This is a genomic window from Pseudomonas gingeri, assembly GCF_013386115.1.
Lineage (GTDB): Bacteria > Pseudomonadota > Gammaproteobacteria > Pseudomonadales > Pseudomonadaceae > Aquipseudomonas > Aquipseudomonas gingeri.
Window position 1 is genome coordinate 56,224 of record NZ_JACAOR010000013.1, and the last position, 112,590, is coordinate 168,813.

The 112,590-nt window shown below is 63.2% G+C and carries 110 protein-coding genes and 1 pseudogene (2 of these 111 cut by a window edge); 58 read left to right on the plus strand and 53 right to left on the minus strand.

What is annotated here, in order from left to right; translation table 11 throughout:
* The 6 genes in view from metX to HX881_RS24350 are tightly spaced (at most 26 nt apart) and all read left to right on the plus strand, a layout consistent with a single transcriptional unit that may run on beyond the window.
* A protein-coding gene (gene metX / locus HX881_RS24325; RefSeq protein WP_017124857.1) for a homoserine O-succinyltransferase MetX crosses the window boundary here: on the plus strand, window positions 1-282 show its 3' portion. The gene continues 858 nt to the left of window position 1, outside the view; the window shows 282 of its 1,140 coding nt (coding positions 859-1,140); its start codon lies off the left edge, out of view; the stop codon is at window positions 280-282.
* 7 nt (window positions 283-289) lie between these two features.
* A complete protein-coding gene (metW, locus tag HX881_RS24330) occupies window positions 290-910 on the plus strand; it encodes a methionine biosynthesis protein MetW (protein WP_017124858.1) in 621 nt (206 codons plus the stop codon).
* A 26-nt stretch (window positions 911-936) separates the two neighbouring features.
* Window positions 937-1,368, plus strand: coding sequence for a DUF4426 domain-containing protein (locus HX881_RS24335; protein WP_177087058.1), 432 nt, complete (start codon window positions 937-939; stop codon window positions 1,366-1,368).
* Window positions 1,365-1,961: an RdgB/HAM1 family non-canonical purine NTP pyrophosphatase gene (rdgB, locus tag HX881_RS24340; protein ID WP_042934810.1), complete on the plus strand. Its 597-nt coding sequence runs from the start codon at window positions 1,365-1,367 to the stop codon at window positions 1,959-1,961. Before HX881_RS24335 ends, rdgB begins: the two co-directional genes overlap by 4 nt.
* The gene (gene hemW, locus HX881_RS24345; RefSeq protein WP_246356574.1) at window positions 1,958-3,160 is read left to right on the plus strand and encodes a radical SAM family heme chaperone HemW; all 1,203 of its coding nucleotides are present in this window, start codon (window positions 1,958-1,960) and stop codon (window positions 3,158-3,160) included. Before rdgB ends, hemW begins: the two co-directional genes overlap by 4 nt.
* 9 nt (window positions 3,161-3,169) lie before the next feature.
* On the plus strand, window positions 3,170-3,493 hold the full coding sequence (locus HX881_RS24350) for a DUF3392 domain-containing protein (RefSeq protein ID WP_017124863.1): 324 nt from the start codon (window positions 3,170-3,172) through the stop codon (window positions 3,491-3,493).
* A gap of 156 nt (window positions 3,494-3,649) precedes the next feature.
* On the opposite strand, the gene trmB is transcribed toward HX881_RS24350, so the two are convergent.
* The 4 genes from trmB to HX881_RS24370 form a co-directional block, all read right to left on the minus strand.
* Window positions 3,650-4,375 (minus strand): tRNA (guanosine(46)-N7)-methyltransferase TrmB, encoded by a 726-nt coding sequence (gene trmB, locus HX881_RS24355; RefSeq protein ID WP_103032759.1) that lies wholly within the window; start codon window positions 4,373-4,375, stop codon window positions 3,650-3,652.
* A gap of 9 nt (window positions 4,376-4,384) precedes the next feature.
* Window positions 4,385-5,179: a thiazole synthase gene (locus tag HX881_RS24360; protein WP_017124865.1), complete on the minus strand. Its 795-nt coding sequence runs from the start codon at window positions 5,177-5,179 to the stop codon at window positions 4,385-4,387.
* 65 nt (window positions 5,180-5,244) lie between these two features.
* A complete protein-coding gene (thiS, locus tag HX881_RS24365; protein WP_017124866.1) occupies window positions 5,245-5,445 on the minus strand; it encodes a sulfur carrier protein ThiS in 201 nt (66 codons plus the stop codon).
* A 90-nt stretch (window positions 5,446-5,535) separates the two neighbouring features.
* On the minus strand, window positions 5,536-5,907 hold the full coding sequence (locus HX881_RS24370; RefSeq protein ID WP_177087060.1) for a DUF423 domain-containing protein: 372 nt from the start codon (window positions 5,905-5,907) through the stop codon (window positions 5,536-5,538).
* Window positions 5,908-5,977: 70 nt separating this feature from the next.
* Between HX881_RS24370 and mtgA the strand changes: the two genes are divergently transcribed.
* Entirely contained in the window at window positions 5,978-6,700 is a 723-nt protein-coding gene (mtgA, locus tag HX881_RS24375; protein ID WP_017124868.1) for a monofunctional biosynthetic peptidoglycan transglycosylase, read from the plus strand.
* A 185-nt stretch (window positions 6,701-6,885) separates the two neighbouring features.
* On the opposite strand, the gene rpoH is transcribed toward mtgA, so the two are convergent.
* The 4 genes from rpoH to ftsY all read right to left on the minus strand — a co-directional run bounded on the left by rpoH (window position 6,886) and on the right by ftsY (window position 10,996).
* Complete coding sequence (gene rpoH, locus HX881_RS24380; RefSeq protein WP_017124869.1) at window positions 6,886-7,740, minus strand: RNA polymerase sigma factor RpoH; 855 nt, start codon at window positions 7,738-7,740, stop codon at window positions 6,886-6,888.
* A gap of 129 nt (window positions 7,741-7,869) precedes the next feature.
* Window positions 7,870-8,892, minus strand: coding sequence for a permease-like cell division protein FtsX (ftsX, locus tag HX881_RS24385; RefSeq protein WP_017124870.1), 1,023 nt, complete (start codon window positions 8,890-8,892; stop codon window positions 7,870-7,872).
* Window positions 8,889-9,560 carry a cell division ATP-binding protein FtsE gene (ftsE, locus tag HX881_RS24390; RefSeq protein WP_017124871.1) on the minus strand — a complete coding sequence of 224 codons (672 nt, stop codon included), beginning with the start codon at window positions 9,558-9,560 and terminating at the stop codon, window positions 8,889-8,891. Before ftsE ends, ftsX begins: the two co-directional genes overlap by 4 nt.
* Entirely contained in the window at window positions 9,557-10,996 is a 1,440-nt protein-coding gene (gene ftsY / locus HX881_RS24395; RefSeq protein ID WP_177087062.1) for a signal recognition particle-docking protein FtsY, read from the minus strand. The genes ftsE and ftsY overlap by 4 nt, the downstream gene beginning before the upstream one ends.
* A gap of 174 nt (window positions 10,997-11,170) precedes the next feature.
* On the opposite strand from ftsY, the gene HX881_RS24400 reads away from it, so the two are divergent.
* The 6 genes from HX881_RS24400 (at window position 11,171) to HX881_RS24425 (ending at window position 18,689) form a co-directional block, all read left to right on the plus strand.
* Complete coding sequence (locus tag HX881_RS24400; RefSeq protein ID WP_042934812.1) at window positions 11,171-12,523, plus strand: M16 family metallopeptidase; 1,353 nt, start codon at window positions 11,171-11,173, stop codon at window positions 12,521-12,523.
* Window positions 12,520-14,010, plus strand: a complete 1,491-nt coding sequence (locus tag HX881_RS24405; protein WP_177087064.1) for a M16 family metallopeptidase — start codon at window positions 12,520-12,522, stop codon at window positions 14,008-14,010. The genes HX881_RS24400 and HX881_RS24405 overlap by 4 nt, the downstream gene beginning before the upstream one ends.
* Window positions 14,010-14,624, plus strand: coding sequence for a 16S rRNA (guanine(966)-N(2))-methyltransferase RsmD (rsmD, locus tag HX881_RS24410; RefSeq protein ID WP_017124875.1), 615 nt, complete (start codon window positions 14,010-14,012; stop codon window positions 14,622-14,624). Before HX881_RS24405 ends, rsmD begins: the two co-directional genes overlap by 1 nt.
* Window positions 14,625-14,749: 125 nt before the next feature.
* Window positions 14,750-16,099 (plus strand): M16 family metallopeptidase, encoded by a 1,350-nt coding sequence (locus HX881_RS24415; RefSeq protein WP_177087066.1) that lies wholly within the window; start codon window positions 14,750-14,752, stop codon window positions 16,097-16,099.
* Window positions 16,092-17,555: a M16 family metallopeptidase gene (locus tag HX881_RS24420; RefSeq protein WP_177087068.1), complete on the plus strand. Its 1,464-nt coding sequence runs from the start codon at window positions 16,092-16,094 to the stop codon at window positions 17,553-17,555. Before HX881_RS24415 ends, HX881_RS24420 begins: the two co-directional genes overlap by 8 nt.
* Window positions 17,556-17,678: 123 nt before the next feature.
* Window positions 17,679-18,689 carry a hydrolase gene (locus HX881_RS24425; protein WP_246356575.1) on the plus strand — a complete coding sequence of 337 codons (1,011 nt, stop codon included), beginning with the start codon at window positions 17,679-17,681 and terminating at the stop codon, window positions 18,687-18,689.
* Between the two features lie 39 nt (window positions 18,690-18,728).
* Here the strand turns inward: HX881_RS24425 and HX881_RS24430 are convergent, their stop codons facing one another.
* From HX881_RS24430 to HX881_RS24440, 3 genes are all read right to left on the minus strand, one after another.
* Window positions 18,729-19,712 carry a hypothetical protein gene (locus HX881_RS24430; RefSeq protein WP_177087072.1) on the minus strand — a complete coding sequence of 328 codons (984 nt, stop codon included), beginning with the start codon at window positions 19,710-19,712 and terminating at the stop codon, window positions 18,729-18,731.
* A gap of 124 nt (window positions 19,713-19,836) precedes the next feature.
* Window positions 19,837-20,691 (minus strand): sulfurtransferase, encoded by an 855-nt coding sequence (locus tag HX881_RS24435; protein WP_177087074.1) that lies wholly within the window; start codon window positions 20,689-20,691, stop codon window positions 19,837-19,839.
* Window positions 20,692-20,731: 40 nt separating this feature from the next.
* On the minus strand, window positions 20,732-21,406 hold the full coding sequence (locus HX881_RS24440; RefSeq protein ID WP_017124880.1) for a TetR/AcrR family transcriptional regulator: 675 nt from the start codon (window positions 21,404-21,406) through the stop codon (window positions 20,732-20,734).
* A 153-nt stretch (window positions 21,407-21,559) separates the two neighbouring features.
* Between HX881_RS24440 and HX881_RS24445 the strand changes: the two genes are divergently transcribed.
* The 5 genes from HX881_RS24445 to HX881_RS24465 all read left to right on the plus strand — a co-directional run bounded on the left by HX881_RS24445 (window position 21,560) and on the right by HX881_RS24465 (window position 26,288).
* Entirely contained in the window at window positions 21,560-22,990 is a 1,431-nt protein-coding gene (locus HX881_RS24445) for a coniferyl aldehyde dehydrogenase (protein ID WP_177087076.1), read from the plus strand.
* A 46-nt stretch (window positions 22,991-23,036) separates the two neighbouring features.
* A complete protein-coding gene (locus HX881_RS24450; protein ID WP_177087079.1) occupies window positions 23,037-23,582 on the plus strand; it encodes a twin-arginine translocation pathway signal protein in 546 nt (181 codons plus the stop codon).
* A 117-nt stretch (window positions 23,583-23,699) separates the two neighbouring features.
* A complete protein-coding gene (locus tag HX881_RS24455) occupies window positions 23,700-25,295 on the plus strand; it encodes a GMC family oxidoreductase (protein WP_103032762.1) in 1,596 nt (531 codons plus the stop codon).
* Window positions 25,296-25,410: 115 nt separating this feature from the next.
* The gene (coaD, locus tag HX881_RS24460; protein WP_017124884.1) at window positions 25,411-25,890 is read left to right on the plus strand and encodes a pantetheine-phosphate adenylyltransferase; all 480 of its coding nucleotides are present in this window, start codon (window positions 25,411-25,413) and stop codon (window positions 25,888-25,890) included.
* A 146-nt stretch (window positions 25,891-26,036) separates the two neighbouring features.
* Window positions 26,037-26,288, plus strand: coding sequence for a YfhL family 4Fe-4S dicluster ferredoxin (locus HX881_RS24465; protein ID WP_017124885.1), 252 nt, complete (start codon window positions 26,037-26,039; stop codon window positions 26,286-26,288).
* 36 nt (window positions 26,289-26,324) lie between these two features.
* Here the strand turns inward: HX881_RS24465 and HX881_RS24470 are convergent, their stop codons facing one another.
* The 3 genes from HX881_RS24470 to HX881_RS24480 form a co-directional block, all read right to left on the minus strand.
* A complete protein-coding gene (locus HX881_RS24470) occupies window positions 26,325-26,669 on the minus strand; it encodes a hypothetical protein (protein ID WP_017124886.1) in 345 nt (114 codons plus the stop codon).
* A gap of 66 nt (window positions 26,670-26,735) precedes the next feature.
* Window positions 26,736-27,548 carry a bifunctional DNA-formamidopyrimidine glycosylase/DNA-(apurinic or apyrimidinic site) lyase gene (gene mutM / locus HX881_RS24475; RefSeq protein ID WP_177087081.1) on the minus strand — a complete coding sequence of 271 codons (813 nt, stop codon included), beginning with the start codon at window positions 27,546-27,548 and terminating at the stop codon, window positions 26,736-26,738.
* A 34-nt stretch (window positions 27,549-27,582) separates the two neighbouring features.
* Window positions 27,583-28,395 carry an HDOD domain-containing protein gene (locus HX881_RS24480; RefSeq protein WP_177087447.1) on the minus strand — a complete coding sequence of 271 codons (813 nt, stop codon included), beginning with the start codon at window positions 28,393-28,395 and terminating at the stop codon, window positions 27,583-27,585.
* A 198-nt stretch (window positions 28,396-28,593) separates the two neighbouring features.
* Here HX881_RS24480 and HX881_RS24485 point away from each other — a divergent pair, with 198 nt between their 5' ends.
* The 4 genes from HX881_RS24485 to ilvD all read left to right on the plus strand — a co-directional run bounded on the left by HX881_RS24485 (window position 28,594) and on the right by ilvD (window position 33,565).
* Window positions 28,594-29,790: a class I SAM-dependent rRNA methyltransferase gene (locus HX881_RS24485; protein WP_103032763.1), complete on the plus strand. Its 1,197-nt coding sequence runs from the start codon at window positions 28,594-28,596 to the stop codon at window positions 29,788-29,790.
* Between the two features lie 146 nt (window positions 29,791-29,936).
* Window positions 29,937-30,200: a nitroreductase family protein gene (locus tag HX881_RS24490; RefSeq protein WP_177087083.1), complete on the plus strand. Its 264-nt coding sequence runs from the start codon at window positions 29,937-29,939 to the stop codon at window positions 30,198-30,200.
* A gap of 42 nt (window positions 30,201-30,242) precedes the next feature.
* Window positions 30,243-31,436: an MFS transporter gene (locus HX881_RS24495; RefSeq protein WP_017124892.1), complete on the plus strand. Its 1,194-nt coding sequence runs from the start codon at window positions 30,243-30,245 to the stop codon at window positions 31,434-31,436.
* Between the two features lie 281 nt (window positions 31,437-31,717).
* Window positions 31,718-33,565 carry a dihydroxy-acid dehydratase gene (gene ilvD / locus HX881_RS24500; protein ID WP_177087085.1) on the plus strand — a complete coding sequence of 616 codons (1,848 nt, stop codon included), beginning with the start codon at window positions 31,718-31,720 and terminating at the stop codon, window positions 33,563-33,565.
* Between the two features lie 168 nt (window positions 33,566-33,733).
* Here ilvD and HX881_RS24505 read toward each other — a convergent pair whose 3' ends face one another.
* On the minus strand, window positions 33,734-34,789 hold the full coding sequence (locus tag HX881_RS24505) for an HAD family hydrolase (RefSeq protein ID WP_177087087.1): 1,056 nt from the start codon (window positions 34,787-34,789) through the stop codon (window positions 33,734-33,736).
* A 331-nt stretch (window positions 34,790-35,120) separates the two neighbouring features.
* On the opposite strand from HX881_RS24505, the gene HX881_RS24510 reads away from it, so the two are divergent.
* A complete protein-coding gene (locus tag HX881_RS24510) occupies window positions 35,121-36,512 on the plus strand; it encodes an L-cystine transporter (RefSeq protein WP_177087089.1) in 1,392 nt (463 codons plus the stop codon).
* Window positions 36,513-36,603: 91 nt separating this feature from the next.
* On the opposite strand, the gene HX881_RS24515 is transcribed toward HX881_RS24510, so the two are convergent.
* Window positions 36,604-37,116, minus strand: a complete 513-nt coding sequence (locus HX881_RS24515; RefSeq protein ID WP_177087091.1) for a dihydrofolate reductase — start codon at window positions 37,114-37,116, stop codon at window positions 36,604-36,606.
* Between the two features lie 83 nt (window positions 37,117-37,199).
* On the opposite strand from HX881_RS24515, the gene HX881_RS24520 reads away from it, so the two are divergent.
* The gene (locus HX881_RS24520) at window positions 37,200-38,579 is read left to right on the plus strand and encodes a DUF2868 domain-containing protein (protein ID WP_177087093.1); all 1,380 of its coding nucleotides are present in this window, start codon (window positions 37,200-37,202) and stop codon (window positions 38,577-38,579) included.
* On the plus strand, window positions 38,572-39,945 hold the full coding sequence (locus HX881_RS24525; RefSeq protein ID WP_177087095.1) for a DUF3482 domain-containing protein: 1,374 nt from the start codon (window positions 38,572-38,574) through the stop codon (window positions 39,943-39,945). Before HX881_RS24520 ends, HX881_RS24525 begins: the two co-directional genes overlap by 8 nt.
* Before the next feature lie 60 nt (window positions 39,946-40,005).
* Here HX881_RS24525 and HX881_RS24530 read toward each other — a convergent pair whose 3' ends face one another.
* The 12 genes from HX881_RS24530 to HX881_RS24585 form a co-directional block, all read right to left on the minus strand.
* Complete coding sequence (locus HX881_RS24530; RefSeq protein ID WP_177087096.1) at window positions 40,006-40,545, minus strand: dockerin type I domain-containing protein; 540 nt, start codon at window positions 40,543-40,545, stop codon at window positions 40,006-40,008.
* Window positions 40,546-40,669: 124 nt separating this feature from the next.
* Complete coding sequence (locus HX881_RS24535; protein ID WP_246356576.1) at window positions 40,670-41,647, minus strand: lysophospholipid acyltransferase family protein; 978 nt, start codon at window positions 41,645-41,647, stop codon at window positions 40,670-40,672.
* A gap of 23 nt (window positions 41,648-41,670) precedes the next feature.
* The gene (locus HX881_RS24540; protein WP_177087100.1) at window positions 41,671-43,848 is read right to left on the minus strand and encodes a peptidase domain-containing ABC transporter; all 2,178 of its coding nucleotides are present in this window, start codon (window positions 43,846-43,848) and stop codon (window positions 41,671-41,673) included.
* Complete coding sequence (locus tag HX881_RS24545) at window positions 43,845-45,125, minus strand: HlyD family secretion protein (protein ID WP_246356577.1); 1,281 nt, start codon at window positions 45,123-45,125, stop codon at window positions 43,845-43,847. Before HX881_RS24545 ends, HX881_RS24540 begins: the two co-directional genes overlap by 4 nt.
* Before the next feature lie 115 nt (window positions 45,126-45,240).
* Entirely contained in the window at window positions 45,241-45,399 is a 159-nt protein-coding gene (locus tag HX881_RS32655) for a hypothetical protein (protein ID WP_218171770.1), read from the minus strand.
* 188 nt (window positions 45,400-45,587) lie between these two features.
* Entirely contained in the window at window positions 45,588-46,184 is a 597-nt protein-coding gene (locus HX881_RS24555) for a phosphonate degradation HD-domain oxygenase (protein ID WP_177087104.1), read from the minus strand.
* Window positions 46,181-47,320 (minus strand): TIGR03364 family FAD-dependent oxidoreductase, encoded by a 1,140-nt coding sequence (locus tag HX881_RS24560; RefSeq protein ID WP_177087107.1) that lies wholly within the window; start codon window positions 47,318-47,320, stop codon window positions 46,181-46,183. Before HX881_RS24560 ends, HX881_RS24555 begins: the two co-directional genes overlap by 4 nt.
* A 135-nt stretch (window positions 47,321-47,455) precedes the next feature.
* On the minus strand, window positions 47,456-48,478 hold the full coding sequence (locus HX881_RS24565; protein ID WP_177087451.1) for a putative 2-aminoethylphosphonate ABC transporter substrate-binding protein: 1,023 nt from the start codon (window positions 48,476-48,478) through the stop codon (window positions 47,456-47,458).
* A gap of 58 nt (window positions 48,479-48,536) precedes the next feature.
* Window positions 48,537-50,261, minus strand: coding sequence for a putative 2-aminoethylphosphonate ABC transporter permease subunit (locus tag HX881_RS24570; RefSeq protein WP_177087109.1), 1,725 nt, complete (start codon window positions 50,259-50,261; stop codon window positions 48,537-48,539).
* A gap of 1 nt (window position 50,262) precedes the next feature.
* Window positions 50,263-51,339 carry a putative 2-aminoethylphosphonate ABC transporter ATP-binding protein gene (locus HX881_RS24575; RefSeq protein ID WP_177087110.1) on the minus strand — a complete coding sequence of 359 codons (1,077 nt, stop codon included), beginning with the start codon at window positions 51,337-51,339 and terminating at the stop codon, window positions 50,263-50,265.
* Between the two features lie 104 nt (window positions 51,340-51,443).
* Window positions 51,444-52,307, minus strand: a complete 864-nt coding sequence (locus tag HX881_RS24580) for a LysR family transcriptional regulator (RefSeq protein ID WP_042934834.1) — start codon at window positions 52,305-52,307, stop codon at window positions 51,444-51,446.
* A gap of 31 nt (window positions 52,308-52,338) precedes the next feature.
* On the minus strand, window positions 52,339-54,819 hold the full coding sequence (locus HX881_RS24585) for a heavy metal translocating P-type ATPase (RefSeq protein WP_218171771.1): 2,481 nt from the start codon (window positions 54,817-54,819) through the stop codon (window positions 52,339-52,341).
* A gap of 83 nt (window positions 54,820-54,902) precedes the next feature.
* Here HX881_RS24585 and cadR point away from each other — a divergent pair, with 83 nt between their 5' ends.
* The gene (gene cadR, locus HX881_RS24590) at window positions 54,903-55,349 is read left to right on the plus strand and encodes a Cd(II)/Pb(II)-responsive transcriptional regulator (RefSeq protein ID WP_017124912.1); all 447 of its coding nucleotides are present in this window, start codon (window positions 54,903-54,905) and stop codon (window positions 55,347-55,349) included.
* A 115-nt stretch (window positions 55,350-55,464) separates the two neighbouring features.
* Here the strand turns inward: cadR and HX881_RS24595 are convergent, their stop codons facing one another.
* From HX881_RS24595 to HX881_RS24605, 3 genes are all read right to left on the minus strand, one after another.
* Complete coding sequence (locus HX881_RS24595; RefSeq protein ID WP_017124913.1) at window positions 55,465-56,436, minus strand: thymidylate synthase; 972 nt, start codon at window positions 56,434-56,436, stop codon at window positions 55,465-55,467.
* A 48-nt stretch (window positions 56,437-56,484) separates the two neighbouring features.
* On the minus strand, window positions 56,485-57,306 hold the full coding sequence (lgt, locus tag HX881_RS24600) for a prolipoprotein diacylglyceryl transferase (RefSeq protein WP_177087112.1): 822 nt from the start codon (window positions 57,304-57,306) through the stop codon (window positions 56,485-56,487).
* Between the two features lie 127 nt (window positions 57,307-57,433).
* Window positions 57,434-58,216, minus strand: a complete 783-nt coding sequence (locus HX881_RS24605) for a sulfite exporter TauE/SafE family protein (protein ID WP_177087114.1) — start codon at window positions 58,214-58,216, stop codon at window positions 57,434-57,436.
* Between the two features lie 110 nt (window positions 58,217-58,326).
* Here HX881_RS24605 and HX881_RS24610 point away from each other — a divergent pair, with 110 nt between their 5' ends.
* On the plus strand, window positions 58,327-59,073 hold the full coding sequence (locus HX881_RS24610) for an NRDE family protein (protein WP_177087116.1): 747 nt from the start codon (window positions 58,327-58,329) through the stop codon (window positions 59,071-59,073).
* A gap of 256 nt (window positions 59,074-59,329) precedes the next feature.
* Here HX881_RS24610 and ptsP read toward each other — a convergent pair whose 3' ends face one another.
* Together ptsP and HX881_RS24620 are read right to left on the minus strand one after the other, a co-directional pair.
* Window positions 59,330-61,603 (minus strand): phosphoenolpyruvate--protein phosphotransferase, encoded by a 2,274-nt coding sequence (ptsP, locus tag HX881_RS24615; protein ID WP_017124917.1) that lies wholly within the window; start codon window positions 61,601-61,603, stop codon window positions 59,330-59,332.
* A 21-nt stretch (window positions 61,604-61,624) separates the two neighbouring features.
* The gene (locus tag HX881_RS24620) at window positions 61,625-62,104 is read right to left on the minus strand and encodes an RNA pyrophosphohydrolase (protein ID WP_042934836.1); all 480 of its coding nucleotides are present in this window, start codon (window positions 62,102-62,104) and stop codon (window positions 61,625-61,627) included.
* A 143-nt stretch (window positions 62,105-62,247) separates the two neighbouring features.
* On the opposite strand from HX881_RS24620, the gene HX881_RS24625 reads away from it, so the two are divergent.
* The gene (locus HX881_RS24625) at window positions 62,248-62,904 is read left to right on the plus strand and encodes a histidinol-phosphatase (protein ID WP_017124919.1); all 657 of its coding nucleotides are present in this window, start codon (window positions 62,248-62,250) and stop codon (window positions 62,902-62,904) included.
* Window positions 62,905-63,217: 313 nt separating this feature from the next.
* Here the strand turns inward: HX881_RS24625 and HX881_RS24630 are convergent, their stop codons facing one another.
* Together HX881_RS24630 and ilvA are read right to left on the minus strand one after the other, a co-directional pair.
* Window positions 63,218-63,646 carry a DUF2269 domain-containing protein gene (locus HX881_RS24630; RefSeq protein WP_017125377.1) on the minus strand — a complete coding sequence of 143 codons (429 nt, stop codon included), beginning with the start codon at window positions 63,644-63,646 and terminating at the stop codon, window positions 63,218-63,220.
* 52 nt (window positions 63,647-63,698) lie between these two features.
* A complete protein-coding gene (gene ilvA / locus HX881_RS24635; protein ID WP_177087118.1) occupies window positions 63,699-65,213 on the minus strand; it encodes a threonine ammonia-lyase, biosynthetic in 1,515 nt (504 codons plus the stop codon).
* A gap of 158 nt (window positions 65,214-65,371) precedes the next feature.
* Here ilvA and rpiA point away from each other — a divergent pair, with 158 nt between their 5' ends.
* Window positions 65,372-66,043 carry a ribose-5-phosphate isomerase RpiA gene (gene rpiA, locus HX881_RS24640; protein ID WP_177087120.1) on the plus strand — a complete coding sequence of 224 codons (672 nt, stop codon included), beginning with the start codon at window positions 65,372-65,374 and terminating at the stop codon, window positions 66,041-66,043.
* A 49-nt stretch (window positions 66,044-66,092) separates the two neighbouring features.
* Here rpiA and HX881_RS24645 read toward each other — a convergent pair whose 3' ends face one another.
* The 3 genes from HX881_RS24645 to HX881_RS24655 all read right to left on the minus strand — a co-directional run bounded on the left by HX881_RS24645 (window position 66,093) and on the right by HX881_RS24655 (window position 69,392).
* Window positions 66,093-67,022, minus strand: coding sequence for an SdiA-regulated domain-containing protein (locus HX881_RS24645; RefSeq protein ID WP_017125379.1), 930 nt, complete (start codon window positions 67,020-67,022; stop codon window positions 66,093-66,095).
* Between the two features lie 269 nt (window positions 67,023-67,291).
* Window positions 67,292-67,957, minus strand: coding sequence for a fumarylacetoacetate hydrolase family protein (locus HX881_RS24650; RefSeq protein ID WP_017125380.1), 666 nt, complete (start codon window positions 67,955-67,957; stop codon window positions 67,292-67,294).
* 40 nt (window positions 67,958-67,997) lie between these two features.
* Window positions 67,998-69,392, minus strand: a complete 1,395-nt coding sequence (locus HX881_RS24655) for an FAD-binding oxidoreductase (RefSeq protein WP_017125381.1) — start codon at window positions 69,390-69,392, stop codon at window positions 67,998-68,000.
* A gap of 202 nt (window positions 69,393-69,594) precedes the next feature.
* Between HX881_RS24655 and serA the strand changes: the two genes are divergently transcribed.
* Window positions 69,595-70,824, plus strand: coding sequence for a phosphoglycerate dehydrogenase (serA, locus tag HX881_RS24660; RefSeq protein ID WP_103032767.1), 1,230 nt, complete (start codon window positions 69,595-69,597; stop codon window positions 70,822-70,824).
* Between the two features lie 63 nt (window positions 70,825-70,887).
* On the opposite strand, the gene HX881_RS24665 is transcribed toward serA, so the two are convergent.
* On the minus strand, window positions 70,888-71,328 hold the full coding sequence (locus HX881_RS24665) for a DUF4399 domain-containing protein (protein WP_042935083.1): 441 nt from the start codon (window positions 71,326-71,328) through the stop codon (window positions 70,888-70,890).
* A 139-nt stretch (window positions 71,329-71,467) separates the two neighbouring features.
* Here HX881_RS24665 and HX881_RS24670 point away from each other — a divergent pair, with 139 nt between their 5' ends.
* A complete protein-coding gene (locus HX881_RS24670; protein WP_017125385.1) occupies window positions 71,468-72,241 on the plus strand; it encodes a transporter substrate-binding domain-containing protein in 774 nt (257 codons plus the stop codon).
* A 57-nt stretch (window positions 72,242-72,298) separates the two neighbouring features.
* Here the strand turns inward: HX881_RS24670 and HX881_RS24675 are convergent, their stop codons facing one another.
* Window positions 72,299-72,799, minus strand: a complete 501-nt coding sequence (locus tag HX881_RS24675) for a 2-thiouracil desulfurase family protein (RefSeq protein WP_177087122.1) — start codon at window positions 72,797-72,799, stop codon at window positions 72,299-72,301.
* On the minus strand, window positions 72,799-73,431 hold the full coding sequence (locus HX881_RS24680; RefSeq protein WP_017125387.1) for a 2OG-Fe(II) oxygenase: 633 nt from the start codon (window positions 73,429-73,431) through the stop codon (window positions 72,799-72,801). Before HX881_RS24680 ends, HX881_RS24675 begins: the two co-directional genes overlap by 1 nt.
* Before the next feature lie 108 nt (window positions 73,432-73,539).
* Between HX881_RS24680 and HX881_RS24685 the strand changes: the two genes are divergently transcribed.
* Both HX881_RS24685 and HX881_RS24690 read left to right on the plus strand, forming a co-directional pair.
* Window positions 73,540-74,298 (plus strand): DUF2059 domain-containing protein, encoded by a 759-nt coding sequence (locus HX881_RS24685; RefSeq protein ID WP_177087124.1) that lies wholly within the window; start codon window positions 73,540-73,542, stop codon window positions 74,296-74,298.
* 101 nt (window positions 74,299-74,399) lie between these two features.
* Complete coding sequence (locus HX881_RS24690) at window positions 74,400-74,903, plus strand: GNAT family N-acetyltransferase (RefSeq protein ID WP_177087126.1); 504 nt, start codon at window positions 74,400-74,402, stop codon at window positions 74,901-74,903.
* A 131-nt stretch (window positions 74,904-75,034) separates the two neighbouring features.
* Here the strand turns inward: HX881_RS24690 and HX881_RS24695 are convergent, their stop codons facing one another.
* Complete coding sequence (locus tag HX881_RS24695) at window positions 75,035-76,987, minus strand: RecQ family ATP-dependent DNA helicase (protein ID WP_177087127.1); 1,953 nt, start codon at window positions 76,985-76,987, stop codon at window positions 75,035-75,037.
* Between the two features lie 280 nt (window positions 76,988-77,267).
* On the opposite strand from HX881_RS24695, the gene HX881_RS24700 reads away from it, so the two are divergent.
* Window positions 77,268-78,395 carry a S8 family peptidase gene (locus tag HX881_RS24700; protein WP_177087128.1) on the plus strand — a complete coding sequence of 376 codons (1,128 nt, stop codon included), beginning with the start codon at window positions 77,268-77,270 and terminating at the stop codon, window positions 78,393-78,395.
* Window positions 78,396-78,459: 64 nt separating this feature from the next.
* On the opposite strand, the gene HX881_RS24705 is transcribed toward HX881_RS24700, so the two are convergent.
* Entirely contained in the window at window positions 78,460-79,635 is a 1,176-nt protein-coding gene (locus HX881_RS24705; RefSeq protein ID WP_177087129.1) for a tetratricopeptide repeat protein, read from the minus strand.
* 231 nt (window positions 79,636-79,866) lie between these two features.
* Between HX881_RS24705 and HX881_RS24710 the strand changes: the two genes are divergently transcribed.
* The 7 genes and pseudogenes from HX881_RS24710 (at window position 79,867) to HX881_RS24740 (ending at window position 82,660) form a co-directional block, all read left to right on the plus strand.
* A complete protein-coding gene (locus tag HX881_RS24710; protein WP_177087130.1) occupies window positions 79,867-80,604 on the plus strand; it encodes a hypothetical protein in 738 nt (245 codons plus the stop codon).
* A 47-nt stretch (window positions 80,605-80,651) separates the two neighbouring features.
* Entirely contained in the window at window positions 80,652-80,822 is a 171-nt protein-coding gene (locus tag HX881_RS24715) for a YhfG family protein (RefSeq protein WP_085983767.1), read from the plus strand.
* Window positions 80,823-80,899: 77 nt separating this feature from the next.
* A pseudogene (locus HX881_RS32855) lies at window positions 80,900-81,007 on the plus strand (Fic family protein); the annotation flags it as partial.
* A 50-nt stretch (window positions 81,008-81,057) separates the two neighbouring features.
* Complete coding sequence (locus tag HX881_RS24725) at window positions 81,058-81,204, plus strand: hypothetical protein (protein WP_017125394.1); 147 nt, start codon at window positions 81,058-81,060, stop codon at window positions 81,202-81,204.
* 197 nt (window positions 81,205-81,401) lie between these two features.
* Window positions 81,402-81,728: a type II toxin-antitoxin system VapB family antitoxin gene (gene vapB / locus HX881_RS24730; RefSeq protein WP_017125395.1), complete on the plus strand. Its 327-nt coding sequence runs from the start codon at window positions 81,402-81,404 to the stop codon at window positions 81,726-81,728.
* Complete coding sequence (locus tag HX881_RS24735) at window positions 81,725-82,138, plus strand: type II toxin-antitoxin system VapC family toxin (RefSeq protein WP_017125396.1); 414 nt, start codon at window positions 81,725-81,727, stop codon at window positions 82,136-82,138. The genes vapB and HX881_RS24735 overlap by 4 nt, the downstream gene beginning before the upstream one ends.
* Window positions 82,139-82,291: 153 nt before the next feature.
* Window positions 82,292-82,660: a DUF1493 family protein gene (locus tag HX881_RS24740; protein WP_177087131.1), complete on the plus strand. Its 369-nt coding sequence runs from the start codon at window positions 82,292-82,294 to the stop codon at window positions 82,658-82,660.
* A 47-nt stretch (window positions 82,661-82,707) separates the two neighbouring features.
* Here HX881_RS24740 and HX881_RS24745 read toward each other — a convergent pair whose 3' ends face one another.
* From HX881_RS24745 to HX881_RS24755, 3 genes are all read right to left on the minus strand, one after another.
* Entirely contained in the window at window positions 82,708-84,255 is a 1,548-nt protein-coding gene (locus HX881_RS24745; RefSeq protein WP_017125398.1) for a phosphoenolpyruvate carboxykinase, read from the minus strand.
* 179 nt (window positions 84,256-84,434) lie between these two features.
* Entirely contained in the window at window positions 84,435-85,337 is a 903-nt protein-coding gene (gene hslO / locus HX881_RS24750; protein WP_177087132.1) for an Hsp33 family molecular chaperone HslO, read from the minus strand.
* 149 nt (window positions 85,338-85,486) lie between these two features.
* Entirely contained in the window at window positions 85,487-85,891 is a 405-nt protein-coding gene (locus tag HX881_RS24755; protein ID WP_177087133.1) for an RNA-binding S4 domain-containing protein, read from the minus strand.
* Window positions 85,892-86,104: 213 nt separating this feature from the next.
* On the opposite strand from HX881_RS24755, the gene rimB reads away from it, so the two are divergent.
* Window positions 86,105-86,587, plus strand: a complete 483-nt coding sequence (gene rimB, locus HX881_RS24760) for a retropepsin-like aspartic endopeptidase RimB (RefSeq protein WP_042935147.1) — start codon at window positions 86,105-86,107, stop codon at window positions 86,585-86,587.
* Window positions 86,584-87,489 carry a 30S ribosomal protein S6--L-glutamate ligase gene (rimK, locus tag HX881_RS24765; RefSeq protein ID WP_017125402.1) on the plus strand — a complete coding sequence of 302 codons (906 nt, stop codon included), beginning with the start codon at window positions 86,584-86,586 and terminating at the stop codon, window positions 87,487-87,489. The genes rimB and rimK overlap by 4 nt, the downstream gene beginning before the upstream one ends.
* 45 nt (window positions 87,490-87,534) lie before the next feature.
* Here rimK and HX881_RS24770 read toward each other — a convergent pair whose 3' ends face one another.
* Both HX881_RS24770 and ompR read right to left on the minus strand, forming a co-directional pair.
* On the minus strand, window positions 87,535-88,848 hold the full coding sequence (locus tag HX881_RS24770) for an ATP-binding protein (protein ID WP_177055827.1): 1,314 nt from the start codon (window positions 88,846-88,848) through the stop codon (window positions 87,535-87,537).
* A 114-nt stretch (window positions 88,849-88,962) separates the two neighbouring features.
* Complete coding sequence (gene ompR, locus HX881_RS24775) at window positions 88,963-89,703, minus strand: osmolarity response regulator transcription factor OmpR (protein ID WP_017125404.1); 741 nt, start codon at window positions 89,701-89,703, stop codon at window positions 88,963-88,965.
* 335 nt (window positions 89,704-90,038) lie between these two features.
* Between ompR and HX881_RS24780 the strand changes: the two genes are divergently transcribed.
* The 3 genes from HX881_RS24780 (at window position 90,039) to gshA (ending at window position 94,530) form a co-directional block, all read left to right on the plus strand.
* Window positions 90,039-92,363 (plus strand): Tex family protein, encoded by a 2,325-nt coding sequence (locus tag HX881_RS24780; RefSeq protein ID WP_177087134.1) that lies wholly within the window; start codon window positions 90,039-90,041, stop codon window positions 92,361-92,363.
* Window positions 92,363-92,746, plus strand: a complete 384-nt coding sequence (locus tag HX881_RS24785; protein WP_017125406.1) for a PaaI family thioesterase — start codon at window positions 92,363-92,365, stop codon at window positions 92,744-92,746. The genes HX881_RS24780 and HX881_RS24785 overlap by 1 nt, the downstream gene beginning before the upstream one ends.
* 200 nt (window positions 92,747-92,946) lie before the next feature.
* The gene (gene gshA, locus HX881_RS24790) at window positions 92,947-94,530 is read left to right on the plus strand and encodes a glutamate--cysteine ligase (protein WP_177087135.1); all 1,584 of its coding nucleotides are present in this window, start codon (window positions 92,947-92,949) and stop codon (window positions 94,528-94,530) included.
* A 271-nt stretch (window positions 94,531-94,801) separates the two neighbouring features.
* Here gshA and argA read toward each other — a convergent pair whose 3' ends face one another.
* Window positions 94,802-96,100 carry an amino-acid N-acetyltransferase gene (gene argA, locus HX881_RS24795; protein WP_017125408.1) on the minus strand — a complete coding sequence of 433 codons (1,299 nt, stop codon included), beginning with the start codon at window positions 96,098-96,100 and terminating at the stop codon, window positions 94,802-94,804.
* Window positions 96,101-96,239: 139 nt separating this feature from the next.
* A complete protein-coding gene (gene argE, locus HX881_RS24800) occupies window positions 96,240-97,400 on the minus strand; it encodes an acetylornithine deacetylase (RefSeq protein WP_103032768.1) in 1,161 nt (386 codons plus the stop codon).
* Window positions 97,401-97,719: 319 nt separating this feature from the next.
* On the opposite strand from argE, the gene HX881_RS24805 reads away from it, so the two are divergent.
* Window positions 97,720-99,087: a CYTH domain-containing protein gene (locus tag HX881_RS24805; protein WP_177087136.1), complete on the plus strand. Its 1,368-nt coding sequence runs from the start codon at window positions 97,720-97,722 to the stop codon at window positions 99,085-99,087.
* 229 nt (window positions 99,088-99,316) lie between these two features.
* Window positions 99,317-101,098 (plus strand): type IV pilus assembly ATPase TfpB, encoded by a 1,782-nt coding sequence (gene tfpB, locus HX881_RS24810; protein ID WP_177087137.1) that lies wholly within the window; start codon window positions 99,317-99,319, stop codon window positions 101,096-101,098.
* A gap of 42 nt (window positions 101,099-101,140) precedes the next feature.
* On the opposite strand, the gene HX881_RS24815 is transcribed toward tfpB, so the two are convergent.
* Window positions 101,141-102,163: a hypothetical protein gene (locus HX881_RS24815; protein ID WP_177087139.1), complete on the minus strand. Its 1,023-nt coding sequence runs from the start codon at window positions 102,161-102,163 to the stop codon at window positions 101,141-101,143.
* Window positions 102,164-102,324: 161 nt separating this feature from the next.
* Between HX881_RS24815 and HX881_RS24820 the strand changes: the two genes are divergently transcribed.
* The 3 genes from HX881_RS24820 to HX881_RS24830 all read left to right on the plus strand — a co-directional run bounded on the left by HX881_RS24820 (window position 102,325) and on the right by HX881_RS24830 (window position 104,090).
* Window positions 102,325-103,245, plus strand: a complete 921-nt coding sequence (locus HX881_RS24820; RefSeq protein WP_017125415.1) for an SPFH domain-containing protein — start codon at window positions 102,325-102,327, stop codon at window positions 103,243-103,245.
* Between the two features lie 9 nt (window positions 103,246-103,254).
* A complete protein-coding gene (locus HX881_RS24825; protein ID WP_017125416.1) occupies window positions 103,255-103,704 on the plus strand; it encodes an NfeD family protein in 450 nt (149 codons plus the stop codon).
* A gap of 68 nt (window positions 103,705-103,772) precedes the next feature.
* A complete protein-coding gene (locus tag HX881_RS24830) occupies window positions 103,773-104,090 on the plus strand; it encodes a DUF2388 domain-containing protein (RefSeq protein ID WP_017125417.1) in 318 nt (105 codons plus the stop codon).
* 69 nt (window positions 104,091-104,159) lie between these two features.
* Here HX881_RS24830 and HX881_RS24835 read toward each other — a convergent pair whose 3' ends face one another.
* Window positions 104,160-104,822, minus strand: coding sequence for a TetR/AcrR family transcriptional regulator (locus HX881_RS24835; RefSeq protein WP_177087141.1), 663 nt, complete (start codon window positions 104,820-104,822; stop codon window positions 104,160-104,162).
* 144 nt (window positions 104,823-104,966) lie between these two features.
* Between HX881_RS24835 and phlG the strand changes: the two genes are divergently transcribed.
* Window positions 104,967-105,845 carry a 2,4-diacetylphloroglucinol hydrolase gene (gene phlG, locus HX881_RS24840; RefSeq protein ID WP_177087143.1) on the plus strand — a complete coding sequence of 293 codons (879 nt, stop codon included), beginning with the start codon at window positions 104,967-104,969 and terminating at the stop codon, window positions 105,843-105,845.
* Window positions 105,846-105,893: 48 nt separating this feature from the next.
* On the opposite strand, the gene HX881_RS24845 is transcribed toward phlG, so the two are convergent.
* Window positions 105,894-106,496, minus strand: coding sequence for a TetR/AcrR family transcriptional regulator (locus HX881_RS24845; protein ID WP_103033105.1), 603 nt, complete (start codon window positions 106,494-106,496; stop codon window positions 105,894-105,896).
* A gap of 456 nt (window positions 106,497-106,952) precedes the next feature.
* Here HX881_RS24845 and HX881_RS24850 point away from each other — a divergent pair, with 456 nt between their 5' ends.
* From HX881_RS24850 to HX881_RS24875, 6 genes are all read left to right on the plus strand, one after another.
* Complete coding sequence (locus HX881_RS24850; RefSeq protein ID WP_042935087.1) at window positions 106,953-108,041, plus strand: hydroxymethylglutaryl-CoA synthase; 1,089 nt, start codon at window positions 106,953-106,955, stop codon at window positions 108,039-108,041.
* A 29-nt stretch (window positions 108,042-108,070) separates the two neighbouring features.
* The gene (locus HX881_RS24855; RefSeq protein ID WP_042935088.1) at window positions 108,071-109,267 is read left to right on the plus strand and encodes a thiolase family protein; all 1,197 of its coding nucleotides are present in this window, start codon (window positions 108,071-108,073) and stop codon (window positions 109,265-109,267) included.
* Between the two features lie 11 nt (window positions 109,268-109,278).
* Window positions 109,279-109,719 carry a Zn-ribbon domain-containing OB-fold protein gene (locus HX881_RS24860; protein WP_017125423.1) on the plus strand — a complete coding sequence of 147 codons (441 nt, stop codon included), beginning with the start codon at window positions 109,279-109,281 and terminating at the stop codon, window positions 109,717-109,719.
* Window positions 109,720-109,934: 215 nt separating this feature from the next.
* Complete coding sequence (locus HX881_RS24865) at window positions 109,935-110,984, plus strand: type III polyketide synthase (RefSeq protein ID WP_042935089.1); 1,050 nt, start codon at window positions 109,935-109,937, stop codon at window positions 110,982-110,984.
* 151 nt (window positions 110,985-111,135) lie between these two features.
* Window positions 111,136-112,413, plus strand: coding sequence for an MFS transporter (locus tag HX881_RS24870; RefSeq protein ID WP_177087147.1), 1,278 nt, complete (start codon window positions 111,136-111,138; stop codon window positions 112,411-112,413).
* 6 nt (window positions 112,414-112,419) lie between these two features.
* Window positions 112,420-112,590 carry the 5' portion of a fumarylacetoacetate hydrolase gene (locus tag HX881_RS24875; RefSeq protein ID WP_177087149.1) on the plus strand. Its footprint extends 756 nt past the window's final position, so only the first 171 of its 927 coding nucleotides appear in the window; it begins with the start codon at window positions 112,420-112,422; its stop codon lies off the right edge, out of view.

A 112,590-nucleotide genomic window follows, 5' to 3' on the forward strand; every position in this document is an offset into this window, starting at 1 on the left:
ATGACCAAGGCCCTGGACTACTTCGATCCGGCGGCGAACTTCGACGACGACCTGGCGAAGACCTTCGCCAACGCCCGGGCCAAGTTCTGCGTGATGTCCTTCACCACCGACTGGCGCTTCTCCCCGGCCCGCTCGCGGGAGCTGGTCGACGCGCTGATGGCGGCGCGCAAGGACGTCTGCTACCTGGAAATCGACGCCCCGCAAGGCCACGACGCCTTCCTGATTCCGATCCCGCGTTATCTGCAGGCGTTCGGTAACTACATGAACCGAGTTGAAGTGTGAGAACGCCATGAGAGCCGACCTGGAAATCATCCAAGAGTGGATCCCCGCCGGCAGCCGCGTGCTCGACCTCGGTTGCGGCGACGGCGAACTGCTGACCTGGCTGCGCGACAACAAGCAGGTCACCGGCTACGGCCTGGAAAACGACCCGGACAACATCGCCGAGTGCGTGGCCAAGGGCATCAACGTCATCGAGCAGGACCTGGACAAGGGCCTGGGCAACTTCGCCAGCAACAGTTTCGACATCGTGGTCATGACCCAGGCCCTGCAGGCCGTGCATTACCCGGACAAGATCCTCGACGAAATGCTCCGGGTCGGCCGCCAGTGCATCATCACCTTCCCCAACTTCGGGCACTGGCGCTGCCGCTGGTACCTGGCGAGCAAGGGCCGGATGCCGGTCTCGGAATTCCTGCCGTACACCTGGTACAACACGCCGAACATCCACTTCTGCACATTCGAGGACTTTGAAGAACTGTGCCGCGAACGTGAAGCCAAGGTCATTGATCGGCTGGCCGTGGATCAACAGCACCGCCACGGGTGGGCGAGCAAGCTATGGCCTAATCTGTTAGGTGAGATCGGCATCTACCGCGTCAGCAGCCCCGGCCTGCTGGAACACCAGATCGCGGTGTGAATCACCACATTTCGAGGAGAACGATCATGGGTCGTTTAGCGTTGTTGTTAACCGCCTGCCTGAGCCTCGGCGCCATGGCGGCGGATGTCATCAAGAGCGAACGCCAGGAAACCTTCGGCGACGTGACGGTGCACTACAACACTTTCAACTCCACGTACCTGCAGCCGGACATCGCCAAGGCCGCCGAGCTGATCCGCAGCAAGAACCAGGGCGTGATCAACGTCTCGGTGATCAAGGGCGGCAAACCGTCGGTCGCCAACGTCACCGGCACGATCAAAGACCTGACCAGCAAGACCGTGACGCTGAACTTCCGCCAGGTCACCGAACAGGGCGCGATCTACTACATCGCCCAGTACCCGGTGGAGCAGCAGGAAACCCGCACCTTTGAAATCAAGGTGCAGAACGGCGACAAGGTCAACACCATCAATTTCAACCAAGAGCTTTTCCCCGGCGAATGATGAACCTCAAGCAGCTCGTATTGGCCAGCCATAACGCCGGCAAACTCAAGGAACTCCAGGCCATGCTCGGCGACTCGGTGCAACTGCGCTCGATCGGCGAGTTCAGTAGCGTCGAGCCGGAAGAGACCGGCCTGTCGTTCGTCGAGAACGCCATCCTCAAGGCCCGCAACGCCGCGCGTATTTCCGGCTTGCCGGCGCTGGCCGACGATTCCGGCCTGGCGGTGGACTTCCTCGGCGGTGCGCCGGGGATCTACTCGGCCCGCTACGCCGACGGCCAGGGCGACGCGGCGAACAACGCCAAGCTGCTGGACGCCCTCAAGGATGTCCCGCAGGCCGAGCGCGGCGCCCAGTTCGTCTGCGTCCTGGCCCTGGTGCGGCACGCCGACGATCCGCTGCCGATCCTCTGTGAAGGCCTGTGGCACGGGCGCATCCTCACCGCCGCCAGCGGCGAACACGGTTTCGGCTACGATCCGCTGTTCTGGGTGCCCGAGCGCGACTGCTCCAGCGCCGAACTGAACCCGGTGGAAAAGAACCAGCTCAGCCACCGCGCCCGCGCCATGGCCCTGCTGCGGCAACGCCTGGGCCTGAAATGACCCGGACTTCTTCCGCGCAGCCGCTGATCCATGGCGGTGCGCAACCTCCTCGGGCGGCGTTGCCGCAGTTGCCGCCCCTGGCGCTGTACATCCATATTCCCTGGTGCGTGCGCAAATGCCCGTATTGCGACTTCAACTCCCATGCCGCCAGCCCAGTGCTGCCGGAAGAAGAGTATGTCGACGCGCTGCTGGCCGACCTCGACCAGGACCTGCACGCCGCCCATGGCCGTGAACTGAGCTCGATCTTCTTCGGTGGCGGTACGCCGAGCCTGTTCAGCGCCCAGGCGCTGGGACGCCTGCTCAAGGGCGTCGAGGCGCGCATCCCGTTCGCCGGCGATATCGAAATCACCCTGGAAGCCAATCCCGGGACCTTCGAACAGGAAAAATTCGTCGCCTACCGGCAACTGGGGATCAATCGGCTGTCGATCGGCATCCAGAGTTTCCAGGAAGAAAAGCTCAAGGCCCTGGGGCGCATCCATACCGGCGGCGAAGCCGTGCGGGCGGCGGACATGGCGCGCCAGGCCGGCTTCGACAACTTCAACCTGGACCTGATGCACGGCTTGCCCGACCAGTCCCTGGAGGACGCCCTCGACGACCTGCGCCAGGCCATCGCGCTGAAGCCGACGCACCTGTCCTGGTACCAGTTGACCCTGGAGCCCAATACCGTGTTCTGGAACCAGCCGCCGACGCTGCCCGAAGACGACACTCTGTGGGATATCCAGGAAGCCGGGCAGGCCCTGCTGGCCGAGCACGGCTACGCCCAATACGAGGTCTCGGCCTATGCCCAGCCCGGACGGGCGGCGCGGCACAACCTCAATTACTGGAGCTTTGGCGACTTCATCGGCATCGGTGCCGGGGCCCACGGCAAGCTCAGCCACCCGGACGGACGCATTGTCCGTACCTGGAAAACCCGCCTGCCCAAGGACTACCTGAACCCGGCCAAGAGCTTCAAGGCCGGAGAGAAAGCCCTGGGCAACGACGAGTTGCCGTTCGAGTTCCTGATGAATGCCCTGCGGCTGACCGAGGGTGTCGATGCGGTCCTGTTTGCCCAGCGCACCGGGCTTGCCCTCGACAGCTTGAGCGAAGGGCGGGCCGAGGCAGAACAAAGCGGCCTGTTGCAGGTCGAACCCACACGCCTGGCGGCGACCGCCCGTGGCCAGCTGTTTCTCAATGACCTGCTGCAATACTTCTTGACCTAAGGAAACCCCATGGACCTGGTACTCGACCTGCTCGCCACGGTGTCACGCTGGAGCCGCAGCAACCTGTCGGAAATTTCCCTGGCACTGGTAGGCTGCCTGCTGGTGCTGTTTGGCGCGGATATCAAGGGTTGGGTCGATCAGCGCCTGGGCAGCATCGCCGGCGCCCTGCGCGTGCCGCTGATGGCGCTGCTGTGCATGATCGGCAGCGGCCTGGCCTTGATCTATGCCACGCCCTGGGTGGTACGCGGCCTGAGCCAGTTCAACAACTACAGCCTCGCGCCGGTGCTGCTGGTGGTACTGGTGCTGATCGGGGTGGTGGCGGACCGGCGCTGACTCTGAGGGTTAACGCGGTCACTGTGGGTGGCTTGCCGGCGATGAGGCCAGTGGGTTTGGCGTTGATCTTGCGGACGTCATCGCCGGCAAGCCAGTTCCCACAAAGGTTGCGCTGTGGGTGAGTGCGGGCTCCGACTCACCTCGCCGCCACGGGTCTCAGGCCAGCTTCTCGAACTTCAGGTCCCAGACCCCGTGTCCCAGGCGCTCGCCACGGCGTTCGAACTTGGTGATCGGGCGCTCGGCCGGGCGTGGTACGCATTTGCCGTCTTCGGCCAGGTTGCGGTAACCCGGCGCGACATTCATCACTTCCAGCATGTATTCGGCATAGGGCTCCCAGTCGGTGGCCATGTGCAGGATCCCGCCGACCTTCAGCTTGCTGCGCACCAGCTCGGCGAAGGAGGCCTGGACGATACGACGCTTGTGATGACGGCTCTTGTGCCACGGATCCGGAAAAAACAGCATCAGCCGGTCCAGGCTGTTGTCTGCCACGCAGCGGTTGAGCACTTCGATGGCGTCGCAGTCGTAGACCCGCAGGTTCTTCAGACCCTGGGTCAGCACGCCATTGAGCAGCGCGCCAACGCCCGGACGATGCACTTCAACGCCGATAAAGTCCTGCTCCGGCGCAGCCGCCGCCATTTCCAGCAGGGAATGGCCCATGCCGAAACCGATTTCCAGGGAACGCGGCGCGGAACGGCCGAACACCTGGTCGAAATCCACCGGCGCATCGGCCAGCGGCAGGACGAACAGTGGCGCACCCTGCTCCAGGCCCTTCTGCTGGCCTTCGGTCATGCGCCCGGCGCGCATCACGAAACTCTTGATGCGGCGGTGTTGGCGCTCTTCGCCGTCTTCCGTGGAAACTGGCGTGTCGTTCGATTCAGTCATCAAAGGCTCTTACTTGATCAGACCATCCAGCGGAGAGGAAGCGCTGGCATAGAGTTTTTTCGGCATGCGGCCGGCGAGGTAGGCCAGGCGGCCGGCAACGATGGCGTGCTTCATGGCTTCGGCCATCAGGATCGGTTGCTGGGCATGGGCGATGGCCGAGTTCATCAGCACCGCTTCGCAGCCCAGTTCCATGGCGATGGTGGCGTCGGAAGCCGTACCGACGCCGGCATCCACCAGCACGGGGATCTTCGCTTCTTCCAGGATGATCTGCAGGTTGTACGGGTTGCAGATCCCCAGACCAGTGCCGATCAGGCCGGCCAGCGGCATGACCGCGATGCAGCCGATTTCCGCCAGCTGGCGGGCGATGATCGGGTCGTCGCTGGTGTAGACCATCACGTCGAAGCCTTCCTTGACCAGCACTTCGGCGGCCTTGAGGGTTTCGATCACGTTGGGGAACAGGGTCTTCTGGTCGGCCAGGACTTCCAGCTTCACCAGGTTGTGCCCATCCAGCAGTTCACGGGCCAGGCGACAGGTGCGCACGGCCTCGATGGCATCGTAGCAACCGGCGGTGTTCGGCAGGATGGTGTAGCGATCCGGTGGCAGGATATCCAGCAGGTTCGGTTCACCCGGGTTCTGGCCCAGGTTGGTGCGGCGCACGGCCACGGTGACGATCTCGGCCCCCGAGGCCTCGATGGCCAGGCGGGTTTCTTCCATGTCGCGGTATTTGCCGGTGCCGACCAACAGGCGGGACTGGAAGGTACGGCCGGCCAGCACGAAGGGCTTGTCGCTGCGAACGGTGCTCATTCGGAAATCCTCTTGAAAGGTTGAGGGCTTGCAGGGTGGATCAGGACGCGGGACCGCAGGCGGGCTCAACCGCCACCGATGGCGTGCACCACTTCGACCTGATCGCCTTCACGCAGGGCGGTGTCGGCATGCTGGCTGCGCGGGACGATATCCAGGTTCAGCTCCACCGCTACCCGCCGCCCGGTCAGGTCGAGCCGGGTCAGCAATGCCGCGACGGTTTCGCCGTCGGGCAGTTCAAAGGATTCACCGTTCAATTGAATGCGCATGCGCCGGGCTGCCATCATTTTTAGGGGCCAGCATTCTAGCCCGATCAGTCCGGGCGACCCAAGCCATTCGTCTTGAAATGGACCCGGCAGTCAAGCCAGGCGCCAGGCGGCGAGGCCCAGGCAGAACCAGCCGAGCAGAAACGCCAGGCCGCCGAACGGGGTAATGATGCCCAGCTTGCTCACGCCGGTCAGGGTCAGCAGGTACAGGCTGCCGGAAAACAGCAGGATACCCACCGTGAACGATACGCCGGCCCAGGTCACCAGCCGCCCCGGGATATGCGTGGCCAGCAGGGCGACACCGAACAGCGCCAGGGCATGGATCAACTGGTAGCTGACGCCGGTATGGAAGATCGCCAGGTAGTCCGCGCTCAGGCGGTTCTTCAGGCCATGGGCGGCGAAGGCGCCGAGGGCGACACCGGTGAAACCGAAAAACGCGGCGAGCAGCAGAAAACCACGCAGCATGACGAACTCCATTCAGGGGGCACAGGGTCTGTATAATGGCCCGCTCCCACGCCCCGGCCAAGCCATCTCTATGCTGCGTTTTCTTTTCCGTCGCCTCACCACCGCCCTGAAGTGGTTCGCCATCGCGAGCGTACTGCTGGTGTTGCTGTTCCGCTGGGTGCCGCCACCGGGCACCGCGCTGATGGTCGAGCGCAAGATCGAATCGTGGACCGACGGCGAGCCGATCGACCTGCAACGCACCTGGAAACCCTGGGACCAGATCTCCGACGACCTCAAGGTGGCGGTGATGGCCGGCGAGGACCAGAAGTTCCCAGAGCACTGGGGCTTCGATTTCGGCGCGATCCAGGCCGCGTTCGCCCATAACGAGCGCGGCGGCTCGATCCGCGGCGCCAGTACCCTCAGCCAGCAGGTGTCGAAGAACCTGTTCCTCTGGTCCGGCCGCAGCTACCTGCGCAAGGGGCTGGAAGCCTGGTTTACCGCGCTGATCGAAGTGATGTGGCCCAAACAGCGGATTCTCGAGGTGTACCTCAACAGCGTCGAGTGGGACGAAGGCGTGTTTGGCGCCGAGGCGGCCGCACGACATCACTTTGGTATCAGCGCCGCGGCCCTGTCGCGCCAGCAGGCAAGCCTGCTGGCGGCGGTACTGCCCAATCCCCGCGAGTGGAGTGCCAGCCATCCGAGCACCTACGTGGCGCGCCGCGCCGGCTGGATTCGCCAGCAGATGAGCCAGCTGGGCGGCGATGAGTACCTGGTGGGATTGAATAACTCGCGCAGGGCGCCCTGGGCGCTGTAGCCCGGATAGGGCGGTGACTGGAAGGAGGCCTTCGCGGGCAAGCCCGCTCCCACAATGGGAAGACGCCCACATCCCCGTGGGAGCGGGCTTGCCCGCGAATGGGCCTTCAGCCGCACCACAGGACTTGACCCTTGCATACAAAAACGCCCCGATCAGATCAGGGCGTTTTTTATTGCCTTGAGTGCTTACGCGGCAATCGACAGCTTGAGCTTGTTCATCGCGCTCTTTTCCAGCTGGCGAATCCGCTCGGCGGAGACGTTGTACTTCTGCGCCAGGTCGTGCAGCGTGGCTTTATCTTCCGCCAACCAGCGCTGGTAGAGGATGTCGCGGCTACGCTCGTCCAGGACTTCCAGGGCCTCGTGCAGGTTGCTGTTGGAGTTTTCGCTCCAGTCGGCATCCTCCAGCTGGCGCGCCGGATCGTAGCGGTGGTCTTCCAGGTAGTTGGCCGGAGACTGGAACGCGCTGTCGTCGTCGGCTTCCGCCGCCGGATCGAACGCCATGTCCTGGCCGGTCAACCGGCTTTCCATCTCGCGCACTTCACGAGGCTCGACCCCGAGGCTTTCCGCCACGCGGTGGACTTCCTCGTTGTTCAACCAGGCCAGGCGTTTCTTCTGGCTGCGCAGGTTGAAGAACAGCTTGCGCTGCGCCTTGGTGGTCGCCACTTTGACGATCCGCCAGTTGCGCAGGATGAATTCGTGGATTTCCGCCTTGATCCAGTGCACGGCGAACGACACCAGGCGCACACCCATTTCCGGGTTGAACCGTTTCACGGCCTTCATCAGGCCGACGTTGCCTTCCTGGATCAGGTCAGCCTGGGCCAGACCGTAGCCGGAATAGCTACGGGCGATATGAACGACAAAACGCAGGTGGGCGAGCACCATCTGCCGAGCCGCCCCCAGATCCTGCTCATAATAGAGACTCTCGGCCAGTTCACGCTCCTGCTCCGGCGTCAGCAGTGGAATGCTGTTCACCGTATTGACGTAGGCCTCCAGGTTCGCACCCGGGACCAGCGCATAGGCAGGTTGCAAAGAAGTGGTCATACGAAAAAACCTCCGACTCACATGACTCGTGCAGTGAAGCACTGCGAAAATTGACCGGGAACCGCAGAACAAGTTCCATGAACAGCCACTACGGTCAATACCAACAAGAACACATTAATTTGACATTAATTACTTCGGCGCCAGCTCGCGAAGATGCCGTGCGACCGCAATCCAAGCACCGATATACCCCAACAGCACCGCGCCAAGCAAGAGCGACAGACCATCGGCAGACGGCACGCCCGCCAGGGCGAAATCGCTGCCGTACAGGCCGGCCAGCCCGACAACCGCCTCGTTCAGCCAGTTGAGGCCGAAAGCCAGGACGCCCCAGGAAAGAATTCCCGCGCCGAAGCCATAAAGCGCGCCCATGTACAGAAACGGCCTACGCACGTAGCTATCCGTGCCGCCCACCAGTTTAATCACTTCGATCTCGGTGCGGCGGTTTTCAATATGAAGACGAATGGTATTGCCTATCACCAAAAGTAATGCAGAAACCAGCAACACCGTCAGGCCGAAGACAAACCGGTCGCCCAGCTTGAGAATCGCCGCCAGGCGTTCGACCCAGACCAGGTCCAGCTGGGCCTGTTGCACCTTGGGCAACTCGGCCAGGCGCTGGCGCAGGGCTTCCAGCGTCGCCTTGTCGACCTCGTTCGGGGTCACCAGGACCACGCCCGGCAGCGGGTTCTGCGGCAGTTCCTTGAGCGCCTCGCCCAGCCCGGACTGCTGCTGGAACTCGTCCAGGGCCTTTTCCTTGCTGATGAACTCGGCATCCGCCACACCCGGCATGGCCTTGATCTGCTCGCTCAGGCTCTCGCCTTCCGTCGGGCTGGCGTCCAGTTGCAGGTACAGCGAAATCTGTGCCGCGCGCTGCCAGGAACCGCCCAGGCGCTCGACGTTGTTGAGCAGCAGCGACAAGCCCATCGGCAGGCTCAGGGCCACGGCCATCACCAGGCAGGTAAAGAAGCTGCCGATCGGCTGCTTGCCCAGGCGGCGCAGGCTGTCCAGCAGGCTGGCACGATGGCTTTCGATCCAGGCGTGCAGCAGGGTGCTGAAGTCCGGGCCGTCGTCTTCGTCGCGTTTCTTTTTCGGTGGCGGCTGATCGGAGGCTTTCGGGGCCACGCGTTCGGCCACTTTCGGGCTGCGGGTCGCACTCATACGCCGGCCTCCCCGTCGCCGATCAATCGGCCGCGTTGCAGGGTCAGCATGCGGTGGCGCATGCGGGCGATCAGCGCCAGGTCGTGGCTGGCGATCAGCACGCTGGTGCCGAGACGGTTGATATCCTCGAACACCCCCATGATTTCCGCCGCCAGGCGCGGGTCGAGGTTACCGGTCGGTTCATCCGCCAGCAGCAATGCCGGACGGTGCACAATGGCACGGGCAATCCCGACGCGCTGTTGCTGGCCGGTGGACAGGTCGCCGGGGTAGAGGTCGGTCTTGTCCGACAGCGCCACGCGCTCCAGGGCCGAATCCACGCGCTTGGCGACTTCAGCCTTGGACAGGCCGAGGATCTGCAGCGGCAAGGCGACATTATTGAACACCGTGCGATCGAACAGCAGCTGGTGATTCTGGAACACCACGCCGATCTGCCGGCGCAGGAACGGAATCTGCGCATTGCTGATCTGGCCCAGGTCCTGGCCGGCCAGCAGCAGCTTGCCGGTGGTCGGACGCTCCATCGCCAGCAGCAGGCGCAGCAAGGTACTTTTGCCCGCGCCGGAATGCCCGGTCACGAACAGGAATTCACCACGACGCACCCGAAAGCTCAGCTCATGCAAGCCGACGTGACCGTTCGGATAGCGTTTACCGACCTGTTCGAAACGAATCATGAACGCTCCCGCTCGGCGAAAAGGGCTTGGACAAAGGGCTCGGCTTCAAAGGTACGCAGATCGTCGATGCCTTCACCGACACCGATGTAGCGGATCGGCAGGCCAAACTGCTTGGCCAGGGCGAAGATCACCCCGCCCTTGGCGGTGCCATCGAGCTTAGTCAATGCCAGGCCGGTCAGCTGTACCGTCTGGTTGAATTGCTTGGCCTGGTTGATGGCGTTCTGCCCGGTACCGGCATCGAGCACCAGCAGCACTTCATGCGGTGCGTCGGCGTCCAGCTTGCCGATCACCCGGCGAACCTTCTTCAGTTCTTCCATCAGGTTGTCTTTGGTGTGCAGGCGACCGGCGGTATCGGCGATCAGCACATCGATGCCGCGAGCCTTGGCCGCCTGCACCGCATCGAAGATCACCGAAGCCGAATCGGCGCCGGTGTGCTGGGCGATCACCGGAATGCTGTTGCGCTCGCCCCAGACCTGCAATTGCTCCACCGCGGCGGCGCGGAAGGTATCGCCCGCCGCCAGCATGACCTTCTTGCCTTCCAGTTGCAGCTTCTTGGCCAGCTTGCCGATGGTGGTGGTCTTGCCCGCGCCATTGACGCCGACGACCAGGATCACGAAAGGCTTGTGCCGCGTGTCGATCTGCAGCGGCTGCTCGACGGGCTTGAGCATGGCGGCCAGCTCGGCCTGCAGCGACTTGTAGAGCGCATCGCTGTCGGTCAACTGCTTGCGCGCGACCTTCTGGGTCAGGCTCTGGATGATCACGCCGGTGGCTTCGACGCCGACGTCGGCGGTCAGCAGGCGGGTTTCGAGTTCTTCGAGCAGGTCATCGTCGATGGCCTTCTTGCCGAGGAACAGGCTGGCCATGCCTTCGCCAAGGCTGGCGCTGGTCTTCGACAGGCCCTGCTTGAGACGGGCAAAGAAACCGGCCTTGGTTTCCTCCGCGGCGGGCTTGACCGGCTCGGCGGCCACGGGCTCGGGAACCACCGCCAGCGCGGGGACGGGAGCTGCCAAGGGAGCGATAACCGGCGCAGGTGCTTCGACAACCGCCGGCGGCACGACAGGCGTAACCACTGGCGCAGGCGACACGACCAACGGCGTCGGCGCGACGACTTCGGCCACCGGCGGAATCGGCGGCGCGACATGCTCGGCCTGCACATCTTCCACCAGGGCCACCGGCTCTTCGGCCACGGGCAGAGTCAGCCATGGCTCGGGCGCCGCAGCGGCCTCGACCGGCGCTTGTTCGATCAGCGGCGCGACCACCGGCAACGGCTCGACGGCGACCGGGGCGGTCTCGACCAACGCTGCCGGCGCGGCTTCAGGCTGGGCTTGTGGCTGTTCGACGACGGCTTCCTGCGGCTTTTTGCGCAGCCATCCGAACAGGCTTTTTTTCTCGCCAGCCGCAGCTGGGGTCTTCTTGTCGTCGTTGGAACCAAACATGGAGGACGGCTATCTCAAGGTAGCGACGCGCCAAGGGGGCGCTTCGGCAAATAATATTCTGATGCGTAACAGACTGCTTTTTGACCAGATTGTTCGCGCGCAACACAGTATCCTAGCACCTCCTCGCCCGCCTACGCTAAGACCAAGCGGGCCGTCCTACAGGTTTAAAAACGAATGAATGCTCTAGCCCGCCGCGCTGCTGGCCTGTTGCTCAGCACGCTCTGTCTGCCGCTTTCAGCCCTGGCTGCCGATCCACAACCGACCCACGAGTTCACCCTCGACAACGGCCTGAAGGTCGTCGTCCGTGAAGATCACCGCGCCCCCGTGGTGGTTTCGCAGATCTGGTACAAGGTCGGCTCGAGCTACGAGACGCCGGGCCAGACCGGCCTTTCCCATGCCCTGGAACACATGATGTTCAAGGGCAGCGAGAAAGTCGGCCCCGGCGAAGCCTCGCTGATCCTGCGGGACCTGGGGGCCGAGGAAAACGCCTTCACCAGCGACGACTACACGGCCTATTACCAGGTCCTGGCCCGTGATCGCCTGGGTGTCGCCTTCGAACTGGAAGCCGACCGCATGGCCAGCCTGCGCCTGCCGGCCGACGAGTTCAGCCGCGAGATCGAAGTGATCAAGGAAGAACGCCGCCTGCGCACCGACGACAAGCCGATGGGCAAGGCCTACGAGCGCTTCAAGGCCATGGCCTACCCGGCCAGTGGCTACCACACGCCGACCATCGGCTGGATGGCCGACCTCGACCGCATGAAAGTCGAGGAACTGCGCCACTGGTACCAGTCCTGGTACGTGCCGAACAACGCCACCCTGGTGGTGGTCGGCGACGTGACCCCGGATGAAGTGAAGAACCTGGCCCAGCGCTACTTCGGCGCGATCCCCCGGCGCGACACGCCGCCGGCGAAGATTCCACGCGAGCTGGACGAACCCGGCGAACGGTTGATCACCCTGCATGTGAAGACCCAGCTGCCGAGCCTGATGCTCGGGTTCAACGTGCCAAGCATCGCCACCGCCCAGGACCCGCGTTCGGTCAACGCCCTGCGCCTGATCGCCGCCCTGCTCGACGGCGGCTACAGTGCCCGCCTGTCCTCCCAGCTGGAACGTGGCGAAGAGCTGATCTCCGGCGGTTCGGCCAGCTACGACGCCTACACCCGTGGCGACAGCCTCTTTACCCTGTCGGCGACGCCGAACACGCAGAAGAAGAAAACCCTGGCCGATACCGAAGCCGGCCTCTGGCGCCTGCTGGACCAGCTGAAGACCAAGCCGCCCACCGCCGAGGAACTGGAACGCGTGCGCGCCCAGGTCATCGCCGGGCTGGTCTACGAGCGTGATTCCATCACCAGCCAGGCCACCGCCATCGGCCAGCTGGAAACCGTCGGCCTGTCCTGGAAACTGATGGACAGCGAGCTGGCCGAACTGCAAAGCGTGACGCCGGAGGATATCCAGAAGGCCGCTCGCACCTATTTCATCCGCGAACGTCTCAGCGTCGCCCATGTATTGCCCGAGGAGACCCGCCCATGAGCAAGCCCAAGGGTTCCCGTTTCACCCTGCTCGGCCTGGCCCTGATCGTGACCGCCGGCAGTCTCGGCCTGTCCCTGCTCGGCACCCGCGTCGCCCTGGCCAGCGAGGCGCTGGAAGAGGCCAGGTCGGGCCACAAGCTGCAATCGCTGGCCGAACTCGATGACAAGGCCCCGGCGCGGCGCACCTTGAACGTGCAGACCTGGAACACCGCCGAAGGCGCCAGGGTACTGTTCGTCGAGGCCCATGAGCTGCCGATGTTCAACCTGCGCCTGACCTTCGCCGCCGGCAGCAGCCAGGACGGCAAGACCCCCGGCCTGGCCGTGCTGACCAACGCCATGCTCAATGAAGGCGTGGCCGGCAAGGACGTCGGTGCCATCGCCCAGGGCTTCGAAGGGCTCGGCGCGGACTTCGGCAACGGTGCCTACAAGGACATGGCGATTGCTTCGCTGCGCAGCCTCAGCGCCGCTGACAAACGTGAACCGGCACTCAAGCTGTTCGCCGAAGTCGTCGGCAAGCCGACCTTCCCGGCCGGCTCACTGGCGCGGATCAAGAACCAGTTGCTGGCCGGCTTCGAGCTCCAGAAGCAGAACCCCGGCAAGCTGGCGAGCCAGGACCTGTCCCAGCGCCTGTATGGCGAGCATCCTTATGGCCATGCCAGCGAGGGCACGGCGAAAAGCATCCCGCCGATCACCCTCGCGCAACTGCGGGCGTTCCATGCCAAGGCCTATGCCGCCGGCAACGTGGTGATCGCCCTGGTCGGCGACCTCTCGCGCAGCGAAGCCGAAGCCCTGACCGCCCAGGTCTCGGCCGCCCTGCCGAAAGGCCCGGCCCTGGCGAAAATCGCCCCGGCCAAGGACCCGCAACCCGGCACCGGGCATATCGAGTTCCCGTCCAAGCAGACCACCATCCTGCTGGCACAGATGGGTATCGACCGCGCCGACCCCGACTACGCGGCCCTGTCACTGGGCAATCAGATTCTCGGCGGCGGCGGCTTCGGCACGCGCCTGATGAGTGAAGTCCGGGAAAAACGCGGCCTGACCTACGGGGTCTACTCCGGGTTCAGCCCGATGCAGGCCCGCGGCCCCTTCATGATCAACCTGCAGACCCGTGCCGAGATGAGCGAAGGCACGCGCAAGCTGGTCGAGGAAGTCCTGGCCGACTACCTGAAGTCCGGTCCGACCCAGAAGGAACTCGACGATGCCAAGCGCGAAATGGCCGGCAGCTTCCCGCTGTCCAACGCCAGCAACAGCGATATCGTCGGCCAACTGGGCTCCATCGGTTTCTATGACCTGCCGCTGAACTATCTGGAAGACTTCATGCAGCAGACCCAGGCGCTGACCGTCGAGCAGGTCAAGGCGGCCATGAACAAACACCTGGATGTCGACAAGATGATCGTCGTCACCGCAGGTCCCACGGTGCCGCAAAAGCCGTTGCCGCCGCCGACTGACAAACCCGCCGAGCAGCCACTCGGGGTTCCGGAGCACTAATGGCCAGTTCATCACGTCCCAGCAAGAAACCCGCGCACACGCATAACGGCGTGAACCAGTTGCGTATCATCGGTGGCGAATGGCGCAGTCGGCGCCTGAGCTTTCCCGATGTCCTGGGCCTGCGGCCGACTCCGGACCGCGTGCGCGAAACCCTGTTCAACTGGCTCGCGCCCTATGTGGCCGGGGCCAAGGTGCTCGATCCGTTCGCCGGCAGCGGCGCCCTGTTCCTCGAGGCCCTGTCCCGTGGCGCCGCCATGGGCCAGGCGCTGGATGCCAGCAATGTGGCGGTGTCGAGCCTGCGCGAACACCTGGGCACCCTGCGTTGCAGCGTCGGCCAGGTCCAGACCGCCGACGCCCTGCGCTACCTGGAGACCCAGGCGGCCACGGCATTCGACCTGGTGTTCCTCGACCCGCCGTTCAACCAGAACCTGCTGCCGGGCGTCTGCGCCCTGCTGGAAGAACGCCAGTGGCTGGCCGATGACGCCTGGGTCTATACCGAAAGCGAAACCGCGCCCTCGACCCTCGGCCTGCCGGGCAACTGGCGCCTGCACCGCGAGCAGAAGTCGGGGCGGGTCTACTACGCGCTGTGGCAACGCAGCGTAGCAGCGCTGTAGACCGCTCCCCGATGACGGCCCGGTGATCCCCGGGCCGTCATCACTATTCCTGTACCGCCATCGCCCCCGCCAGCCGGATCACTGTGTGCCTTCGAAAACCGCAAGGACACAAGGATCCCTCACCGATGAAACGCCCCACCCTGCGCCTCGCGCTCGGCCTGCTCCTGCCGCCGGCCGTCGCCCTCGCCGCCCCTCCCATGCCCGACACCCACGAACTCAGGCTGGACAATGGCCTGAAAATCATCGTGCGCGAAGATCATCGGGCCCCCGTCGTGGCCGCCCAGCTCTGGTACAAGGTCGGCTCCAGCCACGAACCGCCGGGAGCGTCAGGCCTTTCCCACGCGCTGGAGCACATGCTGTTCCAGGGCAGCAGCAAAGTCTGCCCCGGCCAGGCGCTCCAGGTCATGGAGCGCCTGGGGGCCGAGATCAACGCCTTCACCAATCATGACGCCACCACCTACGAATACCTGATGCCGCGCCAGGTCCTGGGCGTCGCCCTGGAAATCATGGCCGATCAGATGAGCTCCGCCCGACTTTCGCCTGCCGCCTTTCGACGGGAAATCGAGGTGATCAAGAACGAGCGGCTGCAGAACATCGATGATGTCCCCTGGGCAATACTCGACGAGAAGATGCGCAGCATCGCCTTTCCCAGCAGCGGCTATCGCACCTCGACCGTCGGTTGGCAACACGACCTGCACCGCATGAATACCCGGCAACTGCAAGGCTGGTACGCCAGTTGGTACGCGCCGAACAATGCCACCCTGGTGGTGGTCGGCGATGTCACCCTCAAGGAGGTCGAGCCCCTGGCCCGGCGCTACTTCGCCGAGCTGCCCAGCCGGGCCCTGCCCGAGACCAGGCGTCCGCTGGAGCTGAACGAGCCGGGCGAGCGGCGGATCACGCTGCAGACCCACAATGAGTTTCCCAGCCTGATCATGGCCTTCAACGTGCCCAGCCTGGTGACTGCCAGCGACCCGCATACCGCGCACACCTTGCGCCTGCTCAACGAACTGCTCGGCGTCGGCCCCGGCTCGCGGATCTTCAGACAGCTGAAGTTCCGTGAAGAGCTGATCACCCGCGCGCACTCCCGCTACGAGGCCTTCAACCGCGGAGATGCCTTGCTGAAGATCGCCGTCGACCTGGATACCGAGAAAAATCCCGGCCTGGATGACATCGAGGCACGCCTGTGGCAACTGCTCGACGAACTCAAGCAATCGCCTGTCAGCGCGCAGGAACTCGAGCGCGCGCGGACCCGGATGATGGCGCAACGCATCTTTGCCCTCGACTCGGTGGAAAACCAGGCACAGAAACTCGGGGCCCTGGAAAGCGTCGGCCTGTCGTGGACCCTGGAAGAAGGCGAACAGGAACAACTGAAGGCCGTCACGCCCCTGGATATTCAACGCGCCGCACAAACCTATTTCACCCGCGAGCGGCTCAGCGTCGCCCTGGCCAGCCCTGGGAAAAACCCTCATGAATAAGGCTTATCCGCTGTTATCGAGCGTCCTGCTGACGCTGCTCGCCGCCCTCCCTGGCCCCGGTTCGGCAGCGCCTGCCGGCGTCGACCTGACGAGCGTCGATCCCCTGCAATCGCTGGACGAGGTCCGGCACCTGGCGCCCACCCCCACTACCCGCGTCGTGCGCGGCTGGAAAACCCTCAACGGGACCAAGGTGCTGTTCGTCGAAACCCATGGCCTGCCGTTGCTCGATGTGGCCGTGAGCTTTGCCGCGGGCAGTCGTTACGACGGCGAACAACCCGGGCTGGCGGCCATGACCCTGAGCCTGCTCAACGAAGGCTCCGAGGGTAAAGATGTCGACGCGATCATGACCGCGTTCGACAGCCTGGGAGTGAAGGTCAGCAATGGCATCGACCGCGATCATGGATTTTTCACCCTGCGCAGCCTCAGCGACGATTCCATCCGCACAGCGGCCCTGCAATTGTTGAGCGAAGTGCTGAGCAAACCCAGCTTCGGCAGCGATGCCATTCGCCGGGTAAAGAGCGAGATCCTCGACCAGCAAATGCGCCAGGATACCGCCTTCGACACCTGGATCAGTCACCGCTTCACACCGCCGCTCTACTCACGACACCCCTATGCCCAGCCGCTCTATGGCACCCGGGAAAGTATCGGGAATATCACGGTCGAGCAGCTACGGGCCTTTCACAAGAAGGCTTACAGCGCGGGCAACGCAATCATCGTGCTGGTCGGCGATCTCTCGCTGGAGCAGGCACAGAGCATCAGCGTGCAGATTTCCGACGCCTTGCCCAAAGGCCCGGCATTGCCACAGACCGCCAGCGCCCGGTCTGAAGACAGCACCGTCGGCACCACCCATATCGAACGACCGACCACCCTGGTGCACCTGGATTTCGCCCAGATCGCCGCGCCGCGCAGCCATCCCGACTACGTCGCCCTCTATGTGGCCAGCCTGATCTTTGGCGGCGGCTTCGACAGTCGCCTGATGACGGTATTGCGCGAACAGCATGGCGTCACCTACTCGGCGCTGGCCCAGCTCAAGAACTGGCAAGCCCGCGGCCCGTTCCACATCAGCCTCTCGACCCCTCCCGAATACCGTGAAGCGGTCATTGAGCGGGTCAAGCAGATGTTCGAACAGCTCCTGAGGGAGGGCCCGACCGAGCAGGAACTGCAGAACGCCCAGCAGAGTCTGCGCGGTGACATGGCGCTGGATGGCGCCAGCAATGCGGATATCCTACAGGCGTTGCTGGTGATCGCCCGTCACGACCTGCCCCTGAGCCTGACGGACTACGCCGAACAGGCGCAACGACTGACCCGCGAAACCATCAGGAGCGCCTTGAACGCGCATTTCGCCGCCGACAGCTGGGTGGTGACCAGTACCGGCCCCAGCGTCCCCCAGCAAGCCCTGCCCGATCTTCAGGTACAAGGGCCCACCTGCCAGCCCCGCGCCCTGTCGTCCGGATAAAAAGCTGCGGGAATGGACGGGACTGTGGCAATTTAGACGTATTGCACGCGCAAGCGTGGCTGCCATGGCGACTGGCATATGTCAGCGCCGGCCCTGTCCATTCCCACTCCGAGATTCGCTGCGTTGCCGTCACCTTCCCAGCCCATTCATTTGCCGGGCTTCACTCCCGCCCCAGGCCTGGGCAATCCGCACCTGCAGACCCTGTGGGGCCCCCTCTGGCGCAAGACCGTGCACCTGGACCGCCAGCGTGAACGCCTGTGGCTCGAAGACGGCGACTTCCTCGACCTCGACTGGCACGGCCCGCACGCCGCCGATACCCCGCTGGTGCTGATCCTCCACGGGCTGACCGGCTCGTCGAACTCGCCCTATGTCGCCGGCCTGCAACAGGCGCTGGCCAACCAGGGCTGGGCCAGCGTGGCGCTGAACTGGCGCGGCTGCTCGGGGGAACCCAACCTGCTGGCGCGCAGTTATCACTCCGGGGCCAGCGAGGACCTGGCGGCGACGATCGCCCATCTCAAGACCCTGCGCCCGCTGGCGCCCCTCTATGCCGTGGGTTATTCCCTGGGCGGCAATGTGCTGCTCAAGCATCTCGGGGAAAGTGGCGGGGACAGCGGCCTGCAAGGCGCCGTCGCGGTGTCGGTGCCGTTTCGCCTGGACCAGTGCGCCGACCGCATCGGCCAGGGGTTTTCGCGGATCTATCAGGCGCACTTCATGCGCGAGATGCTGGCTTATATCAAGAACAAGCAGCGCCAGTTCCAGCACGACGGCCGGATCGACGGCCTGGCGACCCTGAGCGATCTGGGACCGTTGACGGGCATGCGCACCTTCTGGGATTTCGATGGCCGGGTCACCGCGCCCCTGCACGGCTTTGCCGATGCCGAGGATTATTATCGCCGCGCCTCCAGCCGCTATTTCCTCGGTGAAATCCGCACCCCGACCCTGATCATCCAGGCGGTGGACGATCCCTTCGTGTTTCCCCACAGCCTGCCGGAACCCGGCGAGCTGGCGCCGGGCACTGAATTCGAACTACAGGCCAAGGGCGGCCATGTGGGGTTCGTCGACGGCTCGCTGGGCAAGCCGGGGTACTATCTGGAGCGACGCATTCCGCAATGGCTGGCCGCCCGGGAAGGTTGAGCGCAATGCGCGGGGTCTTTCTATCGACCCGATGATCGATCAGGCATATTCCTGGTAGGTGACAAAGCCCACCGGGGTGGCGATATCATTCAATAGCGGCACGGCTATCTGCCCATTCCCATAGCCTTCCGGCTGATCATGGGCCCAGGCAAACACCTCGGCTTCGAGATTCGCATCCACCTGCCAGTCTTCCAGCATTTCAATGTCGCGGTCCTGCAAGGGCTTATCGGCGAAACTCAGGGTTTCCATGCCTATTTCGTTGCCCTCGGCATCGAACCAGACCCATTCCGATTCCGGATCGAGCTTGTCGGTCAATCCAGCCCGGGGGCCGACGGTGTCCCGGGCGCTGTCTGCCAGCTCGTTGTACTCGGGACCTTGCAAGGCCCATGTCTTCATGTCCAGGGCGACGCCTATGTCCACGCCATGGTGCGGGTCTATGTCCCTGGCATAGATCTGATCCAGCACATCGGCCAGCGGCCCGACCTTGTCCTTGAGCGAGACCAGCGATTCGACGATCTCTGTCTCGGTCGCCGCCAGAAAACCTTCGAAATCGCTCATCCCCGCCTCGTGAACCAGGCGCAGGCCGAGCTCACGGATGTTGAAAAAGTTGCTGCCCGCGACCAGGCTGAACAGGTGGTCGATGCTGTCTGAAAACAGGCCCAATTGTGCGTCGGTCAGTTGATCGAGCGTACCGGAATCAAGATGACGGAAGATAAGCTGCGCCTGGGTCGAGATATTCGAGGTGGGGTGCAGCGCATCCCGAACAAGCTGCAGGGAAGCCTGATGCAGTTCGAGCGCCCGCTCCTCGAAGACCTTGCCGACCTCGGCGTCTTTGTCCGGCAACACGCTGCGACCGAGGGCGAGCATCTGCTGATGGCTGTTGTTCGCCAGGGCCTCGAAGTGCCTGGCCAGAGGCTCCATCTGCCCGCTGTAGCGTGGCTCGGCAGGGATTGCCCCTGCCCGTTCGGCCACGGCCCCTGGCGGTCCCGGATCGAACGGGTTATCCAACACGACCTGTCCCATAAAAATCTCCTGTCTGCGTTCTATCAAAGAGCTTTCTACAGCGTGGATAGCTCCACGCTCACAGGGGATTAGGCCCGCCAGGGAGTCAGGCGTGTATATAGATAAGTATTGATCGCCGCGGCAGTCAGTCGCCCGTCGCCACCGCTCGTTGCGGATCGGTGATCCACTCGCTCCACGAGCCGGCATACAGCGTCCCCAACGGATAACCCGCCAGGCTCAAGGCGAACAGATTGTGGCAGGCCGTCACCCCGGAGCCGCAGTACGCCACCAGCTCCCGCGGCGAACGGTCGCCCAGTTGCCCGGCAAATCGCTGCCTGAGCTGCTCGGCCGGCAGAAAACGCCCATCGGCACCGAGGTTGTCGCTGAACGCCGCGCACTGGGCGCCGGGGATATGCCCGGCAACCGGGTCGATCGGCTCGACCTCGCCACGAAAACGCGGCTGCGCGCGAGCATCGAGCAAGGTCAGGGAGGCCTGGCCGAGACGCTCTTGCAGTTGCTGCGCGCTGATCTGCAACGAGGGGTCCGCCGTGCCGCTGAAGGTCCCGCGGGTGGCTGGCGGCGGGTTCAGGCTCAGCGGCTGCCCGGCGCCATGCCAGGCCTTCAGGCCGCCATCGAGAATGAATACTCCGTTGCGCTTGCCCAGCCAGGCCAGCAACCACCAGGCCCGCGCCGCGTACATGCCGGGACCGTCGTCATACAGCACGATCTCGCTGTCGACGCTGACGCCCCAGGCTTGCAGGCGCTGCACCAGCGCCGTCGGCTCGGGCAGCGGATGGCGGCCGGTCACGCCCCGGGTCACCGGGCCGCTGAGGTCGCGCTCCAGGTCGGCGAAGTGCGCGCCCTCGATATGCCCCTGGGCATAGCTGCGCTGGCCGTAGTCCGGGTCTTCCAGGGCGAAGCGACAATCCAGGATCACCAACCCCGGCCGGGCCTGGCGCTCGGCCAGTTGCTGCGGGCTGATCAGTTGCGCAAGGGGCATGATGCATTCCTCGTAAGTGGGTAAAGAACAACGTTCATGATCATTCCTGCACGTCCTCCAGCGCCTGGGCCAGCGGGACGTAGAACTCGTTCAGCAGCTTGTCCACCGCCGCCCGGGCCTGGGCCGTGACAAATCCCGACTCCAGCACCAGCACCTGATACACCCCACGCTTGATCGACTCCTCGCTCAAGTGATTGGCGTTTTCCCGGGTGGTGCTCAGGAACCGGACCCAGGACGTCAGGATGATCCAGGCATTGAGGGTCAGTGATTCGGTCTGCACGGCGTCCATGGCCAGGATCCCGGCCTCGACAAAGCCGCCGTAGATCGCCTGCCCCTGGATCAGGCAACGCTGGGAAAACCGTCGATAGCGGGCCGCCAGTTCGGCATCGCTTTCCAGCAGGTGTTCGAGATCGCGATGCAGGAAACGATAGCGCCACATCGCCGCCAGCAGCGCCTTGAGATAGAAGCGCTTGTCGTCGATGGTCGCGACGCGGCCCTGGGGCGGGCGCAGGAAGCTGTCCACCAGCGCTTCGTACTCGGCGAACAGCACGGCGATGATCGCCTGCTTATTGGGGAAGTGGTAGTAGAGGTTGCCCGGCGAAATATCCATGTGCGCCGCGATGTGATTGGTGCTGACACTGCGCTCGCCCTGCTGGTTGAACAGATCCAGGCTGTTCTGGACGATGCGCTCACTGGTTTTTATTCGTGGGGCCATGACTTCAGCTTTACTTCAAGAGTGCGGTGCCAGGCATCTTACGACCTATCCGGCAGCGGATAAACGGTCGGCGTCGAACACGGCTGTTGACTTTTTGGAGTACAAGCTCTAAACATTTGTTTAAAAATAAAAACACATTTAATGGAGCGCGCCATGTCTGCCGAAATTGCCTACCTGCAGGAGTCACAGCAGCAACTGGGCGAGCTCCAGCGTCTGTTTCAGGTCCAGCGCCAGGCCTATGCGGCGCATCCGATGCCGCCGGCCGAACAACGCCGGCAATGGCTCGACAGCCTGCGCCAGTTGCTGAGCGACGAACGGCAGGCCCTGGTCGAGGCCATCAGCCACGATTTCGGCAACCGCAGCGCCGACGAAACCCTACTCGCCGAGCTGATGCCCAGCCTGCACGCTCTCCATTACGCCCGCCGGCATCTCAAGGGCTGGATGAAACCGGCGCGGCGCAAAGTCGGTCTGGCCTTCCAGCCGGCTTCGGCCAAGGTGGTCTACCAGCCACTGGGCGTGGTCGGGGTGATCGTGCCGTGGAACTACCCGCTGTTCCTCGCCATCGGCCCGCTGGTCGGTGCTCTCTCGGCGGGCAATCGGGTGATGCTCAAGCTCAGCGAGTCGACACCGGCCACCGGCCTGCTGCTCAAGGAATTGCTCGGCCGGGTGTTTCCCGAGGACCTGGTGTGCGTGGTGCTGGGCGAGGCGGAAGTCGGCATGGCGTTCTCCAAACTGCCGTTCGACCACCTGCTGTTCACCGGTGCCACCAGCATCGGCAAGCACGTCATGCGCGCCGCCGCCGAGAACCTGACCCCGGTGACCCTGGAGCTCGGCGGCAAGTCGCCGGCGATTGTCTCCAGCGATGTACCGCTCGAGGACGCCGCCGAACGCATCGCTTTCGGCAAGACCCTGAACGCCGGCCAGACCTGCGTGGCCCCGGACTATGTACTGGTCCCCGAAGAGCGCGTCGGCTCCTTCGTCGAGGCCTACCGCCAGGCGGTGCGCAGCTTCTACCCGAGCCTGGTCGACAACCCGGACTACACCAGCATCATCAACGAGCGGCAGTTGGCGCGGCTCAACGGCTACCTCAGCGATGCCACCAGCAAGGGCGCGCTGCTGATCCCGATGTTCGAGCAAGGCCAGCAACGCCGCATGGGCCACAGCCTGCTGTTGAACGTCAGCGACGACATGACCCTGATGCAGGATGAAATCTTCGGCCCGCTGCTGCCGATCGTCCCGTACAAGGGCCTCGATGAAGCATTTGCCTACATCAATCGGCGCCCTCGCCCACTGGCGCTCTACTACTTCGGCTACAACAAGGCCGAGCAGGCCCGCGTCCTCCACGAAACCCATTCCGGCGGTGTCTGCCTCAACGATACGTTGCTGCATGTCCCCCAGGAGGACCTGCCGTTCGGCGGTATCGGGCCGTCGGGCATGGGCCATTACCACGGCCATGAAGGCTTCCTGACCTTCAGCAAGGCCAAGGGCGTGCTGACCAAGCAACGCTTCAACGCCGCACGGCTGATCTACCCACCTTATGGAAAATCGATCCAGAAGCTGATCCAGAAGCTGTTTGTCCGCTGATCCGTGTCCCTTGCGTCAAAAACAACCACTCAGGTGAATAACAATAATGATCCCAAGCCTGTCCGAGTCCCCCGCGCTGTCCCGGCGCGGTCTGCTGAAAATCGGCCTCTGCGCCAGCGCCTTCCTGACCACCGCCGGGCTCGCGGCCAGCCTCGGCGGCTGCTCGGCGAGCGGGCCGGCCAGCGGCTTTGCGGTGCTGCAGACGGCTGACCTGCCATTCCTGCGGGCGCTGATCCCGGTGATGCTCGAAGGGGCCGTCAGCGCCGACAAGATGCCCGGCGCCGTCGAGCAGACCCTGGCGAGCCTGGACAAGAGCCTCGACCACCTGTCCCCGGAAATGCTCAAGCTCACCCGGCAACTGTTCGATGTGCTCGGCATGGGACTGACCCGTGGCCCGCTGACCGGCATCTGGGGCAGTTGGGAGAATGCCGGTGCCGAGCAGATCCAGGCTTTTCTCCAGCGCTGGGAAAACAGCTACCTGAGCCTGTTGCGCATGGGTCACGCCTCGCTGCTGCAACTGGTGATGATGGCCTGGTACAACCGCTCCGAGTCCTGGGCCCGCTGCGGCTATCCGGGACCGCCGAAGGTCTGAGGCGTGCTGGCGATCCCGGCGATGCGATTCGAAAGGGGACCGCGTCGATATCATCGCCAGCAAGCCGGTTCCTGCAGCGTTCGTGTTGAACACAAAATAATATAAAAGAGGCGTCACATGCCCGTACCCGATCTGTTCCGCGAAGGCCTCGCCCGCGGCTGGAAAACCTACAACGGCTCGCAACTGGACCACGACCTGAACCTGGAAGCCGACGTAGCCATTATCGGCAGCGGCGCCGGGGGCGGGACCACCGCCGAGATCCTCAGCGCCGCCGGCTACAAGGTCCTGCTGATCGAGGAAGGCCCGCTGAAAACCAGCAGCGACTTCAAGATGCTCGAAGACGAGGCCTACACCAGCCTCTACCAGGAAGGCATCGGCCGCATGAGCAAGGATGGCGCCATCACCATTCTCCAGGGCCGTGCCGTCGGCGGCACCACCCTGATCAACTGGACCTCGAGCTTCCGCACCCCGGAACCGACCCTCGAACACTGGGCCAGGGAACACAACGTCAAGGGCCACGGCAGCGCCGAGATGGCGCCCTGGTTCGAAAAAATGGAACAGCGCCTCGGCGTCGCGCCCTGGCTGGTGCCGCCCAATGCCAACAACGACGTGCTGCGCAACGGCTGCGAAAAACTCGACTACAGCTGGAAAGTCATCCCGCGCAACGTGCGCGGCTGCTGGAACCTGGGCTATTGCGGCATGGGCTGCCCGACCAACGCCAAGCAGTCGATGCTGGTCACCACCATTCCAGCGACCCTGGAGAAAGGTGGCGAACTGCTCTATCTGGCGCGCGCCGACCGCCTGCTGCTCGACGGCGACAGGATCACCGGCCTGCAATGCCTCGGGATGGATGCCCGCTGCGTCGCCCCCAACGGGCGCAGGATCAACGTCAAGGCCCGGCACTACGTGCTGGCCGGCGGCGGGATCAACAGTCCGGCGCTGCTGTTGCGCTCCAAGGCCCCCGATCCGCACGGGCGCCTGGGGAAGCGGACCTTCCTGCACCTGGTGAATTTCTCCGCCGGGCAGTTTTCCGAAGTGATCAACCCGTTCTACGGCGCGCCCCAGTCCATCTATTCCGATCATTTCCAATGGCTGGATGGCACCACCGGGCATATGTCCTACAAACTGGAAGTGCCGCCCCTGCAACCGGCCCTCGCCAGCACCCTGCTCGGCGGCTTCGGCCCGCAAAGCGCGCTGCGCATGGAACAGCTGCCGCACACCCATGTGATGCTGGCGCTGATGCGCGACGGTTTCCACCCGGACAGCCAGGGCGGCAGCGTCGAATTGCGCGGCGACGACACCCCGGTCCTCGATTACCCGGTCTCGCCGTACGCCTGGGACGGCCTGCGCCGGGCCTTCCACAGCATGGCCGAGATCCAGTTCGCGGCCGGCGCCAAGTCGGTGCTGCCGCTGCATGCCGATGCCGACTACGTGAACACCCTGGCCAAGGCCCGGGAACTGATCGACGGCCTGAGCCTGGAGCTGTACCGCACCCGCCTGGGCAGCGCCCATGTGATGGGTGGCTGTGCCATGGGCGAAGACCCGAAAACCGCGGTCACCGACAGCCTCGGCCGCCATCATCAACTGCGCAACCTGTCGGTCCACGATGGCTCGCTGTTTCCCACCAGCATCGGCGCCAACCCGCAGTTGTCGGTGTACGGGCTGACCGCCCAGCTGGCCACGGCCCTGGCCGAGCGCTTGAAAAACCCATGAGAAAGAGGATTATTCACGGCGTCTATAGGGCTTTCTTCCGTACGTCCTGACTTGGCCGACAGGATAGGCTGCGATACCATCCGATTCCCCAACGGACTCCCGCCAGGACGACGCGATGAACCGAGTGTTGTACCCAGGTACCTTCGACCCGATTACCAAGGGCCATGGCGATCTGGTCGAACGCGCCGCGCGCCTGTTCGACCACGTCATCATTGCCGTGGCCGCCAGCCCGAAGAAAAACCCGCTTTTTCCCCTGGAACAGCGTGTGGAGCTGGCCCGCGAGGTCACCAAACACCTGCCCAACGTTGAAGTGATGGGCTTTTCCACGTTGCTGGCGCACTTTGCCAAGGAACAGAACGCCAACGTTTTCCTGCGCGGGCTGCGTGCCGTGTCGGATTTCGAGTACGAGTTCCAGTTGGCGAACATGAACCGCCAGTTGGCACCGGAGGTGGAGAGCCTGTTCCTCACGCCGTCTGAACGCTACTCGTTCATTTCCTCGACGCTGGTGCGGGAAATCGCCGCGTTGGGCGGAGATATCACCAAGTTCGTCCACCCGGCGGTCGCCGAGGCCCTGAACCTGCGCTTCAAGAAATAACCCGGTTGGCGGCTCCGCGCCGCCGCCACGAACGGCGCACCCGAGGCCGGTCTTGTCGTGCCCGCGTGCACTGCGCGCGTCAATGCGGCACAATTGGCCCATCAGTTTTCACGTTGCCCGGGCTCGCCGCCCTGGCCGGAGTGCCCATGTCCCTGATCATCACCGACGATTGCATCAACTGCGACGTCTGCGAACCCGAGTGCCCGAACGCCGCCATCTCCCAGGGCGAAGAGATCTATGTGATCGACCCGAACCTCTGCACCCAGTGCGTCGGCCACTACGACGAACCGCAGTGCCAGCAGGTCTGCCCGGTGGATTGCATCCCGCTGGATGAAGCCCATCCGGAAACCGAAGACGAATTGATGGCCAAGTACCGGAAGATCACCGGCAAGGCCTGACGGTGGGCGCCGGCTTGCCGGCTCCTGCGAAGGGCGTTATTGCTGCTGGTTGCCGTCAAACCCTTCCGCCGTGCAACCCAGGCAACGGGCGAACGCCGCCTTGCCCGGGTCGACCACCAATGCCTTGCCGGCCTTGCCCACGCCGCTGATACCACCGAACGCGGTAAACGGCAGCGACACCACGAAGGCCGCCGTACCGATCAGGGTCGCGCCCACCAGCAGCGGTCGCGCGATCAGCAGGTCGCCGATCATCGCGTAGGCCGGCGGGTTCTGGATCTGATAGGTCGGGTCGCCGCTGGTCCCGTCATCGGCCAGGGCCGGCAGCGCCTGCAAGCCAGAACTCAGGGCCAGCAACAAGGCCAGGGTGCGAAACGGGGTCATGGCTCTATCCTTCGGCTAAGCAACGGGAGGGCAAAGACTTACTATAGCGTCTGCGCACGGCCCAGGTCAGCTCTGACATTTCGGGCAATAGACACTGGCCCGCTGGCCGAGCTTGATCTCGCGCAAACCGCTGCCACAGACCTTGCAGTGCTCGCCGCCGCGCCCGTAGACGAACAGTTCCTGCTGGAAGTAGCCGGGCTGGCCGTCGCCACCGATAAAGTCGCGCAAGGTGGTGCCACCCCGCTCGATGGCATGGGCCAGGATCCGTTTGATCTCGATGGCCAGCCTGAGGTAGCGCGCCCGGGAAATACCCCCGGCTTCGCGACGCGGGTCGATGCCGGCGGCGAACAGCGCTTCGGTCGCGTAGATATTGCCCACACCCACCACCACCGCGTTGTCCATGATGAACGGCTTGACCACCATGGAGCGCCCACGGGACAGCTGGAACAACCGCTCACCATCGAACAGGTCGGTCAGTGGCTCCGGCCCCAGGCGAATCAGCAGCTCGTGATTGAGCGGGTCGAGGCTCCAGAGCATCGCGCCGAAACGGCGGGGGTCGGTATAACGCAGGGCCAGGCCCGACTCCAGCTCGATATCCACATGCTCATGCTTGGCCGCCGGCATGCCGACTTCCACCAGGCGCAGGTTTCCCGACATCCCCAGGTGGCTGATCAGGGTGCCGACCTCGGCATTGATCAACAGGTACTTGGCCCGCCGTTCGACCTGGACGATGCGCTGCCCGGAGAGGCGCACATCGAGATCTTCCGGGATCGGCCAGCGCAGGCGCCGGTCGCGGACGATCACGCGGCTGACCCGCTGCCCTTCCAGGTGGGGCGCGATACCGCGCCGGGTGGTTTCGACTTCGGGTAATTCAGGCATGGTGATTCCAGGTCAGGAAGTAGCGTGCTCTGAACTAATGAGCACCCAACTCGCGGATGTTCTCTCTGAGCGTCTCGAAGTCGTAGTCGGACAGGCCGACGTAATCGAGCACCAGGTGGCCGATGGCATTCCACTCGTGGTCTTCGGTCTGGTTGCCCAGGACCCGATGGGACGCGCAGATGTGCTCGGCCATTTTCAGGATCGCCAGCAGATTCTTCAACTGGCTGTTGCGTGTGCTCTCGTCGCTGAAGATCGCCAGCGCGTTGTGGTGGTTGGCGATGGCGTTGGTCACGTGTTCCGGCAGGCGCCAGGACTTGGCGGTGTAGTAGCCGACCACCGCGTGGTTGGTGTTGAACACCTGGTTTTCCGTGTCCACCACCCGCTGCTCCGGACCGGCCTTGGCGTAGGCCTGCTCCAGCACCGTCATATAGTCGGGGAAGCGCTTGAGCATCAGCGGAATCCCGCAATCGTGGAACAGGCCCAGGGCGTAGGCCTCGTCGATGGCCTGGGAACCGGTGCGCTTGGCCAGCGTCAGGCTGGTCATCGCCACGTCCTGGGCGGTGTCCCAGAAGCGGTTCAGGGTAACAATGGTTTCATCGGCCATTTCGCCCTTGATCGACTGCGCGTTGATCAGGTTGATGATCGAACGGCTGCCCAGCAGGTTCACCGCCCGCTGGATCGAGGCGATCTTGTTCGCCAGGCCGTAATAGGGCGAGTTGACGATTTTCAGCAACGCGCCGGAGAGACCGGGGTCCTGACTGATCAACCGGGCAATCACCTCCAGGTCCGGGTCGGGCATGTACTGCTCCATCTGCAAATCCACCATGATCTGCGGTTGAGGCGGCACGCTGATGCCTTGCAAGGCCTGTTGGATCTGTTCGGCTGAAAGTTCTTGGGACATGAGTACACACTCCGGGCGAGTCGGCGATTCTAGCGGAAAAGTTGTACCGGATGGGTGACCTGTACACTTCAATCACATGAAACATGACGACCCGGCGGCCGGCAACTCCCGCTATAATTCCGCTCTTTTTCCCGGAGCGACGTCATGTCCCTGCCTAGCCTACGCCTCAAAGCCAACGCCGACCGCCGCCTGCGCGCCGGTCACCTGTGGGTCTACAGCAACGAAATCGACGTGGCGGCGACTCCACTGCATGGCTTCAAGGCCGGCGACCAGGCCATCCTCGAAGCCGCCGGCGGCAAGCCCCTGGGCATCGTCGCCATGAGTCCGAACAACCTGATCTGCGCCCGCCTGCTGTCGCGCGACATCAAGTTGCCGCTGGACAAGTCGCTGCTGGTGCACCGCCTCAACGTGGCCCTGTCCCTGCGCGAGCGGCTGTTCGACAAGCCGTTCTATCGCCTGGTCTACGGCGATTCCGACCTGCTGCCAGGCCTGGTGGTGGATCGCTTCGGCGATATCCTGGTGGTCCAGCTCGCCTCGGCGACCATGGAACAGCACAAGGACGACGTGATCGCGGCGCTGGTCCAGGTCCTGAAACCCAGCGGCATCCTGTTCAAGAACGATTCGGCGGCCCGTGATGCCGAAGGCCTGGAGCGTTATGTCGAAACCGTCTTCGGCCTGGTGCCGGAGTGGGTAGCGCTGGAGGAGAACGGCGTGAAGTTCGAAGCGCCGGTGATGGAAGGCCAGAAGACCGGCTGGTTCTACGACCACCGCATGAACCGCGCGCGCCTGGCGCCTTATGCCAAGGGCAAGCGGGTCCTCGATCTGTTCAGCTACATCGGCGGCTGGGGCGTGCAGGCCGCGGCCTTCGGCGCCAGCGAAGTGTTCTGTGTCGACGCCTCGGCTTTCGCCCTCGACGGCGTGGAGCGCAACGCCGCGCTGAACGGCTTTGCCGAGAAACTGACCTGCATCGAGGGCGATGTCTTCGAAGCCCTGAAGGAACTGAAGTCCGCCGAAGAACGTTTCGACGTGATCGTCGCCGACCCACCGGCCTTCATCAAGCGCAAGAAAGACCTGAAGAACGGCGAAGGCGCCTACCGCCGCCTGAACGAACAGGCCATGCGCCTGCTCAGCAAGGACGGCATCCTGGTCAGCGCCTCGTGTTCGATGCATCTGCCCGAAGACGACCTGCAGAACATCCTGCTGACCAGCGCCCGCCACCTGGACCGCAATATCCAGCTGCTCGAACGCGGCGGCCAGGGTCCGGATCACCCGGTACACCCGGCGATCCCGGAAACCCGTTATATCAAGAGCATTACCTGCCGGCTGCTCCCCAATAGCTGAGTGATCGTCGACCCGCCCTGGATCAGGGCGGGTCGTGTAATACCTGGATATGACCGACATATAACTCGGACATACCCTACACATATCTCAATTGCCAACTCCCCCCACAAGACTACTATCACCATTACATCGCCTCGATAACCGAGATGATGATGTGGTGGAAATATCCGCACTCCCAAGGCTACCGGGTTGCACTTCTCGAAGCAGGCCACGTTTCGCAGACCTTTCAACTGACCGCCACCGCACTGGGCCTGAAGACCTGGGTGACGGCCGCATTGACCGAACAGAAAATCGAGCAATCGTTGAATCTGAGCGATTTGTGCGAGCAGCCGCTGCTTTTTGTCGGTGCGGGCTACAGCAACGGAGAAGCGCTCTGCGACGAACTCAGCGCACTGCTCCCCCATCCGTGAACCCATTCCCTCGCGCACCGCACCACCAGGAGGAGTCCAACGATGCAAGGTTCCGCCCCCACGTCCGCCCTGCAATCACGCCACTACAAACGCTCCTGCATCCTGCTGGTCACTTGCATATCGCTCATCAGCTTTTTCCCGCTCAATGTCCTGTTGCCGGCTTTTCCGGCCCTGGCAGAGCAGTTCAATACCTCAACGGTGGATATCGCCCTGGCCATCAGCCTGTTCACGCTGGTCTTCGCTTTCTCGCAGTTGGTGGCGGGCCCGCTCTCCGACAGGTTCGGGCGCAAGGAGGTACTGCTGGGATGCCTGGCTATTTCCTTCGTCGGCGCCCTCGGCTGTACCCTCGCCACGGACTTCACGGCCTTTCTCTTCTTCCGCGGTGTCCAGGCGCTGGGCTGCGGGTTCTTTGTGCTGGGGCTGGCACTGGTCGAAGACCTGTTCGACAAGGAAGAGCGGGCCCCCGTGCGCATCTATTACATGAGTTTCAGCGGGCTGTTCGTGGCGCTGTCACCCCTGCTGGGCTCCTGGCTGCTGGAGTCCTTCGGCTGGAGGAGCAGTTTCCATGCCTTTGCCCTGATCGCAGCGGCCATTTTCCTGCTGGCGCTGGGGGTCCTGACGTCAAGGCCGAAGGCACAGCCCCGGGAACAGGAACCGATCATGAATTCGATCCAGGCGATCCTCGGGCACGCAGACTTCCGCCGGTACTGGCAGATCGCGGCACTGGTGTTTTCCGCCTACTTCGCGCTGATCAGCGTGTCGCCGCTGATTTTCATGGATCAGCTGAAACTCTCCGAGTACCAGTACGCCATCGTGCTGCTCGTCTATGGCGCGGCCTATCTGTCCGGCGGATTCCTCGCCGTGTGGCTGCAAAGGCGCCTGGGCGTCAGGGCCCAGATCGATACCGGCCTGGTACTGCTGGGTTGCTCCGGCCTCGTCCTGCTGCTGATCATGCAACTTCAGGCCGTGTCGACAGCCACCCTGCTCATCCCCATGTGCCTCAGCGCCGTGGCCGTGACCGTCACCCGACCGGCGGCCATCTCGGCGGCGATGCTGCTGTTCTCCACGAATGCCGGCACGGCGGCGTCGACCGGCAACACCCTCATGTTCCTCGCCGCCGCCGCGACCAGCGCGGCACTGGCCATGGCGGGGCCCCATCTGCTGCCGGCCATCGCCACAGGCCTGGTGGTCTTCAGCGTCGCCGGCCTGCTGAGCAGTGCCCGGGTCAGCCGCTGAGCACCCTTGCACACAAGCGGCGGCGGGAATCCATAGCCGCGTGCTGAACCCAGGCTTCACACCCTTGAGCGCCCGGCCCATTCCTTCCACGCGCCAGCGGTGTAGAATCGCGCTATTCATCGCCAGTCATCCCCCGGCGGGTTTATGAGCTCAAGCTGAAACGCACGGCGATCCCGTGCGGCTATCGGCAGCTTTCGGACACACGGCCATTTCTGAGTGTTCCCGAGGTCAATAGAAGCTCACTCCCCATTTGATACCTGATTAGCCGCCCGGAGTGCTCCATGCCTGATTACCGCTCGAAAACATCCACCCACGGCCGCAACATGGCCGGTGCCCGCGCCCTGTGGCGCGCCACGGGGATGAAAGACGCCGACTTCAAGAAGCCGATCATCGCCGTCGCCAACTCGTTCACCCAGTTCGTGCCCGGCCACGTCCACCTCAAGGACATGGGCCAGCTGGTTGCCCGCGAGATCGAACGTGCCGGCGGCGTCGCCAAGGAATTCAATACCATCGCCGTGGATGACGGTATCGCCATGGGCCACGACGGCATGCTCTATTCGCTGCCGAGCCGCGAGATCATCGCCGACTCCGTCGAATACATGGTCAACGCCCACTGCGCCGACGCCATCGTCTGCATTTCCAACTGCGACAAGATCACTCCCGGCATGCTGATGGCCGCCCTGCGCCTGAACATCCCGGTGATCTTCGTCTCCGGCGGCCCGATGGAAGCCGGCAAGACCAAGCTGGCCGCCCACGGCCTGGACCTGGTGGACGCCATGGTCATCGCCGCCGACTCCAGCGCTTCTGACGAGAAGGTTGCCGAGTACGAGCGCAGCGCCTGCCCGACCTGCGGCTCGTGCTCCGGCATGTTCACCGCCAACTCGATGAACTGCCTCACCGAAGCCCTGGGCCTGGCGCTGCCGGGCAACGGTTCGGCCCTGGCGACCCACTCCGACCGCGAGCAGCTGTTCCTGCAGGCCGGCCGGACCATCGTCGAGCTGTGCCAGCGTTATTACGGCGACAACGATGAATCGGTGCTGCCGCGCAACATCGCCAACTTCAAGGCGTTCGAAAACGCCATGACCCTGGACATCGCCATGGGCGGTTCCACCAACACCATCCTGCACCTGCTGGCCGCCGCCCAGGAAGCCGAGATCGATTTCGACCTGCGCGACATCGACCGCCTGTCCCGCCATGTGCCGCAACTGTGCAAGGTCGCGCCGAACATCCAGAAGTACCACATGGAAGACGTGCACCGCGCCGGCGGGATCTTCAGCATCCTCGGCGAGCTGGCCCGTGGCGGCCTGCTGCACACCGACCTGCCGACCGTGCACAGCAAGACCCTGGCCGACGGCATCGCCAGGTGGGACATCACCCAGACCGACGACGAAGCGGTGCACACCTTCTTCAAGGCCGGCCCGGCCGGTATCCCGACCCAGACCGCGTTCAGCCAGTCGACCCGTTGGGAAACCCTGGACGACGACCGTGAAAACGGCTGCATCCGCAGTGTCGAGCACGCCTATTCAAAAGAAGGCGGCCTGGCCGTGCTGTACGGCAATATCGCCCTGGACGGCTGCGTGGTGAAAACCGCTGGTGTCGACGAGTCGATCCATGTGTTCGAAGGCAACGCGAAGATCTTCGAAAGCCAGGACAGCGCCGTGCGCGGCATCCTCGCCGACGAAGTGAAGGCCGGCGACATCGTGATCATTCGCTACGAAGGTCCGAAAGGCGGTCCGGGCATGCAGGAAATGCTCTACCCGACTTCCTATCTGAAATCCAAGGGCCTGGGCAAAGCCTGCGCCTTGTTGACCGACGGTCGCTTCTCCGGCGGTACGTCGGGCCTGTCCATCGGTCACGCTTCTCCGGAAGCCGCCGCCGGTGGCGCCATCGGCCTGGTGCAGGATGGCGACAAGGTACTGATCGACATTCCGAACCGCTCGATCAACCTGTTGATCAGCGACGAGGAAATGGCCGCCCGCCGTGCTGAGCAGGACAAGAAAGGCTGGAAGCCGGTGGAAAGCCGCCCACGCAAGGTGACCACTGCACTGAAGGCCTACGCACTGCTCGCCACTAGCGCCGACAAGGGTGCGGTCCGCGACAAGGCAATGCTGGACAAGCTGGTGCCGTAAGTACCGCGGCGTCCATGAAAAACCCGGCCGAGGCCGGGTTTTTTATTGCCTGTCTGATTAGCCGTGATGACTGGCTATCCGTGAAGCTTTTAGCGACCTTGCGGCCCTCTTCGCGGGCAAGCCCGCTCCCACGGCAACAAGGCGTAGCCCCTACAGGAAGATCCGGGTTTACTGGATGTCTTCAGGCTTGACGATCACCCAGTTCTTGTCCGCCGTCACCGGCAAGCCTTCCTTGGCCTGGGCCTCGGCGTAGGTCTTCATCATGCCGTTGAGCTGGGTCATGTACTTGTCCTTGCGGTTGACCCACAGGTGCACGCCGCCCTTGGCCACGTCGACGCTGTGGAACAGCATGTAGCCGTCGCTCGAAGGGGTGTCGCCGCCTACCAGCACCGGTTTCTTCCACTGGTCGATATAGGTCAGGATGGCCGCCTGCTTGCCGGCCATCCAGGTCGCCGGGGTCCACAGGTACGGGGTCAGCTCCAGGCCGAGGTTGGCTTTCTCGTCATACTTGCCGGCGCTGATCTGCTTGCGCGCGGTGGTCAGCTCGCCGGTCTTGCGGTCCTTGAGCAAGGTGGTCACGCCGATCACGTTCTGCGGCTTGACGTTGTAGCCGTACTTCGGGTCCGCCGCGACCATGCGCACCAGTTCTTCCGACGCCGCGGTCATCACGTAGACCTCGATGCCGTTCTCCATCAGCTTGTTGTACAGCTCGGCCTGGCCGGTAAAGACCTTGGGCGGCTGGACCTCGATGTTCTTCACCACGTCGCCATCGTAGTAAGTGCTCGGCACCGGCTTGCCGGAGGCCATGAGTTCGTCGACGTAACCCTTGAGTTCCTTGAGGGTGAAGCCGGAGAACACCTGGGCCACCCAGGGGTAGCAGACCATGTCGTCGATTTCACAGAGGCGGTAGTAGTAGCTGAACAGGCTTTCCTTGTGGTCGGCGGTGTCCTTGAACGGGATCAGTTTCAGGGACGGATCCAGGGTTTCGCGGGTAATCAGCCCCTTGTTCTCCATGAACGGCAGCAGCGACTCTTCCAGGTCATAGCGATAGCTGGTGTTGTCCATGTCGAACACCGCGAAATTGCCCTTGTTGGCATTGGCGGCGATCATCGCGTCCAACTGCTTGGCCTGAGCTTCGGGCCAGTGTTTCAGCTCGGTGGCGAACGCCTGGCCGGCAAGGCCCAGGCAGAGTGCGGCGGCGAGAAGTTTGGGGACGAATTTCATTGGCGGTATCTCCCTGACTGAAAGTCATCGACGCTAACAAATCTGTATGACAGTCCTCATCCGAGCGCGACCGCCTGCATCCTGATCACGTCACCGGCATTCGCCCCAGCGCCACCGGCTTATTCCAAAAACGACACACACCATTCCATTTAGATATTAAATTCATATATATCAAGCTGTTAGGCTTATCGGTTCACCATCAACCAGGATCGGTGCGAGAACTCGCCGAGCGGCGATCAGGCAAGCCTGTTTCTAACGCAGCATGATCGTCGCGCAGGCAGTTGCCGTACAGAGCCAGGAGTGATGGGCACCTCTTGTTTTCGGAGTCTTCATGAACCTGCCGCTGATCCTCAATCTGCTGGTGTTCCTCGCCCTGCTGCTGGGCCTGGCACAAACCCGCCACACCGCCTGGAGCCTGGCGAAGAAGGTCCTGTTCGCCCTGGTACTGGGGGTGGTTTTCGGCGCGAGCCTGCATGCCATCTACGGTGATGGCAGCCCGGTACTCAAGGCCTCCATCGCCTGGTTCGACCTGGTGGGCAACGGTTATGTGCAGTTGCTGCAGATGATCGTCATCCCGCTGGTGTTCGCCTCGATCCTCAGCGCCGTGGCCCGCCTGCACAATGCTTCGTCCCTGGGCAAGATCAGCTTCCTGACCATTGGCACGCTGCTGTTCACCACCGCCATCGCCGCGCTGATCGGGATCGGCCTGACCAACCTGTTCGGCCTGACCGCCGAGGGCCTGGTCGCCGGCACCCAGGAGCTGGCCCGGCTGCAAACCATCCAGACCGACTACGCGGGCAAGGTCGCCGACCTGAATATCCCGCAACTGCTGCTGTCGTTCATTCCGCAGAATCCGTTCGCCGACCTGGCCCGGGCCAAGCCGACCTCGATCATCAGCGTGGTGATCTTCGCCGCCTTCATGGGCGTTGCCGCGCTGCAACTGCTCAAGGACGACGCCGAAAAGGGCCAGAAGGTGGTGAATGCCATCGATACCCTGCAAGCCTGGGTGATGCGTCTGGTGCGCCTGGTGATGAAGCTCACGCCTTACGGCGTGCTGGCGTTGATGACCAAGGTGGTGGCCGGTTCCAACCTGCAGGACATCATCAAGCTGGGCAGCTTCGTCGTGGTGTCCTATATCGGCCTAGGGCTGATGTTCGTGGTCCACGGCCTGCTGGTATCGCTGGCCGGGATCAACCCGCTGCGTTTCTTCCGCAAGATCTGGCCGGTGCTGACCTTTGCCTTCACCAGCCGCTCCAGCGCGGCGAGCATTCCCCTGAGCATCGAGGCGCAGACCCGCCGCCTGGGGATTCCCCAGTCCATCGCCAGCTTTGCCGCCTCGTTCGGTGCGACCATCGGACAGAATGGTTGTGCGGGGCTGTACCCGGCCATGCTGGCGGTCATGGTGGCGCCGACCGTGGGCATCAACCCGCTGGATCCACTGTGGATCGCGACCCTGGTGGCAATCGTGACCCTGAGCTCGGCCGGCGTGGCCGGTGTCGGTGGCGGCGCGACCTTTGCCGCGCTGATCGTGCTGCCGGCCATGGGCTTGCCGGTGTCCCTGGTGGCCTTGCTGATTTCGGTGGAGCCGCTGATCGACATGGGCCGCACGGCGTTGAACGTCAGCGGCTCGATCACCGCCGGCACCCTCACCAGCCAGTTCATGCAGCAGACCGACAAGTCCTTGCTGGATGCCGACGAGCATGCGGAGCTGGCTCAGGCCTGAGTCTCCCGGCGCTCGCTGGATCAGCTTCGGGGGCAAGCCCCCTCCCACAGGTGTGAAGGACATTGTGGGAGGGGGCTTGCCCCCGAAGCGTTCAGCTCCTTTCCCAGACCTCGAAGCTGAACGCCGGCTTGTCGTCCAGCGCCGGGTGCGGCTCGTTCGCTACCCGTTTCCACTGGTCTGGATCGAACTCCGGAAACCACGCGTCGCCTTCAGGGCTCAGCGCTACCCGGGTCAGGTACAAGCGGTCCGCGTGCTCCAGGCCCTGGCCATACAATTGCGCGCCGCCGATCAGCATCAGCTCGCTGGCGCCCTGTTCCAGCGCCCATTCCTCGGCCCGCGCGACCGCTTCTTCCAGCGACGGGAAAACCTCCGCGCCTTCCAGTCGCAGGCCCGCCTGGCGACTGACCACCAGGTTCAGCCGACCGGGCAATGGCCGGCCGAGGGAATCCCAGGTCTTGCGCCCCATGATGATCGGCTTGCCCAGGGTGGTGGCCTTGAAATACTTGAAATCCGCCGGCAAATGCCAGGGCATGCTGTTGTCGACGCCGATCACGCGGTTTTCACCGAGGGCCGCGATCAGGCTGAGGGGGAGTGTGTTTTTCATGCCGACGAGGATACCTGACACCTTGGTGCAGGCACTAGCCACAGCGGTTATGCTTCTGGCTCAACCCCGCAACAGGATGGCGCGTGACTGAACCGACTCCCCTGCAACGCCTCTGGCTGACCGAGACCGTGCGCCTGCGCGAAGAGCAGGCCGGTCCCCTGGAAGACCTCGAGGCCAACCGCCGCGCCCGGGCGGCCGGCGGCGACCTGGCGACCCGTATCCAGCACCGCGCCCTCTGGCTCGCCGAACGGGATGGCCAGCTCGACGCCCTGCGGCACTGGCTGCAAGGGGCGCGCCTGGCCCTGCTGCTGCTCGCCGTGCTGGTGGTGCTCAGCGGTGCCGGCCTGGCCTTCGCCGCCCTGGGCAACGGGCAGGCCCCGGTCAATGTGTTCTGGGCCCTGGGCAGCCTGCTCGGGTTGAACCTGCTGCTGTTGGCGAGCTGGGCCACGGGCCTGTTGCTGGCGGGCGGCCATGGCGCCAGCCTGGGGCGATTGTGGCTCTGGCTCAGCGAAAAATTCGCCCGCGACGCCCAGGCCGTGCAACTGGTGCCGGCGCTGGCGCTCCTGCTGCAACGCCAGCGCCTGAACCGCTGGGCCATAGGCATCGTCGTCCATGGCCTGTGGCTGCTGGCCCTGCTCTGCGCGCTGGTGATCCTGCTGATGCTGATGGCGACCCGCCGCTACGGTTTTGTCTGGGAAACCACCATTCTCGGCGGCGACACCTTCGTTAGCCTGACCCAGGGCCTCGGCGCCCTGCCGGCCCTGCTGGGCTTCGACGTGCCCGGCGAAGCGATGATCCGCGCCAGCGGCAACAGCGCCCTCGACCTGGAAGGTGCGCGCCAGGCCTGGGCCGCCTGGCTGGTCGGGGTGCTGGTGGTCTACGGCGTGCTGCCGCGCCTGCTGCTGGCACTGTTCTGCCTGTGGCGCTGGCACCGCGGCAGCCGCACCCTGCGGCTGGACACGAGCCTGCCCGGCTACGCCCATCTGCGCGAACGCCTGATGCCCAGCAGCGAACGCCTCGGCGTCAGCGATGCCGCCCCCGAGCACCTGCACAATGCCGCGGCCGGGGTCACCGCGCTCGACAGCGACGGCGCGCTGCTGGTGGCCATCGAGCTGGACGATCAACGGCCCTGGCCGCCGGCACTGCCCAAGGGCGTGAGGGACGCCGGCATTCTCGACAGCCGCGAGTCACGGCAGAAACTTCTTGAGCAACTGACCCGCTTCCCGCCGGCACGCCTGGCGATCGCCTGCGACCCGCGCCGCTCGCCCGACCGCGGCAGCCTCGGACTGATCGCCGAACTGGCCCGCAGCGCCGCCGACACCCGCATCTGGCTGCTGCAGGCACCACTGGGCCAGGCCCTGGACGCCGACCGCCTCGGCGACTGGCACAGCGCCTTGCGCCAGCTCGACCTGCCGTTCGCCGATTGCGCCCCGCTCACCTGGCTGGAGACCGGCCATGACTAAGCCGCTGAAACTGGCCGTGGTCGGCCACACCAATGTCGGCAAGACCTCGCTGCTGCGCACCCTGACCCGCGACGTGGGCTTTGGCGAGGTGTCCCACCGGCCCAGCACCACCCGCCATGTGGAAGGTGCCCGTCTGTCGGTGGACGGCGATGCCCTGCTGGAGCTGTACGACACGCCCGGCCTGGAAGACGCCATCGCCCTGCTCGACTACCTCGAGCGCCTGGACCGCCCCGGTGAACGCCTGGACGGACCGGCGCGGGTGGCGCGTTTCCTTGACGGCAGTGAAGCCCGGCAGCGTTTCGAACAGGAGGCCAAGGTCCTGCGCCAGTTGCTGGCGTCGGATGCCGGACTGTATGTGATCGATGCCCGCGAACCGGTCCTGGCCAAATACCGCGATGAACTGTCGGTCCTCGCCAGTTGCGGCAAGCCGTTGCTGCCGGTGCTCAACTTCGTCAGCAGCGCCGCCCAGCGCGAACCCGACTGGCGTGAGGCCCTGGCCCGCCTCGGGCTGCATGCCCTGGTGCGCTTCGACAGCGTCGCACCGCCGCAAGATGGCGAGCGTCGGCTCTATGAAAGCCTGGCCCTGTTGCTGGAAGGCTCCCGCGCCCAGCTGGAGCGGCTGATCCTCGACCAGGAAGCGCAGCGCCAGGCCCGCCGGCAAAGCGCCAACCGACTGATCGCCGAGCTGCTGATCGACTGCGCCGCCTGCCGTCGCCAGGTGGTCAGCGCCGCCGATGCCGAAAGCCGTGCCATCGCCGAGTTGCGCCAGGCCATCCGCCAGCGCGAACAACGTTGCGTCGAAGCCCTGCTCAAGCTCTACGCCTTTCGTGCCAGCGACGCGGCGGCGGCCGACCTGCCGCTGCTCGACGGGCGCTGGGGCGACGACCTGTTCAATCCGGAAACCCTCAAGCAACTGGGGGTGAAGGTCGGCGGTGGTATCGCCGCCGGGGCCGCAGCGGGGGCCGGGGTCGATCTGCTGGTGGGCGGCCTGACCCTCGGTGCCGCCGCCCTGGCAGGGGCCATTGCCGGCGGTGCGCTGCAGACCGCTCGTGGCTACGGCAGCCGCCTGCTCGGCAAGCTAAGGGGACAGCGTGAGCTGACGGTCGACGACAGCGTGCTGCGCCTGCTCGCGCTACGCCAACGGCAACTGCTGCAGGCACTGGAGGCGCGGGGTCATGCGGCCATGGACAGCATCACCGTCGCGACACCGGTGGACAAGACCTGGCGCGAAGGCAAGCTGCCTGACGCCCTGAACAAGGCCCGGGCGCATCCGCAGTGGTCGCCACTCAATCCCGGCATGAAATTGAACCAGACCGAGCGCCAGGAGCAGATCACGGTACTGGCTCAACGAGTGAAAGAAACATGAAATCGCCCGGCACATGGCCGGGCGATCCGCACTACTCGAAGGGAGGCGGCAATCCGCGACTTATTTCTCGTGCCACTTGAATTGCAGGAAGGTGCTGGCCATTGTCTTGAGCAGTTCCTTGTCGGCCTTGTCGGCAACGCCGTTCCTGTCGAGGTCGGTGTTGCTGAACGAATCCAGTCGTCCATTGCTGCCACCGTCATAGGCGGTCGCGCTGTAGACCAGTGATTGTTTGCCTCCCGCCTCGCAGCGATCGTGAAATTGCAGGCAGACGGCGGCGGGTTTGCCATTCTTGCCGTGATTGCCCACGAACATGCAGAGTACGCGCTGCTCACTCGCCCCCTTGTTGAACCAGTTCAACTGCAGATAGGTGTTGGCAAACCGCTTGAGTAACGCGATATCCGCCTGATCGATCTGACCATCGCGGTTGATGTCCGCGGCAAAGGCGAAATCGCTCAGGCCATCGCCGGAGATATCCAGGGCAATGGCTTCGCCCACCACTTCATCGGGTTCGCACAGGTTTTTCTGGTAGAAGTGCAGCAGCACCGAGTCGGCTTTTCCACTACCGCTTCGATCCTGGGCGGTGACTCTCAAATAACGCATGACAAGTTCCTTTTGGTTAAGAGCCCGTCAAACTAAGCCACTGTCCTCAAGCTGGCGACACCCCCATTTCCGGGGTGTTCGTAAGAAACCACGCTGGCGCCTGACGTCCACCAAAGCGTGTCTTTCACCCCCGGCGGGCAACTGCGGATTGCCCCGCCTGCCGCTTCTCGCCCGATGACCATTGCCGATGATGAAAAGCCTCCATCCTGGGCAGGTACAACCAGTTCTGCGGAGCTTCGAGAATGAAGCCCTCCAACGCCTCGATCCATTGCGCCAGCATCTGCTCGAAAGGGCCGTGGAGGATCCGGTCTATCACCTGCAGTTCCCCGCGTTGCCCCAGGCGGACACGATGGCCTACCAGCAGCAGATCGCAGCCCAGCTTCGACGCCAGGAACAGCGGGCCTTTGACAAACTGTGCATCGCGACCGAAAAACCGTCCCGCCATCGGCTCGCCGAATCGAACACCGTCAAGGCTCACCGGCAGGTCGCAGAAAATGATCACCTGGTCACCGCGCTTCACCCCCCGGGCAATCGCCAGTGCTGTCTTCGGATCATTGCTGTCCAGGACCTCGATCACATGCCCGAGGCCTTCGAGGTTCTTGAGCGAGCCATGGGTAAACGGATCGCCGAAGTTCCAGATCGGAATAATGAACCGCGTGGGCGCGGTCCTGCGCTCGACCACGCAGGCCACGGCCATCCAGTACTCGCCACAATGGGGCAGCGCCATGATGGTCTGGCGCCTGGCCCCCCGTTGCCAGTGTTCGGCGGGATCGCACCACGGGATGGACCTGATCCAGGCCCGCAGATGTGCGGGCCGATGGCTCTGGTAAAGGTGTTGATAAATCCCGCGCTGGAACTGGATCGCGCTGTATTGGCAGGCCAGGGCCCGGCAATGCCCGGGAGAAAAATCGAAGAGCTCCAGGTTCTGGCGACTGCGCCGGTATTCCACGCCTCGCAACCCCCGGGGCAAGTGGAGCAGGATCGTCGGCAACAGGGCCAGTAAACCGTGCACGGCATTGATCCGCAAAAGCACGGCCGTGATCGCCAGCAACTGCCTGCGCAGCCTGGCCTTGAACCTGGCCAGCCATAACCAGCGCTGCATCCGGCCACTCAGGCCACGGGGTATCATGGCTTCGCTGTCGCGCTGCTTTCGCCGTCAACCGGCACCAGACGGCCTTCGGACATCTGCAAGACCGTCGTACAGGCATCCGCCACCTCCCGGTCATGGGTGACCACGACACAGGCCAGGGGCAGCTGGCGAATCGTCTCGATCACCACATCGTGCGATGCCCGATCCAGATGGGCCGTCGGCTCGTCGAGCAGCAGCAACTGCGGCCGCCGATACAGCGCCCGGGCGATCAGCAGGCGTTGCCGTTGCCCGGAGGACAACTGGATGCCCACCGAGCCCAGTTGCGTGTTGAAACCATTGGTCAGTTGCAACACGCACTGGAGCAGGCCCACTTGTTCGACGCAAGCCTGTAGCCACGGGCCGTCCAGCTCGTCGTCCATCACGATATTGTCGACCAGGGTACCGTCGACGATCTCACCCTGGGCCATGACATAAGCCACACTCTGGCGGTAGCGGCGCAGGCCGAAATGTCGCAGCGCCTGGCCGTTGATGCGGAACAAGCCTGCATCCAGCGGATAAAAGCCGGCCAGGACCTTGAGGAAGGTGCTCTTGCCACAGCCGGAAGGGCCCAGGATGGCGATCTTCGCGCCCTGCCCCTCAAGGCTGAAATCCAGCTTGTCGAAGGTCGGGCGCTCGAACGAGCTGTAGCAGAACCGCGCATCCTGCATGCGGATGGAGCCGATGGATTCGCGCTGCCCGAGCGGGCTGCTGCTGTAGACACAGGACTCGAACGGTTCCGGTTGCTCGTCGACGATGTCATCCAGCCGTCCCAGCTCGACCCTCACCAACCGCAGGTTCATGTAGCCATCCACCAGCTTGAAGGCGCATGCCATGAACATGTCCTTGTACAGCACGAAGGCAAACAGATCGCCGACGCTGTTCTCGCCGTTCAATACCGCCAGGGCCCCCAGCGCACTGACCAGCAGCGAGTGGCCGTGGGACAGGCCCTCATGCACCACCTGGTTCATCGCCTGCATGCGCTGGACCCCGGCGCGGGCCGTTTCGGTGTCCGCCTGCCGATTGCTCCAGGACGCCAGTTTCACCGCTTCGTAGTGATAGAGCTTCATCGACTCGATGCCACCGAGGACTCCCAGCAACGTGACGTTGCGCAGGGTCTCGGCCTCGATCGAGGCCTTGTGGCGCTTTTCCATCGCCGGCAGGGTCAGGCCCCGAAAGAGAAAAAACAGCAGGCACAACACCAGGGACAAACCCGCCAGCTTGAGATTGATCAGCGCCATCAGCAGCAGGAAGACCAGGGCGAACAGGCTGTCGATGCCGATGTCCATCCACCCCGCCGTGAACGGAAGATAGACCTTGTCTGCGGCCTGGGTGCGTCGCAGGAGATCGCCCGGGGCGCGACGCTCGAAATAGCCCAGCGGCAGGCGCAGCAAGCGGGCGATGACGCCGGTCGAGAGATCCTGGGTGAGCGCGACCCGCAGTTGCGCATCCAGCAGTGCCCGCAGCCAGGCGGCGACGGTCTTGAACAGAAAAATCCCGCCGAAGACATACAGGATCAGGTACAGGAAATCCTCATCGTTCTTGGCAACGACCTCATCGATCGTCAGCGAGAACAGCTTCGGCGCGGCGATCCCGCCCAGGTAGCCGACCACTGACAGCAGTCCCATGGGAATCAGGTAGCGCAAGAGCCACGGGTTCTTGCGCAGCAGGCTGGCAAAGCCCAGCGACGCCGGGACCCGGACGCCGGCCTGCAGGGTAAAGGCCAGGCCCGGGAGCATTTCCAGGGCGACACCACTGAACAGCGGTAAGGCTTCTTCCCAGGTGTAGAAACGCCGTCCCACCGCCGGATCGACCAGGTGCAGGCCGGTTCTGCTCACCGCCTCCAGCACCACGAAATGCCGGTTGTTCCAGAACAGGATCGATGGCGTACGCAGTTGCCCGAGTCCGTCCAGCAGGGTTTTCAAGGGGCGACAGGTAAACCCCAGCTCGTCGGCCACCTTGATGAGCTGGAACAATGACATGCCGTCCCGCGCCACGCGGTAGTCCCGTCGCAGCTGACGCAGGGCCAGGTGCTTGCCGTGGTAACCGGCGACCATGGCAAGGGAGGCCAGGCCGCACTCGGACATTTCGTCCTGCAGGATCACCGGCACGCGCTTGCGCAGCCTCTGCCCGGAGCGCGCCAGGGCATCGCGCAATACCGCCTTGAGCCCACTCATGTCGGCTCGTCCGTCGACAACGGTGCAGGCCGGACCGCCGGCCACACGCCGGGATTACGTTCCAGCCCCTTGAGCACGGGCAGGAACAGCCACTCCATCAGGCTCAGGCGTTCCAGGCTCAAGGAGCCCCTGAGGGTCATGCCGTCCTTGAGCCAGTCCTGGCGAATACGGGTGTGAGGGGCACTGAAATCCGGCTGTACCTCCACCAGGTAGGTGGGCGCCTCCCGCGCTTCATCGCCGGTCTCGCCGGGGATCGCCGCCCTGTAGGTACTGGCGGAACTGTGCACGATGGCGCCTTTGACAATACCATGACGCTCATAGGGAAAAGCATCGAAACGCAAGATCACCTCGGTACCGGGTGTAGCGAAACCAATGGCCGACGTGCTGACGTCCAGCATGATCCGCAACTGCGAATCCCCGGCCCGGGCGGCCCGCAGCAGCAACATCGGATGGCCCGCCTCGACCCGGCCGCCGGCAAATACCGCCACGGTGTCCACGACGCCATCCACGGGAGAAAGCAATACATATCCCTGGTTCTTGCCCAGGGATTCCAGGCGTTCCAGCCACTCGTTGCGCTGGCGGGCGAACTGCCCCAGGCGAGCCGCCAGGTCCTGGTCCGCCTGGCTGACGCGCTGCTGCAACTCCAGGCGCCGCTGCTGTGTGCTGGTCCTTGCCAGCTCGTTGCTGGCCTGGTCCTCGAGGGCCGACTCATGGACCACCACCGCCTGGTCCCTGGCTGAGCCGGAAACCGCGCCCTCGCCCGCCAGTTGCTCATGGCGCTGCCGCTCGTCCAGGGCGGTGCGGACCCGGCGCTGGATCGATTGCCCTATGCGGCTGTTGAGCGCCAGATCCTCATCCAGTTGACGCAGTTGGCGTTGCAGAAGGTCCTGATGCGCGACGTGGGCGGAGCGGGCCAGACTTTCTTCCGCCGTCAGCTCATCGAGCAGGTTGTTCAGGCGCTCGATATTTCTGGCGGAGAGGGCCCGGTCACTGTCGGCCTCGATATTTTCCGGGGCCACCGTGCGCAGGCGAATCAGCGGCTGGCCGCGCTTGACCGGGGAGCCGGCACCCACCAGCACCTCGTCGACATGGGCCGCCTTCTCATTGGCGATACGCACCACATCGCGGGTCATTACCCGCCCCTGGACCTCTTCCTTCCTGAGATAGCTTCCCGTCGACAGCAGCACCATCACCGCCACGACAAAAAGACCGAGCACCGCGCCCAACAGCAAGGGCCGCAACGCCGATCTCGGGGTGACCGTCCCCCATTCGAGCATAAGTAAATCCGTACAGGGGAAGTTCGCCGTGAATCAGGCATCGGACAAACGGGGCGAGGTCATCGACCTGCCCCGTCTGATGCTATTGCTTCAGCTCATGGTCTATCAGTGAAAGTTACGACTTGGCCGAATGAGTGAAGAATTCCTTCATATTCTTGAAAAAGTCCCCTACTACCGCGCCCGCATCGGCACCCCAACCGGCCCCGCGGATATCCATGGTTTCATCGAGGGTCATTTCCTGCGGGGCATTGTCTTGCTGCTTAACATCTTCCATCGGGATACCTCACTGATCGAGTTATGAAAAACACATCAGGCCGGACACACTGTCCGGCTTGAATTTCATCGCACTCCACGGGCCCGGGGGCATTGCCGGAGTGCGCGATCATTCTCCCAAGCAGCCAGGAAGGGAACTATAAGACCGGCGAGTATCCGGTGCCTGAATCGGCACCAGCCAAACCAGAACTATGCCTCGCGAGCTGTAGTATCAATCACAGGTTTACTCAGCAGGTGTTGCGCCTTGCCTCTCAAAAGCTGCAAGTCGATGAGCGGAGTGTGGCGCTGCTTGGCCTGCTCGTCCCAATGACGCATCCGCAAACTCACGCCACACAAAGGGTCCAGCTCGAAGGCCCGGGCCTCCTCCGGGCTCATGACACCACCCTGGTACTCCAGCGTACGGCGACTGGCCTCGCTCAGGCGCTCGTAGTACCCGGGATCGGTCAATGTCAGATAACGCTTGGCCTGCACGTGATACTCCACCAGCCGGGCCAGCCGCTCGCTGAAACCGGCCCGGCGCAGATAATCCGCGCCCAGGCGCTCATGGCTGACAACGCCATAGCCGCCCATATCCCCCGCAGGCTGCTCACCGGCCGGGCAGATATGCCCGATATCGTGAAAGAACGCCGCCAGCACTACTTCATCGTCGAAGCCTTCGGCCATCGCCAGTTGCGCGGCCTGGGACATATGCTCCAGCTGCGAGACCGGTTCGCCGATGTAGTCCGCGTCGCCAAACCGCCCATAGAGGCCGAAGACCTCGTCCAGTACCCGTTCGACCTGGTTCATGCGGACTCTCCCAGCAAAGTGGCAAGGTTGTTTTCGGCCATCTGCGGGCCGACGCTCATGCCGACCCCGGTGTGCATCAGCGCGGCACTGACCCCCGGCGCCGCCCGCAGGAACGAGAACGGGCCCGGCCCCTTCGAACCGTAGACACCCTGCCACCGTTCCAGCACCTGGACCTTGCAGCCCAGGGTGTGCTCGGCCAGCTCCAGCATCCAGGTGTCCACCTGTTCGGCATTGAAGGGCGAAGCATCGCTGCCGTAATGGTGGGAGTCGCCGATGATCAGCTCGCCATGGGGCGTCGGACTGATCAGCAGATGGATACCGTGTTCCTGCAGGTGCGGGCTCTCGCGCTGGATCTGTTCCCGCACCGCGGCCGCCTCGGGCAGGTCGCAGAACGCCCCGTAGTGCACGCAGCTCAGGCCGGTCAGCACCGCGTGTTGCAGGTTCAGGCTGTTCGACAGCGGGCGCGCGCGAAGCATTTGCAGACGACAGATGCCCGGCTGCAACCGGGCCATCGATTCGGCCAGCAGCGTCTGATAATCGTGGCCCGAACAGACGATGATCTGCTCGCCGCGAAAGCTGCCGGCGGTGCTGTGCAACCGGCCGGGCTCGACCTCGCGCACCAGCGTCGAGAAGTGGAATTCCACGCCCAGTTCGCGGCGCAGGTAGTCGATCAGCGTCGGGATCGCCTCGCGGGAATACAGTTGCTGGTCGTCCAGGCCATGCAGGGCGGCACGGTGATGACTGAACTGGCCGTCGTGCAGGGCGTGCAGGTCCTGGCCCCGCAGCAACTTCACCCGATAGCCGTGCTCCCCGGCACGTCTGGCACAGAATGCCTCCAGCAGATGTTCTTCCGCCTCGGTACGGGCGAAGAGCAGCGAGCCGTTGCGCTTGAGTTGAAAACCGGCCTGCCGTGACCAGTGGTCCCAGATGTCCCGACTGGCACGCGCCAGGTCGAGCATCACGCCCGGCGGCTGGCCGGTGACCAGAGCCTGGCCGAAGTTGCGCACGGACGCGCCGAGGGGAGTCGCGCTGCGCTCGAAGACCTTGACCCGCAGGCCACGGCGGGCGGCGGCGTAGGCATGGGACAGGCCCAGGATGCCGGCGCCGACGATGAGAATGTCGTTGTGAGTTTCCATGGGTATTCCGTGGGGAATGGCCGCTACGCGGTTCGCGAGCAAGCTCGACTCCCACAGGACTCGCGTCGTTCACAAAAACAGGGATCGACACAACACCTTGTGGGAGCCGGCTGGCCCGCGATAGTGGTCCAGGGGTTATTGGGCGACTTTTTCCGACTTGCCGTCATAGCGCTTGCGCCACTCGGTGAGGATCTCGTCGCGGTTCTTCGAGGCCCAGGCGAAGTCGTTCTTGATCAGGCGCTGTTCGTAGTCGGCCGGCAGTTCGGTCTGCGGCTTGGCGATTCCCGGCTGGGCCAGCACGGCGAAGTTTTCCTTGTACAGTTCCATGGCCGCCGGGCTGGCGGAGAAGTCGGCGAGTTTCTTCGCCGCGTCTTCATGCGGGGTGCCCTTGATCACCGCGGTGGCCTCGATTTCCCAGCCCAGGCCTTCCTTCGGCAGGATGATGTCCAGCGGCGCGCCCTGGCGTTTGAGCTGCACGGCCGGGTATTCGAAGGAAATACCGATCGGGAACTCGCCGGAGGCCGCCAGCTTGCAGGGCTTGGAACCGGAGTGGACGTACTGGCCGATGTTCTGGTGCAGGTCATCCATGTATTTCCAGCCCTGCTTCTCGCCGAAGGTCTGCAACCAGGCGCTGACATCGAGGAAACCGGTGCCGGACGAAGCCGGGTTGGGCATCACGATCTTGCCCTTGTACTCGGGCTTGGTCAGGTCCTGCCAGCTCACCGGCTTGGTCAGGTGCTGCTTCTCGGCTTCGACGGTGTTGAAGCAGATGGTCGCGGCCCAGACGTCCATGCCCACCCAGGACGGCGGGTTGGCGGCGTCACGATAGTTGCTGCCGATCTTGCCCAGGTCTTTCGGTGCGTAGCTCTGCAACATGCTTTGCTGGTCGAGGATCGCCAGGCTCGAAGCCGCCAGGCCCCAGACCGCGTCAGCCTGCGGGCGGGCTTTTTCGGCCAGCAGCTTGGCGGTGATGATGCCGGTGGAATCGCGCACCCACTTGATTTCGACGTCCGGGTTGGTCTTCTCGAACGCGTCCTTGTAGCTCTTGAGCTGTTCGGCTTCGAGGGCGGTGTAGACGGTCAGCTCGGTTTTCGCGGCAAAGGCATTCAGGCTGAACGCCGAGAGGACAGCAGCGGCAAGAGCCAGTGGGGTGAACAGGCGTGACTTGGACATGGCGCGGTTCCTTGAGTGAGTGCGAGTTGATCGGGTGGGCGAATCAATGGCCGGGCGCGGTCTGCCGCCAGGCCTGGGAGCGTCGCAGCAAACCGCGCGAGGCCCAGGCCAGCAGCAGGGACACGCCCGCCGAGGTGAAGAGGATCAGGGTCGACATGGCCGCCGCGCCGCCGACATTGCCGGCGTCGTCCATGTTCAGCACCGCCACCGCCGCGAGGATGGTGTCGGGGCTGTAGAGGAAGATCGCCGCCGAAACGGTGGTCATGGCCGAGACGAACAGGTAGCGGATGATGTCCAGCAGCGCCGGCAGGCAGATCGGCACCGTCACCTTCAGGTAGTGCCGGTACAGCGGCGCCTTGAGCGACAGCGCGGCGGCCTCGAACTCCCCGTCGAGCTGACGCAGGGCGGTGGTGGCGGTCATCTGCGCGGTGGTCAGGTAGTGCGCGATGGTGCAGACCACCAGCAGCGTCATGGTCCCGTAGAACACATGCAGCGGGTTGCCGTTGAGGTTGAAGAAGAACACGTAGCCAAGGCCCAGGACCAGGCCCGGCACGGCCATCGGCACGAAGCTGAGCATGCGCAACGCCAGGTTCAGGCCGCGCTGGCCGCGGGTTTTCTCCATCAGGTAGGCGCCGGTGAAAATCAGCGCGCTGCCGATCAGCGCCGTGCACAGCGCCAGGGTCAGGCTGTTGCGATAGGCCAGCCAGCCGCCACCCGCCGTTTCATTGAACTGATAGTGGTTGAGGGACAGCGACAGGTTGTACGGCCAGAACTTCACCAGCGACGAGTACACCGCCATGCCGAACACCAGCAGCAGCGCGGCGCAGATCAGCAGGACAATCGCCAGGTAGCAGCCATCGCGCAGCGGCGAACGGGCCGGCTGGAACACCTGGGCACGACCGCTCATGGCCTCGCCATGACGCCGGCGCAACCAGGCATCGACGGCAAAGCTCAGCAGCGCGGGCAACAGCAGGATCATGCCGATCAGCGCGCCCCGCCCGAACTGCTGCTGGCCGACCACCGCCTTGTAGGCTTCCAGGGCCAGGACCTGGTAATCGCCACCGACGACCACGGGCACGCCGAAGTCGGTGATGGTCAGGGTGAAGACCAGGCAGAAGGCGGCGAACACCGCCTGCCGGGTCGCCGGCCAGGTGATGCTGCGAAAGGCTTTCCAGGGACCGGCGCCCATGCTCGACGCGGCGTCGAACAGTCGGGCATCGGCCAGGGACAAGGCCGACAACAGAATCATCAGGGCATGGGGAAAGGTGTAGATGACTTCGCCGAGGACAATGCCCCAGAAGCCGTAGATATTGTCCGGGAACAGCCCGCGCAACAGGCCCTGGTTGCCGAACAGGTAGACCAGGGCAATGCCCGGCAGCATCGACGGCGCCATCAGCGGCAACAGCGACAGGCCGCGCCACAGGGTCTTGCCGGGAATCAGGGTGCGTTGCAACGCATAGGCGAACAGGTAGGCCAGCGGCACGACAAGCGCCGCCACGCTCATGGACACCTTCAGGCTGTTACCCAGCAACCAGTGAAAGTTGTCGCTGTTCAGCAGTTCCTTCGCGGCGAGCCAGCCACCCCCCTGCCCGGCCTCGCTGCTGAAACCGCGCCAGAAGATCGCCAGCAGCGGCAGCAATACCGCGACACCCAGCAGGCAGAGCCAGAGCACCTTGCCACCGACCACGAACAGACGGTCACCCAGATCGCCGCGCAAGGGCTTCACGCTCGACTTGCGCGCCAGCGGCAGGCTGATTTCGCCGGCCATCTCAGGCAAACACCTGGAGGCTGCGCGGTGGCAGGGCGACCCAGATATCCGGCGAGCCGAGGCGCGGCATATCCTGCGGACCGACTTCGGCCAGCAGCGGATGACCGGGCAATTCGTTGAGTTCGAAGCTCATGCGACAGCGGTTGCCGAGGAAGGTGATTTCGCGCACCCGCGCCGGGAACAGGTTTTCCTCGTGCACCGGCGGATTGACGCTGATCGACTCCGGGCGGCAGAACAGCCGGCCGGAACCGGCCCGCGAGGCGCCTTCGGCGAGGCGCACATCCATATTGCCGACCCGCGCGTGATGGGCACTGCGATGCTGGAACGGCAGCCAGTTGCCCTGGCCGACAAACTCGGCGACAAACGGCGTGGCCGGTCTGTCGTAGATTTCCTGGGGCGTGGCGTACTGCTCGACCTTGCCGTTGTTCATCACGGCAATGCGATCGGCCATCAGCATCGCCTCATCCTGATTGTGAGTCACCATCAGGGTGGTGACGCCGAGGCTGCGTTGCAACTGGCGCAGCTCGGTGCACAGGTGCTCGCGAACCCGCGCATCGAGGGCCGACATGGGTTCGTCCAGCAGCAGCAACGACGGCGCCGGCGCCAGGGCGCGGGCCAGGGCGACACGTTGCTGCTGCCCGCCGGAGAGTTGGCCGGGATATTTTTTCTCGCTGCCGACCAGGCCCACCAGTTCGAGCATCTGACCGACGCGCTTGCGCACCTCATCACGGCCGCTGCCGGCCAGGCCGTAGGCGATGTTCGCTTCCACCGTCAGGTTGGGAAACAAGGCGTAGGACTGGAACAGGATGCCGTAGTCCCGCGCCTGGGGCGGCAGTTCGGAAACGTTGCGATCGCCGAGGAACAGCTCGCCGTCGTCCTGGCGCTCGAGGCCGGCGATGCAGCGCAGCAAGGTGGTCTTGCCGCAACCGGACGGCCCCAGCAGACAGACCAGTTCGCCGGCGGCGACATCGAGGGAGACATTATCCAGGGCGGTGAAGGCGCCGAAACGCTTCTGTACACCGCGCACTTTCATCGGTGCGCCCGGATTGGCCAGGACGGTGGCGATCGAGTTGTTCATGGACGGACCTCATCAAGCAGATGAGGGTCATGCTAGGGAGCGAATGCGTAGCCCGTGTGGCAATAAGGCAAAAGCTGCCGATAGTGGTATTGGCGGATTTGGGTTCAGACCGGCGCCATTTCCTGGGCCAGGCCCATGAACGCCGCCGGCAGGCGCGCCGACTTGCGCTCCTTGAGGCAATACAGGTACTCGGGAATCTGCGGCGCATTCTCGATGCTCAGCACCCGCAGTTGCGGATCGTGGGGCACTTCCTGGCGGGCAATGATGCTGATGCCGATATTGCGCAGCACCGCTTCGCGGATCGACTCGCGACTGCCGATTTCCAGCAGCGGGCCATGGCTGACCCGGGCATTGCGCAACAGCTCTTCCGTCAATTGCCGGGTGGTCGAGCCCGGCTCGCGCATCAGCAGGCAATGCCCGGCCAGCGCCGACAACGGCACATGCTCATGAATCGCCAGCGGATGATTGCGATGCACCGCCAGCACCAGCGGATCGCTGCCCAGCACCCGGCGGATCAGGCGCGGGTCCTCGAGCAACTGCGAAGATGCCGCGACATCGACGCGATAGTCCTCCAGGGCTTCCAGCACCTGCTGGGAATTGCCGATTTCCACCGACACCTCGACCTGGGGCAGACGTTCACGAAAGGCTTTCACCAGATCGAGAATGTAGTACGGCGCGGTCGCGGCGATGCGCAGGGTGCCCTGGACCTGGCCGCTGTTGCGCAGGAAAAACTCGATATCGGCTTCCTGCTGCAACAACGCCTTGACCATCGGCAGCAACCGCGCGCCCTCTTCGCTGACACTCAGGCGGCGCCCGCCGCGATAGAACAGCTCGACCGAGTACTGGCTTTCCAGGTGACGGATCTGGGTGGTGACCGTGGGCTGGCTGAGGCCGAGCTTTTTCGCCGCCTCGGTGATGCTGCCGAGGCGAGCGACCATGTAAAACGCCTTGAGCTCGGCACTCTTCAATTCGGCACTCGGCACATCACCCTCTCATCGTCTATTTGCGCAACAGGCGCAACCCATTGAACACCACCAGCAGGCTGACGCCCATGTCGGCGAACACCGCCATCCACATGGTCGCCATGCCGAGGAAGGTTACCGCAAGAAAGATCGCCTTGATGACCAGGGCCAGGGCGATATTCTGCTTGAGGATAGCCGCAGTCTGCCGTGAAAGGCCAATGAAAGCCGGGATCTTGCGCAGATCGTCGTCCATCAGGGCGACATCGGCGGTCTCGATGGCCGTGTCGGTACCGGCCGCCGCCATGGCGAAGCCGATCTCGGAGCGGGCCAGGGCCGGTGCGTCGTTGATGCCGTCGCCGACCATGCCGACCCGGTGCCCCTTGGCGTACAGGTCTTCGATGGCCTGCAACTTGTCGGTCGGCAGCAGGTCGCCACGCGCTTCGTCGATGCCCACCTGGGCGGCAATCGCGTTGGCGGTGTGCGGGTTGTCGCCGGTCAGCATCAGGGTCCTGATACCCATCTCGTGCAACTGGCGGATGGCTTCGCGGCTGGAGGCCTTGACCGTATCGGCAACGGCGAACAGTGCCAGCGGGCCGGAACGGTCGAGCAGCAGCACGACGGTCTTGCCCTGTTTCTCCAGGGCGAAGAGTTTCTCTTCCAGTGCCGGCGAGCACAGGCCGAGGTCTTCCACCAGACGGTGGTTGCCCAGGTGATAGCGCTGGCCGCCGATTTCACCCCGCACGCCGCGTCCGGCCAGGGCTTCGAAGGCCTCGACTTCCTGCAGCGGCAGTTGCTTGTCCTGGGCATCCCGGGCAATCGCCTGGGATACCGGGTGATCGGAACGGACCGCCAGGCTGGCGGCGATAGCCGGCGCGGATTCGCTCAGCAGCGGGTCCAGGGGCAGGAAGTCGGTCAGCACCGGCTTGCCGTGGGTGATGGTGCCGGTCTTGTCCAGGGCCAGGTAATCCAGCTTGTGACCGCTTTCCAGGTACACCCCGCCCTTGACCAGGATGCCCTTGCGGGCCGCCGCGGCCAGGCCGCTGACGATGGTCACCGGCGTCGAAATCACCAGCGCACACGGACAGGCGACCACCAGCAATACCAGTGCCCGGTAGATCCAGTCGAACCACAGGCCGCCCAGGAACAGCGGTGGAATCACCGCCACGGCCAGGGCGAAGGCGAACACCGCGGGGGTGTAGATCTTCGAGAAGCTGTCGACGAAACGTTGGGTCGGCGCCCGCGCGCCCTGGGCCTGCTCGACCGCGTGGATAATCCGCGCCAGGGTCGAATTGCCCGCGACCGCCGTTACCCGGTAGTCCATGGAACCGGCCTGGTTGATCGTCCCGGCGAACACCTTGTCCCCGGGGTTCTTCTCGATGGGCAGGCTTTCGCCGGTGATCGGCGCCTGATCGACACTGGAACTGCCATAGACCACCTCGCCATCCAGGCCGATGCGCTCGCCCGGCCGCACCCGCACCAGGGCGCCCAGTGCAATGCTTTTGACCTCGCGCTCGACCCAGCTACCGTCTTCCTCACGGACAGTGGCTTGCTCCGGGGTCATCTGCATCAGGCCGCCGATGGCGTTGCGCGCCCGGTCCAGCGAACGGGCCTCGATCAGTTCGGCGATGGTGAAGAGGAACATCACCATGGCCGCCTCCGGCCATTGCCCGATCAGCAAGGCGCCGGTGACGGCGATGCTCATCAGGGCGTTGATATTCAGGTTGCGGTTCTTCAGGGCGATCCAGCCCTTTTTGTAGGTGGTCAGGCCACCGCTGAGGATCGACACCAGGGCGATGATCGCCACCACCCAGTTCGGCGCGGCGCCGGTGAAGTGGATCACTTCGGCGCCCAGCGCGCCCAGCCCGGAAACGGCCAGCGGCCACCAGGATTTCCTGGCCGCAGGTGCACCCACGGCTTCGCTGCCCTCTTCCAGCGGGTCGGCCTGCATCCCCAGCGACTTGATGGCCTCGACAATCGGCGCGGTCGACGCCAGGTCGTGGGTCACGCCGAGAATGCGGTTGATCAGGTTGAATTCCAGCTGCTGCACACCCGCCAGCTTGCCGAGCTTGTTCTGGATCAGCGTCTGCTCGGTCGGGCAGTCCATCGCCTCGATACGGAAACGACTGAGCCGGGCCGTAGCGCTAGTGGTGGCGCTGAGCTTGATCAGCGCCGGCGCCTCGGCAGCGCCCGAACAGCAGCTGTGCTGATGCACGGCCTTCGCCGACGAGTGGTCATGAGCATGATCGTGGCTGTCGCCATGCTTGTGCGCGTGACCGGCATCAGCCGGCGCAGCCGCTTTGCCCGAGCAGCAGGCGTCCTGCTGGTGCACGACCTTTACCGACGAGTGGTCATGGGCGTGATCGTGGCTGTCGCCATGCTTGTGCGCGTGATCGGCATCAGCCGGCGCAGCCGCTTTGCCCGAGCAGCAGGAGCCCTGCGGTTGCACGGTTTTCACCGAGCCATGGACATGCTCGTGGTCGGTGTCGGTCTTGCGATGGATATGAATGGAGTCGCTCATGGGTGCGTCCCTGAAGGTGCTTGTTGCCAAGTGAACACCCTGTAGCCACTATAGGGTCAAGCACCCTTTTCGGAGATCGAACGATGAAGATTGGCGAACTGGCGAAACTCACCGACTGCCAGGTGGAAACCATCCGTTATTACGAGAAGGAAAACCTGCTGCCGGAACCGGCACGTAGCGAGGGCAACTATCGCCTGTATACCCAGGCCCACGTGGAACGCCTGACCTTTATCCGCAACTGCCGCAGCCTCGACATGACCCTGGAGGAGATCCGCAGCCTGCTGAACCTGCGGGACAGTCCGCAGGATCAATGCGAAAGCGTGAATGCGCTGATCGACGAGCATATCCATCACGTCAAGGCGCGCATCGACGGGCTGCTGGCGCTGCAGGCGCAACTGCTCGACCTGCGCCAGCGTTGTGGCGAAGGGCCGGATGTCGATCAGTGCGGGATCCTGCAGCGGCTGGAAGTCAGCGGCAGCGTGCTGCCGGCTGAAGAGCATTCACATGTCGCGAGAAGTCACGGCCATTAGGGCCTCTTCGCGGGCAAGCCCGCTCCCACAACGGCGCAGGACCTGTGAAGAACGGCGCAGGACCTGTGGGAGCGGGCTTGCCCGCGAAGAACGATAACGCGGTCCCAAGCCAGGCTCAGACCGCCATCGGCGCCGTCATCGGCGCATGGTGCTGGTAGCCTTCCAGGGAGAAGTCCCCCGGTTCCACCCGCTCCAGCCATTCCGGCTGGTACACGCCAGTCTTGGCGAACTCCGGCACGCGCTCGGAAATCACCAGCTTCGGCATCGGGAACGGCTCGCGGGTGAGCTGTTCGTTGAGCATGTCCAGGTGGTTTTCATACACATGGGCATCGCCGATGAAGTAGGTGAACCAGCGTGGCGTATAGCCGGTCAGGCGACCGATCAGGCTCAGCAGCGCCGCGCCCTCGGTCAGGTTGAACGGCGTGCCCAGGCCCAGGTCGTTCGAACGGATGTAGAGGGTCAGGGAAATCTCCCGGGTCTCCACGTTCGGGTGGAACTGATACAGCAGATGGCACGGCGGCAGGGCCATTTCATCCAACTGCGCGCAGTTCCAGCCGTGGAACAGGATCCGCCGGCTGCCCGGGTCCTTGATGATGGTGTCGACGCACTGGCGCACCTGGTCGATGGCCTTGTACAGCACCACATAGGCCTGGCCGTTTTCCTCGCCCTCGGCGATCTGCCGGTAGCCCTGGCTCAGGGTCTGCTCGATGGCGGCGCGATTAGCGGTCGGGATCTGCTTGTACGCCGGCCACTTGCGCCATTGCACACCGTAGATCTCGCCCAGGTCGTCATCGCCCTGGCGGAACGGGTTGGCCAGCCACTGGGCGTTTTCGTTGGCGTTCTGGTCCCAGACCTTGCAGCCCAGTTCGCGGAACTCGGCGGCGTTGTTGACGCCACGGAGGAAACCACACATCTCGCCGATGGCGGACTTGAAGGCCATCTTGCGGGTGGTGATCGCCGGGAACCCTTCCTTCAGGTCATACCGCAGCATCGCCCCCGGAAAGCTGATGGTGTTCACGCCGGTACGGTTGGCCTGCTTGGTGCCGTTCTTGATGACGTGGGCGACCAGATCGAGATATTGCTTCATGAATTACCTGCATCCTTGAATACGGGGCCCGCGGGCCCCGATCCGAATTTAAAGCGCGGCGTCTTTCGTTGCCGGAGTGGTCGAGGCGCGGTGATAGGCGAACCACAGCAGCGCCAGGCCGCCGATGATCATCGGCAGGCTGAGGATCTGCCCCATGGTCACCCAGCCGAATGCCAGATAACCGAGCTGCGCATCCGGGACCCGGACGAACTCGACGATAAAACGGAAGATCCCGTAGAACAACGCGAACATGCCGGAAACCGCCATGGTCGGCCGCGGCTTGCGCGAGAACAGCCAGAGGATCACGAACAGCGCCACGCCTTCAAGGGCGAACTGGTACAGCTGCGACGGATGGCGCGGCAACTGCGCCGGGTCGCTGAACGGCGGGAAGACCATCGCCCACGGCACGTCGCTCGGCTTGCCCCACAGTTCGGCATTGATGAAGTTGCCGATACGCCCGGCACCCAGGCCGATCGGCACCATCGGCGCGACGAAGTCCATCAGCTCGAAGAATGACTTGCCGTTACGTCGACCGAACCACCAGGCGGCCAGCATCACCCCGATGAAACCGCCATGGAACGCCATGCCGCCCTTCCAGACCTCGAAGATCAGCGTCGGGTTGGCGATATAGGCCGACAGATCGTAGAACAGCACGTATCCCAGGCGTCCGCCGACGATCACCCCCATGGCGAGCCAGAACACCATGTCGGAGAGTTTTTCCTTGGTCCAGGTCGGGTCGAAACGGTTCAGGCGCCGGGAGGCCAGCAGCCACGCACCGCCGATGCCGACCAGGTACATCAGGCCGTACCAGTGGATTTTCAGCGGACCGATGGCCAGGGCCACCGGGTCAATCTGCGGGTAAGGCAGCATTGCGACTCCTCGATAGAGTAGAAAATTCAGGGTCCGTGCGGTGTATCGGCGCCCGGACCGGCGGGCCATGTTGCGGCTCGCGCATTAAGCCAATATTGCGCCCGGAAGACTGAACCGGACCTGAGACTCAGATCAGGAATTTTATCCCGACACAGAACAATAGCCCGGCAAACAACCGCTTGAGCAACAGCGGCGATAACTTGTGCGCCAACTGCACGCCGAAACGGGCGAAAAACATACTGGTCAGGGCGATGCCGAGCAAGGCCGGCAGATAGATAAAGCCCAGGCTGTGGGGCGGCAGCAACGGATCGTGCCACCCCAGGATCATGAAGCTCAGGGCACTGGCCACGGCGATCGGCAGGCCACAGGCCGACGAGGTCGCCACCGCCTGCTGCATCGGCAGGCTGCGCCAGGTCAGGAACGGCACGGTCAACGAACCGCCGCCGATACCGAAAATCGCCGAGGCCCAACCGATAAAGCCACCGGCAACGCCCAGCCCGAGCTTGCCGGGAATCCCGCGGCTGCCCCTGGGCTTGAGATCCAGGGCCATCTGCGCGGAAACGATCAGCGCGAACACACCGATGATCTTCTGCAGGTTCGGCCCGGCAATCGCCTTGGCCGTCAGCGCGCCGAGGCCAGAGCCGAGCAGGATGCCCAGGGTCATCCAGGCGAAGATCGGCCAACGCACCGCGCCCCGGCGATGATGGCCGCGAATGGTGTTGAACGAGGTGAAGATGATGGTCGCCAGGGAAGTGCCGACCGCCAGGTGCGTGAGGATCGAGGTATCGAACCCCTGCAAGGTGAAACTGAACACCAGCACCGGCACGATGATGATCCCGCCGCCGACGCCAAACAGCCCGGCCAGCACGCCTGCGCATGCGCCCAGTACCAGATAGAGCAGAAATTCCATGGGTGCCCCCGAAACAAGACCGGCATGGTAACGGAAGCATGCCGCTCGTCTCTACTGGATGACGACGGACACCCTGCGTAGAGTGGGCAAAAACACAGAAGGACCACCTGATGTGCCTGATTGTCTTCGCCTGGCGCCCGGGCCATGCCCAGCCGCTGATCGTCGCGGCCAACCGCGACGAATTCTATGCCCGCCCCAGCCTGCCGCTGGCGCAATGGCCGGAAACACCGCAGGTTCACGCCGGACGCGACCTGGAAGCCGGCGGCACCTGGCTGGGCGTTGGCGCCGGCCAGCGCTTTGCCGCGCTGACCAATATCCGCAATCCCCATCAGCCGCCGGCCCGGCGCTCCCGGGGCGAACTGGTGGCTCGGTTCCTCGCGGGGGAAACGTCGATCGACGATTATCTTGCCGATATCTCCGCACGATCACCGGAATATGCCGGTTTTAACCTGCTGCTGGGTACGGCTGGAGAGTTGTGGCATTTCAACTCCCATGAGGCTCAGCCGCGCCAACTCGCGGAAGGCATTTACGGCCTGTCCAACGCGGGACTCGATACACCGTGGCCAAAGTTGCTGAAGGCCAGGGCGGCGCTGGCGCAGACCCTCGACGATCCCCGACCGGAGAACCTGCTCGCCTTGCTGGCCGACCCGCAGACCGCACCCTTTGCCGAACTGCCGGATACCGGCGTCGGGCTGGCGACGGAGAGCCTGCTGTCGAGTGTGTTTATCGCCAGCCCGAGCTATGGCACGCGAGCCAGTACGGCACTGATCGTCAATGCCGATGGCACGCGGCAACTGGTCGAGCGCAGTTTCGGGCCCTATGGCGGGCATCTGGGAGAGGTGGAACTAAAGGTCTGAAACACATCACGGGACTGACTGATCGTGCCCACGCTCTGCGTGGGTATGCAGCCCATGAAGCTCCGCGTCAGCTTCAAGAGCGGACGCAGAGCGTCCAGCGCGGCATTCCCACGCGGAGCGTGGGAACGATCATGTATGAAAAGTCTGACGCTTCCCTGTAGGAGCCGGCTTGCTGGCGATTGCGGCCGGGTCGGCGATACAAGGCTTGCAGGCCTCATCGCCGGCAAGCCGGCTCCTGCAAAGGACGCAGGGTCAGTCAGTGCTTGACCACCGGATTGGCCATCCGCGCGAGGCCGAGGTTTTTCAGTGCCAACTGCAAGGTACTGTGGATAACTTGCGGGTTGTCGATGGTCATCACCTGGGCCAGCAGTTCCTGGGACTTGCTCAGGCTGATCTGGCGCAGCATCCACTTCACTTTCGGCAAGTTGGTGGCGTTCATCGACAGGCTGTCGAAGCCCATCGCCATCAGCAGCACCGCTGCCGCCGGATCACCAGCCATTTCGCCGCAGATGCTCACCGGCTTGCCTTCGGCGTGGGCATCACGCACCACGTTCTGCAAGGCCTGCAGCACCGCCGGGTGCATGTAGTCGTACAGGTCGGCAACCCGCGGGTTGTTACGGTCAACGGCAAGCAGGTACTGGGTCAGGTCGTTGGAGCCGACCGAGAGGAAATCCACTTGCCGGGCCAGCTCGCGGGTCTGGTACACCGCTGCCGGAATCTCGACCATCACCCCCACCGGCGGCATCGGCACATCGGTGCCTTCGTCGCGGACTTCGCCCCAGGCGCGGTGGATCAGGTGCAGGGCCTCTTCCACTTCATGAGTGCCGGAGATCATCGGCAGCAGGATCCGCAGGTTGTTCAGGCCTTCGCTGGCCTTGAGCATCGCCCGGGTCTGCACCAGGAAGATTTCCGGGTGGTCGAGGGTTACGCGGATACCCCGCCAGCCGAGGAACGGGTTGTCCTCGACGATCGGGAAGTACGACAGCGACTTGTCGCCACCGATGTCCAGGCTGCGCATGGTCACCGGTTGCGGGTGGAACGCCGAGAGCTGTTCGCGATAGATCGCCAACTGCTCCTTCTCGCTCGGGAAGCGCTGGTTGATCATGAACGGCACTTCGGTGCGATACAGCCCGACACCTTCGGCGCCACGCTGTTGCGCACGGGCCACATCCGCCAGGAGGCCGGTGTTGACCCACAAGGGCATGCGGTGACCGTCGAGGGTCACGCAAGGCAGCTCGCGCAGGGCATCGAGCCCCTGGGACAGCTGGCGTTCCTCTTCGACGACACTGGCGTATTGCTTGCGCAGCAGCTCGCTCGGGTTGGTAAACACCTCGCCACGGGCGCCGTCGACGATCATTTCGATCCCGTCGACCTTGGAATACGGCAGGTCCACCAGGCCCATCACCGTCGGGATGCCCATGGCCCGGGCCAGGATAGCGACGTGGGAGTTACCGGAACCGAGGACCGACACCAGGCCCTTGAGCTTGCCTTCCGGCACCTCGCCGAGCATGGCCGCCGTCAGCTCCTCGCTGACCATGATGGTGTTGTCCGGGTAGACCATTGCCTGCTGGCGTTCCGACTGCAGGTAGGCCAGCAGCCGGCGCCCCAGGTCCTTGACGTCCGAGGCCCGCTCGCGCAGGTAGGCGTCGTCCATCAGCTCGAAGCGATTGACGTGGTCGGTGACCACCTGGCGCAGCGCGCCCTGGGCCCACTGGCCGGTCTTGATGATATTGGTGACTTCACTGCCCAAGGACGCATCGTCGAGCATCATCAGGTAGACGTCGAACAAGGCGCGCTCTTCCGGGCGCAACTGGGTGGCGAGCTTGGCCGACAGGGTGCGCATGTCGCTGCGCACGCCTTCGATGGCGGTCTTGAACAGCGCCAGTTCGGCATCGATATCGCTGACCGCCTTGTCCGGCACCACATCCAGGTCCGCCGGCGGCAGCATGACCACCGCCGTACCCACCGCGGCACCGGGCGACCCCGGCACACCGATGAACTTGGCTTCCTGGATGCCCTTGCCTTCACGCCCCAGGCCGCGGATCGAACCGGTGGCCTCGGCATGGGCGATAACGCCGGCGAGCTGGGCGCTCATGGTCACCAGGAAGGCTTCTTCGCCCTCGTCGAACTGGCGACGCTCCTTCTGCTGGATGACCAGTACGCCGACGACGCGGCGGTGGTGAATGATCGGCGCGCCGAGGAAGGAGGCGTAGCGCTCCTCACCGGTTTCGGCGAAGTAACGGTAGCGCGGGTGGTCAGCGGCGTTTTCCAGGTTGAGGGGCTCTTCGCGCGTCCCCACCAGACCGACCAGGCCTTCGTTCGGCGCCATGCTGACCTTGCCGATCGAGCGCTTGTTCAAGCCCTCGGTGGCCATCAGCACAAAGCGGTTGGTCTCGGGGTCCAGCAGATAGACCGAGCAGACCTGGCTGCCCATGGCCTCTTTGACGCGCAATACAATAATCCCCAACGCCGCCTTGAGATCCTTGGCGGCGTTAACTTCCTGGACGATCTTGCGCAGCGTATTGAGCATGGCTCGGGGTCGAACTCCGTGTCAGTCGCGCGCTAAAAGGCGCGGGGCAAGCTCTTTGAGCGCGCGACGATAAACCTCGCGCTTGAATGTCACCACCTGGCCCAACGGGTACCAATAGCTGACCCAGCGCCAGCCATCGAACTCCGGTTTACCGGTCAAATCCATCCGCACCCGCTGCTCGTTGGAGAGCAGGCGCAGGAGAAACCATTTCTGTTTCTGGCCGATGCACAGCGGTTGGCTGTGGGTACGCACCAGGCGTTGCGGCAAACGATAGCGCAACCAGCCCCGGGTACAGGCCAGAATTTGCACATCCTCGCGTTCCAGGCCGACTTCTTCGTTCAATTCGCGATACAAAGCCTCTTCAGGCGTTTCGTCCGGATTGATTCCGCCTTGCGGAAACTGCCATGCATCTTGATTGATCCGGCGTGCCCACAGGACCTGACCAGCATCATTCGTCAGAATTATCCCGACATTAGGACGGAAACCATCGGGGTCGATCACGGCAACCACCTCGCAAACGCATGTCGTCGCATTGTTCCACAAAGGTTGTGAAAGCAGCAACGAGCCTTCCTACCTTATGTGCACTCTTGTGAAAAGACCGTATTCTGGAGACCTTTTTACAGGCTTTTCAGCGAGTAACCGCAATGCGTCTGGCTTTATTCGACTTGGACAACACACTTTTGGGCGGCGACAGCGACCACGCCTGGGGCGATTACCTGTGCGAACGGGGAATTCTCGATCCGGTGGCCTACAAGGCGCGCAACGACGAGTTCTACCAGGATTACCTGGCCGGCAGGCTGGACAACGCCGAGTACCTGAACTTCTGCCTGGAAATCCTCGGCCGCACCGAGATGGCCCAGCTGGACGAGTGGCACCGCGACTACATGCGCGACTGCATCGAACCCATCGTCCTGCCCAAGGCACTGGAACTGCTGGCACGCCATCGCGATGCCGGCGACAAGCTGGTCATTATCACCGCGACCAACCGTTTCGTGACCGGGCCGATTGCCGCACGCCTGGCGGTCGAGACCCTGATCGCCACCGAGTGCGAGATGCTCGACGGTCGCTACACCGGCCGCAGCACCGACGTGCCGTGCTTCCGCGAAGGCAAGGTGACGCGCCTGAACCGCTGGCTGGAAGAGACCGGGCACAGCCTGGAGGACAGCTACTTCTATAGCGACTCGATGAATGACCTGCCGCTGCTGGAGCAGGTGAGCCATCCGGTGGCGGTGGATCCCGATCCGAACCTGCGGGCCGAGGCCGAGAAGCGCGGCTGGCCGGTGATCAGCCTGCGCGGCTGATATTGCTTTCGCGGGCAAGCCCGCTCCCACGGGTTCTGCGCACTGCATAACGATTGCGCGCAGCCCGAGTCCGATGTGGGAGCGGGCTTGCCCGCGAATGAGGCCAGCAAGGCCCGCTCCGCCCTCAAGGACGCCTTCGCTGGCAAGCCAGCTCCCACAAGTTCTGCGCACTGCATAACGATTGCGCACGGCACGAGTCCGATGTGGGAGCGGGCTTGCCCGCGAATGAGGCCAGCAAGGCCCGCGTCGCCCTCAAGAACGCCTTCGCTGGCAAGCCAGCTCCCACAAGCAGCCAGCTCCCACAGGTCCCGCGTCAGACGGGCTTGGCGCCCATCAGGGCGGCGATCGCGACAAAACACAGGGCACCGAAGATCGCCAGCGCCAGGGTGAATTTCGCATTGCCGGAAACATCACCCCGACGCAGGCGGTTGAGCCGCACCACCAGCCACGCCCAGGCCAGGCAACCGACGGTGTAGAGCACGCTGGAGCCCAGCAGCCAGGTCTGGCCCAGGGGGAAACCGCCCAGGTGCACCAGCCACCAGCCGCTGACCGGCTGTACCACCAGGCACAGCGCCATCAGCCACCAGGCCAGGGCCCAGGGCATTTTCAACAGCCGGCCCGGGATCGTCGCATCCCCGCGCCGACGCCCGCGCCAGAACCAGATGGCCACGGCCAGGGCACTGCCCAACAGCAACACCGTGACCACACTGTGAAGCACTTTCAGGGCCGTGAAGGTTTCCATTTCGTCTTTTCCTTAAGCGTTGCCCATCAGCGTAGCAGCCATCCGTCGGGTTTCAGCCGAGAAACAGCTGGTAGGCCGGGTTATCACTTTCGTCCCAGTACGGGTAGCCGATTTCCGCCAGCGCAGCCGGCACCAGGTGGCGTTCTTCGGCCGGCACCTGCAAGCCGGCGACCACCCGCCCATCGGCGGCGCCGTGGTTGCGGTAGTGGAACATCGAGATGTTCCAGCGCCCGCCGAGCTTGTTGAGGAAGTTGAACAGCGCGCCCGGACGCTCGGGGAACTCGAAACGCAGGACGATTTCATCGCTGACCCGCGCCGCATGACCGCCGACCATATGGCGGATATGCAGCTTCGCCAGCTCGTTGTCGGTCAGGTCGAGGACCGGGAAGCCCTGCCCGGTCAGGCTCTCGATCAGGGTGCTGCGTGGATCGTTGTCCGGATGGGTCTGCACGCCGACAAAGATATGCGCTTCGCGACCGGTGTGGTAACGGTAGTTGAATTCGGTGATCTGCCGCTTGCCGATGGCCTCGCAGAAAGCCTTGAAGCTGCCCGGCTGTTCGGGGATGGTCACGGCGATGATCGCTTCACGCCCCTCGCCCAGCTCGGCGCGCTCGGCGACATGGCGCAGGCGATCGAAGTTGACGTTGGCCCCGGAGTCGATGGCGACCAGGGTCTGTCCGCTGACCTTGCGCAGTTCGACGTACTTCTTGATCCCGGCCACGCCCAGGGCGCCGGCCGGCTCGGTGATCGAGCGGGTGTCGTCGTAGATGTCCTTGATCGCCGCGCAGATTTCGTCGGTGCTGACGGTGATCACCTCGTCGACGTAGTCCTTGCAGATATCGAAGGTGTGCTGGCCGATCTGGGCCACCGCCACGCCATCGGCGAAAATCCCTACAGTAGGGAGGACCACCCGCTCACCGGCGGCCATGGCCTGCTGCAGGCAGTTGGAGTCGTCCGGCTCGACACCGATCACCTTGATCTCCGGGCGCAGGTACTTCACATAGGCCGCGATGCCGGCAATCAGGCCGCCGCCGCCGACCGGAACGAAGATCGCGTCCAGCGGACCCGGATGCTGGCGCAGGATTTCCATCGCCACGGTTCCCTGCCCGGCAATGGTGTGCGGATCATCGTAAGGGTGGATGTAGACGTAGCCCTTTTCCTCGACCAGTTTCAGCGAATAGGCCAGCGCTTCCGGAAAGGAGTCACCGTGCAGCACCACCTTGCCGCCACGGGAACGCACGCCTTCGACCTTGATTTCCGGGGTGGTCTTGGGCATCACGATCGTTGCCTTGACCCCCAGCACCTTGGCCGCCAGGGCCAGGCCCTGGGCATGGTTGCCGGCCGATGCGGTGACCACGCCGCGCGCACGCTCTTCATCGCTGAGCTGGGTCAGCTTGTTGTAGGCACCGCGAATCTTGAAGGAGAACACCGGCTGCAGGTCTTCACGCTTGAGCCAGACCTGGTTGCCCAGTCGCTCGGAAAGCTGGCGGGCGGTCTGCAACGGGGTTTCCACGGCGACATCGTAAACGCGCGAGGTGAGGATCTTCTTGACGTACTGTTCGAGCATCGGAAAGCATCGCTGGCGGGTTGGGCAGGGACCGACGAGTCTAACCCAGCGCTTGCGACAACGACCACAGGGATCCTGCGGTTTTGATCGCCCCTTTGCAGGGCCCGCGCTTATAATGCCGGCCTTTCGCCTACCCCCTGCCCGCTTCCGGAGCCCGCATGACCCAGGATCAACTCAAACAGGCCGTGGCCCAAGCCGCCGTCGACTTCATCCTTCCCAAGCTCGATGACAAAAGCATCGTCGGCGTGGGCACCGGCTCCACCGCCAACTGCTTTATCGACGCACTGGCGCAACACAAGGGCGCCTTCGACGGCGCGGTCGCCAGCTCCGAAGCCACTGCCGCGCGCCTCAAGGGCCACGGGATTCCGGTGTACGAGCTCAATACCGTCAGCGACCTGGAGTTCTACGTCGACGGCGCCGATGAAAGCGACGCGCATCTGAACCTGATCAAGGGCGGCGGTGCGGCACTGACCCGCGAGAAGATCGTCGCGGCCGTGGCCAAGACCTTTATCTGCATCGCCGACGGCAGCAAGCTGGTACCGGTCCTCGGCGCCTTCCCGCTGCCGGTGGAAGTGATTCCGATGGCCCGCAGCCACGTGGCCCGCCAACTGGTGAAGCTGGGCGGCGACCCGGTATACCGCGAAGGCGTGCTGACGGACAACGGCAACATCATTCTCGATGTGCACAACCTGCAGATCACCAACCCGGTGGAGCTGGAAGCGCAGATCAATGCGATTGTCGGCGTGGTCACCAACGGCCTGTTCGCCGCGCGTCCCGCGGACCTGCTGCTGCTGGGCACCAGCGAAGGCGTGAAGACCCTCAAGGCCTGAAACGCGTCACCCTTGCGGGAGCCGGCTCCCGCAAGGGTGATATCAGGGTCTAGTCCTGTGTGCGCTTGAAGACGTAGAACAGGTTCGGCTCGCTGACCATGTACACGGTCCCTTCCTCGTCCATGGTCACGCCCTCGGCGCGGGGAATGGTATTTTTCAAGCCGTTGAAACCGCCCAGCAAGGTCATGAAACTGACCTGTTCGCCCTTCTCGTCCAGCTCCAGCAACAGATGCGAGTCTGCCGACAACGCCAGCATATGGCGGGTCCGCGGATCGATCGCTAGCGCGGAAATATTGCGCATGGCCAGTTGATCGCTCGGCAGCTTCCGCTTCTCGCCGAACACCTGGATACCGTCGCTTTTCAGGCTGAACAAGGCCGGTGGCCGCTCTTCGCCCAACAGGATCTGCTGGTTGGCGGCGTCCCAGACCACGGCCTCGAAGGCCTTGTTCTGGTTCTTCGACGGGCCCAGGTCGTGCTGCTGGAAATCCTTGATGTTCAGTTCACGGGTATTGGCATCGACGGTGACGATGGTCAGGGTATGCATGCGCTCGTCGACGATCGCCATGCGCTCGCCTTCAAGCACCGTCACGGCTTCGGGATTGTTCCAGCCGACCAGCGGGATCTTGCGCAGGACATCGCCTTGCAGGGTCAGCTCGACCAGGAACGGATTCTTGCCCATGACCGAAAACAGCGTTCTGGTACGCGGGTTGTAGCTGACATCGGAAGCTTCGTCCTTCTCCATGCCCGGCAGCAGCTTGGCGTCGATCACCGCGCGATAACCCGGCAGCCAGATACTGTCCTTGCGCTCGGCCGGAGTTTCAAAACGCTCCTTGACCCACAGCACGCCGCGGTCCTCCCAGTGCATCGGCACAGACACGCCGGCACCGATCACGACCACCAGCAACAGCCAGTAATACCAACGCAACGCGAAACGGGAACGACGGGCGGAAGGCGAAGCAGGGGGCGATTGGGAGGCCATGTGAGGGCTGTTTCCTGATTTTTATGACGTTTGGACAACACACTGTAGGCAAGGCACAACGACCAGCCGGGAAATTATCCAGACAGGATGTGAAAAAAACGGCAAAAGGCAGGAAACAGGGGGACAAATCAAACGTGGAGCGTGGAAGTGATTCAGGCGTCTGTGGGAGCCTGGCTTACCAGAACACCGGACCGCCGCGAAGAGCCCCTTGAGGCCGCTGAAAGCTTCGCGGCGATGCGGCGCTCCGACGAGCCCGCTCCCACAGTTTTTTAGCGGACGCTGCTGCTGAAGGTGCTGACGTTCGGCAGTTCCAGCACCAGTTCGTCACCGGCGTTGAGCGGACCGACACCTGCCGGCGTGCCGGTCAGGATCACATCACCGGCCTGCAACGAGAAGCACGCGGCCATGTACTGGATCATCGGCACGATCGGGTTGAGCATGTCGCTGCTGATGCCGTCCTGGCGTACCTGGCCATTGATGGTCAGGCGGATGCCGATCTGGGTCAGGTCGGGAAAGGTGCTGCCCACCACGAACGGCGCGATCACCGCCGCGCCATCGAACGACTTGGCGATTTCCCACGGCAGGCCCTTGGACTTCAGCTCGGCCTGCTTGTCACGCAGGGTCAGGTCCAGCGCCGGGGCGAAACCGGAAATCGCGTCGAGCACTTCTTCCTTGCTCGGCTTGGTCGACAACGGCTTGCCGATCAGGACGGCGATTTCCGCCTCGTAATGCACCGAGCCGCGATCGGCCGGGATGCTGAAACCACCCTCGATCGGCACGACGCAGCTGCCCGGCTTGATGAACAGCAGCGGCTCGGTAGGCACCGGATTATCCAGTTCCTTGGCGTGTTCGGCGTAGTTACGACCGATGCAGACCACCTTGCCCAGGGGAAAGTGAATGCGGGTACCGTCGACATACTGGTGCTGATAGCTCATTGACCGACTCCTGATCTGTTTTATCGTCGTGACGCGAGGTTCAAACCGCGAAAATCTTGCCCGGGTTCATGATCCCGTTAGGATCGAACACCGCCTTGATCGCCTTCATGTATTCGATTTCAGCCGGGGAACGGCTGTAGGTCAGGTAATCGCGCTTGGTCATGCCCACGCCGTGCTCGGCGGAAATCGAACCGTTGTACTTCTCGACGGTCTCGAATACCCACTTGTTGACGGTGGCGCACTTGGCGAAGAACTCGTCCTTGCTCAGGTTTTCCGGCTTGAGGATGTTCAGGTGCAGGTTGCCGTCGCCGATGTGGCCGAACCAGACGATTTCGAAGTCCGGATAGTGTTCACCGACGATCGCATCGATTTCCTTGAGGAAGCCCGGCACTTTCGACACGGTGACCGAGATGTCGTTCTTGTACGGCGTCCAGTGGGAGATGGTTTCGGAGATGTACTCGCGCAATTTCCAGAGATTCTGCAACTGCTGCTCGCTCTGGCTCATCACGCCATCGACCACCCAGCCCTGCTCCACGCAGTGCTCGAAGGTCGCCAGGGCATCGTTGGCCACTTCTTCGGTGGTCGCTTCGAACTCCAGCAGCGCGTAGAACGGGCAGTCGGTTTCGAACGGTGCCGGCACATCGCCACGGCCGAGGACCTTGGCCAGCGCCTTGTCGGAGAAGAACTCGAAGGCGGTCAAGTCCAGCTTGCTCTGGAAGGCGTGCAGCACCGGCATGATCGAGTCGAAATCGGGGGCGCCGAGGACCATGCAGGTCAGGTTCTTCGGTGCACGGTCCAGGCGCATGGTCGCTTCGACCACGAAGCCCAGGGTGCCTTCGGCGCCGATGAACAGCTGGCGCAGGTCATAGCCGGTGGCGTTCTTGATCAGGTCCTTGTTCAGTTCCAGCACATCGCCCTTGCCGGTGACGACCTTCATGCCAGCCACCCAGTTGCGGGTCATGCCATAGCGAATCACCTTGATCCCGCCGGCATTGGTGCCGATATTGCCGCCAATCTGGCTGGAGCCCGCCGAGGCGAAGTCCACCGGATAGTACAGGCCGTGTTCCTCGGCCTGGTTCTGCAACTGCTCGGTGACCACGCCCGGCTGGCAGACCGCGGTGCGGTCGGTCAGGTTGATGTCGAGGATCTGGTTCATATAGTCGAACGACACCACCACTTCGCCATTGGCGGCCACGGCGGCGGCGGACAGGCCGGTTCGGCCGCCCGACGGCACCAGCGCGACGCGGTGCTGGTTGGCCCAGCGCACGATGGCCTGGACCTGCTCGATGGTCTTCGGAAACACGATGGCCGTCGGCGCCGGCGCGAAATGTTTCGTCCAATCCTTGCCGTAAGCATTCAGGGAGTCAGCATCGGTCAGCACCTTGCCAGGCTCAACCAGGGTCTTCAGCTCATCAATCAGGGCAGGATTGGTCATCGACAGAACTCTCGAACATTTCATGGTCACCCTGAGAACGCTTCACGTCGCAGAATGAGTGTTTGCGGGTCGCATATGCTAGCATACGCACCCCGCAGAAGCGTGCTATCAGGCCGATCTGCGGTGCCGGCGATCACGCCGTGGGGTCAGCTCAAGCTGTCCATTTCCCTGCCATTTTTCTCCGGGACACAGGTTTACGCAGATGAGCAAGACTTCTCTCGATAAGAGCAAGATCAAGTTCCTTCTTCTCGAAGGCGTCCACCAATCCGCAGTCGACGTCCTCAAGGCCGCCGGGTACGTCAACATCGAGTACCACACCAAATCCCTGCCGGATGCCGAGCTGAAGGAAAAGATCGCCGATGCCCACTTCATCGGCATTCGCTCCCGCACCCAACTGACCGAGGAACTCTTCGATCACGCGAAGAAACTCGTCGCCGTGGGCTGCTTCTGTATCGGCACCAACCAGGTCGACCTCGACGCGGCTCGCGAGCGCGGCATTGCCGTGTTCAACGCACCGTACTCCAACACCCGCTCCGTTGCCGAGCTGGTGCTGGCCGAAGCGATCCTGTTGCTGCGCGGCATTCCCGAGAAGAACGCTTCCTGCCATCGCGGTGGCTGGATCAAGAGCGCGGCCAACTCCTTTGAAATCCGTGGCAAGAAGCTGGGGATCATCGGTTACGGCTCGATCGGTACGCAGTTGTCGGTCCTGGCCGAAGGCCTGGGCATGCAGGTGTTCTTCTACGACACCCTGACCAAGCTGCCGCTGGGCAACGCGACCCAGGTCGCCAGCCTGACCGACCTGCTGGGCATGTCCGATATCGTCACCCTGCACGTTCCGGAAACCGCTGAAACCCAGTGGATGATCGGCGAGAAGGAAATCCGCGCCATCAAGAAGGGCGGGATCCTGATCAACGCCGCACGCGGTACCGTGGTCGAGCTGGACGCCCTGGCGGACGCGATCAAGGACAAGCACCTGATCGGCGCGGCCATCGACGTGTTCCCGGTGGAGCCACGCTCCAACGACGACATCTTCGAAAGCCCGCTGCGTGGCCTGGACAATGTGATCCTGACCCCGCACATCGGTGGTTCCACCGCCGAAGCCCAGGCCAACATCGGCCTGGAAGTGGCGGAAAAGCTGGTCAAGTACAGCGACAACGGCACCTCGGTGTCGTCCGTCAACTTCCCGGAAGTGGCGCTGCCGGCTCACCCTGGCAAGCACCGCCTGCTGCACATCCACGAGAACATCCCGGGTGTGATGAGCGAGATCAACAAGGTCTTCGCGGAAAACGGCATCAACATCTCCGGTCAGTTCCTGCAGACCAACGAGAAGGTCGGCTACGTGGTGATCGACGTCGACGCCGAGTACTCGGACCTGGCGCAAGAGAAGCTGCAGCACATCAACGGCACCATCCGGTCCCGCGTGTTGTTCTAAGCTTTACCGGCGCTCATGAAAAAGGGAGACCCTCGGGTCTCCCTTTTTCTTTCTGAACAAATCTTACTTGACGTTAACCGTGATGCGTTTCGACGCTACAGTCGGGTTGAACTGCATGTGCAGTTTGTCGCCAGCCACCAGCTGCAAGGTGTGCTTGCCCGGGGTGAGGGTCAATTGGGTTTCGGTCTGCGCCTTGCCGTAGTGGATCACGGTGTCGGTGGCCGGAATCGGCACGCTGGCGTCCGGCAACTCTTTCTGGTCGACCAGCAGGTGGTGGTGGCCGGTGCCCGGGGTCTGGTCGGTGGCCGGGGCCAGCTTGAGACCTTCCATGCCGAATTTTACCGTGAAGGTCTTGTCGACGGTGGCACCGTCCTTCGGCGACTCGATAAAGACCTTGGCGCCCTCGGGGGGTGCCGAGCGCGGAATGCCGTCGGCCGCGACGGCGAGCAGGCTGGAACTCAACAAAACAGTGGCTAAAGCGACGCGAGACACTAAGGTTTTCATTAACTTCTCCGGTTTTTCCACAAAATTTGGGCAGTCATGACAACTTCAGGACAAATCGTTGTCCAAACCTGCCAATCAACATAAAGCAAAGCGAGCAGCAGTTGCGCATCGCCCGTTACGAATTCATCTAGGAGTGACCATGCGTTTTTTGCCTGGCCTGTTGCTGTTACTGCCCCTTGCAAGTCCTTTCGCCCAAGCCGAACTGATCGATGACGTCAACGACCGGGGCGAACTGCGCATTGCCCTGGAAGGTGACATGCGGCCCTTCAGCTTCAAGGAAGACGGTCGCCTGACCGGCTTCGAAGTGGAACTGGGCGAACTGCTCGCCAGGGAGCTGGACATCAACCCGTCGTTTATCACCACCGATTCCGCCGATCTGCTGCAAGGCGTCGAAAGCGGCAAGTACGACATTGCCATCAACCACATAGCACTGACCCCGGAACTCAAGGAACGTTTCGATTTCAGCGAGCCTTACAGCTACACCAGCGCCCAGTTGATCGTGCGCAAGGAAGAACAAAGACCACTGGGCACACTGGACGCATTGAAAGGCCGTGCCTTGGGTGTAGCCCAAGGCAGCCAGTTCGTCGACGAAGCGCGAACGGTCGAAGGGGTGGACCTGCGCAGCTACCCGAACGCGCAGCAGCCACTCAAGGACGTCGCCGACAAGCAGATCGACGCGGCGATCAGCGATCGCCTGCTGATCCCCTTCGCCATTCGCGACAGCCGCCTGCCGGTCAAGGAAGGTCCTCCCGTGGGGCCGACCGTGACCCTGGCCATCCCGTTCCAGAAGGGTAACCCGGCCTTTCAGGCCAGCATCGACCGGGCCCTGCAGCGGATCAAGGCCGATGGCCGGCTGATGGCGTTGTCGGAAAAATGGTTCGGCATGGATGCGAGCGAGCCGCCGAAGCCCTGATACCAGGGAGGCGGAGCGTCCAGGGTGGCAGTCCCACGCAACCCGTGGGAAGGCTTGTCAGGGTTGCGCCGAGTCCAGCACAGCCAGGGCCACCGCTGCCTCGGGCAGTTCCAGCTCGCTGAATACCTGGACGCCGGCCTGCTTCAGCAAGGCCGCCGTCACGCCCTCTCCGGGCACTTTCACGCCGCTGAAGGTGCCGTCGTAGGTCAGCAGATTGCCACAGGACGGGCTGTTGGCCTTGAGCACCGCGATCCGGATGCCATGCCGCCGCACCAGCTCAAGCGCCTGCCGGGCGCCGTCGAGAAAGGCCGCGCTGACGTCCTCGCCCTCGGTGGTGATGACCCGGGCGCGCCCCTCCAGCACCTGCACGCCCTGCCCTCCGGGAATCTCCGCCGCTGCGCGCGGGGTCGGCAGGCCGCCGGCGACTTCCGGGCACAAGGCCACGACGCGGCCTTCGGCCTGCCAGGCCGCCAGTTGGGCGTAGGGACCGCTGGCACCGCCGTCATAGCGCACCAGATGCCCCAGCAGGCAGCGACTGACCAGAATTTTCTGCAGCATCAGAAAGGCTCATCGCCGCGACGACGGAACCAGCCGGTCAGCGACAGGCGCTCGCGCGTCGCCGGCAGCACTTCATGGGGCACCTCGCCGGAAAGGAAGACCACCAGGCTGCCGCCGGTCGGATCCACGTCATGCTCCACGCCACCGTCCAGGTACATCCGCAACTGGCCACCCTGCTCGGGCAACCAGGCGTCGTTCAGGTAGATCACGGCCGAGACCATCCGCCGATCGTCGTCGCGAAAGCGATCCACGTGCTTGAGATAGAAAGCCCCGGGCGGGTACAGGGCAAAATGGCTCTCGAAATCCTCGAGGCCGAGAAACAACCCGCGGTTCAACGCCTCGCGCAGGCTGTCCATCATCCCCAGATAACGGTCGCAAGGCTCTGCCTGACCCGGTTCCAGCCATTGGATATGGTCACCGCGGATGCCTTCGCGCACCTGTTGCGCCGGCCCGCGACCCACCGCGGCCGGTGCCAGTTCGCCTTCAGCCGCACGTTTACGGCACTCGGCGGCCAGCTCCACGGTCAGAGCAGCAGGCAGGAACACAGGCTGCCGCGACCAGCCGCGCGCGGCCAGGTCGTCGACGATACGTAACAGCAGCGGATGATCAGAGGGTATTTGCATGGCGCGCATAGTATCCATACGCCTGGAAATCCGACAGAGCCACCGGGCATGACAATACGAATTCTCGACAAGTCCCGCGCTCGTCGGGAGAATAGTCGGCTGTAGACAGGAGTCCCTATGCGCCGTTTGCTTTTTTCGCTGTTGATGTTCTGCACCTTGCCCGCCTGGGCAGACAGCCACGACCAGTTGTACAAGGTCGCCGGTTGGCCAGAACAACGCGCGCATTTCAGCGATGCCCTGAGCGCCGCCCAGCAAAAGTACCGCAACAGCCTGCCGCCGGCCGTCTATCAGGCCCTGGTCAACAACAGCAACCAGCGTTTTGCGCCGCAGGCCATAGACCAGCGGGCCGAGGCCCAGCTGCGCCAGAACCTGAACGATCCGAAGCCGGCCCTGACGTTCTTCCAGTCACCGCTGGGACGCAAGATCGTCGCCGCCGAACTGCTCGCCACCCGGCGCGACCAATTGGCCAAGAATGCCCAGGGGCTGCCGCATATCGAAGCCAGCGCGACCCGTCGCCTGCTGATCAACCACCTGGCCAACGCCTTGCCGGCCCGTGAAGCCGGTGCCGAAGTCAGTCTCGCCATCGCCGGCGTCGCCGCCGACAGTCTCAGTTCGATGATTCCCGGCCTGCTGGGCGCGGGTTCGGCCCAGGGCCTGCTCAACGGTCAACGCGAACGCCTGATGCAACAGATCGGCAACGACCTGGACAACACCTTGCTGTACGTCTATCGCGACCTGTCCGACCCTGAGCTGGAAGAGTTCTCGACCTTTGCCGAATCGGCCGAAGGCAAGGCGTACTACCAGGCCGCCCTGGCGGCAATCCGCGCGGGGTTGGCCGTGGGCCAGAACCTGGCGCCGGCGCAACCTGGAAACTGACCGCCACATAGCCCAGCCGGCAACGGTCTATAATCCAGGCGCAATATGAAAGTCCGGGTGCCATCCGTGCAGCAGGCTCACCTCCCCTCAGGAGACGACTCATGTACAGGATCAACCTCGCTACCGCCGCGGACATCGAGGGCATCGCCCAACTGCTCCAGGCCAATTCCCCCTCCCGGGGCGGATCTCTGACCGGGGAGTTTCCACTCGACAAGGTCAGGCAGATGGCCCTCGGCGGCTCCCCCGTGGTGGTTGCCTCTCGCGATGACAAAGTCGTTGGCGTGCTGTTCAGCGCGGCCAGGGACATGCACCCCGCCCCGCCGTCGATCCAGGCCATGCTGGCCGCATGGCCGGGCACGCCCGATGCCTACGTGTACGGGCCCGCCTGCATCGCCAGCACGGAAAGAGGCCAGGGTCTCCTGCCGCGACTCTATGCCCAGCTCCAGCAGCATTATCCTGGCCGCGAAGCGATTCTGTTCATCCGCCGGGACAACGGCGCCTCGCTGCGCGCCCATGAACGCCTGGGGATGCGCGAGGTCGCGGGTTTCACCCTGGAGGGTGACGAGTACGCCGTCCTCAGTGACCGACCGGCTGGCGCAGAGTAAGGCACGCCTCTCAACGATAAAGCAGGGCGCCTGAAACACCGCGAACCTAGGAGCCCGGCTTGCCGGCGAATGCGTCCTCAAGGCCGCCAGAAGCTTCGCTGGCAAGCCAGGCTCCCACAGGCAACTTCAGCCTAGGCGGTTTGTGCCTGCCCGGCATGGGACCAGGCCGTGACCCACTCCCGCACCTGCGCATAGGGATAGGCCTCCAGCGCTGAAAACCCCGGCAGCGCCCGCGCCTTCAATTTCGTGAACAACGGCACGCTGATACCGCAGAGGAAGCGCGTCAGGCATTCCGTACTCGGTGAGTGCCCACTGTGCTCCTGGTGCTTGTGGATAAATCCACTGCATAGCCCCGGGAAATCCCGCTGTTCGAGCGCCGGCAATGCCGGTGGCTCCGGCAGACGGGCCACTTGCCCGTGACACACCGAACAATGCCCGCAGCGTTCAGGTGCCTGCTCGTCGCCGAAATAGCGGGCCAGCCGATAACCCAGGCATTGCTCGGTCGCAAACAACGCCAGCATCGCGTGAATCCGCGCAATCTCGCTGACCTCATGCTGGGCGAAACAGGCATACAGCTCCAGGCTCAAGGCATGGGGATCGAAGTCGCTGACCAGCAGACTGTAGACCTCGGTCATCTGCTTGCTCTCCAACTCGATCCAGCGCCGTTCCTGGAAGAAGTCCAGGGCCTTCACCACCCGCCCGCGCTCGGCCCGGTGCTGCTGGTACATGGCGTCGAAATCCACCGTGGCCCAGGTGCGCGCGCGACTGGAGGTGTGGATGATCGCCGCGACAAAATCGCGGCGCTCGCCCTCGAACTTCGCCAGCAGCACCTCCGGCTCCACCAGGAACTTGAAACGGTACTCGGCAAAATAGGCATAACGCGGTGCGATCAAGCCACGCAACTCCAACTGGACCAGCAAGGTCTTGAGCGGCAACTGGCGGATATTGCTCTGGTCGGCCAGGGGCCCGAGAAGGAATTCCCACTGGCCGTCCGGGCTCGCGCCCTGCAGTTCGTCCAGCACCCGCCGAATCCCCTCCAGCTCCGGGGTATCGCCGTAGACGAAGTTTTCCAGCACGTTGAGGCTGTCGCGGTTGGCCAGCACCAGGCAATCGGAAGGCTGGCCGTCGCGCCCGGCCCGGCCGATTTCCTGGCTGTAGTTCTCGATGGACTTGGGCAGGTCGAAGTGCACCACGTTGCGGATATCGCTCTTGTCGATACCCATGCCGAAGGCGATGGTGGCGACGATGCAGTTCAACTGCCCGGCCATGAACTGCCTCTGGATCGCCTCGCGCTGCTCATGGGGCAGGCCGGCGTGATAAGCGCTCGCCGCAATACCGCGCTGGCTCAGGTGTTCGGCGATCTGCTCGGCGGTTTTCTGCAGGGTGACGTAGACGATGCTCGCTTGCCCGCTGCGTTCACCCAGCCACTCCACCAGGCGACGACGCTTGTCCGGGCCGCTGACCGGCTCCACCAGCAGGTTCAGGTTCGGCCGATAGAAACCGGTGGTCACCACATCGGCCGGCGCAATGGCGAACCTGGCCTGCATGTCGGCGATCACCTTCGGCGTCGCGGTGGCGGTCAGCAACAAGGCCTGGGGAATACGGAACTGGCGCTGATAATCCGGCAGCTTGAGGTAATCCGGGCGGAAATTGTGGCCCCACTCGGAGATGCAGTGCGCCTCGTCCACCACCAGCAGGGAAATCTGCACCTGCTGCAGGAAATGGCGGAAGCGCTCGTTTTTCAGGCGCTCCACGGAAATCATCAGGATCTTCAGCTCGCCGGAGCGGGCCCGGGCCATCACCGCATTGGCCTCATCGCGACTCTGCACCGAGTCGATGCTCGCCGCCGCAATGCCGTGGCCTTGCAGAAAGGCCAACTGGTCCTGCATCAGTGCCAGCAGTGGCGACACCACCAGCGTCAGGTGCGGCAGGAGCAGTGCCGGTAGTTGATAACACAGGGACTTGCCGGAGCCGGTGGGAAAGATCGCCGCCGCCGAACGCCCGGCCAGGACCGCGCTGATCGCCGCTTCCTGGCCGTCGCGAAACCGTGGATAACCAAAAACCCGCTGGAGGGTGTCGTGCATAGGCTGTCACTCCGTTGACCGCTGTGGATAAACAAACCCTAGGCGGTCAGGCGAGAAAAGGTCCGAGGCAAGCATTACAAACCACTACAGCGCGCCAGCCTATCGCAAAGCCGGCCGCGGTTGCGGGATAACCACCAATAGCCGGATACAAATCCACGGGTGCGCCCCCGCGAAAATATCGATTATATCCAAGCCTCCTATGATGACTGATGCCCGGTCGCCGATCTTCGCGTCGTTGAAACGGACGGTTCAACGACGCTCGTTTACCCAGGAGCCCCCCATGGACACCGCCCCTCGCCCCTTCTCTTCACTGGCCCGTCACGGCCTGCTACTCACGCCCCTGTTGCTCGGCGGTTGCCTGTCCGGCCCGGACTCCGGCCTGCTCAAGCCGGGCGCGGCGGGCGTCGAGCCGCCGTCCAGCCGTTTCGAAACCCCGGAATACAAGGCACAACGCGCGCTGGCACTGGTCAAGGCGTCGGCCCTGTATGCACTGGGCGGCACCGGCAAGGGGGTCAGCGTGGCCATCATCGACTCCGGCCTCAACACTCAATTACCCGAGTTCAAGGACCGCCTCGCCACCCCGGGTCACGACTACGTACGCGACGTCCCCGCACTGATCGACCCCCACGGACATGGCACCCAGATGGCCGGGATTGTCGCCGCCAACCGCGACGGCCAGGGCATGCATGGCATCGCCTTCGACGCCAGGCTGATCGTCATGCGTATTGGCGATAACAACGAACCGTTCTTTTTTGACGATCAGATCGCCCGCGCCTGGAAAGACAGCTTCGCCGCCGGCGCCAGGATTCTCAGTAACTCCTGGGCCAACGATATTCCCGCCACCGAAATCACTGAAGCACGGTACAAGCAGGTGATGGGCGATTCCTTGCCGGTCGCCCGCCAATTGGTGGCCGAAGGCGCCGTGTTTGTTTTCCCCACGGGCAACGAGCTGCGGCGCGAGCCCCTGGCCGAACCTGGCCTGCCCCTGGCATTGCCTGAACTGGAGAAGGGCTGGATCGCGGTGGTGGCGCTGAAGAATGACGGCACGCTCATCAACCAGAAATCCAATTACTGTGGCGTGGCAGAGCGATGGTGCATCGCGGTCCCGGGCGGGGATGGTGGTGTCGACAATGGCTTGCTCACCACCAGCGCCAAGGGCGGCTACCAGGAAACCGCCGGGACTTCGCCCGCAGTGGCGTTGGTCAGCGGCGCACTCGCCGCCCTGCAGAGTCGCTTTCCCGAACTCACCACCCAGCAATTGCGCGATGTGTTGCTCGATAGCGCCAACCACAGCGGGCCTTACGCCAAGGGCGAAGCCTACGGACGCGGGCTGATGGATCTGGCGGCGGCGGCGCAACTGGCAGCCGAACGGGTGAAGAACCCGCCGACGACGCCGGTCCAACGGTAACGGCCCCGCACAAACGCACAACGCGCCAGACAGGGCGCGTTGTGGGCTTGGATCAGTTCGCTATTCAGCGATTCCTGACCCGCTCGATCGCCGTGTCGTACACCGGGTTGGCTTTCTGTTCCTTGGCCAGCTCGTAGTGACGCAGCGCGTCGGAGAACTGCCCGGCGTCTTCATAGATACGCGCAATGTTGTAGTAGGAACTGGCACGCACGGTGTTCGCCGAGTTGCCGGATGCCAGGGCAACGGCCTTGCGGTTGGCCCAGATGGCTTCGGCGGTGTTGCCGGCCTTCTGGTACGCCAGGCCGAGGTTGCTGTAGGCCTGGCCGAAGCTGTTGTTCAGATCGATGGCCTGGCGGAAGAAGGCAATCGCCTGTTCCAGATTTCCAGCCTTGTAGGCTGCTTCACCTTTGACATTCAGCGCCTTCGCATCGGCCTGGGCCGTGGAACTGACGGCCACTTCGGCGACCGCCACCTTGTCGTCCAGCAACGGCGAGACTTCGTTCAGCACATCCTTGGCTTCCACGGTCACGCCGCTGAAGGTGTTGATATCCTGGAAGTCACCGTTGCCGGTCATGCGGAACACGGTCCACAGGTTGCCGCTGCGATTGGCCGGCACGTAGTAGGTACGAACCAGGGACTGGCCCATGTAGACAAACACCTTGGCCTGGCTGTTGGACAGCTGGCGCGAGCTCGGATTGCCGCCGTTGGTGAAGTCATGCACGGCATACACATAGCTTTCGCCATAGTGCTTCTTCTGCAGGGTGATGGTTTCCGGGCCGTAGCTGTCGGTGTCATCCACATCCAGCTCGGCATCGTCGCCCTTCTGCTGTTCGAAGTAGATATTGTTGCCGGGGAAGATCATGTGGGAGTCGAGGTCAGCCGGGGTCTTGCCCCAGGTCAGCACCACGCGCAGGCCGTCGAGGCTCTGCATCACCGGGCTGATGGCGTAGGTCATGTCCTTGCACGGGCACTTGACCACCAGGTTGGAATAACCGGCCTTCTTGATGATCAGCAGGTTGCTGGCGTCATCGGCGAAGTTGGCGGCAAGGGTGACCTGGCCCTGGGCGTTGGTCTTGCCGACCACGTTCTGCTCGCCGTTGCGCTGCAACAGCACCTCGGCGTCGGCGATCTTCTGATCCTTGACCACGGCACTGAGTACTTCGATGGGCAATGATTCGGCCTGGACCGTCCATGCCGCGGCACACAATGACACCACCGAGGCCACGCGAAGCAGAGACATACTTAACTCCCTTTAAGTGCAAGTTCGAGCATCGGATGACGCCCGTAAAATTGCAGGGAAACATACCGATTTTTTGCCTGAAGTGTCTGACTTTCATGAGGGAAATTTCATTTTTGTGGAGCCGTCGTTACTGGCAAACGGCTATTTCGCGATTTAATCTGCAAATCTCCTCAAAGCCCATGAGAAAGCGCCGATAACCCGCTGACTCACCAAGGAAGGCAGCGGCGAACCATGCAACAACCCCCTGAAGACGACGGCGTCATTCATTTCAAGCGCCTGCACCCCGAGCATTTCGACGTGGTGCTGGGATCGCACCCGACCCGGCAAAAGCCGCCACGCCCGGTTCGCCCCAGATCCTACGGCCTGTGGATACTGTTGCTGATCCTGCTGGGTATGCTCGGCTACATGGTGCACAGCCGCAACAGCAGTCATCGCCTGCCACAGAATGAACCGGTACCACAGCCTGCTGCCGAACCGCTGGCGACCGAGCCTGGCGTCCAGCCCGAAGCCCCGGCAGAGCCGCTGCAACTGCGGACCGAACCCAGCGCCAACCTCGCGCCACTGCCGGCGGAGCCCGTCGCCGCGCAAATCCAGGCACCGCCGCCCAAGGCCCAGGGACTGGTATCCGCCAGCTACCTGGCCGAGTACAAGGCCGACCTGAAGGCGCCCGAAGCCACCCATACGCGCCGGGGCGAAGTCGCCACCGTACTCATCCGCGAGTGGGACGGGCGTAATCGCTACGCCGCGAAATGGCGCATCTTCAACAACGTCATCGACAATGCCAGCGTCTGCGCAAACTTCCCGACCACCTCCACGGAACATCGCGAATGCCGCAAGGCCGCCGAGGTGTTTTTCAAGGAACAGTGCGCGGAATGGGGCAAACGCTCGAGCCGCGACAAGGACGAGCAGAGCAAGGGGATGCAGGCACGGTATTGCACGGCGATGCAGACGTATAGCCCGCAGGGGTGACCGTCTGTTTCCGCTACGCTTGGACCTTGCCCTTTGAGATAGAAATCATGAGCAAACTGACATTTCGGGAAAAGCAGGATCACTACAACAAGATCCGTCGATCAAACAGCCTGGCAAGCCTTCGTCTCGAAGGGTTCAATACTTCCCGTGCCGATGTCGATAAACCGCTCCCGACGATGGAGGCCGTTCTCAGCCAGTACCGTAGTATCTCCAACTGATGCCAGCCCAATACGGAATTGGTAAAAATCCGTATTGCGACCCCAGCACCCAGGTTCTGCGCAATCTCCCCCGCTCCGAGCTCATAGTCGAAATCGCGCAAACTTATGGAGACTTCAATGTCATTCACCCTTTTCGCGAAGGCAATGGACGAGCCCAGCGAGTTCTGTTCGAGAACATCATCGTAAAACCAGCGCCCACCAACGCCTCCAGGCCGCCAGCGACCTGCTGGAAGCCATGACCTGTGTCAGCCTCGACACCACCTGCGACAAAGACCTCCCCCATGTCACCAATGCCGCCTACCTGTTGGTGCGCGAAGGTTGTGTCCTGTTGCAGTTGGTTCAGCAGCGAACGATGGCATTGAGCAGGCAAGTCGCCCAGTAACATCACGACAAACAGGCCATTTCACAATAGGAAATGGCCTACTGATATTGTGGAATTCACAGCCCATTTTGAGAGTCTGGCTACGAGATTGAAGGTAAAAGCTGATCCACAGCCGGTGTCAGCACCGCCATTATTTCATTCGACCTTCTGACGCTGACTTTCATAGCCCGGAGGAAATACCTTCTGGAGGTAACCCGGTGACAATTCAGACGATGCCCGAGCTGGCATATGCCTTGCCTATGCAAAAAATCGACACTACACTGCATATGCCAGACATATGCAGGGGCGATATCATGCGCACAGTCTCAATTTTCAAGAACGGCAAAAATCAGGCGATACGCCTGCCAAATGACATGGCTTATGAAGGCGTAGGAGAACTGGAGATCACGCGCAATGGCGATGTGATCACCCTGCGCCCTGTGCGCCCCAGCTGGCAATCGCTGGCAGAGCTACCTGCGGCTGATGCTGACTTTCTACAAGAACGCCCGGACATCATCGGCGATGAAGGCAGGTTCAGTCTGTGACCACCTATATGCTCGATACCTGTATTTGCTCGTTCATCATGCGTGAACGCCCCGAATCTGTATTGAAGCGATTGGCAGCAGAAGTGGGTCGAAATAACCGGATCGTAATCTCTGCGATCACTTACTCAGAAATGCGCTACGGACAGATCGGCAAAAAAGCTTCCTCCAGGCACAAAATAATGATCGATGAGTTTGTGAAGCGCCTGGATGCGATCCTGCCGTGGGATCAGAACGCCGTGGACGCGACAGTCGAAGTGAGACGCCAACTGACGGATATCGGCTCGCTCATTGGCGGTAATGACACGGCCATCGCGGGCCACGCCATAGCCACGGGATGCAAGCTGATCACCAACAATCTACGTGAGTTCAGCCGTGTTACAGGGCTCGAATACGAAGACTGGGTTCATTGAGGCATTACCCGCCAGGTTTGTTGTGCAGGGTCAGGCCGATTGATAAAATTTCCGCAACGCATCTGCGTTGAATATTTGCCCAACGTCCAAGGCCCGCATCGATTCGTCTAGCGGGCCTTCGTGTTTTCGGGCTTCCACTGAGACACCTCCCCGATGATATTGGCCAGCAGCCTTCCAGACACCGAATTGATGAAACAACTGATCGAGTTGCTGGACGACGAGATCGGCTTGCCGGAGCACAAGTCCGTTGGCCTGCACACAGCCATCAATCTTGACCTGGGCTGCGACGGCAAGGATGCCAGTGAGTTGATGGAAGCACTGGAAGAGCGATTCATCCTGGATCTCATCGACTTCGATCCCTATCGCTATTTCGAACCCGAAGGTTTCGATGTTTTCGCCAAACGTCGCACCAAGGTGCGCAGCCGCAAGGTCGCCCTGACCATCGGCATGCTCTATCAGGCCATCCGACAGAAACACTGGAACACAGCCGAACTGGAACGCCTCGTCGAAAAACGGGTATAAAAAAGCCGCCCCGAAGGGCGGCTTTTCAAACAGCTGGCAACCGATGCTTACAGCTTCGGACCCGCCGCCTTGATCGCGTCGCTCACGTCGAACTTCTTGAAGTTCTCGATGAACAGGCCTGCCAGGGCTTTTGCCGCTTCGTCGTAGGCAGCTTTGTCGGCCCAGGTGTTGCGTGGGTTCAACAGGCCGGTCTCGACGCCCGGTACGGCCAATGGCACGTCCAGGTTGACGGTGTCCAGGTGCTCGGTTTCAACGCCGATCAGCGCGCCGCTCTGGATCGCGGCAATCACGCCACGGGTGGTCGGGATGTTGAAGCGCTTGCCAACGCCGTAGCCGCCGCCGGTCCAGCCGGTGTTGACCAGGTAGACCTTGGAACCGAAACCACGGATACGCTTGATCAGCAGTTCCGCGTATTCGCCGGCCGGACGCGGGAAGAACGGCGCGCCGAAGCAGGTGGAGAAGGTCGACTTGATGCCGCCACCCGAACCCATCTCGGTCGAACCGACCAGGGCGGTGTAGCCGGACAGGAAGTGGTAAGCGGCCTGCTCTTCGCTGAGGATCGACACTGGAGGCAGTACGCCAGTCAGGTCGCAGGTCAGGAAGATCACGGCGTTCGGCTCGCCACCGAGGTTTTTCGGCGCGCGCTTTTCGATCAGTTCACGCGGGTAGGCCGCACGGCTGTTCTGGGTCAGGCTGCTGTCGGCGTAGTCGGCCTTCTTGTTGGCATCGAGCACGACGTTTTCCAGCACGGCGCCGTGCTGGATGGCTTTCCAGATCACCGGTTCGTTCTTCTCGGACAGGTCGATGCACTTGGCATAGCAACCGCCTTCGATGTTGAACACCACGCCCACGCCCCAGCCGTGTTCGTCGTCGCCGATCAGGTAGCGGCTTTCGTCAGCCGACAGGGTGGTCTTGCCGGTGCCCGACAGACCGAAGAACAGGGTCACGTCGCCCTCTTCACCCATGTTGGCCGCGCAGTGCATCGGCAGCACGTCGGCGGCCGGCAGCAGGAAGTTCTGCACCGAGAACATGGCTTTTTTCATTTCACCGGCGTAGCGCATGCCGGCGATCAGGACTTTCTTGGCCGCGAAGTTGAGGATCACGGTGCCATCGGAGTTGGTGCCGTCACGCTCGGGGACGCACTCGAACTCCGGAACGTTGAGGATCTGCCACTCGTCCTTGCCACCGGCGTTGTACTGGCCGGCTTCAGGGTTGATGAACAGGCAACGGCCGAACAGGTTGTGCCAGGCAGTACCGGTGGTCATCTTGACCGGCAGGTAGTGCGCAGGATCGGAACCTACGTGCACGTGGGAAACAAAACGCTCGCGCTCGCCGATAAAGGCTTCGACGCGGTTCCACAGGGCGTCGAACTTGTCGGCCGGGAACTTGCGGTTGATCGGGCCCCAGGCAATGGCATCCTGGGTGGAAGGCTCTTCTACGATGAAACGGTCTACCGGCGAGCGACCGGTGCGGTGACCGGTCCGCACGACCAGCGCGCCGGTATCGGCGAGTTCGCCTTCACCACGAGCCAGGGCTTCCTTGACCAGATCATCGACACTCAGATCGGTGTACACGGCATTGTTTGCTTGCGTCATGAGATTCCCCGTCGGCCAGTGGCCGAGTGCTCCAAACGTTTTGTAGTAGAAAGTCGTGCACTACTACCGCGAAAAAAGTGGGCCGGATTATGCCAGAAAAGCCCAAAAAGAGTAGGGCCCTCCTGTCAGAACGCCTATTTTCCGGCGTTTGACAGGAGATTTACCTGTGCTGAAGCGTTTTAGTGACGAGTATCTGACGGGGTGTCGACCCCGGCACCGGCAAACAATTGGGCAATATCGGCCGCATCGAACAGATAACGCTGGTTGCAGAACTGGCAATCGATCTCCACGACACCGCCCCGTTCGACCACCAGTTCCTGGGCATCTTCCAGTCCCAGGCTGACCAGCGCGTTGCCCGAACGCTCGCGGGAGCAACTGCAGCGGAAGCTCAGCGGCTGGATATCGAACAGGCGCACAGCCTCTTCGTGATAGAGGCGATGCAGCACGGTTTCGTTGTCGAGGCCGAGCAGTTCCTCGGCGGTCAGGGTGGTGGCGAGGGCGGTGATGTGCTGCCAGCTGGCGGCACGCTCTTCTTCATCCTTGAGGCGGTCGGCCGGCAATTGCTGCAACAGCAGGCCACGGGCACGCTGGCCATCGGCGTTGAGCCAGAAACGGGTACCGACCTGCTGGGACATGACGAAGTAGTTGGTGAAGCACTCCGACAAGGTGGCGCCGTCGAGGTCGACGATCCCCTGGTAGCGCTGGCCCTGGATCGGGTCCACGGTCAGGGCCAGGACACCATTGGGCATCAGGTCGGCGAGGCTCGCGCCGGGGACGACCTGGTCCGCTTCGTAGCGCGCCAGGCCGCGGATTTCGCGCTCGCTGGAGCACTCCACCATCAGCAGCGGCACCGCGCCTTCGGAACGGGCCTGGAGAATCAGCAGGCCGTCGAACTTCAAGGTGCCGACCAGCAGGGCGGCGGCGGCCATCAGTTCACCGAGCAGTTGCGCAACCGGTTCGGGATAGGGGTGCTTGGCCAGGACTTCAGCGTAGCTGCGCTCCAGAGACACCAGTTCGCCACGGGTGTCGCTGTCATCGAAGATGAAGCGTTGGGTGTAATCGGTGTCCGGTAGATCTGACATAGGGTTCAATTCTGGAAGTAGGAATGAGGGCGTTCGGCTCAGGAAATATGAGCATTTTATGAACAAACAGGGTTCGAACCAAGCAACATGGGGGCGAATGTCGGCCAGTCAAGGACATGAGGTCCTCTAATAACCGTGCGAGCCGATGGTCAGTCGGCGCCGCTGCCGCGGAATTTGAACAGGTCGCGCCGCTGCTTCTTGCTCGGCTTGCCATCGGTGGTCAGCCCCAGGGCCCCGGCCTTGCGCTGGGCCGCGGCGGCTTCGCGCCGGGCGATGCTGGCTTCGGTTTCAGTGTAGAGCGCCTGCGCCTCCGGTGCGCCGCGCCGGACCACCGACAGCGCCTGCACCACCACGGTACGCTCGTCGAAGCCGACGCGAATCAGCAACTCGTCGCCCACATGGGGCTCCCTGGACGGTTTGCAGCGCTCGCCGCGACAATGCACCTTGCCGCTTTCGATCGCGTCCTTGGCCAGGGCACGGGTCTTGTAGAAGCGCGCTGCCCATAACCACTTGTCGAGTCGAACCTTGTCGTCCGCTTCCGGTTTCTGCGCCACGGGGATTCCTCAAACTGAAATATTGCTGAACTGTACTACCGTTGCCGTCGAAGCTGAATGTCCCTGGCCAGTCTAGAATGCGGGGAGCCGGGCTGATTTCACGGCCTGATACAAGTCGCACAGATATCTGTCGCCATTTACCCATTATTCTGCGTGAATACCGCGATTATGGCCGCCTCGCGGCCTGAGCGGGTTTCTCACCGGTTGAGCATTTTGAAGACATTTGACCATTTGACTGTTGTGGGTCTGCGCGAGTGGGTGGCGCTCCCGGATCTGGGAGTCGCGGGCCTGCGGGCGAAGATCGACACCGGCGCCAGTACCTCCAGCCTGCACGCCACTGAAATCGAGCCGTTCGAGCGCGACGGAGAGAAGTGGGTGCGTTTTACCGCCCACCTGGGCAGCGTGGTGCAATTGCGCCATCGGCGCTGCGAAGCCCCGTTGCTGGCCATGAAAACCATCAAAAGCTCCAACGGCCATGCCCAGGTGCGCTATGTCATCGCCACCACCCTGGCCATGGGAGACAAGGTCTGGCAGGTGCAATTCACCCTCGCCTGTCGCAAGGCCATGCGTTATCGCCTGTTGCTGGGTTCCAAAGCTCTGATCGACGGCCAGCTGGTGGTCAATCCGGGCCAGAAATACGTTCAAGACAAGCCGGTTTTCCCGGTCACTACTACCTCTGCCACAGGTGTTGCATGAAGATCGCTGTGCTGTCGCGTAACCCGCGTCTGTATTCCACTCGTCGCCTGGTCGAAGCCGGTGTCGAGCGTGGCCATGAGATGGTAGTGGTCGATACCCTGCGCGCCTATATGAACATCGCCAGCCACAAGCCGCAGATCCACTATCGCGGCAAGCCGCTGGAGGGTTTCGACGCGGTGATCCCACGGATCGGTGCCTCGGTGACCTTCTATGGCTGCGCGGTGTTGCGCCAGTTCGAAATGATGGGGGTCTTCCCCCTCAACGAATCGGTGGCGATTGCCCGTTCGCGGGACAAGCTGCGCTCGCTGCAATTGTTGTCGCGCCGCGGGATCGGCCTGCCGGTCACCGGTTTCGCCCACTCGCCGGACGATATCCCCGACCTGATCGAGATGGTCAACGGCGCCCCGCTGGTGATCAAGGTGCTGGAAGGCACCCAGGGTATCGGCGTGGTGCTGTGCGAGACGGCGACGGCGGCGGAGTCGGTGATCGAGGCCTTCATGGGCCTGAAGCAGAACATCATGGTCCAGGAATACATCAAGGAAGCCGGCGGTGCGGATATCCGCTGCTTCGTGGTCGGCGACAAGGTGATCGCGGCGATGAAGCGCCAGGCCAAGCCGGGCGAGTTCCGCTCCAACCTGCACCGTGGCGGCAGCGCCAGCCTGATCAAGATCACCCCGGAAGAACGCATGACCGCGATACGCGCGGCCAAGGTGATGGGCCTGAGCGTGGCCGGGGTGGATATCCTGCGTTCCAATCACGGACCGCTGGTGATGGAGGTGAACTCGTCGCCGGGCCTGGAGGGGATCGAGGTCACCACCGGCAAGGATGTGGCGGGAATGATCATCCAGCACATCGAGAAAAATGGCGGGCCGAACATGACCCGTACCAAGGGCAAGGGCTGATCGTCTATTCAGATCCGCGCTGCACGGCTATCCGGTCAAGGCCGGCTAGACCGCGTCGCGCGGCAGCATCAGGCCCAACGGCAGGCGAACCCGCGCTTCCAGGCCCCCACCGGAGCGGTTGCGCAGTTCGACATTGCCGCCATGCATCGAGGCGATCCGCTTGACGATCGCCAGGCCCAGGCCGGTGCCCTTGCCGCCACGGGCCTTGTCGCCCCGGGTGAAGGGGTTGAAGATTCCTTCCAGTTCGGCCGGATCGATACCCGCGCCACGGTCCATGACACTCAGGACCACGTAGGGCGCACTGGTATCTCCCGACACATAGGCCGCCACTTCCACGCCCTCTCCGGCATGGTTGAGGGCGTTGCCGATCAGGTTGTTCAGCAGCCGCTTCATCGATACCCGCCGCAGGGGGAACGGCTGGATCGGCTGCAGGCGCATGCGCACCCGCTCTTCGTTCTGGTTGTAGGGCATCACCACCTCGCGCACGAGGTCGCTGAGATCCACTTCTTCCACCGACTCGTCGCGGCCGTCGCGGATGAATGCGAGGAACTGGTCGAGAATGGCGTCCATGTCCTCGATATCCCGCACCATGTCTTCGCTGAGGTCGCTGTGGTCGCCCATCAGTTCCAGGGACAGGCGCAAGCGCGTCAGCGGCGTGCGCAGGTCGTGGGAAACCCCGGCCAGCATCAGCTCCCGTTCGCGCCCCGCCTGCTCGACGTCCTCGGCCATCTGGTTGAAGGCGCTGTATACCTCGGTCATTTCGCTCGGGGTGTCGCTGATCGGCAGGCGCACGCTGCGACCCTGGCCCAGTTGCCGCGCGGCAAAGACCAGGCGCTTCAACGGCTGGTTGAGCTGGCTGACGAAGATCCACGCCGATGCCGTGGACAGCAGGCCGATGGCCAGGAACCAGCCCAGCACACTCCAGATCTTCTGCCCGCGTAGCGGATGCGGATACAGCGGCACCTTCAACCAGCCCGCGCCCAGGCTCGGCGCCCGCACCCACAAGGCCGGCGGCGCATGCATGCGCAGGCGGACCTCGGTATCGGCACCCAGCTCGGCCTGCATCTGGCGCTGGTAGATTTCACTGTAGGGCCAGTGCTGCTCGCCTTCCGGCACGCCACCACTGACCACGCGGATCAGGCCGGCCGCATCGGCGATCTTGTCGCGGTCGTCTTCATCCGCGGCCCAGTAGGCCCGCAGGGTCAGGGCCACGCCGTGGCTGTACTGGCGGTCCACCAGGACGTCCTCGTTCATCAGCAGGTAGACCAGGGTCAGTGCCTTGGAGAACAACACCACGATGAGCACCAGCCAAAGGGTGCGCGAGAAGAAACTTTGGGGAAACCAGAGAGGGGTTTTCATAGACAGCCGCTACATACTTTGCAGGAGCGAGCAGGCGGGCTCGCACAATTGTGGATCGCGACTTGCCCGGGCGGCTTTCGCACACCCGGGCAACCCGCTCCTACAAATCACCGGTCACTTGGTTGCAGCGCCATCCGGCACGAACACATAACCCACGCCCCAGACGGTCTGGATATAGCGCGGCTTCGACGGGTCCGGTTCGATCATGCGGCGCAGACGGGAAATCTGCACATCGATGGAACGCTCCAGCGCATCCCATTCCCGCCCACGGGCCAGGTTCATCAGCTTGTCGCGGGTCAGCGGCTCGCGGGCATGCATCACCAGGGCCTTGAGCACGGCGAATTCGCCGGTGGTGAGCATGTGCACTTCGTCGCCGCGCTTGAGTTCGCGGGTGGCGAGGGACAGCTCGTAGTCGCCGAAGGTGACGCTCTCATCTTCGCTGCCCGGAGCGCCCGGAACCGGAGCCGCCTGACGCCGCAGCACGGCCTTGACCCGCGCCATCAGTTCGTCGGGGTTGAACGGCTTGGCCAGGTAATCGTCGGCACCCAGTTCCAGGCCCTTGATCCGGCTCAGCTCGTCGCCCTTGGCGGTCAGCATGATGATCGGCACCTGGTTGTTCGCCGCGCGCAGGCGACGGCAGGCCGTCAGGCCGTCTTCGCCAGGCAGCATCAGGTCGAGGACCACCAGATTGAACACTTCACGCGCCAGCAGACGGTCCATTTGCTCGGTGTTGGCCACCGCGCGGGCACGATAGCCCTTGCTGGTGAAAAAACGTTCCAGCAGGCTGCTCAGCCCCGGATCGTCATCCACGATGAGAATTTTTTCGCCTTCAGCAGTTTGTGCAGTGCTGCTCATGGGTTGCTCCTTTGATCTCGGCGCGCATTATGGGGCCAGCGACCGTTATACGTATCCTGTGCATTGTTAGCAGATTTTTCCTCGACTACCAGCAAACGCTGTTTTATGCCTACACGCGCACAATCCCCCCAAGCCCGGAACGCTGGTTATAATGCCCCGCCTTCTGCGTCAGGCAACGTCTGATCATTGCTGTTCGATGCCATCTTTTTTTCAAAGGCTCACAGCAATGTGCTGATTTCACGGGTCACAAGGTGCGCCTTTTGATCCCAAACCAGGCTCGCCCGACAGGCCCAAAGGCCCGGCGTGCCTGATTTCACACTTTGTCAGGTGGTTTTATGGACAGCATCAACAGCCGCATCGCCGAAGAACTCGGCGTACGCCCACAACAGGTCGAAGCGGCCGTCGCTCTACTGGATGAAGGTTCTACCGTACCTTTCATCGCGCGCTACCGTAAGGAAGTGACCGGCAGCCTGGATGACACCCAGCTGCGGCACCTGGAAGAGCGCCTGCGCTACCTGCGAGAACTCGACGAGCGGCGCATCAGCATCCTCGCCAGCATCGAGGAGCAGGGCAAGCTGACCCCGGAACTCGCTCGCGACATCAAGCTCGCCGACACCAAGACCCGCCTCGAAGACTTGTACCTGCCTTATAAGCAGAAGCGCCGCACCAAGGGCCAGATCGCCCTGGAAGCCGGTCTCGGCGAGTTGGCGGACGGCCTGTTCAACGATCCGTCGCTGACCCCGGAAAGCGAAGCCGCGCGCTTCGTCAACGCGGAAAAAGGCGTCGCCGACACCAAGGCGGCCCTCGAAGGCGCCAAGTACATCCTGATGGAGCGCTTCGCCGAAGACGCCAGCCTGCTGGACAAGCTGCGCAACTACCTCAAGCAGGAAGCCACCCTCAGTGCCCGCGTGATCGCCGGCAAGGAAGAAGAAGGCGCCAAGTTCCGCGACTACTTCGAACACGACGAACCGCTCAAGAGCATGCCGTCGCACCGCGCCCTGGCGATTTTCCGTGGCCGCAACGAAGGCATCCTCAGCTCGGCACTGAAAGTCGGCGACGAACTGCCCGGCACCATGCATCCGTGCGAAGGCATGATCGGCCAGCAGTTCGGCATCCAGAACCAGAACCGCCCTGCCGACAAATGGCTCGGCGAAGTGGTGCGCTGGACCTGGAAGGTCAAGCTCTACACCCACCTGGAAACCGACCTGCTGGGCGAGTTGCGCGACGGCGCGGAAACCGAGGCGATCAACGTGTTCGCCCACAACCTGCATGACCTGCTGCTGGCCGCCCCGGCCGGCCCGCGCGCGACCCTGGGTCTGGACCCGGGCCTGCGTACCGGCTGCAAGGTCGCGGTGGTGGACGCCACCGGCAAGCTGCTGGACCACGCCACGGTCTACCCGCACGTGCCGCACAACAAGTGGGACCAGACCCTGGCCGTCCTCGCCGCGCTGTGCGCCAAGCACTCGGTGGACCTGATCGCCATCGGCAACGGCACCGCCAGCCGTGAAACCGACAAGCTGGCCGCCGAACTGATCAAGAAATACCCGGCCATGAAAATGACCAAGGTCATGGTCTCCGAGGCCGGCGCATCGGTGTACTCGGCCTCGGAGCTGGCGTCCAAGGAGTTCCCGGACCTCGACGTATCGATCCGGGGCGCGGTGTCCATCGCTCGCCGCCTGCAGGACCCGCTGGCCGAACTGGTGAAGATCGATCCGAAATCCATCGGTGTCGGCCAATACCAGCACGACGTGTCGCAGCTGAAACTGGCGCGCGGCCTCGACGCGGTGGTGGAAGACTGCGTGAACGCCGTCGGCGTCGACGTGAATACCGCCTCGGTGGCGCTGCTGGCACGGATCTCCGGCCTGAACACCACCCTGGCGCAGAACATCGTCAACCATCGCGACGAGAACGGTGCCTTCAAGACCCGCGCCGCGCTGAAGAAAGTCGCGCGCCTGGGCGAAAAGACCTTCGAGCAGGCCGCCGGCTTCCTTCGTGTGATGAACGGCGACAACCCGCTGGACTCGTCCGCCGTGCACCCGGAAGCCTATCCGCTGGTACAGCGCATCGCCGCCGAAACCGACCGTGATATCCGCTCGCTGATCGGCGACGCCAGCTTCCTCAAGCGCCTGGACCCGAAAAAGTACACCGACGAGACCTTCGGCCTGCCGACCGTCACCGATATCCTTCAGGAACTGGAGAAACCGGGTCGCGACCCACGTCCCGAGTTCAAGACCGCCGAGTTCCAGGACGGTGTCGAGGACCTCAAGGACCTCGAACTGGGGATGATCCTCGAAGGCGTGGTGACCAACGTGACCAACTTCGGTGCCTTCGTCGATATCGGCGTCCACCAGGACGGCCTGGTGCACATTTCGGCGCTGTCCGAGAAGTTCATCAAGGACCCGCGTGAAGCGGTGAAGGCCGGTGACGTGGTCAAGGTGAAAGTCATGGAAGTCGACATCCCGCGCAAACGCGTCGGCCTGTCGATGCGCATGAGCGATACCCCGGGCGAGAAGATCGACGGCGCCCGCGGCTCGCGTCCGGGCTCGGCCCCGCGCCAGTCGCAGAACAACGCCCCGCGCAAGGAAACCGCGGCCCCGGCACCGAGCAACAATGCCATGGCCTCGCTGTTCGCCAACGCCAAGCAGTTGAAGAAACGCTAATGGAAATCCCTGACGGCCTTACCCAGAGCGCCTTCAGCGAGTTGATCGGCTGCCGCCTGCAACGCCTCGACAGCGGCGTTGCGGAGGTGGCCCTGTCGCTGACTCCGCAACTGCGCAATCGCGGCAACGTGTTGCATGGCGGCGCGCTGTTCAGCCTGGTGGATATCACCATGGGCCTGGCCTGTTCGGCGACCCATGGCTTCGACCAGCGCAGCGTGACCATCGAGTGCAAGATCAACTACATGCGGGCGGTGGCCGAAGGCGATGTGCTGTGCATCGCCACCGTCATCCACCCCGGGCGCCGCACCCTGGTGGTCGAGGCCGAAGTGCGCCAGGGCGACAAACTTGTCGCGAAAGCACAAGGCACGTTCGCTGTTCTCTAGCTGTCCCGTCTCGATTTGGGTTAATTTCGGCACTGCGAATGCGGTGTCGGAATTTTCCGTCGGCATCACATCCGACTCAGGGACGAAGTATCGGCGTTTTCTGACATTTACCAGGCGACAACGCCAGTTCTCAACTTCACCCTTGTAGACCGTCTTGCCCACCCCCATATTGGGGCGACTGACGCGTGAAGGAATCCAACTTGAGCGAACTTCTCAACCGCCGCCTGGCTCTGCTCGGCGAGCGCGCCCACCTCTCCCTGCTCGAAGAGTGCCTGCACGGCATCGAGCGCGAATGCCTGCGCGTCACCGGCGAAGCCCGCCTGGCGCAGACACCGCATCCGGAAGAGCTGGGTGCCGCACTGACCAACGAGCAAATCACCACGGACTACTCCGAGTCGCTGCTGGAGTTCATCACTCCGGCCCTGCCCGACCCGGCCGACACCCTGGAAAGCCTGGACAAGATCCATCGCTTTGCCTACAGCAAGCTCGGCAACGAGTACCTGTGGAGCCCGTCGATGCCCTGCCCGCTGCCGGCCGAGGAAGATATTCCGATCGCCTACTACGGCACCTCGAATATCGGCAAGCTCAAGTATGTGTACCGCCAGGGCCTGGCCCTGCGCTACGGCAAGACCATGCAGTGCATTGCCGGAATCCACTACAACTTCTCGCTGCCGGAAAAACTCTGGCCGGTGCTCAAGCAGGCCGAAGGTTTTGTCGGCACGGACCGCGACTACCAGTCGCTGGCCTATATCGCGCTGATCCGTAACTTCCGCCGCTACAGCTGGCTGCTGATGTACCTGTTCGGTGCTTCGCCGGCCCTGGACGCGGGCTTCCTGCGCGGTCGCTCGCATTCGCTGGAACAGTTCGACGCCGACACGCTGTACCTGCCCTACGCCACCAGCCTGCGCATGAGCGACCTGGGTTACCAGAGCAACGCCCAGGCCGGCCTGACGCCGTGCTACAACGACCTGAGCAGCTACACCGACAGCCTGCGCAAGGCGGTGGCGACGCCCTACGCGCCATATGTCGAGATCGGCACGCACAAGGACGGTGAGTGGGTCCAGCTCAACACCAACATCCTGCAGATCGAAAACGAGTATTACTCCAACATCCGCCCGAAACGCGTGACCTACACCGGCGAGCGGCCTATCCAGGCGCTGATGGCCCGTGGCGTGCAGTATGTCGAGGCGCGCTGCCTGGACATCAACCCGTTCCTGCCGACCGGCATCGACCTGACCGAGGCGCGCTTCCTCGATGCGTTCCTGCTGTATTGCGCGCTGAATGACAGCCCGCTGTTCGAAAGCAACGAGTGCAACAATGCCACTTCGAACTTCCTCACCGTGGTGAAGGAAGGCCGGCGTCCGGGCCTGCAATTGCAGCGTCGGGGCCAGGCGGTGGACATGAAGGAATGGGCCACCGAATTGCTCGAGCAGATTGCTCCGTTGTCGGCGTTGCTCGACCGCAGCCATGGCGGCGATGGTCACAGCAAGTCCCTGGACGAGCAAATGGCGAAGGTCCGCGATTCGTCCCTGACGCCGTCGGCCCAGGTGCTGGCGAGCATGACCCAGCACAAGGAAAGCTTTGCCCAGTTCTCCATGCGCCAGAGCCTGGCCCATGCCGAGTACTTCCGCAGCCAGCCGCTGGCCAAGGACGAACAGGCCGCTTTCGAAGAAAGCGCGCGCCAGTCGCTGGTCCAGCAACTGGAGCTGGAGCAGAACGAAGTGGGTGATTTCGACGTGTTTGTCGGGTCGTACCAGGCGAGCATCCTGTCGATCAGCAACTGAGGCGGCGCCTGTACTGACGCCTTCGCCGGCAAGCCGGCTCCCACAGGACTTCGTCGACCACGCATGCGTGGCCGACCCCGAATCCTTGTAGGAGCTGGCTTGCCAGCGAAGAGGCCCTCAAGCGCCCCAGAGCCCCAAGACCCAACCACCTCCCAAAGGACTTCGTCGGCCACACATCAGTGGCCGAGCCCGAATCCTTGTGGGAGCTGGCTTGCCAGCGAAGAGGCCCTGGAGCGACCCAAAGCCCCGCAGACCCAACCGGCTCTGAAGCTCAGAGGGCCTTTTCGAAGATCTTCGAATTACGCTGGTAGTTGTACAACGACGCCCGCGCGCTCGGCAGGCGCTCGACGCTGCTCGGCACAAATCCGCGCTCACGGAACCAGTGGGCGGTACGGGTCGTCAGGACAAACAGGGTCTTCAGGCCCTGGGCCCGGGCCCGGGTCTCGATACGCTCCAGCAGTTCGTCCCCGCGCCCGCCATGACGGTACTCCGGGTTCACCGCCAGGCACGCCAGCTCACCGGCATCCGAATCGGCGATCTGGTACAGCGCCGCACAGGCGATGATCATCCCTTCACGCTCGACCACGCTGAACTGCTCGATCTCGCGCTCCAGCACTTCCCGCGAACGCCGCACCAGGATGCCCTGTTCTTCCAGCGGACTGATCAGGTCGAGCAGGCCGCCGACATCTTCGATCGCCGCTTCGCGCACCAGCTCGAACTGCTCCTGGGCCACCAGCGTACCGCCACCATCGCGGGTGAACAGTTCGGTCAACAGCGCGCCGTCTTCGGCATAACTGACGATATGGCTGCGAGCCACGCCGCCACGGCAGGCTTCGGCCGCCGCGTCGAGCAACTCGGCCTGGTAATCGCTGCCCAGGCGCTGCAGGTGCGCCGGCACCTGCTGTGGGCGCAACTCGCGGACCAGACGACCATGTTCATCGATCAGGCCGTGATCGGCGCCGAACAACAGGAGTTTTTCCGCCCCCAGGTCGATGGCGGCGCGGGTCGCGACGTCTTCGCAGGCAAGATTGAAGATTTCCCCGGTGGGCGAGTAGCCCAGCGGCGACAACAGCACGATGGAGCGTTCGTCCAAGAGGCGGTTGATGCCCCGGCGGTCGACCCGGCGCACCTCGCCGGTGTGGTGATAGTCGACCCCTTCCAGCACGCCGATCGGCCGCGCCGTCACCAGGTTGCCGCTGGCGACCCGCAACCGCGAACCCTGCATCGGCGAGGCGGCCATGTCCATGGACAGGCGCGCTTCAATGGCGATCCGCAGATAGCCGACCGCGTCGATCACGCACTCCAGGGTGGCGGCATCGGTAATGCGCATGCCGTGATGGTAATGCGGGGTCAGGCCACGGGCCGCCAGGCGGCTTTCGATCTGCGGGCGCGAACCGTGGACCAGCACCAGGCGCACGCCCAGGCTGTGGAGCAGCACCAGGTCATGGACGATATTGCCGAAGTTGGGGTGCTCGACACCGTCACCGGGCAGCATGACGACAAAGGTGCAATCGCGGTGGGCGTTGATATAGGGAGACGCATGGCGAAGCCAGTTTACGTATTCGGGCATGACCTGAACCTGTATAAAAAACAGCCAATAAAAAGTGGGTGCAACATGAAAACGCACAACGGGCTGTTGGTTATCGTCGGAACAGGCTTGGCGACACGCGGGCTCTCCTTAATCGGTAACGGATGGTCTGGCCTGGCATTTAACGCAAGGTCGGGGCCGGGCTCAAGCAATAATGTTCAATCAGTTCACGCAGTAACGCCACGGTAGGCTGCAAACGTGACATTTCGAGGTATTCCCCCGGTTGATGCGCACACGCGATATCGCCAGGGCCGAGTACCAGGGTCTCGCAGCCAAGGCGCTGAAGATAAGGCGCTTCGGTGCCGAACGCCACTGCTTGTGCACGATGGCCGGTGAGTTTTTCGGCGATGCGCACCAGTTCGGCATCCGCCACCTGTTCGAAGGGCGGCACCTCGGGGAACAACGGCGCATAGTCGATCCGGACCTGGTGCAGTTCCGCCAGGGGTTCGAGCTTGGCGCGGATCGCCGCACGCAGCACGCCTGGGTCCATGCCAGGCAGCGGCCGCAGGTCGAACTCCAGGGAACATTGGCCGCAGATGCGGTTGGGGTTGTCGCCGCCATGGATACAGCCGAAGTTCAGGGTCGGCTGGGGCACGCTGAACTGCGGGTTGTTGTACTCGCGCTGCCACTGCCAGCGCAGGCCCTTGAGCTCGCCGATCGCATCGTGCATGGCTTCGAGGGCGCTGTGCCCCAGGCTTGGATCCGACGAATGGCCACTGCGCCCGAGGATTTCGATGCGCTCCATCATCACGCCCTTGTGCAGGCGGATCGGCTTGAGCCCGGTCGGTTCGCCGATCACCGCCGCGCGCCCCAGCGGCCGCCCGGCCTCGGCCAGCGCGCGGGCACCGGACATCGAGCTTTCTTCGTCGCAGGTGGCCAGGATCAGCAACGGCTGCTTGAACGGCTGGTCGAGCAACGGCTTGACCGCCTCGATGGCCAGGGCAAAAAAACCCTTCATGTCGCAACTGCCCAGGCCGACCCAGCGGCCGTCGACCTCGGTCAGTTTCAGCGGGTCGGTCTGCCACAGCGCCTCGTCGAACGGCACGGTATCGCTGTGCCCGGCCAGCACCAGCCCGCCGGGACCGCTGCCGAAGCTGGCCAGCAGATTGAATTTGCCGGGGCTGACCGGCTGGATATCGCAGCTGAAGCCCAGGTCGCCGAGCCATCCCGCCAGCAGGTCGATCACCGGCCGGTTGCTCTGGTCCAGGTTCGGCTGGGTACAACTGACGGAGGGAACTGCGATCAGGGCAGCGAATTGATCTTTCATCGACGGCAAAAGCATACACTTGCTCCTTGTTCACAGGACGGCCCCTGCTGCACGCCTCCAGGCCTCACGCCATCCTGTGGGAGCCCGGCTTGCCGGCGACGACGTCTTCAAGGACAACGCATGGCATGACGGCCTCATCGCCGGCAAGCCGGACTCCTGCAAGGATCGCGTGGATTTCGAAATCGATCGGCATCCGGGCGATGCCCCATCATAGAGCCATCCAACGCCCGGAATAAACCGCCGCGACGCGTGCGACCCGCTTGTCCTGTACACTGCACGGCCTAGGCAGCCACCCTTTTCCCCGGCTGCGCTCCCGATCCTGGATTTTCCGGCCATGCAGAAAGAAACCGAAATCAAACTCCGCGTCAGCCGCGAAACCCTCGCCGCCTTGCGCGAGCACCCGCTTTTGAAGAAGCGTAACAAAAGTGGCTGGGAACGTCGCGAGCTGACGAATCAGTATTTCGACACCCCCGAGCGCGACCTGGCCAAGGCCAAGGTCGCCCTGCGCCTGCGCCGTGACGGCGAAGAAGTGATCCAGACCCTCAAGACCCGCGGCCAGAGCGTCGCCGGTCTGTCGGAACGCAACGAGTACGACTGGCACCTGCCCAAGGCCAAGCTCGATGTGAAGAAGCTCGACGGCGAATGCTGGCCAGCAGCACTGGCCGAGCTGGACAAGAAGACCCTGAAGCCGATCTTCACCACCGATTTCGTCCGCGAACGGGCAGAAATCGCCTGGGGGCGCGGCAAGTCCAAGGTGGTGATCGAAGCCGCTCTGGACCTGGGCTTCGTTGTCGCCGGCAAGCAGAAGGAAGAAATCTGCGAGCTGGAACTGGAATTGCGCGAAGGCGAGCCGGCCGCCCTGCTGGAACTGGCTGCCGAGCTGGCCGAGAAGCTGGCACTGATGCCCTGCGACATCAGCAAGGCCGAGCGCGGCTATCGCCTGTTCGACGCCAACAGCTACTCCCTGAGCCTGCCGGCCCCGCAACTGACCGCCGAGATGCCGCTGGACGACGCCTTCGCCGCCCTGGCCTGGCATTTGCTCGGCAGCAGCCAGCGACTGGCCGAGCAATACCGCTTCAACGGCCACTGGCGCCTGCTGCAGGATTGGGTCGCGCAACTGATCGAATTGCGCGCCCTGGTCGGCAGCCTCGGCCAGGCCGCGCCACGGCAGGCGACCAGCGAGCTGCGCAGTGCCCTGGATGCGCTGCTGGAAGACTGGCGTCCGTTGCTCAACGCCGGTGCGGAAGACGAAGACGTGCGCAAGGCCGCGCCGGAACAGTTCCTCGAGGAGCTGGAAGACGTGCGCTGGGGCCTGTTCTCCCTGAACACCTCGCGCTGGTTGCTGGCCCGTAGCTGGGCGGCCGACCGTACCACCCGCGGCAACCGCCAGGGCGCGGCGCAGTTGCAGAACTGGCTGCCACGCCTGCTGGCCGAGGAAGCCGCTTCGTTGCAACTGGGACGCTACCAGCAGCAACCGGAAGATCTCGCCGAGCAACTGCCGCGCATCGAGCGGATCCAGGCCTGGCTGCACCTGGCCCGTGGCGTGCTGGACCTGCCGGACCTGGATCGCCTGTTCGGCGAACTGAACAAGCTGGCCCAACTGGCGGAACTGGATATCAGCGAAGAAGTCCTGGAAGCGCGGGTGCAGCAGGCGCTGACGGTGTTCCAGAGCCGTGCCTGGAAGACCTTGCTGCGCCTGTAACCTCGCAACCTGCATGAGCCTGGCTGGCCAGCGCAGCTTCTGGCGGTGCTCAGAACCTCTGCGCGGGCAGGCCGGGATGCCGGCCGGGCCCCCGCTGAAAAAAATAGCAATCTTTGTCTTGGTATCGGACCAAACGTCAGGCAGCCTCGCGACTATTCTTTGCAATCCAGGGTCAGACAGGGACTACGTCTGAATCAATGGTTGCAAGACCGCCTGAATAGGAGCCCGCATGCCCGTCGCCCCACTCTCCCAGGACCGCTGGCTGGATCTCAACGAGCTGCTGCGCGAACTGGTCGCCCAGGGTTTTATCAGCCAGGACTCGGCCGAGCACGCCCTGACCATCCGGCGCAACGCGCAGAACAGCCAGTTGCATCCGCTGGAATTCATCGCCAGCCAGCACCTGCCCGACCAGAGCCGCCCCGGCAAGCCGCTGGAGCTCGAGAACCTGACTTTGTGGCTGGCGCAACAGGTCGGCCAGCCGTACCTGCGCATCGATCCGCTGAAAATCAACGTCGCCGCGATCATGCCGCTGATGTCCTATGCCTTTGCCCAGCGCCACAAGATCCTCGCCGTCGCGGTGGATCACGACGGCGTGACCATCGCCAGCGCCCAGCCCCACGTAAAGGCCTGGGAAGCCGACCTGAGCCATGTGCTCAAGCTGCCGATCAAGCGGGTGGTGGCCAACCCGGTGGATATCCAGCGCTACACCGTGGAATTCTTCCGCCTGGCGAAGTCGGTCAGCGGCGCCAACATGGTCGACCAGAAAGGCCATAACCTGGGCAACTTCGAGCAACTGCTGAACCTCGGCGCCAGCGACCAGGAACCGGACGCCAACGACGCGCATATCGTCAATATCGTCGACTGGCTGTTCCAGTACGCGTTCCAGCAACGGGCCAGCGATATCCATATCGAGCCGCGGCGCGAGCAGGGCACGGTGCGTTTTCGCATCGACGGTGTACTGCACAACGTCTACCAGTTCCCGCCCCAGGTGACCATGGCGATTGTCAGCCGCCTCAAGAGCCTGGGTCGGATGAATGTCGCGGAAAAACGCAAACCCCAGGACGGCCGGGTCAAGACCAAGACCCCGGACGGCGGCGAAGTGGAATTGCGTCTGTCGACTCTGCCGACCGCGTTCGGCGAGAAGATGGTCATGCGCATCTTCGATCCGGAAGTGCTGCTCAAGGATTTCGACCAGCTCGGCTTCTCCGCCGAAGACCTGCGCCGCTGGCAGGACATGACCCGCCAGCCCAACGGCATCATCCTGGTGACCGGGCCCACCGGCTCGGGCAAGACCACCACGCTGTACACCACGCTGAAAAAGCTGGCGACTCCGGAGGTCAATCTCTGCACCATCGAAGACCCGATCGAGATGGTCGAGCCGGCCTTCAACCAGATGCAGGTCCAGCACAATATCGACCTGACCTTCGCCAGCGGCGTACGCGCCCTGATGCGCCAGGACCCGGACATCATCATGATCGGCGAGATCCGCGATCTGGAAACCGCCGAGATGGCGATTCAGGCGGCGCTGACCGGGCACCTGGTGCTCTCGACCCTGCACACCAACGACGCGCCGAGCGCCATTAGCCGCCTGCTGGAACTGGGTGTACCGCATTACCTGATCAAGGCCACGGTGCTCGGCGTCATGGCCCAGCGTCTGGTGCGTACCTTGTGTCCGCACTGCAAGGCACCGCAGAGCCTGTCCGAAGAAGACTGGCAGACCCTGACCCGGCCCTGGCAGGCACCGCTGCCCACCGGCGCGCAGCGCGCCATCGGCTGCCTGGAATGCCGCGATACCGGTTATCGCGGACGAGCCGGGGTCTACGAGATCATGTTGCTCAGCGACAGCGTGAAGGCGCTGATCCATGCCGATACCGACCTGCTGGCGGTGCGCCGCCAGGCGTTCATGGAAGGCATGCGCAGCTTGCGCCTGTCCGGTGCGCAGAAGGTCGCGGCGGGGCTGACCACCATCGAGGAAGTGCTGCGGGTCACGCCTCAGAGCGAACAGCGCTGAACGTGCCGCGGCCAGTGTCCGGGCCCGTCCGGCAGGCGTTCATTACGGGGTGATCTCCAACCAGTCGATCACCCCGACCTCGTTGTTGGCCTTGATGTTCACCGAGTCCTCATTGCCCCGACGCTGGAGGATCGAACGGCCCAGGCTGACCTTTTCTCCCGTGCGCAGATTGATGGCATCCTGCGCCCTGGAAGGGCTGAACAACCAGGCGCCGCCAGCATCGCCCCTTACCCGCGTGCCCGCCACGTAGCGCCAGTCCCCCAGCGTGGCGGGCTGGGCCAGTTGGCCCTGCCAGCCCAGCGGCTGGCGCTGCGCATCGAGCATCATGCGCAGCGCCGCCAGCTGCAGGCCGTCGAGGGCGATGCTCAGGTTGTCGGCGTCCTCGGCCCGCAGCATCCAACCCGACCTGTCGCCAGAAACCACCGTGCCCGCCGGCCAGTCCACCCCGGCCACACCCATCCCGGGGACCAGGCCACACTCTTTGAAATGCCAGCGACTTGGCCGGAACCTGTCGTCGACTGCATGCCCGAAGACCACCCAGGCACTTGCGGTACAGGACCAGCCCTGCACCATCCGGTCATGCTCGAGACGTACACGGGCGTTGTCGGAGCCCCAGGAAAAATCCAGCGCCACCACCGGCAACCCGAGGACATCGAGGGCAACGGGCAATTCGATTGACGTCAGGCTTTGCAGGCCGTGCGCCTGGGGCTGCCCCTGCCAGTCCAGCGCCTCCAGGGTGCCGATATGCGCCTGGCTGCCCGCCGGAAAATGCAGTTCGCCCAACTGCAGATCAGCTTGCAGGCGAGGGTTCAGTGCCTGCCGTTGCGATTCGGCTTCCTCGTCGATCCGCTGGAAATCCCGCCACATCAACCCGCCCAGTCCGGCAAACACCAGGGCGACCAGTATCAGCACCGCGTAACGCCGGGGGTTGCGCCGCAGGTGATCGCGCGTCGGCGCGAACAGCGAGGCCACCAGCACCCACAGCAACCCGGCGGCACTGAGCGCCGCCAGCGCGATCAGCAGGAAAACCAGGAAAATGACGGAGGGATCGGGACCGAAGATCATCGAAACCAGGCGCTCACAGGATGCGACAGTGAAATGACCGCCAAATTAGCATGGCCCGACCTCTACACTTGAATACAAATGAAACACTTATCTTCAACCAGGCTCGCTACAATCATTCCACTATCGCCACCTCGATAAACACTTGAACACAGGGAACCGTCATGCAAATCGGTAGCGTGCTTCTGCTTTTCGTCGGCCTGGCCATTGCCATCGTCTTCATGGGCTTCAAGGTCGTACCCCAGGGGTATCAGTGGACGGTGGAACGCTTCGGCCGCTACACCACCACCCTCAAGCCCGGCCTGAACATCATCGTCCCGGTCATGGACCGTATCGGGCGCAAGATCAACGTGATGGAAAGCGTGCTGGATATCCCGCCCCAGGAAGTCATCACGTCCGACAACGCCACCGTGCAGATCGACGCGGTGTGTTTCTTCCAGGTGGTCAATACGGCCCAGGCGGCCTACGAGGTGAACAACCTCGAACACGCCATCCGTAACCTGCTGCAGACCAACATCCGCACCGTGCTCGGCTCCATGGAGCTCGATGCCATGCTCGGCCAGCGCGACACCATCAACGAGAAACTGCTGCGCACCGTCGATGAAGCCACCGCACCGTGGGGCATCAAGATCACCCGGATCGAAATCAAGGACATCAGCCCGCCCGCCGACCTGATGGCGGCAATGTCCGGGCAGATGAAGGCCGAACGGGTCAAGCGCGCGCAGATCCTCGAGGCCGAAGGCCTGCGGGCGTCGGCGATCCTGACCGCCGAAGGCAAGAAGCAGGCGCAGATCCTCGAAGCCGAAGGTAATCGCCAGGCCGCCTTCCTCGAATCCGAGGCCCGCGAACGGGAAGCCGAGGCCGAGGCCCGGGCGACCCAGGTGGTGTCCGAGGCGATCGCCAACGGCAACGTGCAGGCGGTCAACTACTTCGTCGCGCAGAAATACATCGATGCCCTCGGCAAGCTGGCCTCGGCCAACAACAGCAAGGTGATCCTGATGCCGCTCGAAGCCAGCCAGGTCATCGGCGCGGTCGGCGGCATCGGCGAAATCGTCAAGGCCACTTTCGACGGCAAGAAGGCCTGAGGCACCGCCATGTGGGAATTCCTGCAACACCTGTCCTTCTGGGACTGGCTGGCCCTCGGCACGATCCTGCTGATACTCGAAGTGTTCGGCGCCGGCGGCTACCTGCTGTGGGTCGGCATTGCCGCGGCAGCGGTCGGCGTGTTGACCTTCGTGATTCCCGGCCTGCCGTGGACCGTGCAATTCCTGTTGTTCGGCCTGCTCTCGGTGCTGACGGCGGTGTACTGGTGGAAACGCCAGCGCAGCGCCGCCAGCGTCAGCGACCAGCCGGGCCTCAACGAACGCGGCCATGAGCTGATCGGCAAGACCTTCGTGGTACACGCGGCGATCAGCAACGGTCGCGGCAAGGTCAAGGTCGGCGATGGCGTATGGATGGTCACCGGCCCCGACGCCGAGGTCGGTGCACGGGTCCGGGTGGTCGGCCAGAACGGCACGATCCTGCAGGTCGAAACCGTTGAATGAAGACAATGGAACTCCGCATCGATAACCGCAATCCAACGGTTCATATACCCCCATGCGGAGTCACCACCATGCGTCTCAAATATGCTGTCGCCACCCTGGCATTGCTGTCCATCCCCGTTGGCTCGGCCATGGCCGACGGTTTCTGGCGCAACGTCATTTCGTCCGGTGCCACCACCGGCTCGACCTACCTGACGTTCAAGGACCACAAGCTGATCGTCGCCGCCCAGGACGATGCCGGCAGCTTTGTTGCCAGCGACGGCAATATCCGCGGCCCTTATCTGGAAGCCGCCATGCAGAAAGTGCGTGCCGATAATCCGGACCTGAAAGCAAGCGACATGGAACTGGCCAACGCGATCCTGGCGAAGAACGCACTGGCAGACGAATGATCGACAGCCCGTCGAACTGAACGATGAAACGCCGACAGCCTGTCGGCGTTTTTCGTTTCTGCCGCTCCGTTATTGCGCCGCTACTGCCTTCAGCCCCGCCAGAGCGTAAGTCATCATGTGCTCGATCAGCGCCTGGGGCTCGATATCCAGGCCCGGCAACACGTTCTGGCTCAGGGTCTCGTGGGCCAGCAGCAGGAACAGGCAAGGGGCGAATACCCCCAGCGCACAGCGCAACGTGGTCGGGTGGTCGTCCGGCAGGTTCATGATCTGCCCGAGGATGCCGCGGAAGATCTTCGCCTTGGGATACGCCTGCTGTTCCAGCACCGAGGGCAACAGGCTCGAGGGCGACAGCAGTTCCCGACTGAGGACCTTGAGGGCCCAGGCCTCGCGATGATCCTGCAGGCGCTCCACCAGCACCGTGATGATCACTCGTAACTTGTCCTCGGCGGGTGCCGGGCTCTGGCTCAGGCTGAGCAGCGTATCGATGCGCAGCAGGCGATCATGGGCCTCGAGCAGCACGGCCCGGTACAGGCCGTCCTTGTTCTCGAAGTGATAGTTGACCGAGGCGGCATTCGACCTGGAGTTTTCACAGACCTGCTTGCTGGTGGTATTGGCGTATCCCAGCCGCGCGAACAACTGACCCGCCGTTTCCAGGATCTGCTGGCGGGTCGCCTGGCCATCCTGGCGCTGGGCACGTTGAGAGGCGGTCTGGTTGGGACCGGACACGGGCATGGGATTCCTCACTAGATCAAATTCAAATTTGACTTTTATTTATACACGGCTTAGTTTCAAATCAACCACTCCCCTCGACAGGCGTGGACGCTGCCGACAGATGCTGTCAGGTCCACAGCCGTTTAGCCAAAGGAAATTACCGCAATGGATGCGCGCGTCATGACCCCGTTCACCTACTTCTCCCTGCCGATGCAGAAGCTGTTCCTGCGCAACCGCGAGGCGATCAAGGACAAGCCCTACGCCAGGTATTTCAGCGGGCACATGCAGGTTCCGCTGTCTGCCGTGCGCGGAATCCAGCAAGGACCACTGGCTCCGGAACAGACGCTGACGCCGGGTATCGAGGATATCAATCGTCTGCTGGAAGCGGATTTCGTCAGCGCCGAGTCGGGTTATGCCCTGCTGCCCGGGCCCATGGCCTACGTCCAGAGCCGCAAGTTCTTTCCCGGCTGCACCGCCGAGATGTTCAAGTGGTGGTTCATGTGGCATCCGCTTGAGGCCGAGCGCTATACCCTGTGGTTTCCCTATGCCCATGTCAGCAATCCCTGCGTCAATCACGAACGGCTCAAGGACACTTCCCTGAGTTTCGAAGAGCGCTTGTACGGCAATACCTTCTGCGCCTCGGAATATGTCGGCGATCGCCTGATGCACCTGCATATCCACTTCCAGGAACCGGAGAAACTGGGCCTGCGCACCGAGCTGTACCGGGATGCGAAGATCGACGGCAGCGTCAGCGCGCTGATGAGCCTCGCCGAACAACCGGATGTGCCGGTGTCGCTGATGGTCCACCTGTTCAAGCAGACCCCGGATGGCCTCTACCTGACCAGCCGCTACTGGGTCGGCAGCCATCCGTCGATGGCGCGTTTCCCCGGTGCCGAACGCGCCGCGGCGCTGCTACAGGCCAACGGCCTGGGTGAGGCGGAGCTGGAGACCCTGGCCTACGAGTTCGCCGTCCACGACCTGTGCGAATTCAACCACCTGGCCAGTTTCCTGCCGGATCTGTACCGGGAATTCAGCGCCAGCTGAATCACCGGGCAAGGCATTCCGCCCGGCGGGCGGAATGACCTCCAGGCCTCAGCGTTGCCCCGCCGGACACACACCGTTTATCAGAAGCGTCGTAAATTCCCCGATATCCTGTTCCGCTGTCAGTTGCTCGGTCAGCAGGCGATACCAGCAAAAACCGAAGATCATATCGAGCAGCAATTCGCGATTGGTGTCCTTTGGCAGTTCACCATTACTGATGGCATTTTCCACCAGCTTCTTCGGCATCTCCCGCCGCCGTTCCATGAACTGGTCCTTGAGCTGGACCAGGGTGACCGGATCCAGCTGGGCCTCCGCGATGACACAGCGAAAAGCCTCGCCACAAATCGTCTCACGCCATACCTTCCAGAGATTGTGCAGCAAAAAGTCGAGATCTGCCTTGAAAGAGCCGAGATCAGGAAACTTCCTCACCTGCTCGCTTTCATTCTCGTAAACCTCGGCGATCAACGCCGCCTTGTTGTTCCACCAACGGTAGATCGTCGGCTTGCTGGCACCCGCCCGTCGGGCGACCGACTCGATACTGAGTCCCGAATAACCGCATTCCTTGAGAATCTCGATCGTCGAACTGAGGATGGCCTTGTGGGTGTGGGGGCTTCGTAGGGAACCGATGGAGCTGCGAGAGGGTGTACGAGCCACGGTGAAATCTCCAGGCAGGGTGCTTGACAAAAGCAACGCAAGGTATAGGATTCCCTCGAAATGAAATGAAACGGTCCGTTTCGTTTCATTTCGATGAAACTATGAACGACTGACTTAGATCAATCTGTTTTCCGATTTTCTCATTAGCGTGCAGGAAACAAAGCCTTCTGCTCAGGGCATCCCCCATCAGTCGGCAGCTGTTTTTTCCACTTATGAAATCAAGTCATTTGTTTTATGAATCAAACGATACGTTTCGTATCATAGCAGCTTGAGAGGTAAAAAGGCAATATTTGGCACGTTTTCAGACCCATCGGTCGAAAACGCCAAGTAGTTGAAATCACTGGATAAAACGGCGTTCCCAAGACTCAGGGCTCTACAAACTGTTTTCCGTATGTTTCACGGTGTCTGGCAAGACGCCACCAGGGTTTTCTGACAAAGAATGGAATCAAGAGGAAAATGAACGTGAAAAAAGTAGGGATAGTGAGCTACGGCACCGGCGTTCCCGTTTGTCGCTTGAAAGTCGAAGACGTCATCAACGTCTGGAAGAACACCGATCTGCACCTGGTGCAAAACCAGCTGGGCGTGACCGAAAGAGCGGTGCTGCAACCGGACGAAGATGTCATCACCCTCGGGGTCCTGGCGGCCCAGCGGGCGCTCGACAAGGTCCCCGGCAGCAGCGTCGAAGCCCTCTACCTGGGCACTTGCACCAACCCCTATGACTCCCGCGCCTCGGCCTCGGTCATTCTCGAAATGCTCGGCGCCGGCTACGACGCCTACTGCGCCGACGTACAGTTCGCCGGCAAGTCCGGCACTTCGGCCCTGCAGATCTGCCAGGCGCTGGTAGCGTCCGGCATGACCGGCAGCGCCATCGCCATCGGCGCCGACACCATCAACCGCAACACCGCCCCCGGCGACCTCACGGAGTCCTACGCCGGTGCCGGTGCGGCGGCGCTGCTGGTGGGCACGCAGAATGTCATCGCCGAATTCGACGGCAGCTTTTCCTGCGCGGCCGACGTCGCCGACAACATTCGCCCGCAAGGCGACCGCTACATCCGCTCCGGGATGGGCCTGGGCTCGGACAAGAACAGCATCGGCCTGGAAGACCAGACCCGCCGGGCGGCCGAAGGCCTGATGGCCAAGCTGCGCACCGAACCGAAGGACTACGACTACGTGGTGTTCCAGCAGAACCTGGTGTCCACGCCCTACTCCCTGGCCAGGCACCTGGGCTTCGAGCCCAAGCAGGTCGAACCCGGTATCTACGCCGGCAGCGTGGGGGACGCCGGCGCCGCCAGCCCGCTGCTCGGCCTGATCAACGTGCTCGACCAGGCACGCCCGGGGCAGAAGATCCTGCTGGTGTCCTACGGTTTCGGGGCCGGCAGCGACGCCATCGCCCTGACCGTCACACCGGCCATCGAGGCCTACCAGAAACACAACAAACCGCTGCGCGACCTGCTCGAAAACAAGCTGTACGTCGATTACGGCACTTCCATCAAATACGAGTTCAAGTATTTGCGGGCCGATTACGCTCTGACCGCCTACCTCTGATTTCGCCTGTCTACGCAAGGAGCATGAACATGTGCGCACGTCGTGTTGCAATCGTTTCGGCCGCTTACACGCCGAAACCGGGAAGTTCGCGGGTCCGGCAGACGTTCAAGGAAATGATCGTCGAGTCGGCCTACAAAGCCATCAAGGACGCCAGGATGCACCCGCGGGAAATCCAGGGTGTGGCCTACGGTTATCACGGTGAAGGCATTTCGGAATACGGTGGCCTCGGGCCGACGATCTCCGACGCGCTGGGCATCAGCCCGGCACCGACCTTCATGAGCACGGCCAACTGCACCAGCAGTTCGGTGTCGTTCCAGATGGGCCATCAGATGATCGCCTCCGGGGAATACGACATCGTCCTGGTCGGCGGCTTCGAGAAGATGACCGACCACTTCAACTACGCCGAATACATCGGCTCCAGTACCGAGTGCGAGTACGACTACTTCCTCGGCATCTCCCACACCGACGCCTTCGCCCTGGCGACGGCGGAGTACTTCCAGAAGTTCGGCTACGCCGGGCGCGAGGCCGATGTACTGGCGACCTTCGGCCGGCAGATGCGCATCTATGCGCAGAACACCCCCAATGCCACCCGCTACGGACTGCCGATTCCGTCCCTCGAGGCCCTGAAGAACAGCGAAGCCTTCGGCTCGATGCTGGCCTGGGGCGAAGCCAGCGGCTGCGCCATCCTGGTCGCCGAACACCTGGCCCACAAGTACACCGACAAACCGGTGTTCGTCCGTGGCTGTGCCTACACCGGGGTGTCCCACTACTTCGGTACCCGCTTCCACAATCCCACCCTGCATCACCCGGGCCTGCCCAAGGATGTCGGCATGGCGGTCTCGGCCAACTCGATCGCCTGCGCGGAAATCGCCTACAAGAAAGCCGGGATCACCGCCAAGGATATCGACGTGGCGCAGGTCTACGACCTGCTCGGCGCCGGCCTGATCCAGATGGAATCCATGGGCATCTGCGGCAAGGGCCAGGCCGGCGACTTTGTCCTCGAAGGCGGTATCGCCATCGACGGCCAGCTACCGCTGAACACCGACGGCGGCAATATCGGCCGCGGCCATGCCTCCGGCTGCGACGGCATCCTGCACATCACCGAACTGTTCCGCCAGTTGCGCGGCGAATCCGACAACCAGGTCAAGGGCGCACGCATCGGCGTGTCGCAGAACCTGGGGGGTTACGCCGCCCACAACTCAGTGATCGTTCTTTCCAACGACTAAGGAGCCGGACCATGTCCATGTACCCCGAACAGATCCACCGGATGACCACCGCCAGCATGCTTCGCGAATGGCGCGAACATGGCGGCAAATACCGCCTGGAAGGCAGCCAGTGTGAAGAGTGCAATGAAATCTTCTTCCCGCGCCGGACGGTCTGCGGAGCCTGCAACTCGCTGAGCGTCAAGCCCTACCGCTGTGCCCGCAGCGGCAAGATCGAAGTCATGGCCCATGCCGAGAACCCGATCCTCGCCGCCATGGGCTACGGCGAAACCGTACCGCGCTGCATGGCGATGGTGCGCCTGGACGATGGCCTGGTCATCGCCTCGGAAATCGTCGACGTCACCCACCCGGAACAACTCAAGGCCGGCGCGCCGGTACGCATGGTCGTGCGCAAGCACGTCCGGGAAAGCAACCTGGCCTGGCAATACGCCTACAAGTTTGTCCTGGACATATAAGTAACTTGCAACTTGCAGGGCGTCAGTTATTGACGCCCTGCCCTCCCGACATCAAAAACAAGAACTGTGCGTCAGCTTTATAACAACGGCCTCTACATATATTGCAGAAGCCTTTAAGACCCTGTTGCTTCAGGGGCTACGGACTGCCTTCGTCTTAAAAGCGGGGAATGACTCCCCATACTCATTATTGGCCTATATATAGCCGAGGATTCATCATGTCTACTCTTTGTCTCCCACACGTACTGTTCCCGAAAAACAAGATTACCCAGCAACAGATGATCGACCACCTGGAAAGCCTGCACGCCGACCATCCGCGCATGGCGGTGGCCAAGCGCATGATCCAGAACACCGAGGTCAACGAACGCCACCTGATCCTGCCGATCGACGAACTGGCGGTGCATACCGGCTTCACCCACCGCAGCATCGTCTATGAGCGCGAAGCCCGCCAGATGTCCTCCGCCGCGGCCCGCCAGGCCATTGAAAACGCGGGCCTGACGGTCAACGACATCCGCATGGTGGTAGTCACCTCCTGCACCGGCTTCATGATGCCGTCGCTGACCGCGCACCTGATCAACGACCTCGACCTGCCGACTTCCACCGTGCAGTTGCCGATCGCCCAGCTCGGCTGTGTCGCCGGGGCCGCTGCCATCAACCGGGCCAATGACTTCGCCAAGCTGGACGCGCGCAATCATGTATTGATCGTTTCCCTTGAGTTCTCTTCGCTGTGTTACCAGCCCAACGATACCAAGTTGCATGCCTTTATTTCCGCCGCCCTGTTTGGCGACGCCGTTTCCGCCTGTGTATTGCGCGCGGATGATCAGGCAGCGGGTTTCAAGATCCACTCGACCAACTCGTTCTTCCTGCCGAAAAGCGAGCACTACATCAAATACGATGTAAAGGACACCGGCTTCCACTTCACCCTGGATAAAGCCGTGATGAACTCCATCAAGGATGTCGCGCCGATCATGGAGAAACTCAACTACGACACGTTCGAACAGAACTGCGCGCAGAATGACTTCTTCATCTTCCATACCGGCGGCCGCAAGATCCTCGACGAACTGGTCCTGCAACTGGACCTCGCCTCCAACCGTGTCTCGCAGTCGCGCACCAGCCTTTCCGAAGCCGGCAATATCGCCAGCGTGGTGGTGTTCGACGTGCTCAAGCGACAGTTCGAGGCCGGTCTGAATCCGGGCGACGTCGGCATGCTGGCGGCTTTCGGTCCGGGCTTCACCGCCGAAATGTCCGTGGGTGAATGGGCGGCCTGACAGGCCGGATATCCGCTCGGGCAACGGGGAACCGCTACGCAAGCCCTGACCGTCAATCGACGCCAGGGCTTGCCGCGCGCCCTCGGGCATCGCGCAAGACGGCGCAGCGCTTCATTGCGCCTGGTTCATGGTTTCACACGGAAGATGAGCGATGAACACAGACAATCACACGACGCTGCCCAGGCGGCGTTACGAACGACGCATGGTACTGCTGCTGTCCCTGAGTTTCGGGCTGGTCGGGCTTGATCGCTTTATCATCCTGCCGCTGTTCCCGGTGATCATGCACGACCTGCACCTGGATTATCAGGACCTCGGTTTTCTCTCGGCCGCGCTGGCCTTCACCTGGGGTTTTTCGGCCCTCGGCGCGGGCTACGTGATCGATCGCCTGGGGCGCAAGAACGCCTTGGTCCTGTCGATCGCCGTGCTGTCCCTGCTGGCGGGGCTCTCGGCCCTGGCCAGCGGTCTGTTCGGCCTGGTGCTCCTTCGCGCCCTGATGGGACTTTGCGAGGGCGCGTTCACGCCGACCAGCATCATCGTCACCGACGAGGTCTCGCATCCCGACCGACGCGGGCAGAACCTGGGTTTCCAGCAGGCGCTGTTTCCGATTCTCGGCCTGTGCCTGGGACCGCTGCTGGCAGCCAGCCTGCTGGAACTGTTCGACTCCTGGCGCACGGTGTTCGCGATCATTTCCCTGCCCGGCCTGCTGCTGGCCGCCTACCTGTGGAAGGTCTATCGACCGGCTCCGCTGTCCGGGCAGCAACGGCAAGCCCGTGGCAATGCCCGGAACTGGCTGGCGGCCTTCAGGAGCGGCAATGTCAGCCTGAACATCCTGATCATGTTCTGCATCCTCACCTGCCAGTTCGTCCTGTGCGCGATGCTGCCCAGCTACCTCACGGACTACCTGCACCTGGAAACCCTGTCCATGGCCGTGGTGATTTCCGCCATCGGCATCGGCGGTTTCATCGGCCAGTTGATCATTCCGGCGCTGTCGGACCGGTTGGGACGCCGGCCGGTGGTCATGGTTTCATTCATGACCAGCGCGACACTGGTGGGCCTGCTGATCATCTGCCCGGCGGTCACCGGCCTGCTGTTCCTGTTGCTGTTCCTGCTGTCGTTCTTCAATTTCAGCCTGATCTGCATGACCGTCGGCCCGCTGACCAGCGAGTCGGTGCCGGCGGCGCTACTGCCCACGGCCACCGGCATCGTCGTGGGCTTCGGCGAGATCCTCGGGGGTGGCGTATCCCCCGCCGTCGCCGGTTATGCCGCCACTCATTTTGGCCTGCCATCCATTCTGTACGTCGCCCTGGCCGGAAGCGTCGCCGGCCTGCTGTTGTCACTGTGCCTGCGCGACAGCCAGGCACGACGCGCCCCCGCCGCCGTCCTGCAGCCCATGGAAGCGTTGCCGGCAAGCCTGACCCTGAAGGAGTAGAGAATCATGGGACACTATTTGATGTTGCTCGACCTGTGCCAGCAGGAGCACCGTGGCATCGGCCTGTTCGATTTCCAGACCGGCCGCAACGCCCGGCTGTTTCCCGAGCAGGGCGGGTTGTATGAGACGCTGCAGTACTGCAGCCGCTGGCACCTGGGCTGGGCCGACCACCTCAAG

Bases quoted from the DNA above. Each gene is read 5' to 3' on its own strand.
- metW (WP_017124858.1), top strand. From the start codon at position 290: ATGAGAGCCGACCTGGAAATCATCCAAGAGTGGATCCCCGCCGGCAGC.
- HX881_RS24335 (WP_177087058.1), top strand. From the start codon at position 937: ATGGGTCGTTTAGCGTTGTTGTTAACCGCCTGCCTGAGCCTCGGCGCC.
- rdgB (WP_042934810.1), top strand. From the start codon at position 1,365: ATGATGAACCTCAAGCAGCTCGTATTGGCCAGCCATAACGCCGGCAAA.
- hemW (WP_246356574.1), top strand. From the start codon at position 1,958: ATGACCCGGACTTCTTCCGCGCAGCCGCTGATCCATGGCGGTGCGCAA.
- HX881_RS24350 (WP_017124863.1), top strand. From the start codon at position 3,170: ATGGACCTGGTACTCGACCTGCTCGCCACGGTGTCACGCTGGAGCCGC.
- trmB (WP_103032759.1), bottom strand. From the start codon at position 4,375: ATGACTGAATCGAACGACACGCCAGTTTCCACGGAAGACGGCGAAGAG.
- HX881_RS24360 (WP_017124865.1), bottom strand. From the start codon at position 5,179: ATGAGCACCGTTCGCAGCGACAAGCCCTTCGTGCTGGCCGGCCGTACC.
- thiS (WP_017124866.1), bottom strand. From the start codon at position 5,445: ATGCGCATTCAATTGAACGGTGAATCCTTTGAACTGCCCGACGGCGAA.
- HX881_RS24370 (WP_177087060.1), bottom strand. From the start codon at position 5,907: ATGCTGCGTGGTTTTCTGCTGCTCGCCGCGTTTTTCGGTTTCACCGGT.
- mtgA (WP_017124868.1), top strand. From the start codon at position 5,978: ATGCTGCGTTTTCTTTTCCGTCGCCTCACCACCGCCCTGAAGTGGTTC.
- rpoH (WP_017124869.1), bottom strand. From the start codon at position 7,740: ATGACCACTTCTTTGCAACCTGCCTATGCGCTGGTCCCGGGTGCGAAC.
- ftsX (WP_017124870.1), bottom strand. From the start codon at position 8,892: ATGAGTGCGACCCGCAGCCCGAAAGTGGCCGAACGCGTGGCCCCGAAA.
- ftsE (WP_017124871.1), bottom strand. From the start codon at position 9,560: ATGATTCGTTTCGAACAGGTCGGTAAACGCTATCCGAACGGTCACGTC.
- ftsY (WP_177087062.1), bottom strand. From the start codon at position 10,996: ATGTTTGGTTCCAACGACGACAAGAAGACCCCAGCTGCGGCTGGCGAG.
- HX881_RS24400 (WP_042934812.1), top strand. From the start codon at position 11,171: ATGAATGCTCTAGCCCGCCGCGCTGCTGGCCTGTTGCTCAGCACGCTC.
- HX881_RS24405 (WP_177087064.1), top strand. From the start codon at position 12,520: ATGAGCAAGCCCAAGGGTTCCCGTTTCACCCTGCTCGGCCTGGCCCTG.
- rsmD (WP_017124875.1), top strand. From the start codon at position 14,010: ATGGCCAGTTCATCACGTCCCAGCAAGAAACCCGCGCACACGCATAAC.
- HX881_RS24415 (WP_177087066.1), top strand. From the start codon at position 14,750: ATGAAACGCCCCACCCTGCGCCTCGCGCTCGGCCTGCTCCTGCCGCCG.
- HX881_RS24420 (WP_177087068.1), top strand. From the start codon at position 16,092: ATGAATAAGGCTTATCCGCTGTTATCGAGCGTCCTGCTGACGCTGCTC.
- HX881_RS24430 (WP_177087072.1), bottom strand. From the start codon at position 19,712: ATGGGACAGGTCGTGTTGGATAACCCGTTCGATCCGGGACCGCCAGGG.
- HX881_RS24435 (WP_177087074.1), bottom strand. From the start codon at position 20,691: ATGCCCCTTGCGCAACTGATCAGCCCGCAGCAACTGGCCGAGCGCCAG.
- HX881_RS24440 (WP_017124880.1), bottom strand. From the start codon at position 21,406: ATGGCCCCACGAATAAAAACCAGTGAGCGCATCGTCCAGAACAGCCTG.
- HX881_RS24445 (WP_177087076.1), top strand. From the start codon at position 21,560: ATGTCTGCCGAAATTGCCTACCTGCAGGAGTCACAGCAGCAACTGGGC.
- HX881_RS24450 (WP_177087079.1), top strand. From the start codon at position 23,037: ATGATCCCAAGCCTGTCCGAGTCCCCCGCGCTGTCCCGGCGCGGTCTG.
- HX881_RS24455 (WP_103032762.1), top strand. From the start codon at position 23,700: ATGCCCGTACCCGATCTGTTCCGCGAAGGCCTCGCCCGCGGCTGGAAA.
- coaD (WP_017124884.1), top strand. From the start codon at position 25,411: ATGAACCGAGTGTTGTACCCAGGTACCTTCGACCCGATTACCAAGGGC.
- HX881_RS24465 (WP_017124885.1), top strand. From the start codon at position 26,037: ATGTCCCTGATCATCACCGACGATTGCATCAACTGCGACGTCTGCGAA.
- HX881_RS24470 (WP_017124886.1), bottom strand. From the start codon at position 26,669: ATGACCCCGTTTCGCACCCTGGCCTTGTTGCTGGCCCTGAGTTCTGGC.
- mutM (WP_177087081.1), bottom strand. From the start codon at position 27,548: ATGCCTGAATTACCCGAAGTCGAAACCACCCGGCGCGGTATCGCGCCC.
- HX881_RS24485 (WP_103032763.1), top strand. From the start codon at position 28,594: ATGTCCCTGCCTAGCCTACGCCTCAAAGCCAACGCCGACCGCCGCCTG.
- HX881_RS24490 (WP_177087083.1), top strand. From the start codon at position 29,937: ATGATGATGTGGTGGAAATATCCGCACTCCCAAGGCTACCGGGTTGCA.
- HX881_RS24495 (WP_017124892.1), top strand. From the start codon at position 30,243: ATGCAAGGTTCCGCCCCCACGTCCGCCCTGCAATCACGCCACTACAAA.
- ilvD (WP_177087085.1), top strand. From the start codon at position 31,718: ATGCCTGATTACCGCTCGAAAACATCCACCCACGGCCGCAACATGGCC.
- HX881_RS24505 (WP_177087087.1), bottom strand. From the start codon at position 34,789: ATGAAATTCGTCCCCAAACTTCTCGCCGCCGCACTCTGCCTGGGCCTT.
- HX881_RS24510 (WP_177087089.1), top strand. From the start codon at position 35,121: ATGAACCTGCCGCTGATCCTCAATCTGCTGGTGTTCCTCGCCCTGCTG.
- HX881_RS24515 (WP_177087091.1), bottom strand. From the start codon at position 37,116: ATGAAAAACACACTCCCCCTCAGCCTGATCGCGGCCCTCGGTGAAAAC.
- HX881_RS24525 (WP_177087095.1), top strand. From the start codon at position 38,572: ATGACTAAGCCGCTGAAACTGGCCGTGGTCGGCCACACCAATGTCGGC.
- HX881_RS24530 (WP_177087096.1), bottom strand. From the start codon at position 40,545: ATGCGTTATTTGAGAGTCACCGCCCAGGATCGAAGCGGTAGTGGAAAA.
- HX881_RS24535 (WP_246356576.1), bottom strand. From the start codon at position 41,647: ATGCAGCGCTGGTTATGGCTGGCCAGGTTCAAGGCCAGGCTGCGCAGG.
- HX881_RS24540 (WP_177087100.1), bottom strand. From the start codon at position 43,848: ATGAGTGGGCTCAAGGCGGTATTGCGCGATGCCCTGGCGCGCTCCGGG.
- HX881_RS24545 (WP_246356577.1), bottom strand. From the start codon at position 45,125: ATGCTCGAATGGGGGACGGTCACCCCGAGATCGGCGTTGCGGCCCTTG.
- HX881_RS32655 (WP_218171770.1), bottom strand. From the start codon at position 45,399: ATGGAAGATGTTAAGCAGCAAGACAATGCCCCGCAGGAAATGACCCTC.
- HX881_RS24555 (WP_177087104.1), bottom strand. From the start codon at position 46,184: ATGAACCAGGTCGAACGGGTACTGGACGAGGTCTTCGGCCTCTATGGG.
- HX881_RS24560 (WP_177087107.1), bottom strand. From the start codon at position 47,320: ATGGAAACTCACAACGACATTCTCATCGTCGGCGCCGGCATCCTGGGC.
- HX881_RS24570 (WP_177087109.1), bottom strand. From the start codon at position 50,261: ATGGCCGGCGAAATCAGCCTGCCGCTGGCGCGCAAGTCGAGCGTGAAG.
- HX881_RS24575 (WP_177087110.1), bottom strand. From the start codon at position 51,339: ATGAACAACTCGATCGCCACCGTCCTGGCCAATCCGGGCGCACCGATG.
- HX881_RS24585 (WP_218171771.1), bottom strand. From the start codon at position 54,819: ATGAGCGACTCCATTCATATCCATCGCAAGACCGACACCGACCACGAG.
- cadR (WP_017124912.1), top strand. From the start codon at position 54,903: ATGAAGATTGGCGAACTGGCGAAACTCACCGACTGCCAGGTGGAAACC.
- HX881_RS24595 (WP_017124913.1), bottom strand. From the start codon at position 56,436: ATGAAGCAATATCTCGATCTGGTCGCCCACGTCATCAAGAACGGCACC.
- lgt (WP_177087112.1), bottom strand. From the start codon at position 57,306: ATGCTGCCTTACCCGCAGATTGACCCGGTGGCCCTGGCCATCGGTCCG.
- HX881_RS24605 (WP_177087114.1), bottom strand. From the start codon at position 58,216: ATGGAATTTCTGCTCTATCTGGTACTGGGCGCATGCGCAGGCGTGCTG.
- HX881_RS24610 (WP_177087116.1), top strand. From the start codon at position 58,327: ATGTGCCTGATTGTCTTCGCCTGGCGCCCGGGCCATGCCCAGCCGCTG.
- ptsP (WP_017124917.1), bottom strand. From the start codon at position 61,603: ATGCTCAATACGCTGCGCAAGATCGTCCAGGAAGTTAACGCCGCCAAG.
- HX881_RS24625 (WP_017124919.1), top strand. From the start codon at position 62,248: ATGCGTCTGGCTTTATTCGACTTGGACAACACACTTTTGGGCGGCGAC.
- HX881_RS24630 (WP_017125377.1), bottom strand. From the start codon at position 63,646: ATGGAAACCTTCACGGCCCTGAAAGTGCTTCACAGTGTGGTCACGGTG.
- ilvA (WP_177087118.1), bottom strand. From the start codon at position 65,213: ATGCTCGAACAGTACGTCAAGAAGATCCTCACCTCGCGCGTTTACGAT.
- rpiA (WP_177087120.1), top strand. From the start codon at position 65,372: ATGACCCAGGATCAACTCAAACAGGCCGTGGCCCAAGCCGCCGTCGAC.
- HX881_RS24645 (WP_017125379.1), bottom strand. From the start codon at position 67,022: ATGGCCTCCCAATCGCCCCCTGCTTCGCCTTCCGCCCGTCGTTCCCGT.
- HX881_RS24650 (WP_017125380.1), bottom strand. From the start codon at position 67,957: ATGAGCTATCAGCACCAGTATGTCGACGGTACCCGCATTCACTTTCCC.
- HX881_RS24655 (WP_017125381.1), bottom strand. From the start codon at position 69,392: ATGACCAATCCTGCCCTGATTGATGAGCTGAAGACCCTGGTTGAGCCT.
- serA (WP_103032767.1), top strand. From the start codon at position 69,595: ATGAGCAAGACTTCTCTCGATAAGAGCAAGATCAAGTTCCTTCTTCTC.
- HX881_RS24665 (WP_042935083.1), bottom strand. From the start codon at position 71,328: ATGAAAACCTTAGTGTCTCGCGTCGCTTTAGCCACTGTTTTGTTGAGT.
- HX881_RS24670 (WP_017125385.1), top strand. From the start codon at position 71,468: ATGCGTTTTTTGCCTGGCCTGTTGCTGTTACTGCCCCTTGCAAGTCCT.
- HX881_RS24675 (WP_177087122.1), bottom strand. From the start codon at position 72,799: ATGCTGCAGAAAATTCTGGTCAGTCGCTGCCTGCTGGGGCATCTGGTG.
- HX881_RS24680 (WP_017125387.1), bottom strand. From the start codon at position 73,431: ATGCGCGCCATGCAAATACCCTCTGATCATCCGCTGCTGTTACGTATC.
- HX881_RS24685 (WP_177087124.1), top strand. From the start codon at position 73,540: ATGCGCCGTTTGCTTTTTTCGCTGTTGATGTTCTGCACCTTGCCCGCC.
- HX881_RS24690 (WP_177087126.1), top strand. From the start codon at position 74,400: ATGTACAGGATCAACCTCGCTACCGCCGCGGACATCGAGGGCATCGCC.
- HX881_RS24695 (WP_177087127.1), bottom strand. From the start codon at position 76,987: ATGCACGACACCCTCCAGCGGGTTTTTGGTTATCCACGGTTTCGCGAC.
- HX881_RS24700 (WP_177087128.1), top strand. From the start codon at position 77,268: ATGGACACCGCCCCTCGCCCCTTCTCTTCACTGGCCCGTCACGGCCTG.
- HX881_RS24705 (WP_177087129.1), bottom strand. From the start codon at position 79,635: ATGTCTCTGCTTCGCGTGGCCTCGGTGGTGTCATTGTGTGCCGCGGCA.
- HX881_RS24710 (WP_177087130.1), top strand. From the start codon at position 79,867: ATGCAACAACCCCCTGAAGACGACGGCGTCATTCATTTCAAGCGCCTG.
- HX881_RS24715 (WP_085983767.1), top strand. From the start codon at position 80,652: ATGAGCAAACTGACATTTCGGGAAAAGCAGGATCACTACAACAAGATC.
- HX881_RS24725 (WP_017125394.1), top strand. From the start codon at position 81,058: ATGACCTGTGTCAGCCTCGACACCACCTGCGACAAAGACCTCCCCCAT.
- HX881_RS24740 (WP_177087131.1), top strand. From the start codon at position 82,292: ATGATATTGGCCAGCAGCCTTCCAGACACCGAATTGATGAAACAACTG.
- HX881_RS24745 (WP_017125398.1), bottom strand. From the start codon at position 84,255: ATGACGCAAGCAAACAATGCCGTGTACACCGATCTGAGTGTCGATGAT.
- hslO (WP_177087132.1), bottom strand. From the start codon at position 85,337: ATGTCAGATCTACCGGACACCGATTACACCCAACGCTTCATCTTCGAT.
- rimK (WP_017125402.1), top strand. From the start codon at position 86,584: ATGAAGATCGCTGTGCTGTCGCGTAACCCGCGTCTGTATTCCACTCGT.
- HX881_RS24770 (WP_177055827.1), bottom strand. From the start codon at position 88,848: ATGAAAACCCCTCTCTGGTTTCCCCAAAGTTTCTTCTCGCGCACCCTT.
- ompR (WP_017125404.1), bottom strand. From the start codon at position 89,703: ATGAGCAGCACTGCACAAACTGCTGAAGGCGAAAAAATTCTCATCGTG.
- HX881_RS24780 (WP_177087134.1), top strand. From the start codon at position 90,039: ATGGACAGCATCAACAGCCGCATCGCCGAAGAACTCGGCGTACGCCCA.
- HX881_RS24785 (WP_017125406.1), top strand. From the start codon at position 92,363: ATGGAAATCCCTGACGGCCTTACCCAGAGCGCCTTCAGCGAGTTGATC.
- argA (WP_017125408.1), bottom strand. From the start codon at position 96,100: ATGCCCGAATACGTAAACTGGCTTCGCCATGCGTCTCCCTATATCAAC.
- argE (WP_103032768.1), bottom strand. From the start codon at position 97,400: ATGCTTTTGCCGTCGATGAAAGATCAATTCGCTGCCCTGATCGCAGTT.
- HX881_RS24805 (WP_177087136.1), top strand. From the start codon at position 97,720: ATGCAGAAAGAAACCGAAATCAAACTCCGCGTCAGCCGCGAAACCCTC.
- tfpB (WP_177087137.1), top strand. From the start codon at position 99,317: ATGCCCGTCGCCCCACTCTCCCAGGACCGCTGGCTGGATCTCAACGAG.
- HX881_RS24815 (WP_177087139.1), bottom strand. From the start codon at position 102,163: ATGATCTTCGGTCCCGATCCCTCCGTCATTTTCCTGGTTTTCCTGCTG.
- HX881_RS24820 (WP_017125415.1), top strand. From the start codon at position 102,325: ATGCAAATCGGTAGCGTGCTTCTGCTTTTCGTCGGCCTGGCCATTGCC.
- HX881_RS24825 (WP_017125416.1), top strand. From the start codon at position 103,255: ATGTGGGAATTCCTGCAACACCTGTCCTTCTGGGACTGGCTGGCCCTC.
- HX881_RS24830 (WP_017125417.1), top strand. From the start codon at position 103,773: ATGCGTCTCAAATATGCTGTCGCCACCCTGGCATTGCTGTCCATCCCC.
- HX881_RS24835 (WP_177087141.1), bottom strand. From the start codon at position 104,822: ATGCCCGTGTCCGGTCCCAACCAGACCGCCTCTCAACGTGCCCAGCGC.
- phlG (WP_177087143.1), top strand. From the start codon at position 104,967: ATGGATGCGCGCGTCATGACCCCGTTCACCTACTTCTCCCTGCCGATG.
- HX881_RS24850 (WP_042935087.1), top strand. From the start codon at position 106,953: ATGAACGTGAAAAAAGTAGGGATAGTGAGCTACGGCACCGGCGTTCCC.
- HX881_RS24855 (WP_042935088.1), top strand. From the start codon at position 108,071: ATGTGCGCACGTCGTGTTGCAATCGTTTCGGCCGCTTACACGCCGAAA.
- HX881_RS24860 (WP_017125423.1), top strand. From the start codon at position 109,279: ATGTCCATGTACCCCGAACAGATCCACCGGATGACCACCGCCAGCATG.
- HX881_RS24865 (WP_042935089.1), top strand. From the start codon at position 109,935: ATGTCTACTCTTTGTCTCCCACACGTACTGTTCCCGAAAAACAAGATT.
- HX881_RS24870 (WP_177087147.1), top strand. From the start codon at position 111,136: ATGAACACAGACAATCACACGACGCTGCCCAGGCGGCGTTACGAACGA.